This window comes from Nocardia sp. NPDC055050 (assembly GCF_053608345.1).
This window is the reverse complement of record NZ_JBSGVG010000002.1, coordinates 283,332-398,674: the sequence shown is the minus strand read 5'-3', so window position 1 is coordinate 398,674 and position 115,343 is coordinate 283,332. Positions and strand designations below refer to the sequence as shown.

The window sequence follows — 115,343 nt, the reverse complement described above, 5'->3', positions numbered from 1 at the left end:
GCGATGTCGACCGAGCCGGGCAGGTTCACCTTGAAGTGGTCACCGACGGCGCGGTCGACCTCGTAGTTGTCCTTGCCGCCGAGTAGATAGTCGTAGACACGGGCGATGCTCGGCTTGGATTGGTCGATCACATGCGCGTTGTCGCTCATCCTCGACGACCCCTCGTACGGTGCTGCGGTGCGGGACGTGGCCCATGGTAGGAGAACTTCCGCGTCTCGGCACGGTTTCTGTGTGGCGTCGACACCGAAGTTGTTCGGGGCGTGGTGATTTCGGGTGGAGGAGCGCGTTCGCTGAGCGGTTTCCGTCACGGTGCCGTGTCGGTGGCTCGGGGAGGTACCAACTGGATCGCGGGAGGCGGGAGTGTGTGTTTTCCCACGTCAGGGCCGTAACGGTTCGATAAATGACAGCTGTGTCGGCTTGTTGAACAGATGCCCAGTTGCGTGAGGTTTTCGCCAGTTCCGGCCCGTATTCCGACGAAATGTAACGCACGTTATCGGATCGTGTCGCACAGGAGTTCGATGTGATGCAGATCACACCATCTTTTCTCCGTTCGACCCGGCTGGCAAGCTTGTAATTGCTGAACGTTAACCGTTCGTGATCATGGACCGGGTCGACAGGGATCCGGGGTCGCGAACGACCCGCACTTCCGCTGCGGCGTGGCGGTCATCGAAAGATCCGGTATAGATCACTTATCGGCCGTGTCGGGGCGGCTGTCCGGAAGGGACGTGTTGTTATGAGCAGCATCTACTTCGAATCGAACAGCAATCTGTCAGTTACCGAGCGAGGCTGCCGCGTCTCCTCTACCTCCGCGATCGAATCGCCCATCGCGCCGCTGGCGATGCCGGGGCTGATTCTCGGGCTGATCCTGCTCGGCCTCGGTGTGGTCGGCCTGCTGCGACTGAGTGACTGGGTAGGCAACTACGGGTCCGTCCTGGTTGTGCTGGCCTACTTCCTCTATATGGCTGCGGCCGCGAGCCTGATGCTCTGGGGTGCGGCCACCGTCCGGTCGCTGCATCGTCGATAGCCGAGTGTCGACGAGATTCGTGACAACCCGGCAAAAGCGGCATCTGGTGATTGCGGTTTGACGGATGGATGGTGTCGGATAGCTACGCGACACTTTCTCCGATCCGGGCAAACGGTGAGTATTTCGGTCGGCGGCGATTCCGATAAGAGTGTGTTGATCGGGGAATGTATCCCACGCAGGGGGTGGGATACATTCCCCGATCGCCCTTACCTCTGATTTGTGGACGCAATATCCGTGGATTTCGAGCTATCGCGAACCCTTCCGCGCTCGATTAAGGTGCAGGAATCGACCTACTCCATCCGGCGGAGGTGTGGACATGCCCGATTCCCCTCGTGGATCCACCGATAAGGAGCCGGAGCGGCGCGGCGCCGTCTTGAACTCCACCGTTCCTGTGGCGCAGGTTTCCGGCGGACGCCTGATCGGGCCGGATACCGATACCTCGGTCCGGGTACCGCACACCGTCCAGGGCGGACCGGAGACGGTGATGGTGTCCCCTGCCACCGAATCAGCGGTCGAGACGCCACCCGATTCGCCGGAGCGGGCGGCGATGCGGGCCAGGATCAAGAAGTTCGTGCTCACTGTCGTCGTCATCGCCGCGCTCGGCGGCGCGCTGTTCGGCTACGACACCGGCGTCATCTCCGGCGTGCTCGTCTACCTCACGCCTGATTTCGCACTGAGCCAGACCCAGGTCGGCGTCATCACGAGTTCGCTGCTCATCGGCGCCGCGATCGGCTCGATCACCGGCGGCTGGATGGCCGACCGGTGGGGCAGGCGGACGACGCTGCTGTTCGCGGGCGCCCTGTTCTTCCTCGGCGCGCTCGCCCAGGCGCTGGCGCCCGATGCCACGGTCATGATCATCACCCGCCTTGTCCTCGGCGTCGCTGTCGGTACGGCCTCGCTGGTGGTCCCCATGTACGTTTCCGAGATCTCCCCGCCGACCTATCGCGGGCGCCTGGTGTCGATGAACTCGCTGATGATCGCCAGCGGGCAGTTGCTCGCCTACATCGTCAACGCGCTGCTCGCCCCGACCGGGAACTGGCGGCTCATGCTCGCGATGGCGGCGATTCCGGCGGCGGCGCTCGTGATCGGCATGTATTTCATGCCGGATTCACCACGGTGGTATCTGAAACAGGGTCGTACCGCCGATGCGAAGAAAGTGCTCGAACGGTCTTATTACCCGGAGAATGTCGAGCCGACGATCGCCGAGATCGAACAGTCCGAGGCCGCCGATGCGGCGGTCAAGGACAGTTTGAGCGACCAGTTGCGGAAACCGAAGGTGCGTGCGCTGTTCTACACCGGAATCGGATTGGCATTGATTCAGCAATTCGTCGGCGTCAATACCGTCATCTACTACGCGCCGTCCACTCTCGCTCAGGCGGGGATGGGTGACAATGCGGCGATCACCTCGTCGATCGGCATCGGTGTCGGCGCGGTGATCGGCGTGATGCTCGGCATGAGCCTGGTCGACAAGATCGGCAGGCGCCCACCGATGTTCCTCGGTCTGGCGATCATGGTCGTCGCGTTGGTCGGTATGGGTCTGATGGAACGTCTCACGCAGAGCACTGCCACCGGCTATGTGCTGGTGACATTGATGATCGTGTACGTCTGTGCCTTCCAGCTCGGCGTCGGGGTTCCCACCTGGTTGCTGATCTCGGAGATCTTCCCCGCCCCGATCCGCGCCACCGCGATGAGTATCTGCACCTTCCTCATCTGGATGGGCAATTTCACTGTCTCCCTGGTGTTCCCGCCGCTGGGCGAACTCTGGGGAGCGTCGACGATGTTCTTCCTCTTCGCGGTCGTTTCCGCGCTGTCGCTGGTGTTCTGCTATCGCCGGGTGCCCGAGACCATGGGTGAGTCCCTCGACGACATCACCAGCAAGGCGGAGAGCTGAAGCCCGTCCCACGGTTCCGCTATCGGTGCCGGCCGACCACGCCGAGCAGGCCGAGGGCGAAGTCCGCGTAGGCGGCGGCGATCTGTTCGGGAGAGGACGGGCCGTCGAGCCGGAACCACTGGGGCAGTGCGGTACACATCGTCGCGATGGCACGTCCCGCGTGGCGGGCCTGGGCGGTCGATCGGTTCGCCTCGGTCAGCGCGGCGTCGATGTCGGCATCGAGAAGGTATTGGATCTCGTTGCGGGAGGCGGTGATCCGATCACGATCGGCCGGGTTCAGGCTGCGCATCTCGCTGGCGCCGATGAAGGCGAGTTCGCGGTGGTGCGTGTGGAACAGGGCGAGCGCTTCGACGACACGGCTCACTCGTTCGCGGCCGTTCGTGCCGTCGAGGCGTGCCGCGCGCACCCGCCGGTGCAATTCGTCCATGGTCAGGTCGAGTGCGCGGACCAGCAGGTCTTGTTTGTCGCGGTAGTGGTGGTAGACACCGGGCACGCTCATGCCGGCCCGCGCGGCGATCGAGCGCATCGTGGCGCCGTGATAGCCGGTCTCGACGAAGGAATCGATGGCGGCGGCGAGCACCGGGTCGAGATCCAGGGGCGGGAACTCACGCCAGGAGTCCGGTGCGCCGGAGTCGGGCGATCCGGTTTCGCCGTGGGCGGGGCTCCCGGCGGGGTGGGTGGGGCGCGAATCGGTCGCGCGCGGTTCGGGGGGAGCAGCGCCGGTGGTGTGCCGGTCGCCGATCAGCCAGGCCACCGTCGTGCCCAGTTCGGCGGCGAGGGATCGCAGGCGCGGAACCGACGCGCCGGTCTTGCCTGTCTCGATGGCGCTCAGCGTGGCCGCGCTGACCCCGATTCGCTGCGCGGTCGCCCGTAGTGACAACCTCGCCGCGGTCCTCGCCTGACGCACCCGCGCTCCCACCGCCTGCTGTTCGGCTGCCGTCGAATCCATAATGTTCAGAATAGCTGAACATGCATCTTGGCCCTACCAGGCTTGTTGACAGCATTAATACGCGCGTGCGACTGTCGTAACAGATATTTGCCGAGCGATCGTTCGGCAACCGAGCCGAGGAGCGGACCCGTGCCGATCGACCTGTCCTATCCGTCCGAGGTGCAGCGGCTGGCCGACCGCACCCGTACCTTCGTCCGCGACCACGTGCTCGCGGTCGAAGACGCGCACGACGGCGACATCGCCGCGGCCGGTGGCGAGAAGCTGCGCCTCGAACTCCAGCAGGCCGCCCGTGACGCCGGTGTCTTCGCCCCGCACGCGCCGCTCGAATACGGTGGCCACGGTCTGGACATGTCGAACCGTGCCCCGGTGTTCGAGGAGGCGGGCTACTCGCTGTTCGGCCCGACGGCCCTCAATATCGCCGCCCCCGACGAGGGCAATGTGCACATGCTCGCCCATATCGCCGACCCGGAGCAGAAACAGCAGTTCCTCGCCCCGCTCGCTCGCGGCGAGGTGCGCTCGGCCTTCGCCATGACCGAGCCGGCGCCGGGTGCGGGCTCGGACCCCTCCGCGCTGAGCACCCGCGCGGTCCGTGCCGACGGCGGTTGGCGCATCACCGGCCACAAATGGTTCATCACCGGCGCCGACGGGGCGGGGTTCTTCATCATCATGGCCCGCACTTCGGGCGAGCCGGGCCGGCGCGGCGGCGCCACGATGTTCCTGGCACCCGCCGACAGCCCGGGCATTCGCGTCGGCCGCCATCTGGACACCCTCGACAAGTCGATGATCGGTGGCCACTGCGAGGTCTTCTTCGACGACCTTCTCGTCCCGGAGTCCGCGGTACTGGGCGAAGTGGACCGAGGCTTCGAATACGCCCAGGTGCGGCTCGGCCCCGCCCGCATGACCCATGTGATGCGCTGGCTCGGCGCCGCGCGTCGCGGTCATGACGTCGCGGTCGCGCACGTGGCGCACCGCGAGGGCTTCGGTTCGCGCCTCGGCGACCTCGGCATGGTCCAGAAGATGATCGCCGACAACGAAATCGACATCGCCGCCACCCGCGCACTGCTGACCCGTGCCTGCTGGGAACTCGACCGTGGCGAGCCCGCCGCGAATGCCACCTCGATCGCGAAAACCTATGCCGCCGAGGCGATCTTCCGCATCGTCGACCGGAGTATGCAGATGTGTGGCGGGCTCGGCGTCTCCGCCGATCTGCCGCTGGCGCGACTCTCGCGCGAGGTGCGCCCGTTCCGGATCTACGACGGTCCCTCCGAGGTGCATCGCTGGGCCATCGCCAAACGCGCGGTGAGCGCCGCCAAGCGGACGAAGCGGGACTCCGAATGACACTGCCGGGCATGGACATCGCCGCACTGGAACAGTTCCTGCGCGCCAACGGCGTCGAGGTGGAAGGCGAGCTGCGCGTCGAACTGATCAGTGGGGGCCGGTCGAATCTGACCTTCGCCGCCGCCGATGACGTCTCGCGCTGGGTGGTGCGCCGCCCGCCCGTCGCCGGGCTCACCCCGTCCGCGCACGATATGGCCCGCGAGTACACCGTCACCAGCGCGTTGCAGACATCGGCTGTGCCCGTGGCGAGAACGATCGCCTTCGACGCGACCGGATCCGCGCTGGGCGCGCCGATGACCGTCGTCGAGTTCGTCGACGGGACGGTGTTTCGCGACCAGGACGATCTGGCCGCGCTCACCGATGAACAGGTGGATTCGAGTGTGCGCGCGCTGGTCCGCGTCCTCGCCGATCTGCACGCGGTGGACCCGGGCGCTGTCGGTCTCGAATCATTCGGCAGGCCGACCGGTTTCGTGGCCCGGCAGGTCAAGCTCTGGGCATCCCAGTGGGAGCGGGTCAAAACCCGCGAGCTCGCGGATGTGGCAGCCCTGCATGCCGCACTGGCCGCCGCGATCCCGCCGGAGACATCGGGCTCGATCGTGCACGGGGACTTCCGCATCGACAATACGATCCTCGACAGCGCCGAACCGGAAAAGGTTCGTGCCGTGGTCGATTGGGAGCTGTCCACCCTCGGTGACCCGCTCACCGATGTCGCCCTGATGTGCGTCTACCGGTCGCCGATCTTCGACGTGATCCTCGGGACCCGTGCGGCGTGGACCAGCCCGCGCCTGCCGAGCGCCGACACTCTCGCCCAGGCCTACGCCACCGCGTCCGGGCGCGAGCTCGACAACTGGGGCTTCTACCTCGCGCTGGCGAACTTCAAACTCGGCATCATCGGCGAGGGCATCACCCATCGCGCCCATCAGGGTTCCGACACCGGTTCCGCCGCCGACCGGGCCGCCGAGGCCACCCCGGAGTTCATGGCGGCCGGCTTGCGCGCGCTGAAAGGATCCGCGTAGTACCGCCGCGCGGTCGCGCCGAACGCTGCCCGGCGGGCGCGCGAATCATCCGATGATCTCCGGGGGCAGGAACATCGCGCCGAGTTGCGCCGCGATCGCGCTGGTGTGATCGACGATGCGCTCGGCGTCCACGTCGAGCACACCGGAACGCCATGCGGACAGTAGCTCGACGAAGCCGCCGATGCCGGCCAATGTGCTCATCCGCATGGCGGTTTCGTCGACGTCGGGGCGCAGGTAGGGCCACGCGGCGGCGATGAGCAGATCGGTCGCGTCGGTGAGCATGGTCTTGCGGCGCTGTTCGAGCACGGCGCTGCCCGCGTGATCGGCCAGCAGAATCCGGGCACGACCGCGCAGATCGGTCTGCAATCCGACGGCGCAGGCGATGGCCGCGCGGGTGATCTCGAGGGGGGTCCGGTCGGCGTTCTCGGCGACGACGCTCGCCAGTTCGGCGAACACCCCGGCGCACACCTCGTCCCAGACCTCGGCCAGTAGTTCGTCGCGGTCGGCGAAGTGCTCGTAGAAGTAGCGATCGTTGAGCGAGGCCCGCTGGCAGACACCGCGCATGGTCACCGCGGCCCAGCCGTGGTCGAGCCAGATATCGAGGGCGGCCTCGACCAGGCCGATCCGCCGCTGCGCCCTGCGCTCCTCGGCGGTCCGCCCGCCCCAGGTCCGTGCCGGTGCGCGCACATCCATGGTTGACAAAGTACTCCTCCGCACGCCTAATTGGTGTCAGGTGCGGCCAATGGTGGCAGATGCCACCAATTAGAGCCTCGCCGGGTCGACCCGGGAGTTGCCATGCGATTGTTCCCCTTCGGCGGACACCGCCGAACCGCTGCCGCCGATGCTGTGGTGACCGGCGCGGGCAGCGGAATCGGACGTGCGTTCGCCGTCGAACTGGGTCGTCGAGGCGGGCGCGTCGTGTGCTCCGATATCGACCCCGACCGTGCGGCCGAAACCGCTGAACTGGTCGAGGCGGCGGGCGCCGAGGCGATCGGTACCCGTTGCGATGTCACCGTGATCGACGAGGTCGAACAGCTGGCGGCCACCGCGCAGGATTGGTTCGGCGGCCCGCCCACCGTTGTCGTCAACAACGCGGGCATCGGCGCGGGCGGACCGGTGGTCGGCGAGTTCGCCCTCGACGACTGGCACCGCACGCTCGGGGTGAATCTCTGGGGCGTGATCCACGGCTGCCATGTCTTCGCGCCGATCCTGCGTGCGGCTGGGCACGGGTCGCTGGTGAACGTCGCCTCGGCGGCCGCGTTCGGCGCGGCACCGCGGATGGCCGCCTACAACGTCAGCAAGGCGGGTGTGCTGGCGCTGTCGGAGACGATGTCGGCCGAGCTGGCCGGCACCGGCGTCGGCGTCACGGTGCTGTGCCCGACCGGCGTGAAAACCAACATCATGACCGCGGATTCGCCGATGGACGACACCGCCGAGCGGCTCGGCGGGCTGCTGCTGCGCTGGACCGGCCGCGCGCCCGCCGCCATCGCCCGCACCACGCTGGACGCGGCGGACCGCGGCGAGCTGTATGTGGTGCCGCAGCTCGAGGCCAAGGTGTTGTGGCAGGCCAAACGCTGGCTACCCGCGACCTACACCCGTTCGGCGGGCCTGCTGGAGCGGGTCGTGCGCTGATCCACACCGAAGGAGATCGAACAATGACGTTCGCCTACCCCGACATGCTCGCCACGATTCGCGCCAAGCAGTGGGCGCTGGCCGATATCGACTGGGACGCACCGGGCGCCGATACCATCACCGACGAGCAACGCCCGCGATTGGCCACCTTCATGGCCGACCTGGTGTGGATCGAACACGTCGGCGCGCGCGGCTTCGCCGCCCTGACCCGCCAGGCGCCACCCGGCCCACTGCGGGAGATCTACCGGTACTTCCACGCCGAGGAACAAAAGCACGCCAACGCGGAACTGGCGCTGATGCGCCGCTGGGGCATGCTCCCCGACGGCGAGGCGATGCCGGTGCCCAACAAGAACATTCGCCTCGTCATCAGCTGGCTCGACCGCTACGCCGACCAGCTGACCCTGCCCGTGCTCGGCACCGTCATCCCGTCACTGGAGACCGCCCTCGACGGCGCGCTGGTGAAGTTCCTGCTCGACGAGGTCGACGACCCGGTGTGCCACGAGGTGTTCCGGCACATCAACAGCGACGAATCCCGTCACCTCGCAGTAGGTTTCCAGGTTCTCGAACAACTCGGCGCGGGACCGCTGCGCCGAACCGTCATCGAGACAGCCGGTTTCGCGGTGCGCCCCTCGTTCGTGCTCGGCGCGTTGCTGTACGCGCCATTGCTGTCACGGATGTCGACCAACATCATGGCGCTGGGCCTCGACGAGGAGAAGCTGTGGCAGGCGGTGCGCCGTTTCGAGAACGTGGGGCAGCGCAGCCCGGCCATCCGCAAGCTCCCGCTCTACCACGTGGTGAAGATGCACGGGAAGGCCACGATTCACCGTCGTCAGCCGTTCCAGTTACTGGCCGATGTGTCCAACGCCTGCATCGATCGGTTCCCGATCCGGGTGCTCGGCCGCAGACCGTCCTGGTCCGACGAGCTCACCTACGAACCGGTGGCGAAATGACGACGCTGCGTTTCGCCGACACCTTCACCGGTTCCCAGGTGCACCGCACAGCCTTCGCGCCCCGGCACGAGTTCACCGGTCAGCGGGTCGCGATCATCGGTAGCGGGGCGGCCGCCGCGCGCCTGCTGCCCGGCATCGCCGCCGAGGCCGCACAGGTGACGGTGTTCCAGACCGAGGCGGTGTGGGTGCTCCCGCGCGTTCCGCTGCCTGTCGCGGCGATGCCGCAAAGACTCCTGCGACTCATCGCCGGTGTCAATCTGCGTGTCCAGGTGCGTGATTCGTGGTTGCGCCACCGCCTGACACCGGACGACACCGCGGGCGTCGCGGTGCACAACAGTTACTACCGCACCCTGCGGCAACCGCACTGCACCCTGGTGACCTGGCCGATCGCACGGTTGGTGCCGCTGGGCGTGCGCACCGTCGACGGCATCGAGCATCAGGTGGACAGCATCGTCTACGCCGAGGACGCGGGCTGTGTCGTGCGCACCGTCGCCCGGCCCCGCCGCCTGCATCCGTCGGCCGCACTCGTGAAGGAGATCGCATGAGCACCAAGGGAATCGACCACGAGATCGTCATCGTGGGCGCCGGCTTCTCCGGCATCGGCGTGGCGATCGAGTTGCGCAAGGCCGGGTTCGACGACTTCGTGATCATCGACGAGGCCGACGGCGTGGGCGGCACCTGGCACTGGAACACCTATCCCGGTGTCGCCGTGGATATCCCGTCGTTCAGCTACCAGTTCTCCTTCGAACAGCGCACCGATTGGTCACGGGTCTACGCGCCCGGTCGCGAACTCAAGGCCTATGCCGAATCGTGCGTGGACAAGTACGAACTCCGCCCGCGCATCCGCTTCGGTACCACCGTGGTCGGCGCGGATTTCGACGAGCGGGCCGACCGCTGGGTGCTGCACACCACCGACGGCGACGATCTGACCGCACGGTTCGTGATCAGCGCGACCGGTGTGCTCACCCGCCCCAAACTGCCCGATATCCCCGGCATCGAAGGCTTCGCGGGCGCGACCATGCACACCTCGCGCTGGGATCATCGCCAGGACCTGCGGGGCAAGCGGGTGGCGATCATCGGCACCGGCGCCTCGGCGGTCCAGGTGATCCCGGAGATCGCCTCGCAGGTGCAACATCTGACGGTGTTCCAGCGCACGCCGATCTGGTGCCTGCCGCGCCCGGACCTGCCGCTGCCGCTCGCCGCCCGGCTGGCGCTGAAGGTCCCCGGCGGACGGACCGTGACCCGCCTGGTGAGTCAGACCTACGTGGAGGTCACCTTCCCGCTCGCCGCCCACTATCACCGCTCGCTGCCCACCGCCGCCATCGGCGAACGCGCGGGCCTGGCCCATCTGCGGCGTCAAGTGAAAGACCCCGTCGTCCGGGACGCGCTGACCCCGCGATACGCCCTCGGGTGCAAACGGCCGAGCTTCTCCAACGACTATCTGTCGACCTTCAACCGTGCGAACGTGACCCTGGAAACCGCGGCGATCAGCGAGATCACCGCCACCGATGTGCGCACCGCCACGGGTGCCGAACATCGCGCCGACGTGCTGATCCTCGCCACCGGCTTCAAGGTCATGGAATCGGGCAATATGCCGACCTATGACCTGCACGGCGTCGGTGGCCGCGATCTGGAGACCTGGTGGGACGAGAACCGGCTGCAAGCCTACGAGGGCGTGAGCGTCCCCGGCTTCCCGAACTTCTTCTCCATCATCGGCCCCTACGGCTACAACGGGGCCTCCTATTTCACCCTGATCGAGAACCAGACCCGCCACATTTTGCGCTGCCTGCACCACGCCAGGGCCAACGACGCGGACCGCATCGAGGTCACCGAGGAAGCCAACGACCGCTACTTCCGTGAGATGCTCGCCCGCCGCGGCGGCCAGGTGTTCTGGGACGAAAGCTGCGTCACCGCCAACAGCTACTATTTCGACAAACACGGCGACGTCCCCCTACGACCCACCTCCACCATCGAATCTGCTTGGCGCAGCAGTCATTTCCCACTCACCGACTATGTCTTCTCCTGATCGCACCGGCCGACTCGGGCGGCGCGCAGTTCGACCTCATATGACAGGCGATCGCAGCAGCGCCGCATCGATCTCGTCGAGGTAGGTGCGAACCGGGCCTACGCTGAGAAGTCCACTCTGTGCCGTTGTTTCGGCCGCCGCGGGGGCCAGCTGGGTCCGGGCTCGGCGCATGGTCTCGCGATCGCCGACGGCGGTGGCCGCGTGTGCCACGATGGCCCACAGTGCTTCGAACAGCAGGTCGCGCGGCGGGGATGTCATGGTGTGCAAGGCCTCTCGCGCACCGTCGAGCTCGCCCCGCGTGACGAGGAGGATGGGTTCGACCCAGGTTTTATAGGGACCCCAGTCCGTCTCGGGGTCGATCGTGGCGATCCTGCCGGTCTCGCGCCGCCGCAGAGCCAGGCTCAGCCGCGCCAGTGGCAACAGGCCACGGTCGAGTCCCGGCATGCCTGCTCCGGTGAGTGAGGCGGCCGCCGTTGCGTACGCGGCTTCCGCAACCGCGAGGTCTGTTGTCGCACTGGCCTGTAAGGCGCGGTACCAGGTGGTGAACACCTCCACCAGCGGCAATTCATAACGCCGCGCGAGCGCGTCCGCGGCATCGGCGTGTCGGTCGGCGCCCATGTAATCCGCTGAGGCGCAACGTGTTTGGATGAGGATGAGGTGGCCGAGAACCTCGTAGGTCGCGAGTTTGCTGGTGGCCGCCACCGCGATGATCTCGGTGCCGACAGCGTCGCGCCGGTGCGCCAGTCCCGCTCGCTGAAAGCTCTGCATGAACACACCGTTGAGTGCGAAGGCCAGCAGGGCGGGGTCGTGCAGACGCCGGGCGATCTCCTCGGCCTGACGGGCGGCACGCAGCGGGCGCAGTCCCGCCTCGGTCGGATCGTCCACCGGCAGAGCGCCGCGCGATTCGACAGCGATGGTCGCCAGCAGCCTGGCTCGATCGGCATCGTCGTGGGCGGGCAGGCGCAGGAGCGTCTTCTCGGCGATGCCCACGAGGCGTCGATCCTGCGCCGGGTCGTCGGAACGGGTCCAGATCGCGGGGACATCGTAGATGCCGATCACCCGCGCGGTCAGCTCGGCGTCACCGAGGTCGTCGGCGGCGACAACCGCCGAAATCCGGTGGGCGCGTGCGGCCGCCAGGCCGCCGCCACCCGTGACCGCGAGATCGCGCATCAGGCCCGCGGTCGATTCCAGCCGCGTCCTCGTACGCGGCGGGACCGCGCTGTCGTAGGCGGCACGCGCCTGTTCCCACACCCGTGCCGTGGGGTCGGTCGCGACCGGGTCGAGGTAGTCGGCCTGGCGGAGCAGGTCGTGTTCGAGGCGGCGCAACGCCGGTCCAGGGTCGATGCCCAGATCCTCGGCCAGCATCCGCCGCGCCCTGGCGAGGACCGCGAGCGCGTCGGCCTGGCGGCCCGAACGGTAGAGGGCCGTGGCCAGCAGCCCCCACGCGTCTTCACGCCAGGGATGTTCGGCGACGTGCGCGTCGAGGTCGGGAACCGCCGCGGCGGCGGCACCCAGTGCCAATTGCGCCGCCCCACGACGCTCGACGGCCAGCAACCGCTGCTCGGTGAGCCGCGACCGTTCGGCCTGCGCCCATCCGGCGTCGGCGAAGTCGGTATAGGCAGGCCCTTGCCACCAGCTCAGTGCGGCGGTGAGCAGCGAGAACGACGCTTCCGGCGGCAGGGTTGCCGCCGAACGCACCGCATCGTCGAATCGCCACGCGTCGACATCCGCCGGTTCGGGTCGCAGCGCGTAACCGAGCCCCTCGGTGACGAGCAGACGTGGCGGGGTGCGGGGCGGACGATCCGGTTCCAGTGCGCGCCGCAATCCGGCGACGAAGGTACGGACCGCACCCACCGCGTTCAGGGGCGGCTCGTCCCACAGATCCTCGACCAGGCGACCGACCGGAACGACCCGCCGGTGCGCGAGGATCAGCCGTGCCAGCACCTCGCGGTAGCGCGGACCGCGCAGCGCGACCGGCGCACCGCGGTCGTCGTGCGCGATGACCGGTCCGAGCACCTGAAACCGCATCAGGCCAATGTAGTGCGCGTTCATCGGCTGCTCATCGCGACACCGCACGCTCGAACTCGATCCGCGCAGACCCCGCGGAACACCCTTCGAACGAAGCGAGAGCCCACGCGATGACCCGCACCATTCCCGGTTTCGACTACCACCGCGTCCCGGTCGCCGACGACGTCGCCCTCAACGTCGCCGTCGCCGGTGCGGGAACCCCGATCGTGCTGCTGCACGGCTTCCCACAGACCCACCTGATGTGGCGTCACGTCGCCGCCGACCTGGCGGCCGACCACACAGTGATAGTCCCCGACCTGCGCGGCTACGGCGACAGCGACAAACCCGCGGAATCCGGCACCGGCACCTACTCCAAGCGGAGTATGGCCGCCGACATCGTCGCTGCCGCCGCTGTCTTCGGTCACGACCGCTTCGCGCTCGCCGGTCACGACCGCGGCGCCTTGGTGGCCTTCCGCGCCGGGCTCGACCACCCCGCCGCGGTCACCCATCTCGCCTGCCTGGACGTGCTGCCCACACTCGACATGTGGGACGTGCTGCACGGCTCGACCGCCGCCGTCGGATTCCACCTGTACCTGATGGCACAGCCGCCCGGACTGCCAGAACAGATGATCGCCGCCAGCGCCGACGCGTTCTTCGCCTACTTCCTCGACCAGTGGGCGAAGACTCCGGACGCGATCCCCGCGCCCGTGCGCGCCGCGTACCTCGACGCCTGTCGCGGCGCTGTCCCCTCGATCGTGGCCGACTATCGTGCTTCGGCAACCATCGATATCGACCACGACCGCGCCGACCGCGCGGCAGGCGCCAGGCTGTCCATGCCCGTCACGGTCATGCAGCAGGACTGGGGCGCCGCGCTCGGATACGAAGCGGCGGCACTGTGGTCGAGCTGGGCGCCCGACCTCGACCACCGCACCGTCGACGCGGGTCACTTCATGGCCGAGGAGGACCCCCGGACCGTCACCGCCGCCCTGCGCGAGCTTCTCCGGCGCTGAGGTCGGCGCGGCACCGCTCAGTACGAGACGGTGAAGCGCAGGCCGACGAAAGTGTTGTCCTCCAGCGCGTCGACGATCGCGCTCGCGTAATCGCCCACGCTGATCCGGCTTTCACCAGCGGCGTCCACGATCGGGGTGTCGCGAGCCTCGGACCGATAGACGCCGGTCGCCTCGCCGGGGACCAGGTGCACCGGCGGCGGGCTGACGTAGGACCACCGGACCGGGGAGTCGGCGGCACGCAGAATTTCCAGCGCCTCGCTCTGGTCACGGGCCGTCTCCAGGTACTGGGCGGGGAACTCGGCAGAATCGAGGAAACGCTGTCCCGGTGCGTATTCGAGGCTGCCGCCACCGCCGAGGAACACCAGGCGGTCGACCCCGGCGAGGGGCAGGGCTGCCAGGAGGGTCTCGGCGCCACGCGGCACCAGTCGGTCATCGCCCTTGACCGCCGCGACGACGGCGTCGTGTCCCGCGACGGCATTCTTGACCGAGGCCGCGTCGGTGACATCCACCGTATCCCGGCCGAGTGCGGTGACCTGCATACCGCGAGCGGTCGCCGCGCGGACAACCGCACCGCCGAGATTGCCCGTGGCGCCGATGACAGCGATCCTCATCGGCTGGCGCCGGCGCAGACCCTCCACGAAATCACTGATGAGCGGGGCGATTTCGGGAAGGCTCTCCTCGAGCGCGAAATGGCCGGTCTCGAAGAGATGGATGGTGGCGTCGGGGAGATCGCGGAGGTAGGCGTTAGCGCCCGCCTCGGGGAAGAAGGCGTCATTGCGACCCCACAGCACCAGCGTCGGCGGCCGGTGCTCGCGCAACCACTGCTGCCACACCGGGTAGAGCGCCACATTGGTGTGGTAGTCGAGGGCCAGGTGTACCTGCGCGTCCTTGCGGCCGGGGAGGTCGAGAAAATGCTGGTCCAGGGTCCAGCCGTCGGGTGCGACGAGTTCGAGATCGGTGGTGCCGCCCTCGTATTGGCCGCGGGTGACGGGCAGTTCGAGGATCTGGCGAACGTTGTCCTGTGCGCCCGGCTGTCCCGGCTTGTTCGCGGTCATCGCGCGTGCCATGTCGGACAGGCCTTCGTCGTAGGTGTTCGCGTTCTGCACGATCAGCCCCGCGATCCGCGTGGGGCGGCGGGTGGCCAGACGCAGGCCGACCGGTCCGCCGAAGTCGAAGGCGTACAGCACGAATCGGTCCAGGCCGATCGCGTCGACGAAGCCTTCGACGATGTCGGCCAGCCGTTCGAAGGAGTAGACGAAACCGTCGGGGACCTCGGTGTGCCCGAAACCGGGATAGTCGGGGGCGATCAGCCGGAATCGGCCACCGAGGGCGTCCATGAGCCGTCGGAACTGGTGCGAGGCCGACGGAAAGCCGTGCAGGAGAAGCAGTGTCGGTGCGTTCGCGGGTCCGGTCTCTCGATAGAAGACCCGCACCCCGTCGACCTCGACGACCCTGTGCCTGATATGTGGGACGGTCACTACCGCCATGTCGAAACCGGCCTCTCTGAACATATTTCGTAGACGGATCCATGATCAACTGTTCGCCGGGCGTGATCAACGCCGAACTGGCCGGGCGTGGCATCCAGGGCACCGTGCGGGACGGCGTGTGGCCTCGGCTATCGCGGCAGAAGTTGAAGGATGCCCCGGGTGGCCCGGCGAAACGGTTCGCTGGACTGTGCGCCGCGAGCAAGGACATAGGCGCCCTGTCGGACAGCGAGAATCGTGGCGGCGAGGTCGTCGACATCGAGGTTCGGGTCGAGTTCCCCGTTTCGTCTGCCCTCGGCGAGGACTTGCCGGATCTGATCCTGGATCCAGTCGAACGTCGTGGCTATCGGTTCTCGTAGCGAATCGTCGTCCACCACTGCCGCGTCTTGGACGAGCCGCCCGAGTCGGCAACCGCGCAGCACATTTTCGTCGAGGGTCAAGAATGCCGAGACCTTCTCGCGGGTGGTGGACCCGCTGTCCAGCCGGGCGGTGATCTGGTGTTTCAGCTCGTCGCTCATCTGCAGCTCGGCAGCGACGGCCAGGGCCGCCTTGCTGCGAAAATGGTGGTACATGCTGCCTTGTCCGGCACCGGCGAGCTCTTGGACCGCTCGCGGACTCGTGCCCGAGTAGCCGCGTTCCCACAGCAGGGTGTGCATGCTCTCGATCAATCGCTCGGACGCGGTCATCGCCCAACTGTACCTATCAGTAGGTACAGTGGCGATCTGTACTCATAGGTACAGGATCGACGAAAGGCAGCGCGATGGGGGCAGCGGGTTCGGAACGGGCGTCGGTGACAGCGGACGAGTCCGCGCAGTCGGGCAGGAGTCGCGAGCGGTCGCCGAACACAACCGCCGCCCTGGCCGCACTCTGCCTGGGGTTCTTCATGATTCTGCTGGACGGCAGCGCGCTGAATATCGCGTTGCCGTCGATTCGGGCCGAGACAGGCGGGTCGATGGTGGCCGTGCAGTGGTTGGTGAACGTCTACACAATTCCGCTGGCCGCGCTGCTGCTCAGCGCGGGAACGCTGGCTGATCGGCTCGGCGCCCGCCGGGTGTTCGCCTGGGCGCTGGGCGGATTCACCGTCGCGTCGCTGATCTGCGCTGTGAGTGCGACCTTGCCGGTGCTCCTCGTCGCGCGGTGCTTTCAAGGGATCTTCGCCGCCGGAGTCCTGCCCACCACGCTGGCGATCATCGCCCGGATGTATCCGGACGCGACGCAGCGCGCACGCGCGATCACCGTGTGGGGCGCGACCGGCGGTGTCGCACTGGTTGCCGGGCCGATCGGTGGCGGACTGCTCACCGAGGTACTGGGCTGGCGATCCATCTTCTTGCTCAACGTGCCGATCGGAGCGACGGCGCTGTGGCTGACCTGGCAGCACATCGCCGAAACCGCACGCCGTGACGACGGATCCTTCGACTGGACGGGCCAACTCCTGGCGATTGCGGGTCTGGGGGCACTCGTCGGCGGTCTGATCGAAGGTGGTGAACGGGGCTGGTCGTCGCCGTTGACGCTGGTACTCCTTGCCGCGTCCGTGCTCTTCCTGGTGGGGTTCGTCGGGGCCGAATCGCGGGTTCCGTCGCCGGTCCTGCCGTTGACGATGTTGCGCAGCGCACCCTTCTCCGCTTCGATCGCGAACGGGTTCGCTTTCCAATTCGGCGCCTACGGCCTGCAATTCATGCTCGCGGTGTTCCTGCAGACACAGTGGGGCTACGACGCCCGCACCACTGGATTGTTCTTCCTGCCGTTCGCTGTTCTGTGGACGTTCGCGACCCTGGTACTCAACCGCCGGTGGGCGGACCGTGGGATGAGGTGGTTGCTGATCACGGGGTCCCTCACCGCTGGGGTCGGGGCTGTCATGTGTTCGGCGGTGGGAGAGCCGGACAGGTGGCCCGCCGTGCTGTTCGGCTCCGCGGTCGTCGGATTCGGCTGCGGACTGTTCGGGCCCAGCTGCAACGGTGCGGCGATGGCCTCCGCGGAGCCGCGCTGTGCCGGTCTCGCATCTGGAGTCCTCAACACCTCGCGTCAGGTCGGAATGGCGATCGGGATCGCACTGTTGGGTGGGTGCCTGGCTGCTCCGGATCCGATCATCGGTGCGCGCATCGGGATCATTCTGACAGCCGTGTGTTTCGTCGCGATCGCCGTGCTGAGCTCGCGCTACGTGCCGCGTCGCAGCGCGGCGCAGTGATCCGACGCGGTCCGGACCAGCGTGATACCGACCGCGCAATCGGGTCAGGTTCCGGAGGCTCGGTGTTCGGCGCGGTGGGTGAGTGCGTCGACGATGCGTTGCCAGGCGGGGGAGGACTCCGCGATGCGGGAAGCGACCAGTTCGGTGGAGCGGGTGGGGCCGCGGGTGTGGGCGATTTCCCAGGCGTCGAGGTCGTCGATGAGGCGGTCGAGGCGGGGGTCGTGGGGGTGCCAGTCGACCGATTCATCGACCGCGCGGTACAGGCGGATGGTTTCCGGGTCGTCGAATTCGGCGTTCTTCTCCCGGACCCGGTGCGGGATCGCGTCGGCGTCCAACGCGTGCAACAAGATCCAGGCGTCACGCTCGAGGCGGATCCGTTGTTCGCTGATGCCGAGACCCCGCATCCGGTTCAGCAGGGCGACCACCTCGCCGGGGAGGAAAAGGCTTTCGCCGCTTGCCAGTTCGGCGATCCGCTGGCGGTACTCGGCGAGCTGATCGATCTTGCGCCCGAGCGCGGTGTCGATCTCGCTGATGGCCGTGGCGAATTCGGCCGGTTGGGCGTGGAGCAGCGCGTCGATCCGGGACAGCGGAACGCCCGCGTCGGCGAGGGTTCTGATCCGGATGAGATCGACCGCCGCCTGCGCGGGGTAGCGGCGATAGCCCGAGGCGTCGCGCTCGGGCTCGGGCAACAGGCCGACCTGGTGGTAGTGGCGTACGGTGCGCACGGTCACGCCGGCGGTCGCCGCGAGTTGGCCGATGGTGAGCACCGCGCCGATCCTAGCGGCGACGAACCTGGTCGATGACATCGCGGATCGCCTCGACCACGGCATCGGGGCGATCGAAGCAGAGCCGGTGGTGCACGGTGTCGGAGAGAATGCGCTGTTGCCCCTGGGAAACCCCGCGCACCATCGCCGCGTCCATTCGCCGCCTGCCGTCGTGGATCTCGGCCAGCGCCTCGGGCGGCTGGTGCGGGTCCGGGCCCAGCACGCTGAGCGCCACCAGCGGAATATCGGGAATGTTGGGCCCGGCGTGCAATTCGGCGGCCAGTTCCGGCAATCCGTTGCGCTCGGCGAAGCCCGCCCGGATCCACTCGTCGCTCGCCTTCGCCTCCGTCAATGCTCGCCGCACCGGTTCCGGGTAGTCCGCGAGCAGCCCGGCGGCCATTTCGCGAAGGGTTGTACGCAGGCGTTCGAGCTGCTCGGCATCGGGTGCGGGCGCCGCGGCCGCGGCCAGTCCCATCGCCGGTGGCATGAACTGGTCCCAGTCTCGGTGCAAGCCGTCCATCCAGACCAGTCCGGCCACGTGCTGCGGGTACAGCTGCGCGAACCGGTGCGCGTAGAGGCATCCGAGTGAGTGGGCAGCGAGAACATAAGGGCCCGAGAGTTCGTCGAGAGTGCCCAGCAGCTGGTGCAATTCTGTGGCGACCGCGGTGGCGGTGCGGGGCAGGGGCAGCGGATCGCTGTAGCCGGTGCCGCCGCGGTCGTACACCACGGCGCTGGTGAACTGCGAAACCTGCTGCTGCACACCGAAATAGTCGAGGCCGACCGCACTCGCGCCGGGCAGGAAGACCACCGCCGGTCCACCACTGCCCGACCGATGGACGAAAAGGCGATTGCCGTCGATCTCGGTGAACCCGCCGACCGGCGGTGCGGGCTTCGTCGAGGAGATGTCGTTGTTCGTCATGCGACAAGGGTGCAACCCTGACGCTGCGTCAAGGTCAACCTCTGCGTCGGCTACAGCGCGAGCGGAGGCGCGGCGGCAGTGAGTGTGGTCGGCGGGCGGTAGGTACGCCACGCTTGCGCGAGGCGATCGACTGCGGTGGTGAGGGTCTCCAGCGGATGCAGGAAGTGGATCCGCAGATAACGTTCGCTGCCGCCGGTCGGATCGAGCCCACCGCCGGCCAGGATCGAAATACGGTGTCGAAGTGCGGCTTGTGCGAAGGAGGCGCCATCACCGTGCGGTAGCCGGATCCAGAGCGTCTGTCCGCCCCGGACCCGCGCCACGTCCCATTCGGGAATCCGGCGCGCGAGCTCGGCACACAGGTGGTCGTGGCGGCGCTCGCGTTCGGCGGCCTGGGTGCGCAGCATGCCGTCGCGGCGGGGGAGTAGCTCGGCCGCGGCCAGCTGGGCGGGAAGATTGCCGCCGAGATCATGCACCGCGCGCAGTCTGGCGAGCTTGGCCACGACAGGGGTCGCCGCGCGTATCCAGCCGATACGTAGTCCGCCCCAGACGCTCTTGCTCAGCGAACCGACGGTGATCACGGTGTCGGCGAACACGGCAAGCGGCGGCGGAGTCTCCTGGCCCGGGAAACCGAGTTCGGCGAGCACCTCGTCATCGATCAGCGGAATCCCTTCTGCTGCTGATTTTTCCGCGAGACCGCGGCGCACGAGCGTGGAAAGCACCGACCCTGTCGGGTTCTGAAAGGTGGGGATCACGTAGGCGAGTGCGGGCCGACGGTCTCGGATCGCGCCCGCGAAACCGTGCAGTCCGGGCGGCAGTCCGGAGACGACCGCTGCCTCCGCGCGAAAGGCTTCCAACGCCCCCGGGTAGGTCGGGGCTTCCACGAGGACGTGATCGCCGGGCCGAAGGTAAGCCCTGGCGAGCAACGACAGTGCTTGTTGCCCACCGGCGGTGACGAGGATCTGTCCGGCCTCGGTCGGCAGCCCGCGCCCCCGGTAATACGCGGCGACGGCCTCCCGAAGCGTCGGATGGCCCGACGGGTAGTAGCCGATGTCGTCGGTCGTCGCGGCCAACGCGGGCAGCATCGCCGCGTAGGACTCGGCCAGTTCGACCGGCGGCCGGTCCGGTGCCGCGCAGGCCAGCGAGATCACGTCGGATCGTGGCTCGAGCAGGTCGAGAAACATCGGCTCGCTCGTGGTCGCCGGCGGGTCGATCCGTGGCGTCCCCGCGACCCGGGTGCCACTGCCCTGCCGCCGCACGATCCGGCCTTCGTCCTGCAGCAGGTCGTAGGCCGCTACCACGGTGCTCCGCCCGACCGACAAGGCGACGGCGAGTGTCCGATCCGGCGGCAGCAGCACCCCCGGCGCCAGTTCCCCGTCCTCGATCAGCGCGCGCAACCCCGCTGCGAGCAGGGCGTACAGCGGCCCACGCCCCGCCGACCAGCGGCCGAGCCGATCTGTCACGTCAATTGGTTCCATAGGCAGACCAATTATGCTCGATTGGCGCTGGATCGTCGCCCCGCGCGGCCCGACGATGATCACCATGACAGCCTCGAGCACCACCGGTTCCGTCTCGATCCCCGCGGCCATCGCAGCCCTGCCCGGCCCGTTCCAGCAGCACGAGCTGGCAACGGTCAACGACACCGTCGTCCGCGTCGCCCGGCTGGCGGGTGAGTTTCCCTGGCACCACCACGACGAAGACGAACTCTTCCTCTGCTGGGACGGCACGTTCCGCGTCGAACTGGCAGACCGCGCACCCGTGATCCTGCGACCCGGCGAATTGTTCGTGGTGCCCAAAGGAATTCGGCACCGGCCGGTCGCCGACGAGGTCGCGCACGTGCTCTTGATCGAGCGCCCGGAGACCGCGCAGTACGGCAACTAAACGCGTGCGCACGTCACACCCGCGAGGTCACCGTCCCGGCTTCGACGGGCACCGTGCGAAGGAGTTCGGCCACCTCGGTGGGTGTGGCGGACGGAAAGAGCTGCCGCACACCGATCATCGCCAGGAGCCGATCCTGATCGGCACCGACGCCCATCCGCGACACCACATCGTGGGCGGCGCGGTTGGCCTCGGCGATCTCGTCGGCTTTGCTCAAGCGGGTGAGGTTCTCGCCCACGATCTTGTCGAGGTCGGTGGAACGCTTGTAGAACAGCGCGGTGATCCCGACCGGCACCGCGCCCATGATCGAGGTCGCGGCGGCGGCGTCGCGATTGCCGAACGCCACCATCGACGCCGCGGCGAGAACCACCACCACGCCGCAGCAACCGCTGATCATGTACGCCCAGAAGAACGCCGTGCTCTGCGCCATCGCGCTGCGTACCTGGCGAAGGTATTCCTCTGTTCGATGACGCGGCGTCCCGGTGTCGCCGGTGGCCGGATCCGCCGGTTCCGAGACGACCGGGGCAGCGGTGTCGCCGGTCATGGTGACTTCGATGGCCCGCTTGCTGACGCGGCGACTGAATGTCGCGGAGAACCACGCAGACACCGCGGCGATCATCGTGGGGATCAGACCACCCACCCCGATCAAGGCCAAGACTTCGTCCACCGTATTCCCCCGAATCGAGCGCCGACACCCCTGTAACGTTCACGCGCACTCTACCCCGCGCCGGTTGTCTACTCGCACAAGGTGATCGGTGTTCATCGTTCGGCTGTCGGTTTGGTTGCCGGGTCGAAGAGGAACGAGATCCGCTCCATCCTGGGTTGACGCTGGGTGTTGTGGAAGGCCGCGATGCGCCACTGGTCGTCGGGTTCGCGCACCAGGGTGTAGGTCTGGGTTTTGGACAGTTCGGCGGGCTTGTCGTCGTCGTAGCGGTCGCCGCGGCTGGTGACGATGGCGACGTCGGCGCCGTAGAAGCGGGCATCGAGGAAGGAGTCCGCGAGCTTGGAGCCTTTCAGGAAGCCGTTGAACAGTGCGCGATGCGCCTCGGTCAGATCCGCGCGGCCCTGGTAGTGGGTGCCGATAAACGTTGTGTAGGTGGCATTTTCGGTGAACGTGGCGCCGAAGGCATCGGCGTCGTTGCGGTCCCAGGCGGCGGTCATCGCGCTGAGCGTGGCGCACACCGCACGCAGATCGGATTCGGTGCCGCCGTCGGGGACGAGGCTCGCGCACTCGGTGACGCCGATGTTGCGCACCTCGGAGGTGTAGCCCAACCACAGGTAGCCGGCGGCGCCGACAAGGCCGAGCACGAGGGTGGTGGCACCGAGCGCTCGCCCGATGGTGCGCCGTCGGGATTTGGTGGGGCGGATGGTGGCGATGGTGGTCATGGGGCGCCTCTCGATTAACTCTGCCTAAAAGAAGTATCTGCGTATAGGAAGAGAGTATGGGCACGATTGATCGCTTGTCAACGGCGAGTGGTGAACATGTGAACAAGAAGTCTTGTTAGAAACAAGTCACCGTGCTGTAATCAGCGTCACCTAGACAGAGGAGACGCCATGCAGCGCAGCGCGGCAGCCACCGTTCGCCCGGGGTGGGGACGCAGGCTCGGAACGAGGTGGGCGGCGGTGCCCTTGGCGGCGGTGTGCCTGGCGATATCGAGCGTCGGCACCGCCGCCGGTGACCCGTATCCGAGTTTCCCGCCGGATCAGAACCAGCTCCCGCAGCTGCCCGCCGAACCCCAGCTCTACGACATGCTGCCGATCCCGGTGCCCGCCGAGGATCCCTGGTACGACGACCCGGCGGACCTCGATTCCTATGCGCCCGGACAGATCATCCGTTCCCGAACGGTGCAGACACGCCTGCTCGGCCTACCCTTCCCGGTGCATACCGAACAGCTGCTGTTCCGGAGCAACGACGTGCACGACAACCCGATCGCGACCGCGACCTCGGTGATCGTTCCCGGTATCCCGTGGTCGGGCAGTCCGCGGCCGGTGGTGTCCTTCCAGGAAGCCATCGACGCGACCGATTCGTCGTGCAACCCGTCCTACACATTGCAGACAGGCACGATGAAAGAGGCTGCGCTGGCGGTGTATTGGCTCGCACAGGGGTTCGCGATCAATGTCGCCGACTTCGACGGCAAGTTCAACACCTTCAACACCTACGACGAAGGCAAAATGGTGCTCGACAGCCTGCGCGCCATGAAGAACTCGGCATTGGGCCTGACGGACTCCGGGATCGCGCTCTACGGGTACTCCGGCGGCGGCTCCGGTTCGATCCGGGCGGCTGAACTCCGCGAGAGCTACGCCCCCGATGTGCGGTTGCTCGGCACCGCGGTGGGTGGATTCCCCGCCGATCTGCGAGCCCAGGCCCAGTACGCGATCGCCCAGCGGCCGGGCCTTACCGGCGCCGGTAATTTCACGATGTGGCTCGGGTTCGCCGCGTTGTCGCGGGAATTTCCCGATCAGTTCGACGCGAAGGAATTGCTGACCCCGGAAGGGCAGGCGATCGTGGCGGATATGCGCAGTCGTTGCGTTTACACGATCGCCGCTGCCGGCGCGTACCGGCCGATCAGTGCCTATTTCCAGCCGGGGAAGTCACTCGAAACGGCACCGGGGGTGATGGAGGTTCTCGCGGACCAGAGTCTGGGACACCATATTCCGGACAGCCCGATCTTCTGGTGGCACGGAATCTGGGACGAACTGATCCCGACGTCGGCGGTACTACCGACGGTGCACGACTACTGGAACCGGGGCGCGGATCTGCGGTTCTACACGATGCCGCTGCCGGAACACATCGTCAATGCCGTCGCGGGCTGGCCGCCCGCGGTCGCCTGGACCAGTGCGGTGCTGCGCGGTCTCCCGCCGGGCGAGCGATTCAAAGCCGATATCCCGCTGCCCAACTGAAACGAAAACAGCACGGCGCGCGGAGGGAATGCGCGCCGTGCTGTCGACGAACCGAAACTTTACGCCGAGGCCTGCTCATAGGCCGAGATGACGTCCGCCGAGATCCTGCCGCGGCTGGACACCGTGTGTCCGTTCTGCGAAGCCCACGCCCGGATCTCGGTGAGATCGTTGCGACGGGTGGATTCTGCCGCCGGTGCCGCGCCGAGACGACGTGCGGCGCCTGCCTTCGCGCGGCCGGTGCGACGCGCGTACGGAACCCACTGTTCGAACACCTCACGCAACTGTGCCGCGTTGGCATCCGACAGGTCGATTTCGTAGGCCGCCCCATCGATTCCGAATGTGACAGTCGCATCGGCAGCGGACGTGCCATCGAAATCATCGACAAGTGTGACAACGACTTTGCGCGCCATGGGAGTCCTGTTCGTTCGGGTGCCGAGAATTACCGTCGTTGATCTTAGTTGACGACGACGCGGGTTATTCGCTCGGCATCAGTGGCGATCAGCTCGCCCGGCGTTGCGGCTCACCGCGGTAGCGGGTGTAGCCGCCGTCGACTTTCAGTAGCTTCCACAGCTGTCGGGTCACCGGGTTCATCATGCCGAGTTCGTCGACCAGCGTTCGGATGTCGCCGAAGAATCCGCTGAGGATCTGACGGGAGGTGGGGCTGCGCCAGAACGCGTCGTCGAATACCTCGTCGGGGATGTCGAACTTGGTGGCGAAGGATTTCGACGGCTTGACCAGTTCGTCGGCCAGCCAGCGCATCGCGATCGGGAACGCCACCGCACAGACCGCGGTGCGCACCGGGCCCATGCGGGCGATGTGGGTGCGCAGGAACTCGTTGGCGAACGAGATGTGGCGCGCCTCCTCGGCGATATGGATCTGCATGATCCGCAGGAGGGCGGGCTGGGTCTCTTTGTCGGAGCGGATCAGCGCCTTCTGATAGTGATCGATCGGCTCCTCACCGCCGAGGATGCCGATGAACAGAATGGCCCAGAAGTAGCCGCCCGCGACACCGATGAACGGTGACATCACCCGGAACATCGGCCGCATGCCCGGCACATCGTCGCCGATGCGATTGACCAGCTCCTGGAACATCTGGATGTGGTTGCACTCCTCGGTCATCTCGTGGAGGCAGTACCGGAATTCGGGAGAGCCGTTGGGCAAGGTCATGGCGTACTGCATCATCCCGCGGATCAGGATGGATTCGAATGCCAGCCCGACCTTGGCCGCGTTGGCTTGTCGCCACCGCCCTATCTCGATCCGGCGCTCCAGCGGCAGGTTCTGATACCAGCTCGTGGCGCCGAGCGGGTCGAGCTCGCCGGAGAGCTCCCAGCGAGGATCGTCGCGATCGATCGCGAGTTCCGGTGCGTCCCAGTCGATGTCGAGGTAGGGGTCGAACCGGCGATGGACCGACCCTTCCGACAGTGTGTGCAGGGTTTCGGCGTACTCGGCAGCCGCGGTTTTCGAGAACGTCATTGTTTCTCTCCGTTGTCACCTGGACAGCCATCGAGCGGCTGATCCTCAATGTAAATGTAACGCACTGTCGCAGGTAATTCTAGGGGGAGTCAGTCGGCGCGCGGGATGCGTCCGTCGACGTCGGTGAATCCGTAGTCCTCGGCGAGGTCGGCGACTTTCCATGACTTCCCGGAGCGAGTCGACCGGCCCGGGTCGGCGGCCAGTGCCACCACGGCGCGCCCGGGGAACCGCGGGGTCTCGGCGGCATCGAGATCGAAGGAGCCCTCGCCGGGCAGCGTCACCCGGCGGTGACCGTGTTCGTCGGCCGGGACCAGTTGCAGCAGTTCGGTATCCACGATTCCCGGCCAGATCGAGACGGCGGTCGCACCGGTGCCGTTCAGATCGTGGGCGAGGTCGGCGGTGAGGCGATCCAGCGCGGTCTTGCCGACGCCGTAGACGGCATTGTGCATGTACCGCCGCGCGCCGGGGGAGGAGACATTGACGATGAGCCCGGCCGACTCGATCAACAGTGGCGCGGCGAAAACGCTGGCCACGTAGTGCGATCGCACGCCGATTTCGAAGGTCTCGTCCCAAGCCTTGGGCGGCACGTCCCAGAACTTGCGGCCCAGCCAGCGGGCGGCGGCGGGGGAGTTGTAGACGTTGTTGACCAGCACGTCGAGACGGCCCTGTTCCTCGCGGACCCGGGCGAACAGCTTTTCGACCGCATCGTCGTCGCGGTGATCGCAGACCGCCGCGACACCGTGCCCGCCGAACTCGGTGACCATCGCGGCGGTCTCCTGCACGGTGCCGGGCAGTCTGCCCGGCTCGGTGGTGCGCCCGGTGACGTACACGGTCGCGCCTGCCGCGCCCAGTTCGAGGGCGATGCCTTTGCCGATGCCACGACTTGCCCCGGTGACGACCGCGACGCGCCCGGCCAGAATCTTGGGTGTTCCGCTCATGACCTCCGGACACTACCGTCAAATCAGAACACGTTCTAGAAATTGGAGGCGGTAGTGGAGCAGAGATTCCTCGACACGGGCGGAATCCGGATGCATGTCACCGAGCAGGGGCAGGGCTACCCGGTCGTGTTCTGTCACGGCTTTCCGCACACCGGGTTCATCTGGCACCGGCAGATCGACGCCGTGGCCGAGGCGGGATACCGGGCCATCGCGCCCGACCTGCGCGGGTACGGCCGAACCGAGGCGCCCGCTGATGTCGCCGCCTATACCAATGCGGCCGTGATCGGCGACCTCCTGGCGCTCCTCGACGACATCGGCGCCGAGAAGGCCGTGTTCGTCGGCCTCGATTTCGGTGCCCAACTGGTGTGGGAACTGTCGCTCCGCGCTCCCGAGCGGGTCGAAGCCGTTGTGGTGCTGAACAATCCGTACTCGCCGCGCCCGCCGCGCCCGCCGTCGGCGTTCTGGACCAAGGCCGCCCAGCGTCACTTCCTGCACCTGTCCTATTTCCAGCAACCCGGCGTCGCCGATGTCGAACTCGCCGCACGGCCGCGGGAATTCCTGTCCCGCGTCTACTTCTCCCTCTCCGGCGACTACCACTATCTCGACACCTGGAAGAACCCGCCGGGTCTGGGTTACCTGGATGTGCTGCCCCAGGCGCCCGCGCTGCCGTGGGCCTGGCTCACCGAGGACGAATTCGACACCCTCGCCACCGAATTCGAACGGACCGGTTTCACCGGAGGCTTGAACTGGTACCGCAACCTGGATCGCAACTGGGAGCTCTCCGAGCCTTTCGCCGACGCCCGGATCGAGGTCCCGACGTACTTCCTCTACGGCGAGAACGATCCCGACATGGAGGGCTTCAGCGGTCGTGACCCCCTCGCCACGCTCCGTGCCAATGTCACCGACCTTCGCGCGGTCGTGGAACTTCCGGGGGCGGGCCACCTCGTCCACCTCGAGCGAACCGACGCGGTCAACGACTTCCTGATCGCCGCGCTACGGGAGGTCGGCGTCGATCAGCGCGCGCGGTCGTAGGTCAGGAAATCTCGCGGTGAGCCTGCTCGCGTAGTCGTTCGGTGGAAAACCGCGAAGTGGCGGTACTTTTGATGGGAGGCAGATCAGGCGAACCACGGGAAAGGACGCGGCCTCTTGGAGATTGCGCTCGGAGCCGATGAACGGACGGCGAGCTAGTGTTCGCGCGCTGGGGCGATCTGGTCCATCGATTCCGGTTCGCGGTACTCGGCGTCGTCGTGGCCGCATTGCTGGCGCTCGGCGGGTACGGCCTGGGATTGCACGATGAGCTGAGCTCGGGCGGCATGGACGATCCCGGCTCGGAATCCGCGCTGGCAGGGCGCTTGGCGGACAGTGCCTTCGGTCGCAACCACGACCTCGATGTGGTGGTGCTCTACACCGCGCCGCCCGGCCGGACCGTCGACGATCCCGAGTTCAGCCGCAAGATCGTCGACAACCTCAACAGCCTGCCTCGTGCGTATCCCGGCGCGATCTCCGGCGTCAACGGGGCCTACTGGCCGACGGAAACGGGCCGGGCGAGTGGTTCGCTGTTCGCGACCCCTGACCGCACCCGTGCGGTCGCCGCCGTGGCCATCGTCGGCGACAACGACACCGAGATGCTGCGCAACACCAGAAAGGTGAAGGACGCCTTCACGATTCCCGGTGTCGATGTGCAGGTGGGCGGCCTGCAGCCGGTGGCGGGAACACTCAACGACACCCTGTCCGACGACATTCGGCGGATGGAAGTCCTCGCCTTCCCGGTGGTCGCCCTGCTGCTGTTCTTCATCTTCGGCGGTGTGGTCGCGGCCGCGCTGCCGTTGATCGTGGGTGGGTTGACGATGGCGGGTGCGAGCGGGATCGTGCGCACCTTCACCTACGTCACCGAGGTGAACTCTTTCGTCGCGCCGGTGGTGTCGATGATCGGCGCCGGATTGGCCATCGACTACGGGCTGTTCATCGTGAGTCGCTTCCGTGAGGAACTCGCCGAAGGCTACGACACCGCGTCGGCGGTGCGGCGCACGATGACGACGGCGGGGCGCACCGTGGTGTACTCCGCGACGATGATCATCGCCAGCGCGGGCGGCATGCTCTTGTTCCCGCAGGGGTTCCTGAAATCCATCGCCTACGGCGCCATCGCGACTGTGTCGCTGGCGGCGCTCACCGCGATCACCTTGCTGCCCGCGATGCTCGCGATCCTCGGTGCGCGCGTAGATCTGTGGGGCAGCAGACGGCTGCGGCGAACGAAGTCCGCGCACGAGGTGGAGAACGGTTTCTGGGGTCGGAGCACCCAGTGGGTGATGCGGCATCCGGTGAAGGTCGCGGGTGTGCTGTGCGTGGTGTTGGTGCTGCTGATTCTGCCCGCCCGCAACCTCGCCTTCGGTGGCTTCAGCGAACGATATCTACCGCCGGACAACAGCACTCGCGTCGCGCAGGAGCAGATCGACGCGACCTTCCCCGGCCGCCGATCGGATCCGATCGACCTGATCTTCGTCTCCGACGACAGCGTCGCGATCGGTGCGGCCCTGAAACTGGCCAACCGGGCACCCGGGCTGGCGGCGAAGTTCGAACTGCCGTCGCGTTCGCCGGTGCAGTCCGATGTCTACCGCACCACAACGACGCTCACAGACTCCGATGCGGCCGGTGACACCATCGAGTACCTGCGCGGCATCGAACTTCCCGACGGGGTCCAGATGCTCGTCGGCGGTGTCCCCACCATCCAGAAGGACAGCATCGACGCGCTGCTCGAGCGCATCCCATGGATGATCGCCCTCGTCCTGTTCGTCACCACCTTGCTGATGTTCCTGACCTTCGGTTCGCTGGTCCTGCCGATCAAGGCCGCCCTCATGAGCGCGCTCGGCCTCGGCTCGACGCTGGGCATCCTCACCGTGATCTTCATCGACGGTCATGGCGCGAGTCTGCTGAACTTCACCCCGCAACCCATCCAGGCCAACATGCTGGTGATGATCATCGCCATCATCTACGGCCTGTCCACCGACTACGAGGTCTTCCTGCTCTCGCGGATGGTCGAAGCGCGGGCCGCGGGTGCCTCCACGACGGAGGCTGTTCGCATCGGCACCGCCCACACCGGCCGCATCATCACCGCCGCCGCCCTGATCCTGCTCGTCGTCACCGGCGCCTTCGCCTTCTCCGACCTCGTCCTCATGCAATACGTCGCTTACGGCATGATCGCCGCGCTCATCATCGACGCCACCGTGCTGCGCATGCTCCTGGTCCCCGCGACGATGAAACTGCTCGGCGACGACTGCTGGTGGGCTCCCACCTGGATGAAGGCCGTCCACGCCAGATTCGGACTGGGCGAATCACCGTCCTCGGCAACGACAGCGGCAGATTGTCGGACCTCTGACATACGGTGACCGGAGATCTGTCACGCCGTGTGTTCGGTTGCCATGAACGGAGTACTGATGAGCCGCCATATTCAGATCACCTTCGACGCGCACGATCCGGCCGCGCTGTCGACCTTCTGGCGGGATGCGCTGGGATACGTGCATCCGGGGCCGCCGGGCGTCGAGGTGCCCGCCGGGGTGGACCCGCTCGTGGTGTGGGATCAGTTCCTCGCACGGATCGGGGTTCCGGCGCAGGAGCGGAACTCGAAATCGGCGATCGAGGATCCAGCGGGTCACGGTCCGCGGGTGTTCTTCCAGCGGGTACCCGAGGGCAAGGCCGCGAAGAACCGGGTTCACCTCGATGTGCGGGCGGCGCCCGGGTTGCAGGGGGACGAGCGGATGGCGGCGTTGGAGACCGAGTGCGCGCGACTGGTCGCGCTGGGTGCGCAGCGGGGCGAGCGCTTCGAGCCCGAGCCGCCGATGAGTGCCGGGTGGATCGTGATGACCGACCCCGAAGGCAACGAGTTCTGCCTCGATTAAATTTGACAGTCTTGTCAGAGTTAGAGGCGGGCGGCTAACTTCGACCTCATGAAACACGCTCCGATACGCGCACTGGCCCTGCTCACCACCGGTCTTCTCGCCGGTGCGTTCGGCTACGGTGCCGCGAATCTGGTCCCGACTTTTCATCGGGTCCCGCTGCAGATGCGCCTGGAATTCCACACCGAGCTCATGCAGAACAACAGCATCAGCATGCAGCTCACCATGGCCGCCGCCGCGCTGAGCTGCCTCGTCCTGGCCGTCGTGCAGACGGGCAGGGACCGGGCGCTCGCCGCGGCGGCCGCGCTGCTCGTCGTCGGATCGTTCCTCATCACCCGGCTCGGCAACGTGCCGATCAACCACAAGATCAACGCCTGGGCTGTCGACGGCGCGCCCGCCGACTACGCCGACATCCTCGCGCGGTGGGATCTGTTCCACTTCCTGCGGACCGGGACAGCACTGGTCGCGTTCGCGCTGATCATCGCCCTGGTGGTGTGGCGTGCCGAGGAGCAGAAGCGAGAGTTTCGCCGTGCGGACGAGGGGGTCGGGGCTACCGTGGGTTGACCACGACGGCGTGGTCACGTGGCTGCCACCGGAAGGAAGCCCGGGGATGCGGTATTTCGACTTTCGCGGAACTTCGATCGCCTATGACGAGGCGGGTGCGGGGCCCCCGATCGTCTTCCTGCACAACCTCGGCGGCGATCGTCACATCTGGCGTGCGCAATTCGACGCCCTGCGGCAGACGCATCGGGTCTTCGCGATCGACCTCATCGGCTACGGCGATTCCGACGCTCCCGACAGCGGATACACCGTCGAGAACTATCTGGCCATGGTCACCGCGTTCTTCGAGGAGCAGGATCTGCGCGATGTGACGCTGGTCGGCCACTGTTTCGGCAGTGCGCTGTCGCTGCTCTACACACAGCGCAATCCCGACCGGGTGCGGTCACTGGTGCTGAGCAGCCCGCTGACCCCGGCCACTCTGCGGCCGACCCGCACCGCGTGGGCGGCGCGACTGGGTCGGCGCGTGCACATCGACGCACTGCTTGCCCGTGTGCGCATTCCCGGCCTGCTGGCGGGACTGATCGTGGCGGAACAGCTGGGCTCGGAGAAGGCGCCGCACGCGGCGGACATCGTCGCGCACCTACGCGAGAGCTGGACCGAACCCCGCCGGCTGATGGTCACCGCCGCGATCTCCCGGGAGATCCCGCGGCTCGGCGAACTGGACGAGTTCGTGCCGCCCCCCGGCTTTCCGTCCATCACCACGGTCTGGGGCAGCCGCAATCGAGTGCTGTGCGCTCGCGCCGGCGCCACGCTGAACCGCACGTTGGCGCCGTCTCGGGCGATCGTCGTGGAGGGTGCGGGGCACCTGGTGATGGTCGAGGCGCCCGATCAGGTCACCGCCGCGGTGCGCACCGCGACGACGGGCGCCCGCGTCGTCGATTCCTAGTACGAACGAACCACCGCCGGGGGTGAATCCCGCTCCGCTGCGACATGCGGCGGAGCGGGCGCTGTTGCTCGGTGAACCGAACTTGTCGGTGCGCGAAGTTAGTCTGCTCTCATGGACGGACCGGACTCTGCGCTACGCCGCTTGACCCGCGAGGCGGGAAAGCTGTTGCGGCCATATGGCTTTCACGGAACGGAAGCATCCTGGACCCAGGTCACCGAGGGCGGGGTCGCCTCGATCCGCCGCACCCGCGTCCAGCGGACCTGGACAGACGGTCAGCAGGCGCTCGGATTCGGTCTCGAGCTCAGCGCGACGCCGACCGCCTGGTGGGAATACCGCGCGTGGCGTGACGCTGTGCGCGACCTCTCGCCGGCGGCGCTCGAGCAAGCCACCGGTCCCGGCGTGATCGACAACCACGGCCTGAGCGCGGAGCTGACCGAGTTGTGGTGGCTGCGCGTCGATCCGGCCCACCGGGAGCGCCCCGCACTCCAGGCCGACGTCGACGCCGTGCGCGCCGACTTGCCGGTGCGCGTCCATGCCTACGCGCGCCGGGCACTGCGATTGCTCGAACCGGACGCCTATCTGGACGAACTACTGGCGGACCCGAATCCACGGCCTGCCGTGCTGGAGGCGATCATCGTTCTGCTCGCCGAACACGGGCCGGGACCGCGACTCGACGATGCGGTGACCCAGTTCCGATTATCCGTCGCCGACCCGAACGAGTCGGGCGCCGAGGACGTCATCGCCTACCTGCGCGGCCGAGCCGTTCCGGTCTGATCGCCCTGCTCGAGCAGCCGGACGGACGGCTCGCCATTATCATTCCGCCCGTGGGAGATGCGGTACAGGAAGATGCCCGGCGGATTCGCCCCGGCAACCGGAAGGACTTCGGTGTCGCCGCCGAACTCTTGGCGACCTCCTTGGCGAATGATCCGGCGAGCCTGTGGCTGCACCCGAAGGAATCCAGCCGCAGAACCCGGCTCGTCCGCTCGTTTCGATTCTCGCTCGATGACGCCCGCGATTGCAGCGACGGCGTCGACCTCGCGCTCGACAGCACCGGCGCGATCGTCGGCGTCGCGGTATGGCTGGCCACCTTTCACATCCTGCCGCGAGCGACGCTGGGTCGACAGCTGAGATCGATCCACACCTACGGTTCGCATGCCGGACGTGCCAGTGCCGGTGCGCGCGCGACCTACGCGGCAGGCGTGCAGGAGCAGCATTGGCACTTGCTGGCCGTGGGCGTCTCCGCGGCGGCGCGTGGGCACGGACACGGACGGGAGCTGATCGCGGCGGGAATGTACCGAGCTGCCGCGGACGGCGTTCCCGTGCACCTGGAAACGACGAATCCCCACAACCTGTCCTTCTATGAACGCCTCGGATTCGAGACGACCGGGGTGCTCGACCTTCCGGGTGGCGGCCCGCGCAGATGGCTCATGCGTCAAGTGCCGCAACCGATCCCGAATCCCGCTCGGGACCGGCGACCGCGCAATACCTGAAGGCGCTCCGAAACGCGAGAAGTTCGCGATGGAAATTGTTGTGGAAATCCATGACAATTCCGCGGAAAGGGAATTGGAACGTCAAAACCTGTGCACGGTGATAGCGGTCCGTGTGGTGGCCGTGATCTGATCGAGATGTCCCGAAGCTGGGATGCTTCACAGAGTGCAAATAAGGATGACCGTATGAACTCCAGAATTTCCCGTCCGCTCGCCGTCGCCGCGATCGCGCTGTCCGCCGGTGCGATCGGCGCAGGCACCGCCACGGCCGCGGCGCCTGCGCCCGTCTCGGGTTCGGTGGAAGTGTGTGTCCCCCTTCCGCTCCCGGTGCTCGAGGTCAGCTTCTGCCTGTAACCGACTGACACGGCTAAATGCGGCGGTGGCGACACCGTTCACGGAGTGAAGATGTGCGCGGCTCCGGTTCGGATCCGCCACCGCCGCACCGTTGTGGACCCGCAGGCCCGCGGGTTTCTTTGTCGGAAAGCATCATTGATCCAGCCTTCTCTTACTCTTTGTCACAAGTGAAGGTTGGACGGGGGATTGTCGTTCACGGTAGTTTGGGGGCTTGCCCAGTGATCTGGGTGGGAAGGATTCATCATGGCTGGCGCAACGTCCATCGAGCCGTTCCTGACCGTTTCGGGGCGGCCGGTGTCGAACCCCTTGAAGGATGTACGGACGATATCCCGCCAGATGGTGGTGCATTTCATCGAGAATGTCGTGCCGTGCGGCACGCTGCCCGGCGAAGCACTCGACGGAGACGTCACCACGGTGACCCGCGTCTGTCTCGAGCTGACCAGGAGCATGCTCGACGGCCGCGATATCCCGGGACGGGTCGAGCGAGTACAGGCCGCCGCCGCCGATTGGGCGCGCGAGGGAATCCCGATCGACACCATTCACGACGCCGTGCACGAGGGCTTCAAACTGGGCTTCGATCTCGTCATCACCAACGTCACCAATCATGACTACGACACCGTGATCGGGGTGGCTCGGCGGCTGATGGACGCCCAGAAGATGATCACCTCGGCGGTCTCGGTGGCCTACGTCCGCGAATTGCGATCGGTGGACAGCGAGCACCACACCGCGGTGCACACCCTCACGTCGGCGCTGCTCGGCGGCCAGAACACGTCGACGATGGCGCGCGAATGTGGCATCGAGGTCGCCGATCGCTATCACGTGATGGCACTCGAACTCCCGCCGCACGCAGAGGAATTCGATCCCACTCTGGACGCGAAAGTCGTCGCGCGACGGAAATTGCGCCGCGTGCAGGCAGAACTGGCGGACCGCTGTGACGGGAAGGTGCTGTCGCTGTTGAGCGTGGACGGCGGCACGCTACTGTTGCCCGCGCACGAATTCACCCAGGTGGAATTGGATGAGCTGATCGTGCACCTGTCCGCCGCGGCGCAGGTGCCGGTGCGTGCGGTGGCGACGTCGGCGACGCCGTCCGAAATCCCGCACGCCGCCGAGCAAGTCCATGAACTCGTCGAAATCGTGCATCGGTTCGGTGGTCCGAGCAAGGTATATCGCCCGCACGAATTGGCCTTCGAATATCAGCTGACCCGGCCGGGCCCCGCGCGCGATTATCTGAGTTCCATCGTCGATTCCCTCGAAGCGCATCCGGAACTACTACGCACGCTCGAGGTGTACATGTCCACGAATATGCAGCGGTCACGGACCGCGCGCATGATGTTCATCCACACGAACACCGTCGACTACCGATTGAAAAGGATCGGCCAGATGACCGGGTTCGACCTCAACGACGTGTCCGGTCTGTGTCATCTGCGCGCCGCTCTGTTGATCCGGGCCCACCGCGGGTCCGGATCAACAGAGCTCTATCGGCCCCCGAGTGAAACCAGTTCGCGCGCGGGCTGATCACATGGGGTAGAGCGGGTGCTTACGCGGGTTGAACTCCGGCTTGACCGGCGGCTTGTCGCGCAGCAGACGCAGTGCGTGCCGGATCTCGAGGCGGGTGCGTGAGGGCTCGATCACCGCGTCGATGTAGCCGCGCTCGGCGGCGACCCACGGGGTGGCGATGGTCTCGTTGTACTGGTTGATCATGAAATCGCGCGCCGCGGCGCGGTGTTCCTCGGGGACAGCGGCCAATTGGCGTTTGGCGGCGAGGTCGACCGCACTTTCGGCGCCGATCACGGCGATCCGGGCGGTCGGCCAGGCGAAGCTGACGTCGGCACCGACCTGACGGCAGCCCATCATGCCGTAGGCGCCGCCATAGGACTTGCGCACCACCAGGCTGATGATCGGTACTGTCGCCTCGATGATCGCGCGCGGCATCCGGCCGCCCCGGATGATCACGCCCGCGTCTTCCTGATCGAGGCCGGGCAGCACGCCGGGAGTATCGGTGACGAAGATCAGCGGGATGTTGAAGGCGTTGCACAGCCGGATGAAGTAGGTGCCCTTGTCGGAGCACGCGGCGTCGACGGACCCGCCGAGGACCAGCGGCTGATTGGCGATCACACCGACCGGATAGCCGTCGACCCTGGCGAACCCGGTGATCAGGTTCGGGGCGAAAGCCGCCCGGATCTCATGGAATTCACCATCGTCGAACAGGCGCAACAGGACGTCGTGCATGTCGTAACCCGCACGATCGGAATCCGGGATGATCGTCTCGAGTTCCAGGTCGTAGGCGGTGATGTCGGGTTCCAGGCCGGGATTGACGACCGGCGGCTGTTCGAGGCAGCTCGACGGCATATAGCTGAGATAATTGCGGGCCCAGTCGAAGGCTTCCTGCTCGTTGTCCGCGACGTGATGCAGGGTGCCACGTTTGGCCTGCACCTCCGCGCCGCCGAGCGCCTCGGCGCTGATGTCCTCACCGTTGACGGCCTTGATCACGTCGGGCCCGGTGACGAACATGTAGGTATCCTTCGTGCCGACGAGCACGTCGGTATTGATCGGTCCGTAGACCGAGCCCGCCGCGCATTTGCCGAGCATGATCGACACCTGCGGCACATAGCCCGACAGCTTCTCCAGAACCCGGGTCATATCGCCGAACGAGGCGAGTGAACCGGCCGCGTCCTGCACCCGCGCGCCGGGGGATTCGTTGATCGTCACCACCGGGCAACCGTTGTCGAACGCGAGTTTGAGCGCCTGCATGAACTTGCGCGCCGCCGTGATACCGACCGACCCGCCGTACACGGTCGGATCATGAGCGATCACGATCACTGTCCGGCCATGGATCAGCCCACGACCGGTCACCAGTCCGTCGCCGTAGAGGGCATCGGGCTGTCCGGGCTGACGTGCCAACGCTCCGATTTCGATGAATGTCCCAGGGTCGAGCAGCATGTTCATCCGCTCGCGAACGCTCGGAACGCCCTTCTTCGCTCGCTTCGCTACGGCGGCCTCACCTGCTGGTTCCGCGGCGATCGCCAGAATCTCGGCCAGCCCGTCGAGCTTCGCCTTGGTACTTACCACGCTTACTGCCACCTTCCAACCAACTCAAATGCTGTGCGCGACGGTAGTCGAATCACGGTGTGGCAGCGCGATAAGCGGGGGAGGCGGGAGAGGTCACAAAGTCTCGGTCGGCGATCTCATCGCATTCTCTACACCGAGCTCAGCGGTCCTCGTGGGTGGACGCGGTGACCGGCCAGATCGGCAGGCGAAGGGCGGCGGTGGCGGTGGCGGGCACGACGGGGTCGTTCGGTGCCACCGCGGCGATCCGCTGGTAGGGATCGCCGGGTGCGGGGCGTGGATCCGGTTCGCCCTTGTTGGGCCACAGCGCGGCCGCGCGTTCGGCCTGGGCGGCGATCGTCAGTGACGGATTGACACCGAGGTTGGCCGAGATCGCCGAACCGTCGACGACGCTGAGACCGGGGTAGCCGTGGACCCGGTGATAGGGGTCGATGACGCCGTCGCTCGCATCGGTACCGATCACGCAACCGCCGATGAAGTGCGCGGTCATCGGGACGTTGAACACATCGGGCCAGGTACTGCCCGGTGTGGCACCGAGTTTCGCGGCGACGTGCCGGGTCGCCTCGTGCCCGGGCGGGATCCACGACGGGTTGGGTTCGCCGAAACCCTGCTTGCTGGTGAACCGGCGGCCGAACACCCCGCGCCGGGTGTAGGTGGTGATCGAATTGTCCAGGCTCTGCATCACCAGCAGGACCAGCGTGCGCTCGCTCCACCGGTTGGTGCGCAGCAGTCGCACGGTCTGCACCGGGTGTCGCCCGGCGATGAGCAGCACCCGCGACCATCGCGGCAGGCGCTGATCGCCGTCGACCAGATAGGTGTTGAGCAATCCCATGGCATTGGACCCCTTGCCGTAGCGCACGGGTTCGACGTGGGTGTTCGGCGTGGGGTGGAACGAGGACGTGATCGCCACGCCCTTGGTGATGTCGACGGCGGGGTCGACCTCGGTGCGTCCGGCGCCGAGGATGGCTTCGGAGTTGGTGCGCGTGAGCACACCCAGTCGCGGTGAGATCCCGGGAAGCACCGCGGTGTCGCGCATGCGGAACAGCAGATGCTGGGTGCCCCAGGTACCCGCGGCCAGGACGACATGTCGCGCCGACCGGGTGGCACGGTGTTTGCGGATCCAGCTCCCGGTGCGTTCGGTGTCGACCAGCCAGCTGCCGTCGGGTCGGGGCCGGATCGCGGTCACCGTGGTCATCGGCGAGACCACGGCGCCGGCCCGCTCCGCCAACCCGAGGTAGTTCTTGACGAGGGTGTTCTTGGCGCCGTGACGGCAGCCGGTCATGCATTCCCCGCACTCGATGCAGCCGGTGCGCGCGGGACCGACGCCGCCGAAGTAGGGGTCGGCGGCGGTCCGGCCGGGTTCGCCGAAATACACCCCGACCGGGGTCGGCACGAAGGTGTCACCGACTCCCATCTCGTTGGCTACCGACTCGATGATCGTGTCGGCCGGAGTCATGTGCGGATTGCGCACGACGCCGAGCATGCGGCGGGCCTGGTCGTAATGGGGGCTGAGCTCGGCGTCCCAGTCGGTGATATCGGCCCACTGCCGGTCGCCGAAGAACGCCGATCCGGGTTTGTACAGGGTGTTGGCGTAGTTGAGCGAACCACCGCCGACCCCGGCGCCTGCCAGGATGAAGCAGTCGCGCAGGCGGTGAATGCGCTGGATGCCGTAGCAACCCAACCGTGGGGCCCACAGATACCGGCGCAGATCCCAGTTGGTCGCGGCGAAGTCCGCGTCCGCGAACCGGCGACCGGCTTCGAGGACACCCACGGTGTATCCCTTTTCCACCAGGCGCAGGGCAGTGACGCTGCCACCGAACCCGGATCCGACGATCAAGACGTCGTAGTCGTAGGAAGGGGCGGCGGCGTTGCCGGGAGAGTCTGCTGACACGGACCCGACGGTAGAAGCCCGCGTGCCGACGCGACTGATTCGGCGCGCCGACTGGCAGAACTCACGATCTCGGGCGCGTAGTTATGGCACGGATGACAGCCGAAGGCCCGCCCACGTCCCGCACCTGGTGGGACGGGTGGGATGCCACCTCGAATATGTTGTAGGTCAACATGATTGATAGGATTTCGCAGTGAGTGGATGGTCCGGGACCGCAGACCTTGGCCGTCCACTCACTCAGGGGAGATACTTGTTCAACCAGCGGGCATCGCGACGCCTGCCAGCGGTCATCTCAGCGCCTCCGGCCGCTCGCGTTCGTCAGGTTGTATGGTGCTCGGCGGCCGCTCGTGCCTTGGCTACGTGCCGGTAACCCGCGCACGGTGCTTGTATATGGGGCACGGGGGTGCAGACTGCGCACGGACCGGGAGTTGCAAATCTCACCCGCAGGACGATGTCCTGGGTAAATGGAAGGAGTCGGCGAGTGTTCAGCCGTATCGCCATCGTGAATCGGGGCGAGGCCGCTATGCGCCTCATCCATGCCGTCCGTGATCTGGCGGCGGCAACCGGGCTACCGATCGAAACCGTAGCCCTGCACACCGACGTGGACCGGAACGCCACCTTCGTCCGGGAAGCCGATATGGCCTACGACCTCGGTCCGGCCTCGGCACGCCCGTATCTCGACCTCAAAGCCCTCGAGAATGCCCTCGTGGCCACCAAGGCCGACGCGGCCTGGGTCGGCTGGGGCTTCGTCGCCGAGGATCCGGCGTTCGCCGAACTGTGCGACCACATCGGCGTCACCTTCGTCGGGCCGAGCGCCGAGGCGATGCGCAAGCTCGGTGACAAGATCGGCGCCAAGCTGATCGCCGAGGAAGTCGGCGTGCCGGTCGCGCCGTGGAGCCGGGGCGCGGTCGACACCGTCGAAGACGCCATCGAAGCGGCCACCGCGATCGGCTACCCGCTGATGCTGAAGGCCACCGCCGGCGGTGGCGGGCGCGGCATCCGCGTGATCACCAACGAGGCCGAACTCGTCGACGCCTACGAGCGCACCAAGCAGGAGGCCGCCCGCGCCTTCGGCAGCGGCGTCGTCTTCCTGGAGCGCCTGGTCACGGGCGCCCGGCACGTCGAGGTCCAGGTGATCGCCGACGGTCAGGGCACCGCGTGGGCGCTGGGCGTGCGCGATTGCTCGGTGCAGCGACGCAATCAGAAGGTGATCGAGGAATCCTCCTCTCCCGTGCTGAGCGCCGAGCAGACCGCCGAACTCAAGGGCTCCGCCGAGCGCCTGGCGATCGCGGTCGGGTACTGCGGCGCGGCGACCGTCGAGTTCCTCTACCACCCCGGTGACCAGCTGTTCGCCTTCCTCGAGGTCAACACCCGCCTGCAGGTCGAGCACCCGATCACCGAGCTCACCACCGGTTTCGACCTGGTGCACGCGCAGCTGCGGGTTGCCTCGGGCATCAAGCTCGAGGGCGAGCCGCCGGTCGAGCGCGGCCACGCCATCGAAGCCCGCCTCAACGCCGAAGACCCCGACCGCGACTTCGCGCCCGCCCCGGGCCGCATCGTGCGACTCGATCTGCCCGCGGGTCCCGGCATCCGCGTCGACACCGGCGTCAGCCAGGGCGACACGATCCCCGCCGACTTCGACTCGATGATCGCCAAGATCATCGCCTACGGCCGCGATCGCGCCGAGGCCCTCGGCCGGCTGCGCCGGGCCATGGCCCAGACCCGCGTCGTCATCGAAGGCGGCGCGACGAACAAGAGTTTCGTCCTCGACCTGCTCGACCAGCCCGAGGTCATCGACGCCAGCGCCGACACCGGCTGGATCGACCGGGTACGCGGCGAAGGCCGCCTGGTGACCCATCGGCACTCCACCGTCGCGCTGGCGGTGGCCGCGATCGACGCCTACGAGGAAGACGAGCGGGTCGAGCGGCATCGACTGCTCTCGACCGCGTCCGGCGGGCGTCCGCAGGTACAGCACGAGAGCGGACGGCCGCTGGATCTGAAGCTGCGTGGCGCGGGATATCGCGTGCGCGTGGCCCGGATCGGCGCGCACCGCTTCCGCGTCGGCATCGAGGCCGGTGGCGAATTGCGCACCGCCGATGTCGATCTGGAGCGTTTCGATCACCACACCGGCCAGATCGTCGTCAACGGCACCCGCTACCGCCTGATCACCGGCACCCACGGACCCACCCATGTGGTGGACGTCGACGGCGTGACCCACCGGATCAGCCGCGACGAGGGCGGTGTCGTCCGCTCGCCCGCCCCCGCGCTGGTCGTCGGCACGCCGCTCGAGGTCGGCGCCGAGGTCGAGGCCGGAGCGCCCGTGCTGGTGCTGGAGAGCATGAAGATGGAAACGGTGCTGCGCGCACCGTTCCGGGCCCGGCTGAAGGAATGCGCGGTCTCGGTCGGCACCCAGGTCGAAGCGGGCGCGCCGCTGCTGCGGCTCGAGCCGCTCGCCGACGACGACGAAGCCGCCGAGGCCGAGACCACCGGCACCGTCGAGCTCGATCTGCCCAGCGCGGCAACACCATTGCGCGCCCACGAGCGCGTGGCCCGCGGCCTGCAGGACCTGAGCAGCCTGCTGCTCGGCTTCGACGTGGACCCGCACGACGACCGCCGCGTCCTCGACGACTACCTCACGGCGCGACGCGAAGCCGTCGCCGACAGCCTGCGCCCGCTCGCCGAAGAGCTCGAACTGGTGCAGATGTTCGCCGATCTCGCCGAGCTGAGCCACAATCGGTCGGCCGACGACGATCACGTCCAGGGACACGTCCACAGCGCCCGTGAGTACTTCCACACCTACCTGCAGAGTCTCGATGTCGAGCGGGCCGGGCTCCCCGAGTCGTACCAGGCCAAACTCGGCACGGCGCTGCGCCACTACGGCGTCACCGAGCTGGACCGCACGCCCGACCTCGAAGCGGCGGTCTTCCGGATCTTCCTCGCTCAGCAGCGTCCCACCGACACCGTCACCGTCGTCACCGCGCTGCTGCGCGAATGGCTGACCGAGCCGATGCCCGACCAGGTGCTGCGCGAACCCGTCGGCCTGGCGCTCGAGCGTCTCGTCGCGGCGACGCAGGTGCGTTTCCCGGTGATCGCCGATCTCGCCCGCGGTCTGGTCTACGCCTGGTACGGCCAGCCGCTGCTGCGCCGCAACCGCGCTCGCGTGTACACCAACGTCCGCAAGCACCTGAGCTACCTGGACGCGAACCCGGCCGCCGACGATCGCGGCGCCCGGATCGCCGAAATGGTGCGCAGCACCGAACCCCTGGTGCGGTTGCTCGGCCAGCGGCTCGAGCGCGACAAGCCCGACCACACCTCGATGCTCGAGGTGCTGACCCGGCGTTACTACGGCAACAAGGGCCTCACCGGCGTCCGCACCGAACAGGTCGGCGACACCACGTTCGTCGTGGCCGAACGCTACGGTTCGACGCTGGTCTCGACCGCTGTCGGCTTCGACAAGCTCGACGCCGCACTGGACGGGCTCGCCGAGCTGGCGAGCGGCGCCGTCTCCATCGACGCCGACATCTACCTCAGCTGGGAATCGCAGCCCGAGGACTTCGACGCGATGGCCGCGGCCCTACAGGAGGTGCTGGGCGCGCACCCGGTACCGAATCAGGTGCACCGGATCACCGCCACCGTCGCGGGCAGCGGCGGTTCGGTCATGCACCACCACTTCACCTTCCGTCCGTCGGTGACGGGGATGGCCGAGGAACGGCTGATCCGCGGACTGCACCCCTACATCGCGCAGCGGATGCAGCTGGAGCGGTTGCGCAAGTTCGACCTCACCCGGTTGCCGTCCTCGGACGAAGAGGTCTACCTGTTCCGCGGCGTGGCCAAGGAGAACCCCTCCGACGAGCGCCTGATCGCCTTCGCCCAGGTCCGTGACCTCGCGGCATTGCGCGATCACGACGGCCGGTTGGTCGCCCTGCCCACCGCCGAGAGTGCCATCGCCACCTGCGTCGACTCGATCCGGCGGGCCCAGTCGCGGTTCCCCTCGGCCAAGCGGCTCAACACCAACCGCATCGTGATGTACATCTGGCCGCACATGGATGTCACCCGCGCGGAGCTCGAGACCATCGGCGGCCACGTGCTGCCGACGGCCGCGGGCGCCGGGCTCGAGGAGATCCTGCTCATCGCCCGCCAGCGCGATCCCGAGACCGGCGAGCTCACCAAGGTCGGCGTGCGGATCTCGTTCCGTCCCGACGGCGGATCCGAGGTGACGGTCGGCGAACGGACCGACGAACCCGTCGAGCCGTTGGACGAATACCGGCAGAAGGTGCTGCGCGCCGCGGCCCGCAACACCGTGTACCCGTACGAACTGACGTCGCTGCTGGGCGATTTCGCCGAATACGATCTCGACGCGAACCATGCGCTGGTGCCGGTCGATCGGCCCAAGGGCCACAACACCGCGGCGATCGTTGCCGGTGTGGTGACCACAGCGACCGCGCAGCATCCGCAGGGCGTGACCCGAGTGCTGCTGCTCGGTGACCCCACCAAGTCCCTCGGCGCGCTCTCGGAGCCGGAATGCCGCCGGGTGATCGCCGCGCTGGATCTGGCCGAGAGCCTGCAGGTGCCGCTCGAGTGGTACGCGCTGTCCTCGGGCGCGCGGATCTCGATGTCCTCGGGTACCGAGAACATGGACTGGGTGGCGGCCGCGCTCAAGCGGATCGTCGAGTTCACCCAGGACGGTCGCGAGATCAATATCGTGGTCGCCGGCATCAACGTCGGCGCGCAGCCGTACTGGAATGCCGAGGCCACCATGCTCATGCACACCAAGGGTGTGCTGGTCATGACGCCCGACTCGGCCATGGTGCTCACCGGAAAGCAGTCGCTGGACTTCTCCGGCGGTGTCTCGGCCGAGGACAACTTCGGCATCGGCGGCTACGACCGGGTGATGGGCCCGAACGGGCAGGCGCAGTACTGGGCGCCGAACCTGTCCGCCGCCCGCGATGTGCTGATGGCCCATTACGACCACACCTACGTCGCCCCGGGAGAGCAGGCGCCGCGTCGGGCCGCGACCGGCGATCCCGTCGACCGCGACATCTCGAGCTTCCCGCATGTGCTGGCGGACAGCAGCTTCGCCACCGTCGGCGAGATCTTCTCCGCTCACGCCAACCCGGATCGCAAGAAGCCCTTCGACATTCGCACGGTGATGCGGGCACTGGCCGACCAGGACCACCCGGTCCTGGAGCGCTGGGCCGGGATGGCAGACGCCGAGACCGCGGTGGTGCACGACGCGCACCTCGGCGGAATCCCGGTGTGCCTGTTGGGAATCGAGTCACGCAATGTGGCGCGACGCGGCTTCCCGTCCACCGACGGCCCCGACACCTACACCGCGGGCACCCTGTTCCCGCGTTCGTCGAAGAAGGCAGCACGGGCCATCAACGCGGCCAGCGGTAACCGGCCGCTGGTGGTGCTGGCGAACCTGTCCGGCTTCGACGGCTCGCCCGAATCGATGCGCAAGCTGCAGCTCGAGTACGGCGCCGAAATCGGCCGTGCCATCGTGAATTTCGACGGACCCATCGTGTTCTGCGTGATCTCGCGCTACCACGGCGGTGCGTTCGTGGTGTTCTCGAAGGCGCTGAACCCGAACATGACGGTGCTCGCGCTCGAAGGATCGTTCGCCTCGGTGCTCGGCGGCGCGCCGGCCGCCGCGGTGGTGTTCGCCGGTGAGGTGAAGGCCAGGACCGCGGCCGATCTGCGCGTACGGGAGCTGGAAAGCCGGGTGGCCAATGCCGTCGGCACCGACCGCGCGACGCTGAGTGCCGAACTCGACGAGACACGGTCCTCGGTGCGCGCGGAGAAGCTGGGCGATGTGGCCGCGGAATTCGACCGCGTGCACAACATTCAGCGCGCGGTCGAGGTCGGTTCGGTGGACGCCATCGTCAGCGTCGCGGATCTGCGTCCGCGGATCATCGACGCGATCGAGGCGCGACTGCCCGCGTAGTACTCGGCGGACCGGGCTCGGTATTCGACCGAGCCCGGTCAGTCGGCGCCGTACAGGCGCAGAACCGACGATCGGAACTGCGTGGCCGCCGTGGCCGCGTCGACCCGGCCGCCACGCAGCTGCTGTCCCGCCGCGTGGCCGAGCGCGATCGTCGCGGCGACGAGCCATTCGGTGGACAGATCCGTCGTGAATTCTCCGGTCTCGCGGCCGCGCCGGATCAGCGCGTCGAGGTTTTCCTCGACCGGTACGTGGCGTGCGGCGTCGGCCGCGGAGTCGCTGTCGGAGAAGTCGAATCGCGTCTGTTCGGCCAGCATCGTGGCGACGGCGGCGAGGAGCCGGTCGAGAGCTGCCGTGGCGGTGCCGGTGTCGAGGTCGGCGGCTTCCAGTACATCGAGCGCGCGTCGGCTCTGTTCGTCGCGCACCGACGCGAGCAGCATCTCCCTGGTACCGAAGTGCGCGTACGCGGTCTGGCGGGTGACCCCCGCCGCGGCGGCGATCTCGGCCATGCTCGCCTCCGGATGCTCGCCCAGGACCCGGATCGCGGCGGCGACCAGCGCCGACCGGTTGCGCCCTACCTCTACGCGCTGACGGCGCCGCCTTATCTCTGACACGATTGACAACGATAACAGCCCACTTAAAATTGTCAGGTATGTCAGAGATAACTGAACGTGCAGCCCGTCGACTCGTGCTCGACTACACCCGCGACATGGCCCTGTCCGACGAGGACCCCGCCGCGATCGTGGATCGCACGCTGACCGAGGACGTGATCTGGCAGACCGACGGCACCGAGCTCGACCGCGACCGGTTGATTGCGCACGCGTCGCCCGCCCGCAAGAACGTCACCGCCGTCGATGTCACGATCGACGATCTGCTCGTCGACGGCCACCGATTCGCCGCGCGGTGCCGCCTCGACGCCGAACATCGCAAGCTCGGGCACCTACGGATCGAATGGATCATGATCGGCAGCGTCGCCGGCGACGGACGCGTGCGGCGGATTCATCAACTCGCTGTGACCCCGAAGTCGTAGGAGTGGTCCTGACCACATCGAATGCCCCTATATCCTGGTCTCTTCGCATCACGAGTAGGAGCGTTCCGATGGCCTTGGCTCGACACTGCGACCGCGATGGTTGCGATAGCTGGCAGCGCATCGATCACGACGTCAACCACCGATGGATCACCGTCGACCTCGGTGCGGGCGACGTGCGGCACTTCGATACCCGCGACTGCCTGCTGCACTGGGCAGCGGCCACCAGCGTCCCGACCGAGGTCTCTCCGGCTGTGTAATTTCTCAGATTCGCCACCTAGGGTCGAGTCCAGCCGCAGTACGCCGACCTGTACAGGAAGGAAGACTGGCGAGACATGCCGAGCATCACAACGTGCCGAGACGCACTCGAATTGGCGGTGCGTGCGCCCTCGGTGCACAACACCCAACCGTGGCGCTGGCGGATCCAGCGCGGCCGCGTCGATCTGTTCGCCGACTTCGGGCGTCAGGTCACCGCGACAGACCCCTTGGCACGCGCTCTCGTGGTGAGTTGCGGCGCCGCGCTGCATCATCTCGAGGTGGCGTTCGCCATGCTGGGCTGGCAGGCCGAGATCGATCGGTTGCCCGACCCGGATCGACCCGACCACCTCGCGACGGTGCGGTTCACCCCGCGTCCGCCGTCGGATCGCGATATCCGGCTGGCCGCCGCCATCCACCTGCGCCAATCCGATCGGCGCCGCTATCCTGGCGGGCCGGTGCCCGCGCGCGACCTGCGTGCGGTGTCGCGATGCGCGGCCCCGTTCGGGGCCGCGGCCCGGCACGTCCCCGACAGCATGCTCTCGCAGCTGGCCGCCCCCATGCACCGAGCCGCCGCCCGGCACGCGACCGACACGAACTACCTGGCGGAACTGGAGCAGTGGAGCGGCTGCCACGGCGAGCCCAACGGCGTACCCGCCCGCAACGCACCCGTCGCACGCTCATCGGACGAACTACCGGTGCGGGTCTTCGCCGAAGCGGAACTGTCCGAGTACACCGACGAGCCCGACTCCGCCCACTGGCTGGTCGTGTGCACCCCGCACGACAACCGCGTCTCCCAGCTGCGCGCGGGTCAGGCAACGAGCGCGATCCTGCTGCAGGCCACCTACCTCGGCCTGGCGACGAGCCTGCAATCCGAACCTCTCGGCATGCTGGATCTCCGCGACCAGATCCGCACCACGGTCCTGCAGGAATGCGCCTATCCGCACGTCATGATCCGAGTCGGCGTCATGCCGCACGCCGCGGCACCCTTGGAATCCACCCCGCGCCGCCCGGTGACCGAGGTCATCGAAACGAACTGAATCACCTGGTCGATCGGTGTTTCGACCGCGTCGGCGCGAGGGCGGCTGATTGCTTCGATGGATTGCGGGCATGTCCACCACAGGGCGGTCTCGTCCTCGAAAAGGAGCTGCGCGATGAATCAGTCAGAGAAACAGTTTCCCGATGACGCTCGGACCACTCGAACCCATGCGGGCGAGTCGATCAGGGACACCAGGAATTGGCCCGGATTGATTCTTGCCGCTGTCGGGCTGGTGCTGCTCGGTCTCACGCTCACCGCGGCCGGGTACGGCTTCGGCGGCTGGGCCGTGCTGGCGGGTGTGGCGTGCGCGGTGTGTCTGGTGGTGGGGATCGGGCTCGTGGTCGCCGAGCACCGACGGGTGAAGGCGCAGGAGGGTCTCGCCTTGGGCGAGCCACGGGGACACTGAGATGGTCGTCCTGCGGGCGCCGCGGGTCTACCGGCCGCAGGCCGATACCTGGCTGCTCAGCCGTGCGATGCGTGAAGTGCCGTCGCTGTCCGGCGGGCGGGTGCTCGACGTCTGCTCGGGGACCGGCGCGCTCACCATGGCCGCCGCCGCGGCGGGCGCGAGCAGTCTGACCGCCGTCGACCTGTCCTGGTCGGCGCTGATGTCGACATGGATGAACTGCCGGTTACGCGGCATCGCGGTGGAGCTGCTGCACGGCGATTTCGGATCCGCGCTGCGGCTGCCCCGCTTCGACGTGGTGGTCGCGAATCCGCCCTATGTTCCCGCGGGCCGGGCGACCGGTCGCGGTGCGGCGCTGGCCTGGGACGCGGGCGCCGACGGCCGAAGTGTGCTCGACCGGTTGTGCGCGATGCTGCCGGACCTGCTCACCGAGCGTGGCGTCGGGTTGATCGTGCATTCGGCGATCAACGACCCCGAGCGCAGCCTGTGCCAACTGCGTGGACTGGGCGCGAACGCCCAGGTCGCGGCGACCGGAACGGTGCCGTTCGGACCGGTCATGCGGTCTCGCGCCGGATGGTTGGCCGCCAACGGCTTCATCCGGCCCGGCCAGCGCGAGGAGGAACTGGTGGTGATCCGTGTCGACCGAACATCGTCTCCCGTCGCCGACCTCGCCTGAGGCGCGGCGGGTCGTGCTCACCGACGGCGGGCCCGCGCTCATCGACGGTCCCGTCGACGTGGTCACCCCCGACGGGACGGTCCTGCACTGCGACCGTTTCGTGGTGGCGCTGTGTCTGTGTCGCCGGTCGAGCACCTACCCGCTGTGCGATACGAGCCACCGGCGCCGGCGTCATCCGAGGAGTGCCGAATGACGGCTCTGCGATCACTGCCCCGCCCGCGTGGCGAGTTGTCTGCCGCGGTCACCGAATTGCTCACGCGGACACCAGGTTTAGCGGTTCCCGAAGTCGGTGGACTCGACCCCTACGGCGAGGATCTCCTGCTGACCCTGCACACCTGTTACGAACTGCACTATCAGGGATTCGCCGGTGTCGACGAGAACTGGGAGTGGGATCCCGACCTGCTGCGGCTGCGCCGCGACCTGGAGAACCAGCTGCTCACAGCCCTGCATGCCGATGTCCCCGGCGGCGAGGACGTCGAGGCAGAACTCGACCGTCTCCTCGAACCGACCCGTGACACCGACGGCATCGCGGGATTCCTCGCCGAGCGGGGGACGGCCGATCGGTTGCGCGAATACTTCGTCCACCGCTCGATCTATCACCACATCGAAGCCGACCCGTACGCCTGGGTGATCCCGCGCCTGCGCGGACAGGTGAAAGCGTCGCTGGTGGCGGTCGAGTTCGACGAGTTCGGCGCCGGCCGCGGCGAACGCGTGCACGCGCGACTCTTCGCCGATCTCCTGTCCGGCGCCGACCTCGAGCCGGGCTACCTGCACTACCTCGACACCGTGCCCGCGCCGATGCTGGCGCTGGTGGACATGATGACGTTGTTCGGCCTGCACCGTGGCCTGCGCGGCGCGCTGATCGGCCATTTCGCGACCGCCGAGATCACCTCGCCGCCCGCGTCGCGCCGATTGGCCGAGCTCGCCCGCACGCTGCTCCCGCATCCCGCGTGCGCGCACTTCTACACCGAACACGTCGAAGCCGACGCCGTGCACGAACAGGTGATGCGGCGCGACGTCATCGCCGGATTGCTGGCCACCGAACCCGGCCGAGCTGCCTCGGTCGTGTTCGGCATCCAGGCGACGAACCTGCTCGAGGATCGCTTCGCCGAACATGTCCTGACGTGCTGGAACGCGGATCGCAGCTCGTTGCGCGAGGCACTCAGTGCACCCGCCGCACCTGCGTGAAAGTGATCCCGACGGGGTAACCGCCCTGTTCCCGGTCGTAGGCCTCGTGGTCTGCGGTGAGATGGTCGGTGATCGAGTGCATCACGTGCCAGCCGAAACCGGTCGTGTCTACCGGGTGGTCGCTGTCGCAGACCGCGGCAACCGCGACCCGGATCCGGAATCCGTCGGCGGTGACCTCGCAGTGGATCTCGGACTCGGGTACCGCGTCGAGGATCAGGCACGTGGCCGCCTCGTCGAGCGCGACGCGGATATCGGCTACCTCGTCGACCGTGAAACCGGCGATCAAGGCGACAGTTTCGGCGACCGCCCGGAGCATGACAACCTGGCTCAGATCGGCGTCGATCTGGACGCGGGTCGATGTCGCACGGGTCGAGTCGGTGATGATCCGGTCGCTCGAATCCACGATGTCCTCCTCCCGAGCGTGCGCCGGAGTGGCTTCATCGAGCGCATACCCAGGATCAGGGTGATCGAAACGGCCTGTCAGTGACCTGGTTCCGATCGCGAGGCTTCGTCGATCGACAGGTAACACCGGAACAGCGGCCGCACACCGACCAGATCCAGCGCTCGCTCCACCTCACGGGTGCCGGTGAGCAGGCGAATGTCGACCCGGTGCGTCCACGCCTCGACCTTGGCGTCGCGCAGCATCGCCGCGACGCGGATACTCAGGAATTCGGTGTCGCGCAGGTCGATGACGACGACGCGTGCGCCCGAACGCACGGAGCGATCGAGGAGCGAACGGAATCGCGGCATGCGCGCCGCGTCGAGCTCGATGCCGCCCTGGAGCACCCAGCAGCCAGGTCGTCCCGGGTCGCGCAAGGCCGGCTCGGCCGCGGTATCCGCGGAGCAGCCGCGGTACCAGCGCAGCCGACTCGAATGCCGACGATCCGTGACGACAGACATGAAACCTCCTGTGCGACAGGAATGACCGGTCGTCGCTGCCGACAGCCGTCTACCGGCTCGGGGGAGCGGTAGACGAGGACCGGGGTCGGCTGGAGGTCTCAACCTGGAACAATTCTGGCACGTGTCGCCGCCGCTGTCACTGGGTCGACGTTGGCTCGGCGAGCGCTTGCTCACGCAGAAAGGTCAAGGTCCGCGACAGGATCCGCGAGACCTGCATCTGCGAGACACCCAGGTGCTCGGCGATCTGGCCCTGCGTCTGGGACTCGTAGAAACGCATGATCAGCACCTGCCGTTCCTCGGCGGGCAGCGCGGCGATCAGCGGGCGTACCGCCATCGCGTCCTCGGTGAGTTGGTAGCAGGGCTCGTCGCTGCCGAGCGTGTCGGTGATCGGCTGGGTGGAGTTGTCTCGGCCGTCGTGGGTGACGCCGTCGATGGAGTTGGTCTGGTAGCCGTTGCCCGCGACCAGCGTGCGGGTCACCTCGACCAGGTCGACATCGAGTTCGTCGGCGAGTTCGTGCGCGGTGGGGAACCGGCCGAGCCGCTGCGAGAGTTCCTCGGTGGCGGGCCCGATCCTGAGCTGGATCTCCTTGAGCCGGCGCGGCACCCGGACCGCCCACGTGCGATCACGGAAGTGCCTGCGCACCTCACCCATGATCGTCGGGATCGCGAAGGACAGAAATGAGGAGCCGCGGGTGACGTCATAGCGATCTACGGCGAGCACCAGGCCCACCCTGGCGGTCTGCTCGAGGTCGTCGAACTGCTCGCCGCGGCCGTTGAACTTGCGCGCGATGTGATCGGCGAGCGGCAAGCACAGTTCGATCACCTGCGCGCGCACGGTGTCGTGGTGTTCGTCGCCGGGCTCGAGCGCCCGCAGCTTCTCGAACCACGGTTCGATGTTGTCGTAGCTGTCGCCGTGCGAATGCGATCGCCGGGCGGTCGAACGGTCGGCCGAAACTGTCGTTGATTCCCATGTCATCGCTACTTGCCTCACTTCCAGGCGGTTGCAGATGTGTTCATGGGGTACCCACCGGGACCCGGGGCTATGCCCTACCCACGAGGCTAGCGCGCAATGGTCACGACTTGGCAGGTCCGTGCAATCGCCGGATCCAGCCGAATTCGACCGTGGTGGGGTAGCCGCCGCGGGCCGCGTCGAACCCGGCGTAGTCGGTGCGCAGCGCGTCGGTCAGCGTCGCGACGACATGCCAGCCGAAGGACTGCTCATCGAGGGCGGCGGGCTCTCGTGCCACTGCGCTCACCCGGGCGCCGAGCGCTCCGTCCCCACCGGTGAACGCGCAGTCGAGCAGGGAGTCCGGCGTCGCGACCAGCATCAACGCGGTGGCGACCTCGTCGAGAGCCAGCAGCAGGTCGGTGACCTCGTCGAGCGCGAAACCACCGACGAGCAGCACTGTCTCGGCGAGGGCGTGCACCATGCTCAGCTGGTCCAGTTCGGCGGGCACCTGGAACCCGACAGTTCTCGAGCGGGGAGCGGTGTCGCGATCTCGAGCCCGCACGCCACCTCCCTCATCCACTACCGTTTGTCGGAGGTTACCCCGTAACCGCCGGGTCACGCCTCGAGCTCATTTCGGGTCGTTGCCCGTCGACTCCGGTTCTCCCGGCCGCCTGCCCCTGGTCTTGCGCATCACCAGCACCACCGCGACGAGGGCAACCAAAGCCACGATCGCAATTATCTCCATAGGCGCCGCTTACCCCACGAGCCGAGTCCGAACCGCTGTTTGCCCCGCTGATAACGCGGTAGTCCGTCGAAGAAGTGGCAGGCCGTTCTCCGAATTCCCCGCGCGTGACGAAGGGACGACGAAATACCATGACCGACCGCGATATTCCGTCCGAATTCACCCATCCGCCGACTCCGCCCGACGAGGACGCCGCGACACCGTGTGAGCAGGCGGGTCCGGCAGCCGACCAGCAGGGGCCCGCGCTGCGCAGCCCCACGGGTGCGCCGATTCCCGGTGACGCGAGCGTGCGGGCCCAGCAGGGGCCTCGGCTGACCACCCCGCAGGGCGCGGGGGTGGCCGACACCGATCACGCGCTCAAGGCGGGACCGCGCGGCCCGACGCTGCTGCAGGACTTCCACCTGCGCGAGAAGATCACCCACTTCGATCACGAACGCATCCCCGAGCGGGTCGTGCACGCTCGTGGCACCGCCGCTCACGGTGTGTTCGTCGCCAACGGCGCCGCCGCGTCGCTGACCCGCGCGAAATTCCTGGCCGCCGACGCGCGCACCCCGGTCTTCGTACGGTTCTCGACGGTGCTCGGCTCACGCGGGTCGGCCGACACGGTGCGCGACACCCGCGGTTTCGCGGTGAAGTTCTATACCGGCGAAGGGGTCTACGACCTGGTCGGTAACAACATTCCGGTGTTCTTCATCCAGGAAGCGATCAAATTCCCCGATGTGATCCACGCAGGAAAGCCCGAGCCGGATCGGGAGATCCCGCAAGCGCAATCCGCCCACGACACTTTCTGGGATTTCGTCACGCTGCACACCGAGGCGACCGCCCATACCTTCTGGAACATGTCGGACCGGGCGCTGCCACGGTCGTTGCGGATGATGGAGGGATTCGGCGTCCACACCTATCGCCTCGTTGCCGAGGACGGCACGACGAGTCTGGTGAAATTCCACTGGAAGCCGCGCCTGGGCGTGCATTCGATGTTATGGGAGGAAACACAGCTCACGGCCGGTTTCGACCCGGATTTCCATCGCCGGGATCTGGCCGACACGATCGCGGCGGGCTTCGCACCGGAATGGGATTTCGGTGTGCAGGTATTTCCCGACACTCCCGATCACCTCTTCGAGGGCATCGATCTGCTCGACCCGACCAAGATCGTCCCCGAGGAACTCGCGCCGGTGCGGACTATCGGCACCCTGCGGCTCACCGCGAATCCGGAGAATTTCTTCGCCGAAACCGAACAGGTGGCGTTCTGCCCCACACATCTGGTTCCGGGCATCGAGGTCACCGACGACCCACTGCTGCAGGGCAGGCTGTTCTCCTATCTCGACACCCAGATCAGTCGGCTCGGCGGCCCGAATTTCACCCAGTTGCCGATCAATACGCCGCACGCCGACGTCAACGACCTTTTTCGGGACGGGATGCACCAGGGTGGCGTGCACCCCGGAGTCGCTGCCTACAAACCCAATTCGCTCGGCGGCGGGTGCCCCTACGCGGCGAGTTTCGCCGGCGAAGCCTTCGTCGAATCGCCGACACCCATTCCGCCGCCGACCGCGAAACTGCGGACCTCCGCCAACAGTGCGGGATCGGTGTCGTTCGCCGACCATTACTCGCAGCCGCGCATGTTCTATCGCAGCCTGACCACCGGCGAACAGCAGCATCTCGCCGATGCGTTCTCCTTCGAACTCGGGAAATGCCAGTCCGAGACGATTCAGCGGCGGGCTCTGCAGATGCTGGTCAATGTCGACGACGGGCTGGCCGACTACGTCGCCGGTCAACTCGGCCTCGACAAGCCCGCCCCGAACAGCGACCATGTCGACCTCGCGCCGAGTCCCGCGTTGTCGCAGCGACACGGCAGTTTCCCGGTGGACGGGCGGACGGTGGCGCTGCTGGTCGATGACACCACCTCGGGCGACGCGATCCGGGAGGTCTCGACCGCGCTGGAAGAGGCCAGGGTCCGGCCGATGGTTGTCGCGGCGCGCGGCGGTGTCATCGACGGTGTGCCGGTGGCGCGGACTTTCGCCACGATGCGATCGGTCGAATTCGACGGCGCGCTGTTGCTGGCCGCGCCGGCGGACTCCCGCGTGAACCTGCTGGTCGAGGAGATGTGGCGGCACGGCAAGGCGATCGCCGCGGTCGGCACCGCGGCCTCGGTGCTGCAGCGCAACGACATCGAACCCGATGCACCGGGAATCACGGTCGCCGACGCGGTGGCAGCGACGAGCGGGCTGCTCACCGATCTGGCCGAGCATCGTGCGTGGGCGCGCATCGAAGCCGGCTCCTGACCCGCACCGACACTGTGCGCGTCCGTCGTTTCGAGTGCGAATGCGCGGGCATCCCACGAGTGTGGCGATCAGCCGAATGTGGAACGGGCGCCGAAGAAACGGCTCAGCCACGCTTTCGTAGGACGGTGTCGACACCGGAGTTACCTCGGGGCAGGTCGAGCGCACCATCACGATGCCAACGACGTCATCGCGGTGCGCGCTCGACCTGCGTCGCGGCCTTTCGCGGGTGCCCAACGGCGTGCGCCCGCCGCAACACCGATGACAGGAGGCGATGATGTTCGCGATCGAGCGCACCGAGTCGAACCCGGTGCCGACGCCGCCGGAACCCACACCACCAGGCCCGCCGCCGGACCCGTTCCTGCCGAACCCGGGCGATCCGGTGCCCGCCCCACCCAGCCCGCCGAGCCCGCCCGGCCCGGATCCGATTCCGCGCCCGCCGAGCCCGCCCGGCCCGGATCCGGTGCCCCCGCCGCCGAGCCCGCCCGGTCCCGATCCGGTGCCCGCCCCGCCGACTCCGCCCGGTCCCGGTGACCCGGTGCCCGTTCCGCCGGAGCCGCCGGGCCCCGACGTTCCCCCGCCGCCGATCCTTCGAGGTCTCAGCGCGGCACTCGATTTCGGCTCGGCTCGGACCGCGTCCTCGGTGTCACCGCGCCCCGAACTCGCGGCGCGGCCATAGGGAATCCGCGGCCATAGGGAATCAGGGAGGTCGGTTCTCTGGACCACCGCCCGGCCCCGCTGGGTGTCGCCACTAACCGTTGCGGTCCACCTGGGCGCCTTCGTGCGCGGTCAGCAGGACGTGGTCGAGCCGGGTGCGCAACCGCACCTCGTCACCGGCCACCGTCGGCAGCGCGGCGACCACGCGTTCGGCGATGGCGCGCAGCTTCACGTTGGTCTCCTGCGAGCGCCACTGGAGTACCCGGAACGCCTGGTCGGCGCTGACGCTGTAGGCGAGCATCAACGCGCCTTTGGCCTGTTCGATCACCATGCGCGCCTCCAGCAGCACCGGCAGGGTGGTGTCGAGCGCCTCGCGCCGGTATTCGGCCGCGGTGTCGGACAGGTCGATGTAATAGCCCTCGGTGCCGATCACCGTCCCGTCCACGTCGGCGAGCGGCTCCGACACGACCAGCACATCGCGCACCCGGCCGTGCGTATCGATGATGCGGTGGTGGCTGGAGAACGCGCCGCTGTCCTCGACCGAGGTGATCATGGCCGCGACCCGATCACGATCGTCGGGATGCTTGTGCGAGAGCAGCATTTCGGTCGTCGGCACGGTGCCGGGCTGGTAACCGTGCATCCGCGCGACCTCATCGGACCATTCCCATTGCCGGGTGGCGAATCGAAACCGGAATCGGCCGACCGTCAACGAGTCGCCGACCCCGACCACGCGTTCGACAAGCGCGCGCTCTGCGGTGGATGCGTTGTCCAGTTCGGTCATGCGTTGATTATTCACCCTGGACGCCGAGCCTGTTTGCACCTGAAAGACCCGGGTAGGCCGTCGATGGGTCCCCAGGACGGCCCACGGCCACCGAGTGGCCGAGAAACAGCCTGAAAGGAATGTCATGGGTATCGCTGACAAGGCGAAGAACAAGGCCGAAGAGCTGGCAGGCAAGGCCAAGGAAGCCACCGGCCGCGCCACCGACGATCGCGATCTCGAGAACGAGGGTCGCGGCGAGCAGGCCAAGTCGAACCTGAAGGACGCAGGCGAGAAGGTCAAGGACGCTTTCCGCGACTGACCGGCCACGCCGCCGGGGTCATCGGTCCTTCACCGGGCCGATGACCCGGGCCCGCTCCGCAGGTGCTGGAGGTGAGCAAGTGTCCGCGCATGTACCGACGGTCGGCGTCGAGGAAGAGTTCCTGCTGACCGATCCCGCGTCCGGCGCGCCCGCGCCGAAGAACACGCTGGTCGCCGAGACGGCGAAGAAGGCCGGGATCGATCTGCAACTGGAGCTGACGAGCTGTCAGGTCGAGACGAGTAGCGCGGTGCACTCCGAGATCGGCGCCTTGCTGGCGGAGTTGCGGACCGCACGGCGCCGGGTGGCCGAATGCGCGGCCGAGCACGGCACCCGGTTGCTGGCGGTCGCGGTTCCACCGACCGTCCCCGAGGGATACCCGGTCACCGATACGCCGCGCTATCAGCGGATCGCGCACTCTTTCGGCATGATCGCCCACGAGCAGGGGCTGTGCGGGTGCCACGTGCACGTGGCGGTGCCCGACCGCGAAACCGCGGTGCTGGTGAGCAATCATGTACGGCCACGATTGCCGGTACTGCTCGCCTTGACCGCGAATTCGGCGATCTACCGCGGCAACGAGACCGGCTACGCGAGTTGGCGCAGTATTTTGTGGCGCCGGTGGCCCAGCGCCGGTCCGCCGCCGTATTTCGCGTCGCTGCGTGACTACGAATCGATGGTCGCGATGATGCGATCCAGCGGCAGCATCCTGGACAACAAGATGGTCTATTGGGATGTCCGCCCGTCGGAATCCTTTCCGACTGTCGAGATCCGCGTGAGCGATGTCCCGGCGACAGCCGAGGAATCCGCCTTGCTGGCCGCCCTCATCCGCGGAATCGTCACTACCGCGCTCGACGCGATCGCGCAGGACATTCCCGCTCCCACGGTGCCCGGCGAAGTCCTGCGCGCCGCCTATTGGAACGCCGCGCGATCCGGGCTCGACGGCAACGGCCTCGACCTCGTCGCGGGTCGCGTCGTTCCCCACCAGGACCTGCTGGCCGGGCTGGTCGAGGACATCGCGCCGGCATTGCATCGTTGTGGTGACCACGACTTCGTCACCGATGCGGTCAGGGCGCTCGGTGAGCGCGGAAACGGCGCGCGCCGTCAGTTGGCGGCGATGAACCGGCGACGCGAGATCGCCGATGTGATCGGTGAACTCGCCGACGCTACCCTCGAGGGCTGCCGCTGATCGTGACGCCGCGCGCATCAGATCCATCACATTCGCAGACACCATCGATTCGGCGTGCTGAAATGGGATCACCAGCCGATTTTGAGCCACCAGGACCGGCCGGGGCAGTGTGTACGCCTGCCGGTGTCGAGGGATCGGGCACTCGTGAACACCCATTCCGGCCATGGCGACCAACCGTCGCGGATCGATGAATCCGACTCGGCACTGCGTGCGGAGGTCACCTTCCATCACACGGCCACTGTTCTGCATGTGCACGGCGAGATCGACGCCTGCAACCTGCCTCGATGGCGCACCGTTCTCGACGCAGCCATCACGGCGGAGGGCGAGTCGGGCCACCTGGTGATCGACATCAGAGACGTGACGTTCATGTCCTGCCGGGCGATCCTCGACATGGCGACCCGCGCCCAGCAGAGCCGGCTGCGGATGAGTGTGGTCAATCCCGTGCCGTCGGTCACCAATCGGATCATCGTCGCGGCCGGTCTCACCGAGTGGCTACCCGTCTACCCGAGCCGAACCGAGGCTCTGGCCGCCGCGCCCGCACAGCCCACCCGAACGATTCCCCCGGCGTCGTGGACGCCGACGTAGACCTGGGCAGGCAACCCAGGTCCGGGTTCAATCGTTCGCAGCGGAGTCGGTGAGAATCGGCAGCAACGCCTTGGCGCTGACCATGTGGTCCTGCCCGGCGAGCACCTGATGCGACGCCTGGGAAATCGCCGCGGCGAGCTCCCGGGACACCTGATGCATCCCGGTCGGGTTCTTCTCCCCGACAACGACTTTCACGGGAACCCTGATCTCCTCGAACCGTTGCACCGGGGGCAGTGTTTCGGTGATCGCGATGTCGTACATCAGTGTGGGGGCGAGGGCCTTCATCGTTGTCCACCCGGGAAACAGCGGCAGCAGCGCGACGAACGCGCCCGGCATCCCGATCCCGCGCAGAAACGCCTTCAGCGCTCGCGCGTTCTTCGCCTGGTCGAGCAGCGCCCGCACCGTGGCGGCCAGCTCGGCATAGGACGCCCGTTCGGTCTCGTCGTGCACATAGGGGGCGTCGTAGATCACGACCCTGTCGATCTTGTCCGGCATCCGTACCGCCGCTTCGAGCGCCAGCGCGGCACCCGAGGAATGTCCGTAGAGAATCGCGCGCCCACCGGCGGCGTCCACCATCGCCTCGATGTCGTCGACTTCCCGGTCGATCGCATACGGCTGTAGGTCCCCGCTGTCCCCGCGCCCGCGCCGGTCGTAGTTGTAGACGGTGAAGTGCGTGGCGAACACCCGCACGTCGCCGGCGATCGGCCGAAACCGCCGGAAACACGTCGCGCCGGTGATGTACACCAGCGCGGGCCCGTCACCGGACACGTCGTAGGCGAGTTCGGTGCCATCTTTCGACGTAGCGATCCTCATAGCTCGTTCCTTTCGGTGCCCGGCGCGCGCGGATCCCGATCGATCCACTGTCTACCACTACGACGATGTCGCCCCCGCAAACTCATCGGTGCGCCACGGGAGCCCGGCCCGGCGGAGCGGTATATTGCGCCGCGGCCCGACCGGGAACGTGTTCGACGCGACGGATCAGGAGGATTCAGTGGTGATGGGATCAGGCACGGAGTCGGCGTCGATCGTTGCGCGTCGATGCGCACGGGCGGTCGCGGTGGTGCTGGCCGTCTGCGCTTCGGCGGTCCCAGCCGCCTCCGCCGACCCCGCGTCGGCCGGTCTCGAATTCTATTCTCCGGCACCGGATTCGGTGGCCGGCGAGCACGGATCGGTGATCTCGTCACAGCCGATTGCCGGGGAGCCGGGACTGCCTGGGGCGCGCAATTTCCTTGTGCTCTACCGGTCGGTGGATGTGCACGGTCAGCCGGTCGCCGTCTCCGGTACGGTCGCTGTTCCCGAGGGAACGCCGCCGCCCGGCGGTTGGCCGCTGATCTCCTGGGCACACGGCACCACCGGCACCGCCGATGTGTGCGCACCGTCGCGGGACACCGGTACGGGGTTCCCCGCTCACGACTACACCTCGTTGACGCGCGCGACCTTGGCACGATGGATCGCCGCCGGATACGCGGTGGCGCAGACCGACTATCAGGGTTTGGGTACGCCGGGCCCGCACGGGTATCTGATCGGGGAGGCCGAGCAGCGTGCGGTCGCGGACATGGCGCTGGCGGCGCGGGTGATCGCGCCCGAGATCGGGACTCGCTGGGTGGCGATGGGACATTCGCAGGGTGGTCAGGCCGCCGTCTTCGCCAACGCGCGCTCGCAGCAGTGGGCGCCGCAGCTGCGCTTGCTCGGTGCGGTGGCAATGGCACCCGCCTCGCATCTGGGGCCGGTCGTGCAGGCTTTCGCCCTCGCCCAGCGAACCGGCATCGCGGCGAAGGTCGACGCACCGGCGGGCTCGGTGTCGTTCATTCCGTTGTTCATCCGTGGCGCCCAGACCGTCGCCGACATCGATCCGTCGGCATTTCTTACCGCCGAAGCTGATTCGATGGTGGGCCAGGCCGATGACCGTTGCATCGGACAGCTGCGTGAGCGGGATTCCTGGGGCGGGCTCGGCGTGGGTGACACGTTCTCCGCCGACGCCGATCCCAGTGCGCTGGTGCGAGTTCTCGACGGCAACGACCCCAGCGGGCTGGCCCTGACCACCCCGATGCTGGTGTTGCAGGGCAAGGCCGACACCGTCGTTCTGCCCGCCGGCACCGACGCCATGGTCGCTCAGCAGCAGCTGACCGGCCAACCCGTGGAATACCGCACCTACCCCGGCGTCGATCACCGCGCCATCCTCGGCGCGAGCAACGACGACGCCCTCGCCTGGGTGAACGCCCGCTTCGCCCGCTGACTCACAGCGCGCACGTCCCGGTGATCCCGCCGGTCGTGATGTCCGGTGAAACCACGGCGGATGTGGTCGAGGTCCACGATGGCCCACGGCCGGATTGGTAGCGTGGCCGAGGTACGCACAGCGGTTGCGTACGTGCTGGTAGCGGGCCCGGAGGGTCTGTGCGGAGTCGGTGTCCCACGACGAGAGGCCGTTCGATGCGAGCGCGGATCAAGGTGACTGTCGATGGGCGGGCGCGGGTGGTGGACATCGACACCCGCACCACCCTGTTGGATGCCCTGCGTGAACAGCTGGGCGTCACCAGCCCGAAGAAGGGCTGCGATCGCGGGCAGTGCGGGTCGTGCACTGTCCTGCTGGACGGCCGACGGGCGACGTCGTGCCTCGCGCTGGCCGTCGCACACGACGGGGCGACAATCGTCACCGCCGACGGACTGGCCGACGGTGACGATCTGCATCCGGTCCAGCGAGCATTCCTCGAACACGACGGCTTCCAGTGCGGCTACTGCACGCCGGGCCAGATCTGTTCGGCGGTCGGCATGCTCGACGAGGTGCGGGCGGGCGCCCCGAGTCACGTGACGGCGGACCCCACGGGCGAGATCGTGCTGAGCGCCGACGAGATCCGGGAACGAATGAGCGGCAATCTGTGTCGCTGCGGGGCGTATCCGAACATCGTCGCGGCGATTCAGGAGGTCGCTCGATGAGGGAGTTCGCCTACGAACGCGCCACTGATGCGGGGCAAGCGGTAGCGGCGGTAGTCGCCGACCCCGACGCCGTATTCCTCGGTGCGGGAACCAATCTCGTCGATCACCTCAAACTCGGGATCATCGCGCCGGGCAAGCTCGTCGATGTCAGCGGACTGCCGTTCGATCAGGTGACCCCGCTGCCCGACGGCGGTGTCCGCATCGGGTCGGCGGTGCGCAATGCCGATCTCGCCGCGCATCCGGCCATCCGGGCGCGGTACCCGATGCTGTCGGCGGCACTGTTGGCGGGCGCGTCGGCCCAGTTGCGCAATCTCGCCACCACCGGCGGAAATCTGTTGCAGCGCACCAGATGTCCCTACTTCCAGGATTCGACTGTGCCGTGCAACAAGCGCGAACCGGGCAGCGGATGCTCGGCGATCGGCGGGTTCGATCGCGACCAGGCCATCCTCGGCGCGTCCGATCAGTGCATCGCCACCCATCCCTCCGACATGGCGGTGGCGATGGCCGGGCTGGGTGCGGTCGTGCGGGTGCTCGGCGCCGTCGGTGAGCGCGAGATTCCACTGGCCGACTTCTATCGACTGCCCGGCGACGAACCCGACCGGGACACGGTCCTCGACCACGGTGACCTGATCACCGCCGTCGACCTGCCCGCGCTCGAGTGGGCGAGCACCTCCACCTACCGCAAGGTCCGCGATCGTGCGTCGTTCGCATTCGCCCTGGTGTCGGTGGCCGCCGCCGTCGACATCGCCGACGGCCTCGTGCGAGATGTGCGGATCGCGTTCGGCGGTGTCGCTGCCAAACCATGGCGGGCATTCGCCGCCGAGGCCCGACTGCGTGGCCGGGCCGCCACCGAGGAGAACTTCGCCGCCGCGGCCGATGCCGAACTCGCCGACGCGCGCGCACAGCGTCAGAACGGTTTCAAGATCCCTTTGGCGCGCAATGTGCTGGTCGCGACCCTGCGCGAACTGAGCGAGGTGCGATGAACCCACCGGCGATCGGCAGCTCACCCACCCGTGTCGACGGACCGGCCAAACTCCGCGGTGTCGCGCCCTACGCGATGGAGCATCCGCAGCGGGATCCGCTGTACGGCTTCGTGATTCAGTCGACGATCGTCCGCGGGCGCATCCGCGAGATCGACACTTCCGTGGCCGCACGGATGGACGGCGTCGTCACCGTGCTCACCCACCACAATGCTCCCCGGCTGGCCGTCGACGACGACAACGAACTGTTCATCCTGCAAAACGGCGAGGTCGCGTTCCGTGGGCAAGTGATCGGCGCCGTCATCGCGACGAGCCTGGAAGTCGCCTGCGAAGCCGCCGCCCAGGTGCGCGTGACCTATGACGAGCAGCCCGCCGCCGTCACCCTCGACGCCGACCTCTACACCCCGCAGGAGGTGAGCGGCGGCTTTCCCACCGACACCACGATCGGTGACGTCGACGCCGCCATGGCGATCGCCCCGGTCACCATCGACCACACCTATACGACCGCGATGGTCCACAACAACCCGATGGAACCGCATGCCACCATCGCGCACTGGACCGACGACACCTTGACGCTGTTCGACTCCACCCAGGGCCCGCACGTGGTGCGCGCCGAGATCGCGGCCCTGTTCGGCCTGGCGCCCGAGCGGGTGCGGGTGATCGCGCCCTTCGTCGGCGGTGGCTTCGGATCCAAAGGTGAGCCGCACGCCAATATCGTGCTCGCGGCGATGGCCGCGAAACTCTGCGACGGGCGACCCGTGAAACTGCCGCTGACCAGGCAACAGCTGTTCTCTCTCGCCGGTTATCGGACGCCGACCCGCCAGCGGGTCCGGCTCGGCGCGCACCCCGACGGCACCTTGACCGCCATTGCCCACGACGCGATCGCGCAGGTCTCCACGGTGAAGGAGTTCGCCGAGCAGACCGCCGTGGCGACCCGCGTGATGTACTCGGCGGCCAACCGATCGACCTCGCATCGTTTCGCGGCACTGAATGTTCCCGTCTCGTCATGGATGCGGGCGCCCGGGCACTGTCCGGGCATGTTCGCCGCGGAGACGGCGATGGACGAACTCGCGGTCGCCCTCGGTATGGACCCGATCGCCTTGCGCATCCACAACGAACCCCAGGTCGACCCGGAATCAGGGCGCCCGTTCTCCACCCGTGGGCTGGTCGAATGCCTGGGTGCCGGGGCGCAGCGCTTCGGCTGGGCAGAGCGTGACCCGGCACCGAAGTCGCGCCGCGATGGCCGATGGCTGATCGGATCCGGGGTCGCCGCGGCGACCTACCCGGCCGACACCGCCGGGGGCAACAGCGCCCGCGTGCGCCACACCGGCGACCGCTACGAAGTCGCCATCGACGCCGTCGATATCGGTACCGGCACCTGGACCTCCCTCGGCCAGATCGCCGCCGACGCCCTCGGGGTCGACACGGATCGCATCGATCTGCGTATCGGCGATTCCGACCTCCCCCAGGGGACGGTCGCGGGCGGTTCGACCGGCATGGCGTCGTGGGGTTCGGCCGCGGTGGCCGCCGCGCGAGCGTTCCGTGACCGCTTCGGGCCGGAACCCGCCGACGGCGCCGAGATCACGGTCGAGGCGCCCGAATATCCAGGGAGAGAGAACTTCTCGACCCATGCGTTCGGCGCGCACTTCGTCGAGGTCCGCGTGCACACCGACACCGCCGAAATCCGGGTTCCGCGCGTGGTCAGCGTTTTCGGCGCGGGCCGCATCATCAATCCACGGATGGCCCGTTCCCAGTTCATCGGCGCTGTCACCATGGGTCTGTCGATGGCGCTGTGGGAAGAGGGCGAGTTCGATCCGCGCCTCGGCGCCGTGGTCAACCACGATCTCGCCGGGTACCACATCCCGGTCAACGCCGATATCGGCGAGATCGACGTCAGCTGGATCGACGAACACGATCCGCATCTGAACCCGATGGGCAGCAAGGGAATCGGCGAGATCGGCATCGTCGGCTCGGCGGCCGCGGTCGGCAACGCGATCTACCACGCCACCGGAGTGCGCGTTCGCCGCGTCCCCATTCACCTCGAAGACCTGCTCGGCGCGCTCTGATCAGCAGCGGGTCGGCGCGGGTTCGCCGCGGAACCTGGCTTCGATGAAGTTCCAGGCCTCGGGCAGACCCGCCACCGCGGTCGTCATGTGCTCGGCGATCTGATAGCGGGAGAACGTGACCGGCGCGCCTGCCGCGCAGTAGCGGGTGGCTACGTCCTCGACGGCGTCGAAGGGTGTCAGTTCGTCGAAGACGCCCTGCCAGATCAACATCGGCGTCTCGGGCACCTCGGGGTCGTAGCGCAAACTGTTCTCCCGCAACACCGCTCGTGCTTCGGGGCTGTCCATCAGGGACTTGGTCGCTGCCAGCTGTTCGGCGCTGCGGGCTATACCGTGGAACAGCAGGAAGCGCCGGCATTCGTCAGCGGTGAAATCACGGAACCACAGGCCTTCGCCGTTGAGCTGGTCGGAAATGGGCAGACGCTGGGGGTATTCGCGCTCCAGACCCATCGCCGCCGCCCAGGCGAGGCCGAAACCGGGATGGTGCCCGAAGCCGATCCCGAGGGCCATCTGTTCGAGGTCGGCCGGGATGCCGCCGGCGGCGACGCCCGCGAGCGTCAATTCCGGTGCGTAGGTCGGTTGCAGCGCGGCCGCCCACGCGGTCGCCAGCCCGCCGCCGGAGTACCCGGCGAGTGCGATGGGGGACTGGCCGAGACCGAGTTCGGGCGCGCGCTGGAGCGCTCGCACACTGTCGAGGGTGACCATGCCGCTGAGCCGGGCGGCGCCGTAGGCGACATTCGGCCCGAGGTAGTCCGGCAAGGCGACCGCCCAACCGCGGCCCAGCGGCAGAGCCGCGCCGAACGCGTCGGGGGTCTCGTCGTTGATCAGCGAGGTGGAAGGGTTGCATTTGGTGCCGAGGGAATTGATCAGCGCCTGGTAGGACACCAGCGGCGGGTTCGTGACACCGGCGGGGATCAGGACCGTGGTGACGCCCATGATCGGGTCACCCGCGGAGTTGGTCGAGCGGAAGGCGACGTGCCAGATATCGGTGCCCTGGTAGGGGCCGAGGTCGAACTTCCGTTGCCGCACCACATCACCGGGCGCGAAGTCGCCGATATCGGCCGGTGCGGTGAAGAAGGGATCGGGGTTGGGTGTGGGGTAACGAGGCTCCGGCGTCGCCGCGGGAGCGAAGATGGCGACGGTGAGGCCGTAGAACAGCACCGTGAGTGCGGCCGTCAAAATCCGGCGCATGGTGGATCCTTATCTCTCGGGAGGTCAGCAGTTGCTCGGCGCGGGCTCGCCGCGGAAGCGGGCGTCGAGCCACGCGACGGCAGACGGGAAACCCATGACCGCGGTGGCCAGGTGGTCGGGGCTCGGATAGAGCTCCGAGTGCACCGGTGTCCCGGCCTCGCAGTAGCGCTGGTTCGTGCGATCGACCGCGTCGACGGGGATGAGTGGGTCGATGGGGGTGTGCCACTCGAAGATCGGGATCGTCGGCACGGGCTCGAACAGTTCCAGGCTGTTGGCGTCGCCCACTTCCCACGCCCGGGGGTCGTCGATCAGTGAGACGGTCGAGGCGAGGTCGGAGGCGCTGTGCATGGCTCCGGCGGCGATGAGTTCGACCGTGCACCCGTTGGCCATGGCATCGCGCACCGCCAAGCCGGTGTCGTTGAGCTGCCCGCTGATCGGGAGGCGGTCGGGGTACTCGCGTTCGAGGCCGAGTGCCGCGGCCATCGCGAGACCGAACATGGGATGCGGGGCGAAGCCCAGGGCGCGCGCCATCGTGGTGATGTTCATCGGCACCCCGCCCTGCGCGGCGCCGACCAGGCGCAGTTCGGGCGCGTACTGCGGTGCGAGCGCGGCCGCCCAGCCGGTCGCCATGCCGCCGCCGGAGTATCCGAGCATGGCCGCCGGGCTGTCGGCGAGACCCAGTTCCGCGACCCTGGTCGCGGCGCGGATGCCGTCGAGGGTGATCTGTCCGCCGAGTCTGGCCGCGCCGTAGGCGGCGTTCGGGCCGAGATGGTCGGGCAGCGCGATGCTCCAGCCGCGCAGCAGCATCGTGTTCAGTAGCGGCACAGCGCGATAGAGCAGATTCGGATCGTAGGCGTAGAGGGCCCGCGAGACCGCGCACTGGGTACCGAGGCCGTTGATGATGTGCTGGTAGGACAGCAACGGCGCGCCGGGGCGATGGTCTTTCGGGGTGAGGATCGTGGTGGTCGCGGCGATCGGCCTGCCCTGGGAGTCGTTGGACCGGAACTTCACCAAAGTGACTGTGGCGGTAGGGAAGTAGGGCAGTGGTTCCTGGACCCGGACCGCCAGTACAGCCCCGGGTTCCTTGCTCGCGATGTCGGCGGGCGCGGCGTAGAAGGGGTCGGGGTCGGGAGCCGGATACACCGGCGGTGCCCCGGTGGCCGTCGGTGGGCCGGAGGCGGTGAGAAGCCCGACCATGACGGCGCAAGCCAGGGTGCGTAGGCTAGTTCTCACGGATCACCGCCGACGCGGGGTAGCGAACACCGGTGGCGCGTTCGGATGCCGTCCACAACTGCTGCCAGAGAGCCCGATCCTGCGACAGCGCGCTCGACGGGCAGGCGCTGACCGGTCCCCGGGTGTTGAACAGCTTGGTCGGCCCCCAATAGATATCGGGATCCGCATCCGGGGCGGTGGCGGCGTAGAGCATCGATTGTGCTGCCGCGGTGCGTGATTGGCCTACCAGGCGGATGAACGGCTCGGCGACGTAGTCGAGTGGCGTCTGCGTCTTGGCGACGAGGCCGGTCGGTGCGACGCCGGGGTGCACGGCGTAGGAACGCAGCGTCGACCTGGATTCGCGGAGCCTGCGCTGTAGTTCGCGGCCGAATATCAGGGTGGCCAGCTTCGATTCCGGATAGGCCGCGTGTCGACTGTATCGGCGGTGTTCGAAGCGCAGATCGTCGAGCGGCAGTGCCTTGGTCCACCCGTGGGAAATGCTCGACAACGAGATGACCCGGTCCTGGATCCGATCCAGCAGCAGGCCGGTCAACGCGAAGTGACCGAGATGGTTGACGCCGAATTGTGTTTCGAATCCGTCGGCGGTACGGGCGAACGGCACATTCATCAATCCGGCATTGTTGATCAGCACATCGAATTCGCCGCACTCTTGCGCGAAGCGCCGTACGTCGGACAGATCGGCAAGATCCAGGGCCGCCACGGAGATATCGCCGGCCAGCCGATCAGCGATGGCACGACCCCGTTCGGTATCACGGCACGCCATGATCACCGTGGCGCCACGGGCTGCCAACGTGCGGGTTGCCACCTCACCGAGGCCGCCGTTGGCTCCGGTGATCACGAATCGTCGGCCGTGCTGATCCGGTATCGGATCGGGAGTCCTTGCCATGGCGCATGACCTTACGAATCGTGGTCACCGGGTGGCAATGCGTTTGGAAAATGTCAGGGACGACGCGAGGACCGTTGGTCGTTTCCCAAAGAGGCCCGGCGCGCGAGGAATTCGGTTGCCCGCTGTCGTAGCGTGGCGCCGGTCAGTGTTGTCGAGTGGATTGCCGGGCGAATACCCGATCCCGCCGCACTGCTCGATTCCCTGTCGATACCTCTGATGCAGGAGATGTTTGCCCTATGGCTCGCGAAGACGAACTACGCACTTACATGAAGAAGGCGATCCGGGAACTGCAGACCACCCGCGCGCGCCTCGATGATGTGGAAGCGCGGGCGACCGAGCCGATCGCCATCGTCGGCATGGCGTGCCGTTATCCGGGTGGGGTCACCTCGCCGGAGGAGTTGTGGCAGGCGGCGGTCGAGGGGCGCAGTCTGGTGTCGCAGTGGCCGGCCGATCGCGGCTGGGATGTGGAGGGCCTGTTCGATCCCGAGCCGGGTGTGCCGGGCAAGTCGTATGTGCGCACGGGCGGATTCCTCGACGGCGCTACCGGATTCGACGCGAACTTCTTCGGGATCAGCCCGCGTGAGGCGCAGGCGATGGATGCGCAGCAGCGACTCGTGCTCGAGACGGCCTGGGAGGCCTTCGAGCGGGCGGGCATCGACCCGACGACTGTTCGCGGTAGCGCCACGGGGGTCTTCGTCGGCTTGATGCCCGACACCGAGGGCCCGTCGTCGCGCGATATCGACGAGCGGGTGCGCGCGACGATCGAGCAGTTCCTGATGACCGGTCAGGCGTCGAGTATCGCCTCGGGCCGGGTGTCGTATGTGCTGGGGCTGGAAGGTCCGTCGGTCACCGTGGACACGGCGTGCTCGTCCTCGCTGGTCGCGATTCATCAGGCGGTGCGATCGTTGCGCTCCGGCGAGTCGACGATGGCGCTGGCCGGCGGTGTCACCGTGATGGCGACGCCCGCCGCGTTCGTCGCGTTCTCCACCCAGCGTGCGCTGGCGGCCGACGGCCGATGCAAGTCGTTCGCCGCGGGCGCCGACGGCACCGCGTGGGGCGAGGGCGTCGGCATGCTGCTGCTCGAGCGCGTCTCCGAGGCCAGGCGCCTCGGGCACAAGATCCTGGGCCTGGTGCGTGGCACCGCGGTGAATTCCGACGGCGCGTCCAACGGTCTGACCGCCCCGAACGGACGGTCCCAGCAGCGGGTGATCCGATCCGCGCTGGCCGATGCCGGGTTGAGCACGACCGAGGTGGACGTCGTCGAGGCGCACGGCACCGGTACCCGCCTGGGTGACCCCATCGAAGCGGAGGCCTTGCTCGCGACCTACGGCGCCGAGCGCGAGGGCGGGGAGGCGCTGCTGCTCGGGTCGCTCAAGTCGAATATGGGGCACACGCAAGCCGCCGCCGGGGTCGGTGGGCTGATCAAGATGGTGATGGCGATGCGGCACGGGGTGGTGCCGCCGACACTGAACGTCGACGAGCCGACGCCGCATGTGGACTGGTCGTCGGGCTCGGTCCGGTTGGTCACCGAGGCGCGGGCATGGCCCGCGACCGGGCGGACGCCGCGCGCCGCGGTGTCGTCGTTCGGGATCAGCGGCACCAATGCGCACGTCGTCATCGAGCGGGGCGAGTCCTCGCCGGAGATCGAGCGATCGGCCGCAATCGTCGCACCGCCGGTGATTGCGTGGGTCCTCACCGCGCGGTCCGACGCGGCGGTGGCCGCGCAGGCAGGCGCGCTGCTCGGTCGGGTCGAGGCAGAACACGGCGCAGACCCGGTCGATATCGGTGTCGCGCTGCTCGACACCCGCGCCCGGTTCGAGCATCGCGCCGTGATCGTCGGCCACGATGCCCAGGAGCTGACGGCAGGGCTGCGAGCACTCGCGGACGGGCAGGGCGCACCGAATGTGGTGCGTGGCAGCGCCATCGCGGCCGTTACTGCGGCGATGTTCCCCGGTCAGGGCGCGCAACGCGCCGGGATGGGGCACGAGCTGTACGAGGGTTACCCGGTCTATCGCGCCGCTTTCGACGAGATCTGTGCGGAATTCGATCAGCATCGCGAAACGCCGCTGCGCGAGATGATTTTCGACGATCGGGCAGACGCGACCTCGCTCGACCGAACCGAGATCGCCCAGATCGCGCTCTTCGCTACCGAGGTGGCGATGTACCGGCTGGCCGAATCCTGGGGATTGCGACCGGCATTCGTGCTCGGTCACTCGATCGGTGAGATCGTGGCGGCCTATGTGGCCGGGGTCTGGTCGCTGCCGGATGCCTGCACCCTGGTCGCCGCCCGTGGTCGGCTCATGCAGTCCGCGCCGCCGGGTGGGGCGATGGTCTCGGTCGCCGCGGACTCCGAGACCGTCGCCGAACTCGTGCGTCGATACGACGACGTGAGCATCGCCGCGGTGAACGGGCCCGCGTCCGTGGTTGTTTCGGGTGCGCACGCGTCCGTGACGGCCATCGCCGAGCAGTTGGCGGCCGACGGCGTGCGTACCCACCGATTGCGGGTGAGTCATGCGTTCCATTCGCCCCAGATGGACGCGGTGCTGGCCGAATTCGGTGAAGTCTGCCGGGGTCTGACCTATCGCCCGCCGACCGTGCCGGTGATCTCGGCGCTCACCGGCAAGGTGGCCGAGGCCGCGCAGTTGTGCTCGCCGGAATACTGGGTGAGCCACCTGCGTGAGCCGGTTCGCTACCTGGATGCGGTGCGGTGGGCCCGTGAACAGGGCGGGGTCAACTGCTTTGCCGAGTTGGGGCCGGGGGCCGCGCTGACGGCGATGGTGCACGAGATCGTCGACGACGGTGCGGCGATGGCCGCCGTCGCGTTGCAGCGGCCGGGCATCGCGGGCGACCTCGCGTTCGTCGCAGGACTGTCCACTCTGTATTCCCACGGGGCAGCGCTGGATCCGGGCTCGCTCTTCGAAGGCGCCGACGCCCGCCCGGTAGACCTGCCGACCTATGCCTTCCAGCGCGATCGGTACTGGCTCGAGGTGAGCGAGGGCAGCAATGTGCGTGGCGCCGGGCTCGACGCCGACGACCATCCGCTGCTCGGTGCGAAGATCGGCCTCGCTCAGGACGGTGGACTGCTGCTGACCGGGCGACTGTCGCTGCACTCGCACCCGTGGCTGGCCGGACACCGGATCGGTGGCGCGGTACTGCTCCCCGGTACCGCGTTCATCGAACTCGCTTGGCATGCAGGTCAATTCGTTCAGTGCCCGACCGTCGGCGAACTCGTGCTCGAAGCCCCGCTCGTGATTCCCGAGACCGGCGCGGTGGAACTACAGGTGCTGGTCGGACCGGCCGGGGAATCCGGGCATCGGACAGTCGGGGTGTACTCGCGCCTACAGACAGCGTCGGTGGAGGAGCTGCCGTGGACCGGACACGCCACCGGCACCGTGCAACCGTCGGACGAGATCGCGGTGCCGGCCGGCGGGGCCTGGCCGCCGGTGGGTGCGGTGGCAGTGGCCGTCGGTGACCCGTACGAGGCGATGGCCGCGGTCGGTTACGACTACGGCTCCGCTTTTCGAGGCATGCGCCAGATCTGGCGCCACGGCGACGAGGTCTTTGCCGAGGTGGCACTGCCCGAATCAGCCATCGGGGAGGCCGCCGAGTTCGGTCTGCACCCCGCGCTGCTCGACGCCGCACTGCACGCGATGATCGCGACCGACACGGTCGGCCCGACCGAATCCGGCAAGATCCGGCTCCCGTTCGCCTGGGAAGGCGTCTCGCTGCATGCGGTCGGCGCGTCGTCGCTGCGGGTTCGCCTCACACCGGTCGGCACCGACCGCATCGGTCTCGAACTCACCGATTCGGCAGGTAGGCCGGTGGCCAGTGCGCGATCACTGGCGCTGCGCGAGATCTCCCTCGAAGCGCTGGGTCAGCGCCCGGCATCCTCGGACGGCGGACTGTACGAGATGAACTGGGTGACCGTACCCTCGCCCGAACCCACTGCGGGACCGGGCGAATGGTCCGAGCTGGACTCTGTGGACGGCAGGGTAGCTGTAGAGCGCTGCGCACGCGCTGATCGCGATCTCGTTGTCGTGCGCGTGCACAGCGATGTCACCGCGTCCGTTCCCGCCGCCGTGCGCGAGCAGGTGATCGCCGTACAGACGGTGGTGCAGCGATTGCTCACCGACGACGAATTCGCCGAGGCGCGGGTGGTTTTCGTGACCAGCGGCGCCGTGGCGATCCACGGCGCCGAGGATGTCGGTGACCTGGCCGGCGCGGCGGTGTGGGGTCTGCTGCGGTCCGCGCAGAACGAGAACCCCGGCCGCATCGCGCTGCTCGATCTCGATGATCGCAGCGACTACCGCGAGGCGGTGCGCAGCTGTGCCGCACTCACCACCGAGCCGCAACTGGCGATCCGGCACGGGGAGACGCACGCGCCGCGCCTGCTGCGCGCGGGTGCGGACACGGTCGGGTCGGCTGAGCTGCTCGGTGCGCACGACTGGCGATTGGTCGACCACGGGCGCGGAACCCTCAACGGCGACAACATGATTCTGGCGCCGGCCGAGATCGAGCCGCTCGGACCCGGACAGGTGCGGATCGCGGTGCGGGCGGCGGGTGTCAACTTCCGCGATGTGCTGATCGTGCTCGGGATGTACCCGATCCCGAACACCGCCATCGGTGGTGAGGGTGCGGGGGTGATCGTCGAGGTCGCTCCCGATGTGGTGGACTTCGCGCTGGGCGATCGGGTGATGGGCATCTTCACCGGCGTCAGCGCGACGGTGGTGGCCGACCGGCGCACGGTGATCAAGATTCCGGAAGGCTGGTCGTTCGACGAGGCGGCGGCCGCACCGATCGTGTTCGCGACGGCCTACTACTCGCTGGTCGACCTGGCGCGGGTGCGGTCGGGGGAGTCGCTGCTGATCCATGCCGCCACCGGCGGTGTCGGCATGGCCGCGGTCCAGTTGGCCCGCCATCTCGGGTTGGACCTCTACGTCACGGCCAGCCCCGGCAAGTGGGATGTGCTGCGCGCGAACGGCTTCGATGACGAACGGATCGGCAATACGCGAACCACCGAGTTCAAGGCGAAGTTCCTCGAAGCGACCGGCGGACGCGGTGTCGATGTCGTGCTCGACTCCCTCGCGGGCGACAAGGTCGACGCGTCGCTGGACCTGTTGCCGCGCGGCGGTCGGTTCATCGAGATGGGTCTGACCGATCTGCGTGACGCCGACGAGATCGCGGCAACCCACCCGGGCGTCCGGTACCAGAACTTCATCCTGATGGAGGCAGGCCCGGACCGGCTGCACGAGATTCTGACCGAACTGCGCACGCTGTTCGAATTCGGTGACCTGCAACCACTTCCGGTGACCCGGTGGGACGTGCGGCGTGCGCCCGAGGCATTCCGTCAGCTGAGCCAGGCACGCCACATCGGCAAATACGTCCTGACCGTGCCGACCCCACTCGACCGCGACGGCACCGTTCTGGTGACCGGCGGCACCGGCGGCCTCGGCGCGCTGGCCGCCCGGCATCTGGTGGCCACACACGGGGTTCGGCACCTGCTGCTCACCAGTCGTCGCGGACCCGACGCGGACGGCGCGAGCGAACTCGCCGCCGAGCTGACCGCGCTCGGCGCCCAGGTCGACATCGCCGCCTGCGATGTCGGCGACCGCGACGCTCTCACCGCACTGGTGGCGGCGATCCCCGCCGCGCATCCGCTCACCGGCGTCGTCCACACCGCGGGCGTCGTCGAGGACGCGTTGTTCAGCGAGCACACTCCCGAACACATCGCCACAGTGTTGCGCCCCAAGGCCGATGCCGCCTGGCACCTGCACGAGGTGACCGGCGGGCACCCGCTGGCGATGTTCGTGATGTACTCCTCGATCGCGGGCCTGCTCGGCAACCCGGGCCAGGCGAACTACGCCGCGGCCAACGGGTTCCTCGACGCGCTGGCCCAGCACCGCAGACACCGTGGCCTGACCGCCACCGCGATGGCGTGGGGGCTGTGGGAGCGCGGGACCGGCATCACGGGGCACCTGACCGAGCGCGACCTGCGGCGAATGCGCCGCGAAGGGCTGGTCCCGCTCACCGACGACGACGGGATGGCCCTGTTCGACAACGCCCTGTCGACCGGCAGAGCACTGGCCGTACCCGCACGCCTCGACCTCACGGCACTGGGCTCGCTCGGCGATGTCGACGAGATGCCCGCGATGCTGCGGTCGCTGCTGCGCGGCCCGCGCCGGGCGGCCGGCGGCGGCTCCGACGAGTCGGCGAAGCTGCTGTCGAGCCTCACCGGTCAGGAGCCCGCCGAACAGGAGCGGATCATCCTCGGCGTCATCCGGTCGCACGCGGCGGCCGTCCTCGGTCACGCGTCGGCGGAGGCGGTGCCCGCCGATACCGCGTTCACCGACCTGGGTTTCGACTCGTTGGGCGCCGTGGAATTCCGCAACCGGCTGGAGGCGGCCACCGGCGCGAAGCTGCGCACGACGATCGTCTTCGACTACCCCAACGCCACCGCGCTGGCGAGCTACCTGCGCACCGAGATCGCGCCCGTGGACGACCCGGGCGCCCGCATCGCCGGACAGCTCGACGCAGTGGCGGCGGGATGCGCCGGTGTCGAGCTGCCACCGGAGCGGGTCGAGGAACTGCTGCTGCGGATCAACGACCTCGTGCGCACCCTGCGCGGCGACTCGGCGCGCGATCTGGTCGACAACATCGACGGTGCCGACGACGACGCCCTGTTCGATCTCATCGACCAGGTCCGTTCGGTCTGAGCCGAGACAGAAAGCGAGAGGCCGATGGCCACCGAAGCGGAACTTCGCACGTATCTCAAACGCGCCACCCGGCAGTTACAGGAGACCAGACAGCAGCTCGAGGACGAGCAGGCACGCGCACGGGAACCGATCGCGATCGTGGGTATGTCGTGCCGGTTCCCCGGCGGGATCGAATCGCCCGAGCACCTGTGGGAGGCGCTGATCGAGGGGCGCGACCTGATCTCGGAGTTCCCGGCGGATCGCGGCTGGGACGTGGACGGGTTCTACGATCCCGATCCGGACAAGTTCGCCAAATCCTATGTGCGAGAGGGCGGTTTTCTCGAAGGTGCGGGCGAGTTCGACGCCGGATTCTTCGGGATCAGCCCGCGCGAGGCCGAGGCGATGGACCCGCAGCAGCGCCTGCTGCTCGAGCTCGCCTGGGAATCGGTCGAACAGGCGCGCGTCGACCCGACGACATTGCGCGGCACCGATACCGGTGTGTTCGTGGGATTCAGTGATCAGGGTTACGGATTCGGCGCCACGCAGGCCTGGGATGGGGCGGAGACCTACTACTTCACCGGCAACCATGCCTCGATGGCGGCGGGTCGGGTCGCGTACCTGCTGGGTCTGGAAGGCCCGGCGGTCACCGTCGACACCGCCTGCTCTTCGTCGCTGGTCGCGATTCATCAGGCGATGCAGTCGCTCCGGCTGCGCGAATGCGGCATGGCGCTCGCCGGCGGCGTGACAGTGATGTCCACCCCGATGCCGTTCGCGCTGTTCTCGCGTCAGCGTGCGCTGGCGCCGAACGGTCGATGCAAGTCCTATGCCGCGGGCGCTGACGGCACCGCCTGGGGTGAGGGCGTCGGTGTCGTTCTCCTGGAACGTCTGTCGGAAGCGCGGCGGCACGGGCACCGAGTGCTCGCGGTACTGCGCGGTTCGGCGGTGAACAGTGACGGCGCCTCCAACGGGCTCACCGCACCGCGCGGACCGGCACAGCAGCGGGTGATCGGGTCCGCGTTGGCCAACGCTGGTCTGCGCGCGTCCGACATCGACATGGTGGAGGGCCACGGCACCGGCACCGTACTCGGTGACCCGGTGGAGGCGCAGGCCCTGCTGGCCACCTACGGGCAGCGCGACGGTGCGCCACCACTGCTGCTGGGATCGGTGAAATCGAATATGGGACACACGCAGTCGGCCGCGGGCGTGGCCGGACTGATCAAGGCGGTGCAGGCGATCCGGCACGGGATGGTTCCGCCCACGCTGCACGTGGACGCGCCGACCTCGCACGCCGACTGGACCGGAGATCGAATCCGGCTGGCGCTGCGGCCACAGCCGTGGCCGACCTCCGAACATCCACGCCGGGCCGCGGTGTCGTCCTTCGGCATCAGCGGCACCAACGCCCACTTGATCATCGAGCAAGCACCGGAATCCGAAGCACCTGCGGCGATTTCGGCCGACACCCGCCACGCGGTGTCGCCCACGGTCGCCTCCCCGCAGACCGCCGCCCCGGCGCATGCGAGGCCCACGCCCTCGCCGACTCCGTGGCTGCTCTCGGCACGCACCGCCGCCGCACTATGTGACCAGGCGGCCCGCCTACGCACGGCAGTCGCGAATTCCCCGGACGATCTCGCCGACATCGCGCACTCCTTGGCAACCACGAGAACGAGATTCGACCATCGCGCCGTCGTCGTGGCGAACACCCGCGGCGAGTTCCTGGACGGACTCACGGCCATCGCCGAGGGACGCACCGCCACCTCGGCAGTCCTGTCACGCCGTGGCACCGGCGGCAAACTGGCGATGATGTTCCCTGGTCAGGGCGGGCAACTCGCGGGCATCGGCCGCGGGCTCTCTGACACGTACCCGGTGTTCGCCGAGGCGCTCGACACGATCTGCGTGGGTTTCGACGCCTATCTCGAGCATCCGTTGCGTACCGAGATGTTCGGGACGGGTGAGTTGCTCGCGCGAACCGACTACACCCAGCCCGCCGTGTTCGCCGTGCAGGTGGCTCTGTTCCGGCTGCTCGAATCCTGGGGAGTGGTACCGGATTTCGTTGTCGGTCACTCGATCGGTGAACTCTGCGCCGCGCACGTCGCGGGTGTGCTGTCCCTGGACGACGCCATGGCCGTGGTCGCCGCGCGTGGTCGGCTGATGCAGCGGATGGACCCGGGAGCGATGGTGTCCGTACGGGCATCCATGGCCGAGGTCGCGGCCTCCATCGCCGGTCGCGAGGCCGAGGTATCGGTCGCCGCGGCCAACGGGCCGAACGCCACCGTGATCGCCGGCGATGTCGCCGCGGTGGGTGAGCTCGCCCGGCACTGGCGCGAACGCGGCCGACGAGTAGCCAGGCTCGGCGTAGACCGGGGCTTCCACTCGCCGCACGTGGATGCGATCGTCGACGATTTCCGCTCGGTCGTCGCGACCGTTCGCCTCCAGGAACCGCGCATCCCATTCCTCTCCACCGTGACCGGCACGGAATCCACACCGGGACAGCTCACTTCGATCGAATACTGGGTACGTCAGGCCCGCGAGCCGGTGCGTTTCCACGAGAGTGTGCTGCGGCTGCACGAATCCGGCGTCGTCACCTATCTCGAACTCGGCGCGGGAGACACCCTGTCCGGCCTGGTCTACGAGACACTCGCCGATACCGGCAGCACAGCCGTTCCGGTGCTGCGACCCGGCGCCGACGAAGCCGGTTCGGCGATCGAAGCCATGGCGGGAGCCTGGGTGGCCGGTGCCGAAGTCGGTTGGTCGGCACTGTGTTCCGGCGACACCGCCAGAGTTGTGGATCTGCCGACCTATGCGTTCCAGCATCGCCGCTACTGGGTCCACGCCGACAGCGCCGTCCTCGAAAGCATGATCGGCGTCGCCGGCGCCGAACTCGCCGGTGACCGGATCGCCGGTCGGCACGACGCACCGGCAGGGGAGGCAGCGTCCACGCGTTCGGACCTGCTGACCGTTCCCGAGGACCGGCGCCGCGATGTCGCGGTCGGCCTGGTGGTCGATCAGATCCGCGAGATCCTCATCGACCTCACCGCGGACGAGATCGACCTCGACGCCACCGTTCTCGCGATCGGGCTCACCTCGCTGTCCGCTCTCGAACTGCGCGGAAGGATCAATGCCGCCGCGGGCACCCAGCTCTCGCTGGAGGATCTGTTCACCCACCCGACGCCACGGGCACTGGGTGCCGTACTCGCCACCAGGATCTGGAGCGACGCGCCGACCCACGAGGCGGTGCTCGCATGAGCGGGGGACTGTCGCCGGTACGCGGCACCCTCGGGTTCGAACAATTGGTGCCCGCCGCGCTGGCTCACCGGCGCGGACTCGCCGAGGTCTACGTCGCCGACACCGCCGTCGTCGGCAGCTCGGAATACCTCGCCGCCGTGCAGGTGCCGCGGGCGCACTCGCTGTGGTTCGATCGGCTCGTCGCCTACCACGATCCGTTCTCCGCCGTCGAGGCCGTCCGCCAGGCACTGCTCGTCGTCGGTCAGCGACACCTCGGTGTGCCCGCCGACGCGCCGGCCAGCCTGCAGCGGATGGCGTTCGCGGTGGAAGACCTGAGCCTGTTCCGCGACAGTGAACGCGACCCGCTCGAGGGGGTGGTGCGCCTGCGTCCCGGCGCGGCGGGCACCGGACGCGGGTACTACCACGATGTATCCTTCGACGCCACGCTGTCCGTCCACGGGGCGCTGGCCATGACGCTGCGCGGCAGCGGAATCACCTTTCCCCGTGACGCTTACGACGAGTTCCGCGAACTCCAGCAGGGCAAGCGCTCCACCCTCGCCGCGGTCGGTCCCGACTCGGTGCGGCGATTGCCACCCGAACTCGTCGGCAGGCGCGACCCACGCAATGTCGTGCTGGCCCGCACCACGGCGCAGGACCTCGTCGTGGTGGTGGACCGCGGCCATCCGAGCTTCTTCGACCATCAATACGACCATGTCCCCGGCCCGTTGCTGCTCGAGGCGTTCCGGCAGGCAGCGGTGCTGTCCGCGACCTCGGCGGGTCTGCTCGGCTCACCGGTCGCCGCGGTGATCGACCTCGAAGCCCAGTTCACCGACTTCGCCGAACTGGACGCCCCCATCACCTGCACCACCGCCGCCGTCGGCGATCTCGACCTGGACGAGATCACGGTCGAGGTGGCGCTGCACCAGTACGGCAACCGCATCGCCCTCGCCCACGTCGAGTTGGCGCACTATCCCGTGTCCACGCAACGACAGGAGCTCGGATCATGACGACACCATCGGCGAAACGGTACGCGGTCATCGGCGGCGGCTTGTCCGGCATCGGCGCCGCGTTCGCGCTGCACCGGGCAGGCCACACCGTCGAACTGCTCGAGCAGGACGCGGTGCTCGGCGGCCGCTGTGGCTTCGACTCCCTCGGCGGTCGGCCGATCATGATGGGCGGCAAGAACATCGGCCGCCGTTACCATGAGCTGCGTGGGTTCGTCGCCGCGTCCGGGGGACGGGCGTACGAGCCCTTCGGGATCAACAGCTCGCAGATCATCGACGGCGAACTGGTGACACTCGACAACCCCGGCATCGCCGGATTCCTTCGCCATCTGCTGCGGATGGGTTCGCCGATCGACGCGGCGCGCATGCTCTACTACGGTGCGCGCGTTCGATTCGACGAACGCAATCGGTACCTGGGGTCGGACTGGTTCGGGCGAGCGGGCACCGCCAACGACAGCGTCGCGCTCGGCGCGCATTTCGGCGCCGAGTTCGGACGTACTGTGTTGCGACCGTTGACAGTTCGGCTCAACGCCGCCGAGCCGGACGAGGTGTACCTCGGCGCGTTCGGGGTGAGCCTGGGCATGGTGCAGGATCGCTACGACCAGCTCGTCGACGGCCTGCAGCCGGTCCTGGACTGGTTCGCCGGACAGGTGCCGGTCCGGCTCGGCACCCGCGTGGATCGCCTCGTGGTGCGCGACGGCCGGGTGATCGGGCTCGATACCGCGGAAAACGGTGGCGCCACTACCTTTTCCGCCTACGACGGTGTTGTCCTGGCGACCCCGGCGCACGCCGCGGCCGGCCTGCTGGAACCCGTGGTTCCCGCGCTGAGCAAGGCATTGAGCGAGGTGGCCTACTACCCGTCCACGGTCGCGGTGGTGCAGTACGAGCGGCCCTTCTTCGGCAGCGCCGTTCGCTCGATCGCGTTCGACTCGGGGCCGTGCAGTGCCGCGGGGGTCTACGGGGTGAACGATCTCGATATCGTCCGCTACACCTTCAGCGGGCGCGATGCCCGGCCGAGTCCGGATGCGCAGCTCTTGGCGACGTGGATCGACGACGCCGAGGCGAAGGTGCGCGGTCATCTCGGCGGCCCGGCGATCGAGCGGGTGCGGACCGAAACACGCAGCTGGGCCTCGGCGCATTGCGCCTACCTTCCCGATCACGCCGGTTTCCGCACAGTGGTGCGCGAACAGACCGAATCCGTTGCGGGACTCCAGCTTGCGGGGGACTACCTGCTGGGCGCCCAGTTGGAGGCCTGCTACCGATCCGGCATCGCCGCGGCCCGGGCATTGATCGCGTGAGCCAGGCCCGGGGCGCCACGCGAGATCACGCGGCGCCCCGGGTGTGCACCATATCGTCGGCGAGCAGTGCGATACGGGCCCGCAGAATGCCCTCCGCGGTCGTCAGGTCGAGGTCGGTCAGCCCGCTCACTCGACGCAGCCGGTAGTCGATGGTGTTGGGGTGCACATGCAGCCGCCGGCCGGTGGCTTTGCGATTGAGGCCCGTGGCCATATAGGTCCGCAGCGTTTCCAGCAGCTCGGGATGGGTGGCGAGTGGGGCGATGACACCGGCCAGATGCTCGCGCGCCGGACCGGGGCGGGTGAGCTGATATTCGATCGCCACATCCGAGAGCTCGTACAGTCCTGCGGGTTTGGCGATGCCGCGCACCAGCTCGAGCAGCTCGTGTGCCTCCTCGGTGGCCTGCGGGATCTGCTCGGTCGGGGCGGGTACCAGAGTCGCGGTGAGCTCGACTCCCGAGGTCGCGCTGATCGTGGCGAGGACATCGCCGGTCATGCGCACCAGCTCGGGTTCATCGCTCGGGATCAGCAGGGTGCCACCGTTGGTGCTCAGCAGGGCCAGTGATCGTGAGGCGAAAGCATCGGCCAGCGCCGCCTGCACCCGCCGCAGTTTGCGGCGCGCCACCACCTGCGCGTCCACGCGCGGGTCGTGCTCCTCGGCCAGCTCCGGAATCATCAGCGCCACCACCTGATAGGAATCGGCGACTCTGATCCCGGTCTGCCGGGTGAGCGCGCCGACGCCGTGGCCGCTCAGCAGCGCCGACACCATCGTCTGCGCACCGGTCTGGTGTTCCTTGGCGACCTGGCGCTGTTCGTCGAGATAGGCGCTCGTCACCGTCGCGTTGATGACCTCGAGCGTGCGCAGCAGCAGGCGGGTACCCGCGACGACCTCGGCGAGGTCGGCTGCGGTCACCTGCCCGACGACGAGCTCGAAGCCGATCCGGAACCCCTCCGCGTAGGCGCGCAACAAGGTGCCGACGGGCACGCCCTCCCGCGCGTGCTGGGCGGATGCCGCGCGCAGCGCCACCAGTTGCTGCTCGGACGGCGTGGTGCGCTTGTCCAGCATCTCCATCGCCAGCGCCAGGCAGCGGCGGGTGAACTCGGTGACGTCACCGCGCATCGCCTCGCTCGGCAGTGCTTGGCAGGGCATCACGTTCTCGGCGAAATAGGAGACCAGCTGCGAAACCAGCTCGTCGGCGTTTCCCAGAAAACTCGACGCGGCCCGGCCGCCCGCGATGGTGAGCGGATTGGGTATCCGGTCCATGGCTTGAGAATTCATCGAGTGCACTCCGGTGTGGCAGACAGCGAATGGGGCTGGTCGTGGGACTTGTGTGAATCGCAACATAGCCACATCGGAGGTCGTAGTCGCCGGTCCCATGGAATGGCCTGGTGGGATCACGACGGCCTCACAGCCGGGGTTGTGCGGACTCACAAGCGCGTGGGGTCACCGTTCGCTGCACGGTTGCGGTGCAGGCCGACGCGGTCATAGACCGACGTGCTCGCCGCGCCGAGTACCAGTCCGACCGCCAGGCCCAGCGCGGTCATCCAGAAACCCCTCGCGAGCCCGGACCCCAGATCGGCGTCGAAGTACAGGATCGCGCGGACCGCCGTGTACACCTGATGCAGCGGTTCGAACGAGGCCAGCACGCCGAAGTAGCGAGGGGTGGCCTCGATCGGCACCGAACCGGCCGAGGACGGCAGCCCGAGAATGACGAACACGATCAAGTTCACCAGTAGCCCCGCCGAGCCGAGCGCGGCGAGCACCGACAGGCCGGTGATACCGACGGCGATCATCGCGAACGCGCTGTAGAGAAACAGCGGAAGGGGCTGCGCGATCGGCATTTCCAGCACGCGCGCGACGACGAGCAGTACCGCTGCCACGAGGTGTGCCGCGACGATGAGCACGCCCCATTTGAGCAGCAGTGTGCGCCATCGGGAGATCCGCGCGGGTCGCACGTGCGGTGACCACGGCCCGTACTCGGTCGGCACGAATCCCAGTGCGCCGTCGACCATCGTGTGGACGATCATCGCGCCGAGCGTGCCCGCGAGCAGGAGTACGAGAGCGTAGAAGAACGCGCCGAGCCCGGCCCCGCTGCCGTCGGGCAGTGGATGGAACTCGGTGTGGATCACCTCGACCGGGTTGCGCAGTGTCACCGCGGTCGCACCCGGCAGTGCGTAGTCAGGACCGAGTGACCCGGACACGGTATCGAGTAGTTGCTCACCGATGCGCGTGTTCACCTCGGTCAACGCCCGGTCGCTGAATCGCTGCACGATCGCCGAGGCGAACGCGCCGGTGCGTGGATTGGTCCGCACGGTGATCGTGGGACGTTCGATCTCGCCGGGAATCACGCTTCCCATGCCGAGATTGCCGAGTCGTTTGGTGAAGTCGCCCGCGATGATGATCGCGCCGTAGAGTTCGCCGCTGCGTAGCTGTCTTTCGGCCTGGGCAATTCCCAGTACGCGCAGGTCGATCTTGTCCGCGGGGACACCGTCGCGCAATGCTGTGGTGATCTCGTTGCCGATATCGCGCCACTGCGGCGGTGAACCGAGCGTATCGCCCACATCCTGGTCGACCAGCGCGATCGGGAAGTCGTGCAGATTCTTCTCGGGGTCCACGATGTAGCCGAGATACATCGTGGCCATCAGCGCACTGAGCAAGGTCAGGACGATCGTCGGGAACAGCCAGATACGCACCGCCGCACGCTAACAGCGGCCGAGGCCGCGCGGCGGTGCGTTGGAATCTGTCCAACGCCGGTGATCGAGCGTTGGCGCCGGTCCGAAAAGGCTCACACGCCGGGTAACGGTTTCGCGTCGGACGGTACATTCATGAATGCCGAAATCACGTGATCGCTGAGGTAGAGCCTCAGTTCTGAACGCCACTCGGCGGGGATACCCGCCGGGACCATGTCGAGTGCGTCTTCGACCTCTTCCCATATTCGGGGAAAGGGGATTCCGTTGCGCGAACAGGATTCGACGGCGACCATCAGCTGTTGCGTCAGGCAATCCATGTGGACGGTCGGTGTCACAGTGAATGCCGTGTCGAGTAGCAGCTCGAGATCGTCCATTGTTTTCCCCTTACCGGTTTCGCACCCCTGCTGTGCGCTCAACGTAGGTGACCGATTCACGGTGTGGGAAATCGTGCGGGGGTTACTGGTGGTTCAGATATCTTTCGGCTGCCGACTTGTGATCCGCACCGACCGGCCGGTGTAGGTTCGACCGATGACCTCCACGGCCCTGTACTGCGGCACTCGCTGGGACGAGCAGGGTCGATGGTTCTACGAGCTGCTCGGCGACGACGGGACCACCGAGCTGCTGCCCGGGATCGGCACACGGCTGGCGTTCCGGATCACCGATTCGGGACGATTCTGCTTGGGCTACAACGGGTTCGGTGCGGGACATCGCGGGAAAGTTGCGTGTCCTCGTCGCGCACGGGTCGAGACCGGGCGCCAGTGCGAGCAGTGCCGGGTCACCGAGGGGTGGTCGGTGGTGCACAGCCACCGGGGCCCGCTCACGGCGTTGCCCGAACAGGTCCGCGCTTATATGTCGCAGCCGCACCATCTCTACATCGCGTATTTCGGGGACGGGATGACCAAGGTCGGTACGGCCTCGGCGTCGCGGCGCAATCGCCGTCTCTTCGAACAGGGTGCGCTGGTCGCCCGGTTCATCACCGATTCCCCGGACGGGCTGCACGTTCGAGATCTGGAACGGACGGTGACCGAGCGAGCCGGGATCGGGCAGGCGGTCGCCGGGGTCACCAAGACCCGCATCCTCACGAAACCGCTGCGTCCCTGGGCGGTGCTGGAATCCGCGGTCGCCGACGCGGCCGAGCACGCCGCGGGCACGCTGCCCGCCGATATCACGCGCACCGACATCGCCTGGTCGGGTGGGCGGGACTTCTACGCCACGATCCAGGCGTACGGCCGATTCCCGGTCGCCACCGAAATCGCCGGGGAGCCAGGCGAATACGTCCTCGACGCGGTCACCGCGCACGGCCACACCATCGCCTGCCGCGACACCGCGGGCGCGAGCGAACTCGTGTTGGTCAACGACACTCGCCTGGTCGGTCGCCGCATCGAACTCGACTCCGCGATCACGGCGACGCCGGAACCCGCGCAGACCAGCCTGTTCTGAAGTCCGCTCACTCCATGGCGGCGAGTTGTGCCCGCATCGTGTCCAGTCCCATGCCGCCCAATCGCAACGCGCGGGTGTGGAATCGCCGCATGTCGAACGACGCTCCAGCGCGCGCTCGGGCTTCCTCGCGAGCCGCCAGCCAGAGGCGTTCACCGATCTTGTAGGCGGGCGCCTGTCCGGGCCAGCCCAGGTAGCGGTCGATCTCGTCGCGAGCGGTGGTCTCGTCTTCGAGGGTCCGCGTCAGCAGGAACTCCAGGCCGAGATCGGGAGTCCACCGCTCGCCCTCGTGGAAGTCGGCGCCGGCCGGAATCTCCCACTCGAGGTGCATCCCGATGTCCACGACCACCCGGGCAGCGCGGAACAGCTGCTGGGAGAGCATCCCGAACAGGTGGCCGTCGTCGTCGAGGTAGCCGAGTTCCTGCATGAGGCGTTCGGCATAGAGCGCCCACCCCTCGCCGTGCCCGGAAGTGAACGACATCAACCGCTGGTAGGTGTTCAGCGAATCCGCCTCGTACACCGCGGTCGCGATCTGGAGATGATGGCCCGGCACACCCTCGTGATAGACCGTGCTGACCTCGCGCCAGGTCGTGAAATCCTCTTTGTCCGGCTCCACCGACCAGGTCATGCGTCCGGGTCGGCGGAAATCGGCGGTCGGGCCGATGTAATACGCACCGACGACTCCGCCCGGCGGCGCGATGGTGCATTCCAATCGCATGAGCTCGTCGGGGATCTCGAAGTGCTTCTCGCGCAGCGATGTCAGGGCTTCGTCGGACATCTTCTGGAGCCACGCCCGGAGTCCGGCCCGCCCGCGCACCCGGTATTTCGGGTCTGCGTCGAGCGCTGTCGCGGTCTCGGTGAGGGAGGCACCCGGCGCGATCCGGGCGGCAACGGCGATCATCTCGGCCTCGAGCCGGGCGAATTCCGCCCAGCCCCAGTCGTAGGCTTCCCGCAGGTCGAGGTTCGCGCCGGTGAAATAGCGTGACCAGAGCCGGTAGGTCTGCTCGCCGACGGCATCCTTGGCGGGCGCGCTCGCCATGAGGTCGGCGCGCAGGAACTCGGCGAGAGCGGCATAGGCCTGCTCGGCCGCGTGCGCGCCCTGTCTCAGCCGCGCCAGCGGCGCACCCTCGACACCTTCCGCGGCGGCGACAAAAGTGGTGAAGAACCCGGTGTTCGCGCCGGAACCCGCCCAGGTGTCCGCCTGCTCGGCGACCTTGATGATCTGGCGCAGCGCACTGACCTGCCCGCGCTCGGCCGCGACCAGCAGCGAAGCCCGCAGACCTGCCAGCGCCTCGGGCACCCCCGCGAGACGCTCGGCGATCACCGCCCAGTCCTCGGCAGTCTCGGCGGCCATCACGTCGAACACCATCCGAATGTGCTGTACCGGACTTTCGATCACATTCAGCGCGGCGAGGGGGAGCCCGGCGTCATGGATCTCCACGTCGAGCCCCACGCGCTCGGTGAACACGGCTTTCGCTACCCGTTCGCCGTCATCGGTAGGGTGTGCGGCGAGCATGGCGTGCAACGCATTTCGCGCTATCCGCGCCCGAATATCGTGCCCGGCAGGCGAATAGTCGGTCAGGCGATCGTCGTGTCCCGCGATGCCGAACATGGTCGCCGTGACCGGATCAGCGGCCGCGTAGTCCTCGACGAACCGATCACAGATCTCATCCACACCCATGCGGATACGCTAACGGCCATCGGCCGCCCGCGGGCAACCTACGATCGCGAGCACGGCCACCGCGGTGTGAGCGCGCCGCACCGGAACCGCTAGGCGCTCTGCCGACGCACGATCTCGGTGATCCAGGTGGGCGCGAACGGGGAGGTGCAGCCAGGGGGAGTGGGGTAGTCCTTCAAGACCTGGAGGCGTTCGCCGATGTCGAGGGCGCGGGCGCGATGGCCGGGGTGGTCGATACCGATCTGGGCGAGGCAGTGGTTCATCGCCCACTGCAGGCGATCGGGTGCGGTTTTCATCTGCGCTTCGACGAGGTCGAGCAGACCGGTGAGGTCGAGGCCGCCGGGCTTCTTCGCGACTCGTTCGGTGGTCAGTGCCCAGCCCGCGCTCGCGACCACGGGGTCCGGGTCGTCGAACCAGGCGACACGCAGTTCCTCGGCGTGCGGGTTCTTCTTCACGACATAGTTGACGAGCCAGTCGTGGACCTTGGGTGTGCGCGCCTGGCGGATCATGGCGTCCAGTTCGTCACGCTCGAACATCTTCGGTCGGCAGATCAGCAGGGCGAGGAGTTTCGCCGCGGTGTCGTCGGTGTCCCAGAGTTGCCGGGCAAGCGCCGGTTGTGTCTTCAGGCGTTTGGCGAGCGCGCGCAGCTCGGTGAGGTTGACGCCGTGATCGTCGCCGTGCTTCTCGTTCACCGCGCGCATCTTCGGGTTGTCGAGGGCGGCCAGTTCGGCCAGCACCTCGTCCACCGTCGTTTCCGGCACCTGCGCCTCCTGGTCTAGTGCTCCTCGGAGACCATCATGCGTCGGACCGTGTCGAGGTGCCAGGGCCGGGTGCTCGGGAGAACACCGCGACCAGGAAGTCGGAGTCGTCGGTGAAGGGCCGAAGATCCCAGGTCGACAGCAGCAGGTCGACGGTGAGCCCGGCGGATCCGGCGTCGGTCAGGAACTCGGTGAACTCGTAGCCGCGGTCCGCACCGAATCCGATGATCGCCCGCCCGCCCGGCGCGAGATGCCCGGCGAATCCCGCCAGCACCGCCGACCGGGTGGACGGGGCCAGGAACGTCATCACATTGCCCGCGCACACGATGGCGTCGAAGTCGGCGACGGGCAGGTCCAGCTCGGCGAGGTCGCCGACCAGCCATGTCGGACCGGGATGGTCCGCGCGTGCCGCGTCGATCAGCACCGGGTCGACATCGACGCCCACCACCGTGTGCCCCACATCGTGCAGGTATCCACCGGTCCGCCCCGGCCCGCACCCCGCGTCGAGCACCCGGCTGCCACGTCCGAGCATCGCGTCGACCAACCGCGCCTCACCCACGATGTCGGTCCCCTGCGTGGCAAGCGTCCGGAACCGCTCCACATACCGGCTCGAATGCGCCGGATCCGCGGCGACGATGTCCTCCCAGCCACTGGGTGTGCGCTCGTTCGACGCGTTCATGATCGCTCCCTCGATTCGGCCGCTATGCCAACCTTGCCGACCTTAGCCGCGATGGTGAGAAGTCCGAGCCGGCTGATCGGACGAGCGGCCGGCTGAGAACTGCCGCGAAGGCATCTGCCCTGCGCGGGAGCATCGTCTAGATCGATGGAGGCATCGCGGGCCTGAATCCGCTTGCCGGTGGTCGCTGGGCGCGGCTGCGGCGGATGAGGGTGACGATCAGAATGGCGATACCGAGAAGGATCGGGCCTGCGAGGGCGGAGCCGAGGTCTTGGCCGACGGCTAGGGTGATGCCGGGGCCGCCCACGATCACGAGTACCGCCGCCACGATCCACCCACCCGACGACTGCTGCGGCCGCGCGGGGAGTTGGTGAAATGTCCGGCCCTGATGAGCGGTCGGATAGCGTGCGGGGTCGGACACAGCGGAGCCTCCTGAGCGCCGCGCGGTCTCACGGCTTCGCTGCTCAACTTATCTTGTCCCACAGACAGTTTCGTTGAACACTCGTGTGTCCTCCGGTGCCTACCCTGTGGTGGCGACCCGGCGACGGTCCGAGTGGTGACCGCGCGAGGCCGGCCACCACTCGGGACCCGTTACGGCGTCGAGTAGCCGATGAGGGCGCCGATGCCCGCACCGATCGGGATGGTCACCAGCGCGCCGACTCCGCCGAGGAAGAAGCCGAGCACAGCGCCGATGCCGGCGCCGATGAGCGCGCCGATGCCCGCGTTGTGCTGCTTGCGGGCCTCGGTGTCACCGGCCGCGTCGACGAATTCGGCCATGTTGGCGGTGACGACGGCCGGTGCGGCGGTGGGGGTCAGCGTCGCTGACCTGCCGTCGGCGGAGATCCCCGCGACCAGGTCGAAATCGCCTGCTCCGGTGATGATGCGGGTCGGCACGGCCGCGACCACGTTGCCCTCCCTGTTCGTGAGCGTGACCGCGCCGCCGACGACCCGGAACGTGCCGTCCGGGGCGGACACCGTGAGCCCGGAGCCATCGGCCAGCGGACTCGCGGTGAACGCCACGCCGCTGTCGACACCCTGCACGATCGGAGCCGCGGCTGATGGTGCGGCCTGCGCGGTGGTGGTGGCCGCGAGGCCGACAGCACCTGCCGCGAGAGCGGCGATCACGCCGAGTCGTTGTGCGCCCGAATTTGTTCGAGACGAGAAATGCATCCTGCCCCTCCAGTCTGCCCGCCAGATCCGGCGGAACATCCTCTGCCGGACCGGATCTCGGTCCGAGGACATTTTCGCATCGACGGCGATTCCGTGGAACCCACCAGCGGTGATACCGGAAAAACATCATCACTTCGACATAAATGATGAATTACATTGCCACACCGTAGATATCGGTACGGTTACCGGAAATATTCCGGTCCTACGGGACGGTCGACGATCCCGGTTCGGCCTTGGGCTCCTGGACGACGACCAGGTTCGCCGACAGTGCCGCGGAATCGATACGGGTGATCGAGTCCAGCATCAACTGCGAGACATCGACAACCTCGACACCCTCGCCCTGACCCTGCTCCTGACGCGCGGTCACCCCGTCGTTGAGCATCACCCGGCAGAACGGGCAACCCGTCGCGATCTTGGTCGGATTCGTCGACAACGCCTCATCGACCCGATCGACATTGATCCGCTTACCGAGCTGTTCTTCCATCCACATCCGGGCACCACCGGCACCACAGCACATCGACCGCTCGCCATGGCGCGGCATCTCGATCAGATTCGACCCCGAGGCCTCCATCAACTCACGCGGCGCGTCGTAGACCTTGTTGTGCCGACCCAGATAGCACGGGTCGTGATAGGTGATGTTCTGCGAGACCGTCGCGACCGGAACCAGCTGCTTCTGGCGCACCAACCGGTTCAGCAACTGGGTATGGTGCACAACCTCGTAAGTCCCACCGACCTGCGGGTACTCGTTGTTGAGCGTGTTGAAGCAATGCGCGCACGTGACAACGATCTTCTTCTTGGACTGCTCGACACCCTCGAACACCGAGTTGATGACCTCGATGTTCTGCAACGCCAGCTGCTGGAACAAGAACTCGTTACCCGCACGACGCGCCGAGTCACCGGTGCAGGTCTCCTCCGCACCCAACACCATGAACTTCGTGCCCGCGGTCGCCAGCAGCTCGGCCACGGCCTTGGTGGTCTTCTTGGCCCGGTCCTCGTAGGCACCGGCGCACCCGACCCAGAACAGGTACTCGTAGCCGTCGAAGCTGTCGGCGTCCTTCCCGAAGACCGGGATGTCGAAATCGACTTCCTTGATCCAGTTGAGGCGGTCCTTGGAGTTCTGCCCCCACGGGTTGCCCTTGTTCTCGAGGTTCTTGAACAAACCCGCGAGCTCGGAGGGGAACTCCGACTCGATCAACACCTGGTAGCGGCGCATATCGATGATGTGATCGACATGCTCGATATCGACCGGGCACTGCTCGACACACGCACCACAGGTCGTGCACGACCAGAGCACTTCGGGATCGATGATGCCGTGGACATCCTCGCCACCGACCAGCGGACGATCCGCCTCCGCACGCGCGGCCTCGGAAATCTTGTCGGCACCATCGAGCAGATAGGGCGCCTTGGCATAGGTGTGATCACGCAGCGAAGTGATGAGCAGCTTGGGGGACAACGGCTTTCCGGTGTTCCAGGCGGGGCACTGCGACTGGCAGCGACCGCACTCGGTGCAGGTGGTGAAGTCGAGCAAGCCCTTCCAGGTGAAGTCTGCGACCTTGCCGACGCCGAGCGTGTCGACGTCGGGGTCGGCGGTCTCCAGGTCGAGGACGCCGCCGCCGGACATCATGGGCTTGGCCGCGCCGAGCGCGACGCCACCGTCGCCTTCGCGCTTGAAATAGATGTTGAAGAAGGCCGAAATCCGGTGCCAGGCAACACCCCAGGTGAGATGGCGGCCGATCAGATAGAGGAACGCCGCCCCGGCCAGCATCTTGATGAACGCGAAGAGCGAGATCATCAGTGGGTCGGCAGGCATCAGCCGCGCGATCTGCATGGTGAACAGGTCACTCGACGCGTGTCCACCACCGTAAGTGGCGATCTCGCCCGCCTTGAGCAGGACGTCACCGAGGCCGTGGATGAGCACGATCGTCTCGATGGCGTACGCGGCAACGAGATTCGACCCGCTGAACCGGGAGAGGCGCTCGGGCCTGCGGGGGTGGTTGCGCTGTCGGATGGTGATCAGCACCAGGATTCCGATCACTGTGGCGAGACCGAGGATTTCCTCCAGCAGGTGGTAGCCGAACGTGTCGCCGATGATCGGCCAGCCGAACTCCGGGTCGAAGGTCTGTCCGTAGGACTCGAAGTAGAACACCATGCCGAGCAGGAACCCGACCATCACGAGCCAGTGGGCCCAACCGACAGTCCGGAACTTGTTCATTCTCGTGTGCGCGAGAACCTCGACGATGACGGTCTTCATCCGTGGCAGCACGGGGCCGATCCGTGACCGGTCGGGCTGACCGCTGCGGAGAACGCGAATCATCCGGGACAGGCCGAGAGCCAGTGACCCCCAGCAGATCGCGGTGATGATGACGCCGATGACGCCGAGTGTGATCGTCACAGTGCTCACGGTGTTGCCCCCTGTCCCCGCTGACCTGCAACACAAGTATGTTACTGGCCAGTAACTTGATGTCTGGTGCCAAATTAGCACCGATTCGGCAGCGGCGAAAGCCCCGGGCAACCAGATTCGGTGCAGCGCTGCGGAGTTGCGAACCTGCCTGCGATCCCGCCCGAAATTGCCATGTGCGCCGCTCGGATTTCGTTGGCAGGATCGAGTGGTCCAACGAACCGAGACGAAGGGAAACCGATGACAATCCTGGTTACCGGGGCGACGGCCAATATCGGGCGCATGGTCGTGGATCAGCTGATCGCGCGCGGTGCGACCGACATTCGCGCGCTGACCATCAGCCCCACCAAGGCGGCGCTGCCCGCCGGTGTTCAGGTGGCGCGGGGGCATCTGGGGCGACCGGCCGGCTTGCCCGCGGCGTTCGAGGGTGTCGACCGGATGTATCTCGCACCTTCGCCGGACAATGTCACCGAGGTCCTCGAGCTGGCGCGGGCAGCCGGGGTGCGGCACGTCGTGGATCTGTCGGGCGAGCCCGAAAGCTGGTGGGGCAGTGTGTGTAACGCCGTCGAGGGCAGCGGCTTGGCATGGACTCATCTGTGGCCCGCCGACTTCATGGAGAACACCCTGACGTGGTCTCAGCAGATCCGTGACACCGGTGCTGTTCACGAGCCGCACCCCGGCACCACCAGTGCGCCCATCGCCATGAACGACATCGCCGCCGTAGCCGCGACCGCCCTGCTGGAGGACGGTCACCTCGGCCGCGCGCACTCCCTCGCGGGCCCGCAGGTCCTCACCCGCGCGAACCTGGTCGCGCACCTCGCCGATGCCCTCGACCGCGAGATCACCTTCCGCACCTCCACCCGCGAGGAGACCATCACCGCGCTGCAACCCACCATGGGCGACAACTCGGCCTGGTATGTCGACAACGTCCTGCTCGATTTCGCCCCGCCGCCGGATTCCCTGCCCACCACCAGTGTCGAAGACATCACCGGCCACCCCGCCACCACGTTCGATCGATGGGCGCACGCGAACGCCGCCCGGTTTCTCGCCGACTGACACACCCCGGGCCGCGGCGGCCATCGGGGAAACCGGTCACGGAAACGATGCGGAGGCGCCGGACGGGGTGCACACTGGTCGGGTATCCGATTGCGGCGCTTGGTTTTCCGGGAGGGGGTCCGGTGAGCACTGTCCTTCTCGCCGTACACGACGCTGTGGGTCCCGTGCTCGCACAGGCTCCGACGCTCGAGCCGCCGCCGGAATCCGCGAGATACTTGCAACTCGTGCGCTACCTGTCGTGGCTCGCGCTCCTGCTGGTCCCGGTGCTCGTGATCATCGTCGTCCTCGTGATCGTGCGGGTGACGCGGTCACGCCGCACCGAGCCGAGCCGGCACCCTCGCCCGGCACCGCCGCCGGTAGCGGCTCCCCCCGTCGTGGCGCCGCCGAGCTCGGCGACACCGCCGGCGCCACGTCCGCTTCGAGGTGGATGGCATCGGATAGCCGATTCGTCGAGCCCCGATCGATCGAGTGCCGTGCCAGACCTTCCACTGCCGGGGGCGGATGGCTGGCCACCGCCGGACCCGACGGTGTGGGGACGCCCCGAGCAGAGATGATCGCGCGGGAATATTTCTTGCCTCGCGGTAGGAAATGTTGTCGGAGACAAGGAATCCGGGGGCCCTGAGGGAATTCGACCAAATCTTGTGCGGTCGGTTCCCGAGGGCCGGGGGAAATGTCATTATGTGGGCATTTCGGGTGGCATCCAGGGGTTCGGCGGTAGGTCTGTGGGAAAAATATTGGCGCCAATAGGTCGTCTGGTAGCGGCGGTCGTTCTGATTGTCGCGGCGATTATCGCGCTGCACGGGCGTTTACCTGGGACCGTTGTTCCCAGTGAAACCGGTGGGACTTCGCCGGTCGCTGTCGCGTTGATGCCGGTCTTGCTGCTGGTATCGGTGGTGATCTTGCTCGCGGGCGTCATCGTCAGTCAGCATCGGCTGCCGTTGGCGATGCCCGCGGTCGAACACGGTCTCCGGGTTCGTCTGTCGTTCACGCGGTTCGCGGTGCTGGCCCCGATCGCGCTCAGTACCGTCGCGCTGACGTTCGCGGTCGGTATCACCATGCTGTTCGTCTTGCCCGGCGCGCGGCGTCAGCCGACACCGGTCGCCTCGGTGACACCGGCGCAAGCGGGACAGCCCGGTGTGCCCGCCGCTGTCGATGTGCAGGTGGTCGATTCGGCGGTCGACTCGTCGCGTCTGAGCGGGATGGCGTTGCTGGGAGCCGCGGGCCTGGCGATCGTGCTGATCGGCATCGCGGTGGCCGGTCTCGTCGGCGTCACCGTCGCAGGCCGGGCGCCGCTGGTCGACAGCGTGGAACTGACCGAGGAGCAGGTCTCGAAGACGGTCGACTCGCTGACCAGGGCCGCCGAGATGGGACTGGCGGCGATGAACGCGCCAGGTCAGGATCCACGGACCGCGGTGATCGCCTGCTATGTGGCCATGGAGGCCGGGTTGGCCGCGGATCGTGCCGCGGCGCCGTTGATCTCGGATACGCCGAGGGAAGTACTGGAGCGGGCTTTCGACAGCGGCGTGTTGCACGACGACGGCGCACACGAACTGGTCGCGCTGTTCGAGGAAGCCAGGTTCAGTCCGCACGCGATGCTGGGCTGGCAGCGTATCCGGGCCGAACAGCTGCTGCGCCTGGTTCTCGCCGACCTCCAGTCCCGCGACGAGGTACCGGTGTGAGCCCAGTGCTATGCGCGGCCCCGCATCTCGCCGTACAGCCAGGTGCCGATCATCCGCGCGGTCATGGCGATGGCGGCGGCGCGGTCGCCGTCGGCCACGTCGTCGGCCGAAGCGCGCACGACCGCGGCGAATCCGGTGTTGACCAGAACCCAGGACATCATGTCGTTGTCACGGTCGTCGCCGGGCCCGACGAACTGGATCACGATGAGCTTCACCAGCATTCGCAATCGCGGCTCGAATTCGGGTAATCCGCTGCTGTAGAACTGCACACTGCCGACGAGCGCGCGAACCAGATCCGACTTCGCGATCAGCACCTCGGCGAAGACATCGAGTATCTCGGAGGCGATGGCGACAAAGTCGTCGCTGCTCCTGGGCGACATCGCCACGGGCAGGCTGAATACCCGCTGGGTGAACTCCTGCTCGACATCGGCGATGAGCCGATCGAGGAGTTCGTCGACGAGAAACGACCGCTCCGGAAAGTAGCGGTACAGCGTTCCGATACTGACGTGCGCCTGCGCCGCGATGACATTGGTGGAGGTGTTGTCGATTCCCCGCTGCCCGAACAGTTCGGCGGCGGTGTCGAGAATGTGTTCCCGGGTTGCCTTCGCCCGCTCCTGCTTCGGCCGGATCCGCCGGTCGACGGGTTTCGGTGGCATCGGTATTCCTTTCGGCCAGCTGCTGCACTGATTCTCGTGGAAATATTCCGAAAGGTGGTCCGCATTGCGCGGAATAATATTTCCTGTGCGCGGCCATGGGGTTCCGCGACAGTGAATGGTGAGGTGCACACACCTGACCGGAAGCGATTTCCGTGCCGGTTGTTCCGGCATACGTTCGGGACGGCTTACGAGCCGATTCCTTTTTCGCATTCGGAAAGGCAGACCTTGCATGACCATTACTCGTGGCCGCACACGCTCGGTGCGTGCGGCAATACTGATGGGCGTCAGCGTTGTTGCTGTCGCCCTCTCCGGGGCGGGGGCGGCGGCTGACCCGGCGTCCGAACCCACCGAACAGCAGCTGGCCGAAATCATCCACCAGGGCCGCGATGTGGCCTGGGGTACCGACGGCGGGCTCGGCGGCACGGGGTCGGCCTGTACCTCCGGTAGCGGTGCGGGCTCGGGCAACGGCTCCGGCGACTGCCTCGGTGGTTCCGGCTCCAGCTCGGGCTCCTCGGGCGGCTACTCCTCCGACCCGGGCGCTATCGGCCCCGCGTCGACGGCGTTCCTGCCCGCGTTCGGCTACGGACTGCTCAATCCCGACGCGGGTGCTCCCGGCACCAACGATTGGAACTGCAAGCCGACCGCGCAGCATCCGCGCCCGGTGGTGTTGTTGCACGGCACCTGGATGAACGCCTACAACGGGTACGCCTACATGGGCCAGCCCATCAAGGACGCCGGCTATTGCACGTTCACGTTCAACTACGGCCGTTCCAACATCGTCGAGGGCGGCGGCCTCGGTTCGTTCCTGCCCGGTGTCATGGGCACCGGCTACATCCAGGATTCGGCCAAGCAGACCGCGGCGTTCGTGGACCGGGTCCTCGCGGCCACCGGTTCCGACGAGGTCGACATCATCGCGCACTCCCAAGGTGGGTCGATGGCGAACTGGTACACCAAGTACGAGGGCGGCGCGGCCAAGGTCAACAAGCTGATCACCTTCGGCGCCACCCACCACGGCACCAGCCTCGACGGCATCGGCGCCCTGGGTCGCATGGTCAACAACCTGGGTATCGATGTGCTGGGTCCGATCGAGATCTTCGTCGGCCACGCCGGTATCCAGCAGACCGTCGGTTCGGATTTCGTCAAGACGCTCAACGCCAACGGTGACACCGTTCCCGGTGTCGATTACACCGTGGTCGGCACGCGGTACGACGAGGTGACGAACCCGTACGAGCTGACGTTCCTCGACCAGGGCCCCGGCTCGACGGTCAACAACGTTGTGCTGCAGGAAGGGTGCGAGCAGGACATCTCCGATCACCTGACGATGATGTACTCGCCGCGTGCTTTGTCGATCGCGCTGCGGGCGCTCGATCCGGTGCAGAACCCGAACCTGACCTGCACGTTCAACCCGTGGCTGATCGGGGGTGGTGGCTCCCTGTAGACGAGCGGACGATTCGGGTGCATCGCGGCACGGCTTGGCCGCGATGCACCCGATTTTCGTGTGTTCAGGGGACGAGCAGCGCGGCGGCGCGTTCCCAATAGGTGTGCATGTCCTGCTCCCAGTAGCCCCACGAATGCGTGCCCGCCGGGCGGAAATCGAAGGTCGCCGGGATATCCAGGGCGGCCAGGCGGTCGCGCAGCAACGCGGTGCACACCACGGTGATCCCGTCGAGCACGCCGCCGATGAGCAGCTGATCGAGTAGTTTCACCGGATTGCGCTGAATACCAGGGCCGTTCAAGGTGTCCAGCGGGCCGGGCAGGCCGTTGCCGGTGCTCACATACACCTGAACTCCGCGTAGCTTCTCGGCATTGAGGGCGGCGTCATTGGCCGTCCAGGCCGGATCGGTGGGTGGTCCCCACATGTTGAGCGGGTTACCGCGGCGTGCGGTGACGATCGAGGCCACCATCGCCTGTCCGGCCGGGTTGCTGGTCTGGATGCAGCCGCTGAACGAGCCGACCATCTGAAACCGCTGCGGTGCTTGCTGTGCCATCCGGAAGACCGCCGAGCTGGCCATCGACAGTCCGGCGACGGCGTCGCGGCCGGTGCCGTGGAAGGCCGAATCGATGATCGGCGGCAGTTCGGTGGTGAGGAAAGTCAGCCAGCGGTTGCGTCCGGTACCGGGATCGTCGGCCTGCCAGTCGGTGTAGAAGGTGCCCGCACCACCGATCGGCATCACGATGTTCGCCTGTTTCGCGGCGAAGAAGTCGAGGGCGTCGGTCTTGGTGAACCAGTTGCTGCCCTCGCGCCAGTCGGGGGTGTCGGTGCCACCGTCGACGCCGTTGATCAGATACAGCGAGCCGGCGGGCGCCTCGGGGTCGGCGGCGGGAATGACCGCGACGGTGACCGGTCGATTCATCGCCGCGGAGTGCACGGTCACATCGATCACCGTGCCCGGCCCGTTCGCCGCGGCCGCGACGGCGTAGGACCCGTTCGGTGCGGGCAGCGCCGCCGCCATGGCACGGGCGGCCACCAGGTCCGGGGCCGCCTGCGCCGTCGCGACGACGGGCAGGCCCGCGGCGGCGACCGCCACCGTGAGCGCGAGCCGTCGCACCATCGAATTGCGCACTGTCTTGTCTCCGTTCACTGCTGCGTCGTTATCGCCCATGCCGACTCGTTCCGTCGACCAGGCGCAGTTCCTTGGCGTCGGGCCACAGCGCCGACCACGGTTCGCTCGGGCCGTCGCACAGCCACAGCGCGACGCCGCGGTTCACGCCGGGAAAGCCGAGGGGCTCGTCGACGCGGGTCAGCAGCGTCGTCTGTGTGAAACGGGTACGCAGCGCGGAGTCGGGACCGTCGACCCCGAGGTAGAGCACCGTGGTCGTGGTGTCGGGTGGGGCGCCGAAGTAGCCATAGCCGCGGTTCGGACTGAACACCGCGGGAAGACCGGCGGCAGGCCCGAATTCCTCGAGTGCCGCTGCCTGCCAATAGTTCTGGGTCACGATCACCACACCCTCGCGCTGCCGCGGCGGTATCCGGTGATAGGTCTCGGCAACCGCGGTGACCAGGTCGTCCCAACCGCTCGGACCGAAAAGCACACTGCGCGAGTGGATCTGGGAATAGTCGGTCGTCGACTGCCGCAACGCCGACTCCGGTAGGGGCAGCGCGACGACGAGCGCGACGCAGATCGCGGTAGCCAGCGTGCCGAAGCCACCGCCGATGATCGCGCCGCGTCGCGTGATACCCCGGTCCGCCAGATACACCGCGCCCGCGGCGAACAGGCCAGGGAAAGCACCGGCCACGAAGTAGGGGCGCAGGCCCGCCAGCACGACCGCGCCCAGCCCGATCGCGATCATCGGGATCAGGAAGTAGTACGGACGGAACCGCTGCGCGCGCAGCCCGGCCCACATGCCGGCGAGCAACAGCAGACCGGCTGCACCGGTGACCTGAATCATCGTCCACGGCGCCGCGAGAACCCCGGCGGTGGCGAGCTGCTCATCGCGCACGATCGCGCCCATCGCCAGCTGTGGCCAGCCATTGCTGTGCTGCCACCACAGAATCGGGACCGCCGACCCCGCGAGCAGACCCGAGCCGAGCCACCACGCGGGCCTGCGCAGCATCTCCCGCGGCCCGAACACGGCCACGCCGAGCGCGAGCACCGCCCAGATGATCGGAATCAGCCACTTGACCTGGAAGTCGACGGCGGCGACGAACCCCGCCGCGACCACCAGGTAGTCCTCGCGAGTGCGCACCCAGCGGATCAGCAACCACGCGAGCACCGCCGTCAAGGTGATGTCGAGGGCGAAGGTGCTCAGCATCGCCGATTGCATCACCGCCATCGGGGTGGTCGCGTAGGCGAGCGCGGCGACGGTCTGGGGCAGTCGGCCGCCGCCGAACTCCCTGGCCATCACCGCGCTGAGCACGATGGCCAGCACTGTGAACAGCAGCGCGGGTACCCGCAGTGCCACTGTGGATCCCGGTGCGAGGTGGTCCGACAGTGCCGCCAGCAGCGGAACCAGCGGGCCCTGATCGGCATAGCTCACCGACGGATGCCGTCCGGCCGCGAGGAAATACAGTTCGTCACCGCCGATCCGATAGCGGTCGATCCTGGCGAGGAACAGGATGGCGGCCACGGCGGCGACGATCGATACCTCGCGCCACGCGAAGGCGGGCAGCGTGCGGAGGGGGGCGGCGGGCACCTCGACGGTGCCGCTCCGGACGTTCATGGTGGCACTCCGCGGGTTCAGTCCCGGTCGCCGCGGACTGGCGTCGGAGCAGCTCCGGAAGGTGTCGGGTGGGCGAGGGTCTGGTGTTGCGGCGCGGGCCGCAGGCGTTCGAGCCACGCCGGCGCCCACCAGCAGGCGTCGCCGAGCAGCCGCATGGACGCGGGCACCAGCAGCATCCGCAGGATGGTGGCGTCGATGACCAGTGCGGTCACCATGCCGAAGGCGATGTACTGCATCATCAGCAGATCCGACAGTGCGAACGCGCCGGTGACCACCAGCAGGATCACCGCGGCCGCGGTGATGATGCGGCCCGTCCGGGCGATACCCGCCTGCACGGCTTCGGTGGTGGAAGCGCCCGCGGCTCTGGCTTCGACGATGCGTGACAGCAGGAATACCTCGTAGTCGGTCGAGAGCCCGTAGACCACCGACACGATCACGACCAGGACCAGCGACATGATCGGTTGCGGGGTGAAGCCGAACACCCCTGCGCCGTGCCCGTCGATGAAGACCCAGGTGAGCACGCCCAGTGTGGCGCCGAGCCCGAGCAGATTCAGCACGGCTGCTTTGAGCGGCAGCACCAGCGAACCGAACGTCAGCGCCAGCAGTAGCGTGCTGGCCAGGAAGACGAACAGGACCATCAGCGGCATCCGCTCGACCAGCGCGTCGATGCTGTCCTTCTCCACGGCGGGCTGCCCACCGACCATCAGCGTCGTGCCGGGCGGCAACGGCATCGAGCGCAGATAGTCGATGGTCGCCTCGGCATCGCCGGATCCGGCGAGCACGGTCTGGGTGGTGAGGACCTGGGGCTGGAACGGCGACTGCATCGGTTCGGCGAACGGCGCGGCCAGGCCGGGGGCGTGGTTGGCGTCGGCGCGCACGGTATCGGCGGTGGTGGGGTCGAAGGTGACGATGACCAGGTCGATCGGGTCGATCTGGCGCAACGGGAACAGTTCGTCGAAGTGCTGCTGGGCCAGGCGCGTCGGATGAGACGGCGGGAGAAACCGCTCGTTGATGGAACCGAAGGCCAGATTCTGGATCGGGACGATGAGCAGCAGCAGACCGAGGCAGATCGGAACGGCCACCACCAGTGGACGTTTCATGACTCCCGCGGCGAATCGGCCCCAGCCGTTGCCGGGAACACGATCTCTCGCGACCGGTTTACGGAACCAGTCGACGCCGAGCCAGTCGACGCGCCTGCCCAGTACGGCCAGCATCGCGGGGAGAAGGGTGATCGAGGTCAGTGCGGCCAGGGAGATGGTGATGATCGCGCCGTAGGCGAACGACCGCAGGAAGCCCTGCGGGAACACCAGAATCCCGGCTGCCGCGACCACCACGATCAAGGCGGAGAACAACACAGTGCGTCCCGCCGTGGTCACCGAGCGCCGGACCGCATCGTCGACAGTGCGTCCGTCGGCGAGTTCCTCGCGGAACCGGCTGAGCACGAACAGTCCGTAGTCGATCGCCAGGCCGAGCCCGATCATCGAAACGACCGGGGAGACGAAGGAGTTCACCTCGGTGACCGCGGTGAGGCAGCGCAGCAGTCCCCACGCGCCGAGCATGGTGAGTCCGCCGACGATCAGCGGCAGCGCCGCGGCGACGACGCCGCCGAACAGGAAGAACAGCAGGATCGCGACCGCGGGGACGGCGAACAACTCCACCCGGCGCTGATCCTGAACCATGGTGTCGTTCAACGCGAGTGCGACCGGTTGTCCGCCGGCGAGCTCGACCTCGACTCCGGGGATCACGAACTCCTCGGCGACCTTGCGGTAATTGCGGCCCTGTTCGGTGGGGTCGACGCCGCTGACCGCGACCGAGGCGAACGCGTAGTCACGGTCGGGAGAACCGAAGACCTCGGGAATCGCCACGCCGGTATCGGTCGGCCAATACGCGCCGTTGACGCGGTCGATCTCGTTCGGGAACCGCTGCGGCAGAGTGTTCAGGCCCGCCACGACCGTCGCGGCGAAAGCCGGATCGTCGATGGTGGTGCCTTCGGGCGCCCGCACCAGCAGGAGCACGTCGCTGCTGTGATCACGGCCGAACGCGTTGTCGCGCACGTGTGCCGCGCGCACCGATTCCGAGGACGGATCGTCGAAGCCCTTCGCACTGAGATCCGCGCCGAGTCCGAGCCCGTAGGTGCCCAGTGCCAGTAATCCGGTCACCATTATCAAGATCACCAGATATCGCCGCCGCACGACGGTGTCTGCCCATTGTGTCAACTCGGCGAACACATTCGCCTCCCAACTGCTCGCGATGTGGTCGAACTTGTCAGGAGTCGCCTGCCTTTTCGGTCGCTACCGCGCAATGTTGCGGCCGGTCACAACGATTCTCGGAATGCTGTTGTGAGCCATGACTTCGCGCTCTGGGCCCGATCACAGGAGACCGCGCGATTACCCGTCCGAAATTCCAGAGGTCGGTAATCGCCACGATCGCCGCGGGGGTGGGCTTCTACGTTGACACCAACGGTCACATGCCACAGGCCGGTCGAGCCGGAGGAAATTTCGTGTCGGATATTGCCATTGTCGGAATCGGATGTCGGTTCGCGGGCGGAATCGATTCCCCGGAATCGTTCTGGGACTTTATCGTCGACAAGCGCGACGGCGTCGTGGAGATGCCCGCCGATCGCTGGGATTGGCGCCGCTACTACGACCCCGAACCGCGAACCCCGGGGCGCAGCTACACCAAACACGGCGCCTTCATGACCAACGATCCGTGGGAGTTCGATCCCGACTTCTTCGGGATCTCACCGCGCGAGGCCACGGTGCTCGACCCGCAGCAACGGTTGATGCTCGAGGTGACCTGGGAGGCCCTCGACGACGCCGGGATCGCGGGGCGCTCGGCCGGCGCGCAGGTGGGGGTCTATGTGGGCGGCTTCGTCGTCGACCAGTCGGTGATCGGGGTGGTGGGCCCCGCGCTGTTCCACACCGACATGCACACCCCGGCCAGCGCCTCCTACACGATGCTGTCCAACCGCATCGCCTACGCGCTGAACCTGGTCGGTCCGGCGATCACCGTCGACACCGCGTGCTCGTCGTCGCTGGTGGCGCTGCACCTGGCCTGCCAGGCGCTGGAGAACGACGACTGCGAGGTCGCGCTGGCGGGCGGGGTCAATGTGATGCTGCAGCCGGAAACCTTCGTGCTCATGTGCAAAGGCGGCTTCCTGGCCACCGACGGCCGCTGCAAGTCCTTCGACGCGTCCGCCGACGGTTACGGTCGCGGCGAGGGCGCGGGCATGGTGGCGCTGAAGAAGCTCGAAGACGCTGTCCGCGACGGTGATCGCGTGTACGCGGTGATCAAGGCCACCGGGTCGAATCAGGACGGGCGAACGACCGCGATCACGGTGCCGAACGCCGACTCGCAGGAGGCGCTGGCCCGCACCGTGTGCGAACGCTCGGGCCTGGCGCCCGACGAGATCACCTACCTGGAGGCACACGGCACCGGCACACTGGTTGGCGATCCGGTCGAATTGCGCGCTCTCGGCCGGGTTTTCGGTGCCGCGTCCGGGCGCACCGGCACCATCGGCGTCGGCTCGGTGAAAGCCACGATCGGTCACACCGAGGCCGCCGCGGGCGTGGCCAGCGTGATCAAAGCCGCACTGGCACTGCGACATCGCACGTTGCCGCCGCAGGGCTGGCTGAACGAGCCGAACCCCGACATCGCGTTCGACGAACTGGGCTTGCACATCCAGACCGAGGCGCAACCGCTGCCCGCCGACGCCGCGCCGATGTCGGTGGCGGTCAACGGTTTCGGCTACGGCGGCACCAATGCCCACGCGATCCTGCAGGAGTTCCGCGCGCCCGAATCGCCGACCGAACCGGCCCGCCACCTCGGTATTCTGCCCATCTCGGCCCGCAGTACGGGTGCCGCGCGTGCGTTGGCAGGCCGGTTCGCCGACCTGATCACCGCGGGGGCCGACCCGGACAGGCTGGCCGAAGCGGCGTGGACCCGGATGGCGCACCACCCGTTCCGCACCGGTGTACTCCTCGACGGTTCCACCGACGACCTGGTCCGTGAACTGCACGAGTACGCCTCGGGTACCGGGCGCGACGCCGGCCGCACGGTGTCCTCCAGCGCCGCCGAGCCGGTGTTCGTCTTCTCGGGCATGGGACCGCAGCACTGGAAGATGGCCCGCGGGTTGCTCGCCGCCGGTGGAGTGTTCGCCGAGACCGCCGAGCAGATCGACGCGGAATTTCGCGCGATCGCGGGCTGGTCGATCATCGAGGAACTGAGCAAGCCGGAGGACGAGTCCCGGGTGACCAGCACCGAGGTCGCGCAGCCCGCGAACTTCCTCGTCCAAGTGGGCCTGGTACGCGAGCTGGCCGAATACGGCATCGTCCCCGCAGCCATCGTCGGACACAGTGTGGGCGAGGTGTCGGCGGCGTACGTCAGCGGCATGCTGACACTGCGCGAAGCGGTGCGGGTGGCCTATCACCGAGCGCGACTGCAGGCCACGACCGCCGGAACCGGCGGGATGCTCGCTGTCGGCTTGACCAAGGAACAGGCCGACGCGCTTGTCGCCGACGATCCGCGCGTCGACATCGCCGCGATCAACAGCCCCACCTCCCTGACGCTGTCCGGCGACGTCGACCGACTCGACGAGATCGCCGAGAAGCTCACGGAGGACGGCATATTCGCGCGTCGGCTGCGGGTCGAGGTGCCGTATCACAGTCGCCTGATGGATCCGATCCACGACGAACTGCGCACGGCGCTGGCCGATCTGGCGCCACAGGCGCCCACGGTGGCGCTGTACTCGTCGGTGACGGGGGAACTCGTCACCGACGGCGTCTGGAACGCCGAGTACTGGTGGTCAAATGTCCGGCAGCCGGTGCGGTTCTTCGCCGCGATCACGAGCTTGATCGCCGCGGGCAACCGGATCTTCCTCGAGGTCGGTCCCCACCCGGTGCTGTCGGGCAATATCCGCGAGGCCCTGGTCGACGCGGACGTGAACGGCACCACGGTGCCCACCCTCGACCGCGAGCAGTCCGATTCGCACAGCATCCGGCGCACCCTCATCGGTCTGCATGCCGCCGGGGTACTCGACCGTGAACTGCTGTTTCCGGCCGAGCGTGGCGTCACCGCGCACGTACCGTTGCCGCGCTATCCCTGGCAGCGCACCCGCCTGCACTCGGCGCTGCCACTGTTCGAGCAGGCCCGCCTCGGCACACCCGGCGGGCACGCGATGCTCGGCGACCCCGATGTGGAGGGCCGCCCCGAGTGGCTGCTGCAGGTGGGCACCGAACTGCTGCCGTGGCTGGCCGACCACGTCGTCAACGGCGTCAAGATCATGCCCGGCGCGGCGTACCTGGACGCCGCGCTGAGCGCCACCGCCGCGCGGATCGGCAGCAAACAGGTTGCGCTGGAGAGCGTTCGGTTCGTCGCGCCGCTGATCATGGGTGCCCCCGATGTGCCGTTGGTCGCGATGAGCGTCGAGGAGGCCAGCGGTCGCTTCATGATCAGATCGCGCAGCGCGACCGGAACGGCGTGGACGGTGCACTCGACCGGGCGCACCCTGACCGGCAGCCACGAACAGACCGAAGTCGCGTTGCCCACCATCGAGGTCGGGGTCGACGTCGACCCGGCGATGTTCTACGCGGGCCTGGCCTCGGCCGGGCTGCAATACGGTCCGACGTTCCAGCGGGTGACCTCCGTGCGGGTGGGACGCGACGTGGTGCTGGCCACCGTCGACGGGAGCATCGCCGAAGGCTCGCGACATCTGGCGCATCCGGCCGTCGTCGACGCCGCGATGCAGTGCGCGGCCATGCTTTTCACCGACGAACGGATCAACGAGGGCGTGATGGTGCCCGTCGGGGTGAACGCGGTGCGGCTGCTCGCCGAACTCCCCGCGGAGATCACCGTCATCGCCCGCCGCGACCCCGGTGCCCGCCTGCGCGCCGATGTCGACCTGCTCGACCGGGACCGAAACCTGGTGGCGCGGTTGACCGGCCTGCAGATCGGTGCGCTCAAGCCCGGTGACAGCCCGCTGCACCGGATGGCCGACTTCTACTACACCGAGGTGCTCGAAGAGCGCGACCCGATCGACCCCGCGGCGCTGACCGAAGCCGGGTCGGTGTCCACCGTGATCGTCGCGCTCGGTGACAGCCCGCGCACCGCCGAACTGGCCGCCGCGATCCCGGGGTCGCGGGTGCAGCTCGTCGACCCGAACAGCGACGAACTGGAGTCGGAGCTCGTCGCGAATCTGGAGGCGGCGAAAGCCGACGAAACGCAGCGCACCCACGTCTGTGTGGTCGTCGGTGCGGGCACCGACGACGTCGCCGACCTGTGGACGCTCAAGCGCGTCGCGGTCGCGGTGTCGGAGTACGTCACCCCGACCGTGGAAGGCGCCCCGCCACAGATCAGCTTCGGCGACGGCAACGTCCACGCCACGCTGGTCACCGAATCCGCCTTCACGGTTCCCGGCAGCGATGTCGCACCGGACCCGCGCCAGGCCGCGCTCGCCGGTGGCCGCCGGGTGCTGCTCAACGAACAGACCCCGCTGCGCTGGCGGTTGGTCGACACCGAACCCGGCACCACCGTCGCCGAACTCGTCGCCGAACTGGGTGTGCCCGGTGCCTTCACCCTCGACAACAGCGACGAGGTGCTGCTGCGCGACGGCAGGCGCTGGGCGCCGACGGTGACCAAGCCGCTGCCCGAGCGCATCGACGAGCTCGAGACGTCGCATCCGCTGGCCGATCCGGCGGCGAACTTCGAGCTGGACATGCCACGCACGCGGGTGCTCTCGCAGGTGGCGTGGCGTGAATGCCCACGTCCGGAGCCGGCCGCGGGCCAGATCGAGGTCGCGATGGCGGTGATCGGATTGAACTACAAGGATCCGCTCAAGGTCATCGGCCTGCTCGGCGAACGCGAACTCGCGCCGACGTATTTCGGCACCGTGCCCGGTATGGAGGGCATCGGCACCGTGGTTCGGGTCGGTGCCGAGGTCAGCGATGTCGCGGTCGGCGACAAGGTCGCGGTGGCGTCCAAGGGCATGATGCGCCGATTCGCCGTCGTCGATCGGGCGCTGGCGGTGATCGTGCCCGCCGACACCGATCCCGGCTACTGCACCAGCACCATCGCCTTCGGCACGGCCGAATACGCCCTGCACGACCTGGCCCGCCTCGAACCGGGCGAGACCGTGCTGATCCACGGTGCGGCGGGCGGCGTCGGCACCGCGGCCATCCAGGTGGCCAAGTCCATCGGCGCCCGCATCATCGGCACCGCGAGCTCGCCCGAGCGGCGCGAACACGTCCTGGCCATGGGCGCGGATTTCGCGGTGAACTCGCGTTCGCTCAATTTCGTCGACGATGTCCTCGCGCTGACCGGCGGCGCCGGTGCCGATGTGATCGTCAGCAGCGCACCCGGTGAGATCCTGCGCCAGAACTTCAACGCCGCAGCCGAATTCGGTCGCATCGTCGAGGTCGGCAAGGCCGACATCTACACCGGCGGGCTGCTGGAACTGGCCAACTTCGACAAGAACCTCGCCTACTACTCGATGGATCTGGACCGCCTGGTCGCGGTGCGCCCGCAACGGCTGTCGCGACTGCTGGAGCGGGTGTTCGAGAAGGTCACCGAAGGCGTCTACACCCCGCTGCCGTACCAGATGTTCGAGACACACGAGGTGAGTCAGGCGTTCGAGGAGACACTGCGGTCCTCGCGCGTCGGCCGGGTCGCCCTGCGGATGGACGATCCGCGCCCGCCCGTGCGGCCCTCGCTGCCGCCGCTCGACATCGACGGCGCCGGAAACTATCTCATCACCGGTGGGTTCGGTGGGTTCGGCATGGCGATCGGCCGCTGGCTGGCGCTGCGCGGTGCGCGCAGGCTGGTACTGGTCGGGCGCAGCGGCGCCGCCACCGAGACGGCGCGCCGCCAGCTCGAGGTGTGGCGCGCGGTCGGCATCGAGGTGATCGAAGAACACGCCGACGTCACCGATGCCGCCGCCGTCGCCGCGATCGTCGCCCGCGCGCACACCGAACAACACCCGTTGCGCGCGGTGTTCCACGCCGCGGGCGCGGTGGCCGACAACCGTCTCGCCAGCATGGCGCGCGACGAGCTCGACCGGGTCTATCGCCCCAAAGTCCATGGCGCGCAGGTGATCCACCAGGCGGTAGCCGATGCGGGCATCACCCTCGACATGTTCGTGCTGTGTTCCTCGGGCGGCTCGATGTACGGGATCTACGGTCAATACAACTACTGTGCTGCCAACGTCGCCGTCGAAACTCTGGCCCGGCGCTGGGCCGCCGCGGGGGAGCGCGCACTGTGCATCGGCTGGGGACACCTGTCCGGCGCCTCGGGCGGCATGGCATCGGATGAAACCGCCGAAAAGTATCTGGACCTGGTGGGTTTCGGTCCGATCGACATGGCCGACGCCACCGCCTACCTCGAACAGACCCTGCGCCTCGGCGTGACGAACGCGGCGATCATTCCCACCGACTGGGCGAAACTGACCGGAACTTTCCCGCAGCTGGTACGCACCGGCCGCACCGCCGCCCTGGCGCAGTCCTCGGCCAAGGACACCTCCGAATTGGCCAAGCTCCGCGCCGAACTCGCCGCGATGGAGGAAGCCAAGCGCGGACCCGCCATCGCCCGCAAGATGGCCGACGAACTCGCGGTGGTCATGGGGGTGCCGGTCGAATCGATCGACATGACGGTGCCCGTGCCGGAGCTGGGGCTCGACTCGTTGATGGCGGTCGAACTGGGCGCGCGGGTCACCAAGACGCTCGGCATCGACCTGATGTCGATGCAGATGGGCCGCTCGTTCAGTTTGGAACAGGCGGGCCCGAAGGTCGCGGAGCTGATTCTGGCCTCCGAACCCGCTGTCACACCGCCACTTCCGGAGGTGACGCCCGGTGAATCCGCCCCGCGGATCGTCGACGTGCCCGACCAGTGGACCGTCGAGCGACCGGCGGAAGTCTCGATGGCGGGATCGCACTGATGGTCGACTTCGGCTTGATCGACGAATGGCGCCCGGCGCCCGGTCGTCTCGTGACCTGGTTCGCCTCGGCGGACTCGGTCGCGCGCGCGGCCAGGGCGCCGGTCCATCCGGCGCCGCCCTCGCTCCAGCAGGAGCAGTATCTGCGCTTGGCCGACCGGCACGCGGGCGCGGACTTCCGGTTCTCGGGCCTGTGCCTGGTCACCGCCGAGATCCCCACCGGTGACCTCGACCGCGCCGCGATCACCCGGGCGATCCACGCATTCCTGTTGCGCCACGACACTTTTCGCACGTGGTTCGCTGTCGAAGCCGGTGGCACAGTGCGGCGTCATCTGGTGCCCGAGGCCGATGTCGAGTTCGTGCCGGTCGACTACGGCCACATCGACGATCCCGAGGCGATCTGCCGGCACGTGGAGAAGACGACACCGGGCCCGTTCCAGTGGGATTGCTTCACCTTCGGTGCCATCGAGCACGGCGATTCCACCACCGTGTACCTGGCCGTCGACCACCTGCACACTGACGGACTCGGGCAGTACCTGTCCGCAGCCGACTTCGCCCAGCTCTACGCCGCGCAGCTGTGGGACGAGGCCGAACCGCTCGCGCCCGCGGCGAGCTATCTCGACTACTGCCGCAACGAGCGGTTCTTCAGCGACCAGCAGAGCCTGTCTTCTCCCGGTGTGAAGAAATGGCTGGCGCTGTTGGGCGGCAATGACAACAAGCTTCCGGTCTTCCCCCTCGACCTCGGCAAGAAGACCGACGGATACCATCGCAGCGCCCACCGCAGCGTCGTGCTGTTCGACGACGACGAGGCCGATCGATTCGACGAGGTCTGCCGTGCCAACGGCGCCGAATTCGTCGGCGGTGTGTTCGCCGCGGCCGCACTGGCCGAACGCGAGCTGGTCGGATCGGACTACTACTTCGGCATGACCCCGGTGAGCACCAGGACCTCGGCGGCCGAGAACAATTCGGTGGGCTGGTACGTGACGCTCGTTCCGGTCGCGTTCCCGCTCGGCGAACGCACCACGGTCGCCCGCGCGCTCACCATCGCGCAACGTGCCTATGACAGCGGACTCCTGCTGGCGCCCACTTCTTTTCACCGTGTTCTCGATCTGCTGCCCCCCGATTCCGAGATCAAGGCCGAGCCGGGGTGGGTCACCCCGATGATCTCGTTCATCGACGCCAGGGACTTCCTGGGCAACGAGCTGTTCGACAGCATGAACGCCGGGGTCTTCGCCAACCGGGCTGCCTCCGAGGAAGCACTCATCTGGATCAACCGGCTACCGGGCCGGACCTCGTTGAGCGTCATCTTCCCCGACACCGCGATCGCGCAGGAGTCGGTGCGCCGCTACCTGGCCACCATGAAGTCCGTATTCGGAGCCATCATCGACAGCGCCGCGGAGCACCCATGATCCGAGAAGAGTTCGTCCCGACCATCTTTCGCGACCCCGCCATTCCCGATGGCGAGAAGTCGAGATACCGCGTCGGCATCGCCGGCGAGCCCGGCGGCTTCGAGATAGCGCACGTCGTCGTGCACGACCGGGGCGGCTATCACACGACACTCGAGGCGAGCCCGGAGGACAAGAGCGGACGCGACCGTGAACTGGTGATGACCGTCGAGCAGCGCATAGGGCGTATCGACGGCCGACTGCACGCGGAAACCTATCGCGCGCAGACCCGGTCGGGGTCGACGGTGGTTTCGCGCGAGGAAGTGAACTTCGTCGACACCGTGCACCTGCAGTTCGGTGGCCTGCCCGGACCGTTCCCGCCGAATGTGATGCCGATCGCCGGTGGGCTGACGATGTTGCGTGGACTGGACTTCGCCGACGGGCTGGTCGAAACGGTCGACGTGTGGCTCGCGGCGTCGGTGCACTGGCCACTGCTCGTCCGGGTGGAGAAGCAGGTCGTGTTCGCGGGACCGGCCGGGGTGTTCCCGTGTTGGCAGGTGCGGTTGCGGCCCGGCTTCGACCAGGTGAACGGGATGCTGGACAAGATGGTCGGCTCGGTCGTGCCACCGTTCATCGCCCTGTTCGAGGTGGCGGCGCCGCACCGGATGGTGCAGTTGAGCTTCCCGACCCAGATGTCGATGTCGGCCCCGCGCGCCACGATGGAATTGGTGTCATGAGCGACACCACCGGGGTCGCGAAGGCGCAGGTGCCCGAGCTCGGCGCGTGGCTTGCGTTCGGCGCCTGCCTGATCGCGGTGTTCATGCAGATGATCGACGTGACGATCGTGAACACGGCGCTGCCGAGTCTGACCGCCGACCTCGGTGCGTCCAGGTCGGCACAGCTGCTGGTGATCTCCGGGTACGCGCTGGCGTTCGCCTGCACCCTGCTCACCGCCGCGCGGATCGGTGCGATGGTCGGTCGGCGCACGATGTTCCTGGTGTCGGTGGTCGCCTTCACCGCGGCTTCGGTGTGGTGTGGATCGGCCGGTGGCCCTGCCGAACTCGTGCTCGCGCGGGTGGTCCAGGGTGCGGCGGGGGCGGGGATGGCCGCCCAGACGATCGCCATTCTCACCGCCGGGTTTCCGCGCGAGCGCCATCCCCTGGTTTTCGCGCTGTACGGGGGAGTGGCCGGATTCGCCGGGATGCTCGGACCCATCGTGGGCGGTGTGCTGCTCACCGTCGATATCGGTGGGTGGGGGTGGCGGTCGGTCTTCCTGATCAACCTGCCGATCGGGCTGTTCGCGTTCGGATTGGCCTGGAAATTCCTGGACCGGAGCAGTCCGGCCGGTCGTCACCCCCTCGATCTGGTCGGTGCCGCGCTGTCCGGGCTCGGCTTGTTCGCCCTGATCGGGGGCCTGGCTCAGATCCAGGAGCACGGGTGGCGGCTCGACCTGCTCGCCGTCACCGGTGCCGGGCTCGTGCTGACGGCGGTGTTCCTCGCCCAGCAGCGCACCCGCACCGCGCGCGGTGCCGACCCCCTTGTGCGGCTGGACCTGTTCGGCAACCACGGCTTCCGGATCGGCTCGGTGCTGGTCGGCGCGTTCTTCGGGCTGTTCACCGCGTTCGTGTTCGCCGCCTCGATCACCATGCAGGATGTGCTCGGCTACTCGCCGCTGCTCACCGGCATGGTGATGACCCTGTTCGCCCTCGGTGCGGGCGCCGGCGCCCTCGGTTCGCTGATTCTGGTGCCGCGTTGGGATATCTGGGCGCTGGCAGCCGGGATCGCCCTGTTCGGCGGATGTATCGGCGCGGGTGGGGTGTACCTGTATCTGGTCGACGGGGTGGCGAACGCGCTGCTCTGCGCGGGTCCGGTGTTCGCGGCCGGATTCGGTGTCGGCCTGTTCGGCGTGCAGTTGCAGCCGATGATGCTGTCCGGGTTGGACGCGAATCGGATGGCCGAGTCCTCCGGTGTGCTGCCCACCATCGAACAGGTCGGCAACGCGGTCGGACTCGCGGTGCTGACCACAGTGTTCTTCGGATCGCACAGCCTCGGCGGCAGCATCATGATGATGGGCGCCATCGCCGCGGTCGCGCTGGTGCTGGCGGTGCTCACCTTGGCGATGCCCTCGCGCGAGCGTCGAGAACAGGCCGCGATCGGCGTTCTGTAGGGTTTTCGCTGGTCGTCGGCGTGCGGGTGCCGCTGGTTGTCGGACCCCGGTGTCAGACTCTGGCACGTGAGATGGGCGATAGCGGAGACGGGCGAGGGCGGCGCTCGGTTGTGTCCGCTCGATCAGGACGGTCACCCGGCGGGACCGGTGCTCGACGAGCCCTCGCTCGTCGAGGCGGTGCGCACCCGCCCGGACGTGGAGCGGTGGGTCTGGCGGTCCACGGCCGACATCTACCGTGTGTTGCTGGCAGCGGGCGTGTGGGTCGAACGGTGCTACGACGTCCAGGCGGCGGAGTCGCTGCTGATCGGCCACGAGGAAGGACAGTCGGGGCAGGCGCGCTCGCTGGCGGCCGGCTGGGCGCGGTTGCACAACCTGGCCGTTCCGCCGGATGCGCCGGTGCGGGCCGCCGAGACGCAGCCGTCGCTGTTCGAATCGGGTCCGGTGCCACTGCCGCCGGGGATCGACGAGTTCACCGCCCTGCTGGCGGTGTACGCGGGACAGGTCGCGCGCACCGCCCGGGCCGAGCACCCCGAGCGGATGCGACTGCTGCTCGCCGCCGAATCGGCGGGCATGCTCGTCGCCGTCGAGATGGGGCAGCTCGGCATTCCGTGGCGCGCCGACGTCCACCGCGAACTCCTGGATTCGATGCTGGGAGAGCGCTTTCCGGGGGGATCGGAACCGCGGCGGATGGCGGAACTGGCCGAGGAGGTGTCGCGGGCGTTCGGGACCGGAGTCCGAGTCCGGCCCGACCTGCCCGCCGACATCATCAGGGCTTTCGGTCGCGCCGGAATCCTGCTGTCCTCCACCAGGAAATGGGAACTCCAGCGGATCGACCACCCGGCGGTCGCCCCGCTGCTGGCCTACAAATCGCTGTATCGCCTCTACACGGCGCATGGGTGGTCCTGGCTCGAACAGTGGGTGCACGGCGGCCGCTTCCGCCCCGAATACTTACCCGGCGGCACAGTGTCCGGGCGCTGGACCACCAATGGTGGTGGCGCACTACAGATTCCGAAGATCGTCCGGCAAGCGATCCGGGCCGACCCCGGGTGGTCGCTGGTGGTCGCCGACGCCGACCAGATGGAGCCGCGGATCCTCGCGGCGATCTCGCGCGACCCGGGGCTGATGGAAGTGGCCGGTCGTGGCGAGGACCTCTACGCGGACCTGGCCGCTCGCGGATTCGGCGGCGACCGCGATCAAGCCAAGATCGCTCTGCTCGGCGCCATCTACGGCCAGACCTCCGGCGACGCCCTGACCCACCTCGCGGGCCTGCGCCGGCGCTATCCCGCCGCCGTGGCCTACGTCGACGACGCCGCGCGCGCCGGCGAGGAAGGCCGCCTCGTGCGCACCTGGTTGGGGCGTACCTGCACGCCGCTGTCGGTCGCGCTCGACGACACGGACTCGCCCCAGGACACCCGCACCGAGTTCGGCGCCGACTCCGCCGCCCGCGCCCGTGGCCGCTTCACCCGCAACTTCGTGGTGCAGGGCAGCGCCGCCGACTGGGCCCTGCTCGTCCTGGCCGGAATCCGGCACGCGATCCGCGACCTCCGTGCGGAACTGGTCTTCTTCCAGCACGATGAAGTGATCGTGCACTGCCCGACCGAGGAAGCCGCTGTGGTGGCCGAAGCGATCGCCACCGCCGCAGACACCGCGGGCCGGATCGCCTTCGGGCAGACGCCGGTCCGCTTCCCGTTCACCACCGCCGTAGTGCAGTGCTACGGCGATGCCAAGTAGGAACGCCGCTAGATCAGTACTTCCCGCAGGTGGGGTCTAGCGTGGTCGCATGCTCAGTCTCGAACAGCTGGTCACCTTCGGCGCGGCAGCCTTGATCATCATCGTGATTCCCGGTCCCAGCGTGGTTTTCGCCATCGGCAGGGCTCTCGCCCACGGCCGGTCCGTCGCATTGGCCAGCGTGGCGGGCAACACCCTGGGTCTACTCACAGTGCTGGCGCTGGTCTCGGTGGGGCTCGGTGCGGTCGTCGCCGAGTCGGCCACGGTGTTCTGGATCGTGAAAATCGCCGGGGCGGCCTACCTGGTCTACCTCGGGGCCACCGCGATCCGACACCGTGCGGCGTTCGGAGCGGGAGACCTGAACCCGGAACGCTCCGCATTGCCGTGGCGGACCTCGGTGCGGCAGGGCTTCGTCGTCGGCGCGTCGAACCCGAAGTCGTTCATCCTGGCCGCCGCCGTCGTACCGCAGTTCGTGGATCGCGACGCCGGGCAAGTCCAGCTTCAGATCTTGCTGCTCGGCCTGATCGCGGTCGCGATCGCCTTGGTGTCGGACAGCCTCTGGGCGGTGCTGGCCGCACGGCTGCGCGATTGGTTCCGCCGGTCTCCGCGACGCGAGGAGACGCTCGGGACCGTCGGGGGCTTGTCGATGATCGGGCTCGGCGTCTCGGTGGCGTTCACCGGCAACCATGCGAAGTAGCGTTGTGACCAGTTCGAACGGCGACATCTGCCGCTCACGGGATTCGGCCGAACGGGGTGAGTTTCCCCCGATCCTGACAGCTCGAGAATGTCGGTCCGTAGATGTCGGTGGGTATCGGTAGCGTCTTGTCCGTGGAAACAGGGGAACGTATCCAAGAACTCGCCGACCGGATGGTCGCGCTGCGCGACGCCTACTACCAGGGGGCGCCGCTGGTCGCCGACGCGGAATTCGACGCGATCGAAGACGAGTTGCGCGCACTGATCGAGGCGCACCCCGACCTCGCGCCGGACCCGAATCCGCTCGAGCAGGTCGGTGCGCCCGCGGTGCTGCACGCCCCGGTCCGGCACTCGCGGCCGATGCTGTCGCTGGAGAAGGCGACCAAGCCGGAGCAGGTCGAGGCGTTCTTCGATCGATTCCCCGGTCAGCCGGTGGTCGTGATGCCCAAGCTCGACGGCTTGTCACTGGCTCTGGTCTTCGAGAACGGGCGGCTGGCGCGTGCCGTCACCCGCGGTGACGGCACCACCGGTGATGACGTCACCCCGCTGGTCCGTGCCCTCGTCGACGGGGTCCCCGAGCGGATCGACCTGCCGGGCCGCGTCGAGGTGCGTGGGGAGGCGGTGATGTTGCGTTCGACCTTCCTGGCCTACAACGCCGCACACCCGGACAAGCCACTGATCAACCCGCGCAATGCCGCGGCGGGCACCCTGCGCGCGAAAGACCCGGCGACCGTGTCGGAACGGCGCCTGCAGTTCTTCGGCTTCGACCTGGATACCGCCGCCGACGACGCCGCGCACGACCTCGGAGAAGGACTGCGGGCGATCGGCGTCGCGGGGGCGCAGATGCGGCTGTGCGCCGACGCCGCGCGGGCACAGGCGGCGATCACCGAGATCGAGCAGGGTCGCAACGACTTGGACTACGACATCGACGGTGCCGTCCTGCGGCTGGCCGACCGTGACGCCTACGCGGCGGCCGGAACCCGGTCGAACTCCCCGCGCGGGGCGCTGGCGTTCAAGTTCGCCGCCGAGGAGAAGACCACGCTGCTGCGCGAGGTGATCTGGGATGTCGGCAAGACAGGCAAGATCGTCCCTGTCGCGTGGCTCGAGCCGGTGTTCGTCGGCGGTACGACGGTCACGAAGGCGACGCTGGCGAACCAAGAGGTGATCCGCGCCCGTGACATCAAGGTCGGTGACACGGTGCTGGTGCGTCGCGCCGGTGATGTCATCCCGTTCGTAGCCGGCGTGCTCGACGCCGCCAAGCGCACGGGCGAGGAGCTCGAGATCATCTCGCCCACCGAGTGCCCTTCGTGCGCTCAGCCGGTCATCGAGCAGGGCAACAGCCGAGAACTGTTCTGTACCAACGTCGCCTGTCCCGCCCAAACAGTGCGCAGGCTGATCCACTGGGCCTCGCGCGCGGCGGCCGACATCGACGCCATCGGGGGAGTGTGGATCGAACGCCTCGCCGAGGCGGGCATTCTCGAAAGTCCGTCGGACTTCTACACGCTCACCAAGGAACGCTTGCTCGAATTCGATCGCATCGGCGAGGTCTCCGCCGCGCGCATGATCGATTCGATCGACGCCAGCCGCCAGGTCGGCCTGCGCCGCGCCCTGATCGGCCTCGCCATCCCGATGGCCTCCGACGGCACCGCCGCGCGCCTGGCCAGGTCGGGCTTCGGCTCCCTCGAAGAGGTCGCCGACGCGGGCGAGGAACGCCTTGTCGCGGTAGAGGACATCGGCCCGAAGGTCGCCGCCTCCCTGGTCGCCCACCTGACCCGGTTGCGTCCGGAACTGGACCGCTTGCGCGAGCTCGGTGTCTGCCTGGATGTGCGCGAAGAGGACCTGCCGCCGGTCATCGCGGCAGGCGCACCCCTCGAAGGCAGAACAGTGGTGATCACCGGTGCGATCAGCGACCCACGCTCCGGCGAGAAGGTGGCCCGCCCGACGTTCCAGCGCCTGTGCGAGCAGGCGGGCGCGACGGCGGCCTCCTCGGTCTCGGCGAACACCGACATGCTCATCACCGGCGCGGGAGTCGGTGACAGCAAGCTGGCGAAGGCCGAGAAGCTCGGCGTCGAGGTCGTCGACCAGGGCGAGATCTGGAAGCTGCTGATCGACGCCAAGATCATCTGACGAGCCCGCGATGCCTCACTCGGACTGATGGTCGGGGGCTCGGTCGGTGACGAAGTCCTTGGCCCAGCGGTAGTCGGGTTTGCCACTGGGGGAGCGGGAGATCGTCTCCGCCACCCAGATGCGTTTGGGGATCTTGTACCCCGCGAGATGGGGGCGCAGGTGGGTGCGCACGGCATCGAAGTCCAGGGTGTGGTCGGGGGCGATCGAGATGATCGCCGCCACCTGCTGGCCCCACCGTTCGTGCGCGACGCCGATGACGACCGCGTCGTAGATCGCGTCGTGTGACTTCACGACGGCCTCGACCTCCTCCGGGAACACCTTCTCCCCGCCGGTGTTGATCACCATGTTGCCGCGCCCGATCAGGGTGATCGAGCCGTCGGACTCGGCGCGGGCGCGGTCGTCGGTGACCACGATGCGGGCACCGTCCACCGTCTTGAACAGCCGGGCGGTACGTTCGGGGTCGTTGTAGTAGCCGAGCGGGACCGCGCCGGTCTTGGCCAGCCAACCCTCCTCGCCTGCGGCGACGGGCCGCCCGTCCTCGTCGACGACCACCGCGCCGCGCCCGGTCTGTACTCGTGGTCCGCGCGCCGGATCGTCGTCCTTCTGCGCGAAACCGATACCGCCGAAGCCGGTTTCGGACGACCCGATCGAGTCCGACACCATCGACGTCGGAAACTGCTCCAGCAGTGCGTTCTTCACGGGTTGGGACAGCAGCGCGGCCCCGGAGGCGATGACGAGCAGCGAGGAGGCGTCCACCGGTTCCGCGCTGTAGGTGTCGATGAGTGGGCGAGCCATCGCGTCGCCGGTGATGACCATGACGTGCGGTTTGTGCGTGGCGACGGATTCCCACACCCGCGCCGGGTCGAAGCGCGGCTCGAACAGCACGGTATTGCCCGACCAGAGTGCGTTGAACGTCGGCATCATCGCCGCGGCATGGATGAGCGGCGGGAGCACGAACCAGATGGCGGGCACCCCCTGGGCGCCCGTCGCGGACTGCTGATATTCGTCGCGCACCGGTTCACCGCTGTAGAAGTCGACACCGCCAC

General features: G+C 67.8%; 93 protein-coding genes (2 of these 93 cut by a window edge). 53 read left to right on the top strand and 40 right to left on the bottom strand.

Annotation, left to right across the window (positions count from 1 at the left end; all coding sequences use genetic code 11):
* On the bottom strand, window positions 1-149 hold the beginning of the coding sequence (locus ACWGCN_RS04360) for an SAM-dependent methyltransferase (protein WP_452459235.1). 667 nt of this gene lie to the left of the window's left edge; only the first 149 of its 816 coding nucleotides appear in the window; the start codon lies at window positions 147-149; its stop codon lies beyond the left edge, outside the window.
* Window positions 150-733: 584 nt separating this feature from the next.
* On the opposite strand from ACWGCN_RS04360, the gene ACWGCN_RS04355 reads away from it, so the two are divergent.
* Window positions 734-1,024: a hypothetical protein gene (locus ACWGCN_RS04355; RefSeq protein WP_452459236.1), complete on the top strand. Its 291-nt coding sequence runs from the start codon at window positions 734-736 to the stop codon at window positions 1,022-1,024.
* Window positions 1,025-1,340: 316 nt separating this feature from the next.
* A complete protein-coding gene (locus ACWGCN_RS04350; RefSeq protein ID WP_452459237.1) occupies window positions 1,341-2,915 on the top strand; it encodes a sugar porter family MFS transporter in 1,575 nt (524 codons plus the stop codon).
* Between the two features lie 19 nt (window positions 2,916-2,934).
* Here the strand turns inward: ACWGCN_RS04350 and ACWGCN_RS04345 are convergent, their stop codons facing one another.
* Window positions 2,935-3,864, bottom strand: a complete 930-nt coding sequence (locus tag ACWGCN_RS04345) for a TetR family transcriptional regulator (protein WP_452459238.1) — start codon at window positions 3,862-3,864, stop codon at window positions 2,935-2,937.
* Window positions 3,865-3,993: 129 nt separating this feature from the next.
* On the opposite strand from ACWGCN_RS04345, the gene ACWGCN_RS04340 reads away from it, so the two are divergent.
* Both ACWGCN_RS04340 and ACWGCN_RS04335 read left to right on the top strand, forming a co-directional pair.
* A complete protein-coding gene (locus ACWGCN_RS04340) occupies window positions 3,994-5,202 on the top strand; it encodes an acyl-CoA dehydrogenase family protein (protein ID WP_452459239.1) in 1,209 nt (402 codons plus the stop codon).
* Window positions 5,199-6,218: a phosphotransferase family protein gene (locus ACWGCN_RS04335; protein ID WP_452459240.1), complete on the top strand. Its 1,020-nt coding sequence runs from the start codon at window positions 5,199-5,201 to the stop codon at window positions 6,216-6,218. The genes ACWGCN_RS04340 and ACWGCN_RS04335 overlap by 4 nt, the downstream gene beginning before the upstream one ends.
* A 45-nt stretch (window positions 6,219-6,263) precedes the next feature.
* Here ACWGCN_RS04335 and ACWGCN_RS04330 read toward each other — a convergent pair whose 3' ends face one another.
* A complete protein-coding gene (locus ACWGCN_RS04330) occupies window positions 6,264-6,911 on the bottom strand; it encodes a TetR/AcrR family transcriptional regulator (RefSeq protein ID WP_452459241.1) in 648 nt (215 codons plus the stop codon).
* A 102-nt stretch (window positions 6,912-7,013) separates the two neighbouring features.
* Here ACWGCN_RS04330 and ACWGCN_RS04325 point away from each other — a divergent pair, with 102 nt between their 5' ends.
* From ACWGCN_RS04325 to ACWGCN_RS04310, 4 genes are read left to right on the top strand one after another with little or no spacing between them, the layout of a single operon-like run.
* A complete protein-coding gene (locus tag ACWGCN_RS04325; protein ID WP_452459242.1) occupies window positions 7,014-7,850 on the top strand; it encodes an SDR family NAD(P)-dependent oxidoreductase in 837 nt (278 codons plus the stop codon).
* Between the two features lie 23 nt (window positions 7,851-7,873).
* Window positions 7,874-8,800, top strand: a complete 927-nt coding sequence (locus tag ACWGCN_RS04320) for a ferritin-like domain-containing protein (RefSeq protein ID WP_379313058.1) — start codon at window positions 7,874-7,876, stop codon at window positions 8,798-8,800.
* Window positions 8,797-9,345, top strand: coding sequence for an NAD(P)/FAD-dependent oxidoreductase (locus ACWGCN_RS04315; protein ID WP_452459243.1), 549 nt, complete (start codon window positions 8,797-8,799; stop codon window positions 9,343-9,345). Before ACWGCN_RS04320 ends, ACWGCN_RS04315 begins: the two co-directional genes overlap by 4 nt.
* Window positions 9,342-10,826 carry a flavin-containing monooxygenase gene (locus ACWGCN_RS04310; protein WP_452459244.1) on the top strand — a complete coding sequence of 495 codons (1,485 nt, stop codon included), beginning with the start codon at window positions 9,342-9,344 and terminating at the stop codon, window positions 10,824-10,826. The genes ACWGCN_RS04315 and ACWGCN_RS04310 overlap by 4 nt, the downstream gene beginning before the upstream one ends.
* A 36-nt stretch (window positions 10,827-10,862) precedes the next feature.
* Here the strand turns inward: ACWGCN_RS04310 and ACWGCN_RS04305 are convergent, their stop codons facing one another.
* Window positions 10,863-12,854: an AfsR/SARP family transcriptional regulator gene (locus ACWGCN_RS04305; RefSeq protein WP_452459245.1), complete on the bottom strand. Its 1,992-nt coding sequence runs from the start codon at window positions 12,852-12,854 to the stop codon at window positions 10,863-10,865.
* 110 nt (window positions 12,855-12,964) lie between these two features.
* Between ACWGCN_RS04305 and ACWGCN_RS04300 the strand changes: the two genes are divergently transcribed.
* Window positions 12,965-13,843, top strand: a complete 879-nt coding sequence (locus tag ACWGCN_RS04300; protein WP_452459246.1) for an alpha/beta fold hydrolase — start codon at window positions 12,965-12,967, stop codon at window positions 13,841-13,843.
* A gap of 17 nt (window positions 13,844-13,860) precedes the next feature.
* Here ACWGCN_RS04300 and ACWGCN_RS04295 read toward each other — a convergent pair whose 3' ends face one another.
* Entirely contained in the window at window positions 13,861-15,330 is a 1,470-nt protein-coding gene (locus ACWGCN_RS04295) for an alpha/beta fold hydrolase (RefSeq protein WP_452459247.1), read from the bottom strand.
* Between the two features lie 128 nt (window positions 15,331-15,458).
* Window positions 15,459-16,013 (bottom strand): TetR/AcrR family transcriptional regulator, encoded by a 555-nt coding sequence (locus tag ACWGCN_RS04290; RefSeq protein ID WP_378995120.1) that lies wholly within the window; start codon window positions 16,011-16,013, stop codon window positions 15,459-15,461.
* 104 nt (window positions 16,014-16,117) lie between these two features.
* Between ACWGCN_RS04290 and ACWGCN_RS04285 the strand changes: the two genes are divergently transcribed.
* Window positions 16,118-17,512 carry an MFS transporter gene (locus ACWGCN_RS04285; protein WP_452528964.1) on the top strand — a complete coding sequence of 465 codons (1,395 nt, stop codon included), beginning with the start codon at window positions 16,118-16,120 and terminating at the stop codon, window positions 17,510-17,512.
* Window positions 17,513-17,556: 44 nt separating this feature from the next.
* Here ACWGCN_RS04285 and ACWGCN_RS04280 read toward each other — a convergent pair whose 3' ends face one another.
* The 3 genes from ACWGCN_RS04280 to ACWGCN_RS04270 are packed head-to-tail and all read right to left on the bottom strand — an operon-like array spanning window position 17,557 to window position 20,655.
* On the bottom strand, window positions 17,557-18,318 hold the full coding sequence (locus ACWGCN_RS04280; protein ID WP_452459249.1) for a MerR family DNA-binding transcriptional regulator: 762 nt from the start codon (window positions 18,316-18,318) through the stop codon (window positions 17,557-17,559).
* Window positions 18,290-19,195 carry an alpha/beta fold hydrolase gene (locus ACWGCN_RS04275; protein ID WP_452459250.1) on the bottom strand — a complete coding sequence of 302 codons (906 nt, stop codon included), beginning with the start codon at window positions 19,193-19,195 and terminating at the stop codon, window positions 18,290-18,292. The genes ACWGCN_RS04280 and ACWGCN_RS04275 overlap by 29 nt, the downstream gene beginning before the upstream one ends.
* Before the next feature lie 50 nt (window positions 19,196-19,245).
* Window positions 19,246-20,655 (bottom strand): aminotransferase-like domain-containing protein, encoded by a 1,410-nt coding sequence (locus ACWGCN_RS04270; RefSeq protein ID WP_452459251.1) that lies wholly within the window; start codon window positions 20,653-20,655, stop codon window positions 19,246-19,248.
* A 79-nt stretch (window positions 20,656-20,734) separates the two neighbouring features.
* Between ACWGCN_RS04270 and ACWGCN_RS04265 the strand changes: the two genes are divergently transcribed.
* On the top strand, window positions 20,735-21,073 hold the full coding sequence (locus ACWGCN_RS04265; RefSeq protein WP_387448639.1) for a cupin domain-containing protein: 339 nt from the start codon (window positions 20,735-20,737) through the stop codon (window positions 21,071-21,073).
* A gap of 13 nt (window positions 21,074-21,086) precedes the next feature.
* Here the strand turns inward: ACWGCN_RS04265 and ACWGCN_RS04260 are convergent, their stop codons facing one another.
* Both ACWGCN_RS04260 and ACWGCN_RS04255 read right to left on the bottom strand, forming a co-directional pair.
* Complete coding sequence (locus ACWGCN_RS04260) at window positions 21,087-21,737, bottom strand: TRADD-N-associated membrane domain-containing protein (protein ID WP_452459252.1); 651 nt, start codon at window positions 21,735-21,737, stop codon at window positions 21,087-21,089.
* A 92-nt stretch (window positions 21,738-21,829) separates the two neighbouring features.
* Window positions 21,830-22,456: an SgcJ/EcaC family oxidoreductase gene (locus ACWGCN_RS04255; protein ID WP_452459253.1), complete on the bottom strand. Its 627-nt coding sequence runs from the start codon at window positions 22,454-22,456 to the stop codon at window positions 21,830-21,832.
* Window positions 22,457-22,624: 168 nt separating this feature from the next.
* On the opposite strand from ACWGCN_RS04255, the gene ACWGCN_RS04250 reads away from it, so the two are divergent.
* Window positions 22,625-23,971: a lipase family protein gene (locus ACWGCN_RS04250; RefSeq protein WP_452459254.1), complete on the top strand. Its 1,347-nt coding sequence runs from the start codon at window positions 22,625-22,627 to the stop codon at window positions 23,969-23,971.
* A gap of 59 nt (window positions 23,972-24,030) precedes the next feature.
* Here ACWGCN_RS04250 and ACWGCN_RS04245 read toward each other — a convergent pair whose 3' ends face one another.
* The 3 genes from ACWGCN_RS04245 to ACWGCN_RS04235 all read right to left on the bottom strand — a co-directional run bounded on the left by ACWGCN_RS04245 (window position 24,031) and on the right by ACWGCN_RS04235 (window position 26,382).
* Window positions 24,031-24,381: a histone-like nucleoid-structuring protein Lsr2 gene (locus ACWGCN_RS04245; RefSeq protein ID WP_378630144.1), complete on the bottom strand. Its 351-nt coding sequence runs from the start codon at window positions 24,379-24,381 to the stop codon at window positions 24,031-24,033.
* 88 nt (window positions 24,382-24,469) lie between these two features.
* Window positions 24,470-25,444 (bottom strand): AurF N-oxygenase family protein, encoded by a 975-nt coding sequence (locus tag ACWGCN_RS04240; RefSeq protein ID WP_378995102.1) that lies wholly within the window; start codon window positions 25,442-25,444, stop codon window positions 24,470-24,472.
* Between the two features lie 89 nt (window positions 25,445-25,533).
* Window positions 25,534-26,382 (bottom strand): SDR family NAD(P)-dependent oxidoreductase, encoded by an 849-nt coding sequence (locus ACWGCN_RS04235; RefSeq protein WP_378995100.1) that lies wholly within the window; start codon window positions 26,380-26,382, stop codon window positions 25,534-25,536.
* 90 nt (window positions 26,383-26,472) lie between these two features.
* Between ACWGCN_RS04235 and ACWGCN_RS04230 the strand changes: the two genes are divergently transcribed.
* From ACWGCN_RS04230 to ACWGCN_RS04190, 9 genes are all read left to right on the top strand, one after another.
* The gene (locus ACWGCN_RS04230) at window positions 26,473-27,414 is read left to right on the top strand and encodes an alpha/beta fold hydrolase (protein ID WP_452459257.1); all 942 of its coding nucleotides are present in this window, start codon (window positions 26,473-26,475) and stop codon (window positions 27,412-27,414) included.
* 155 nt (window positions 27,415-27,569) lie between these two features.
* Window positions 27,570-29,765: an MMPL family transporter gene (locus ACWGCN_RS04225; protein ID WP_378995098.1), complete on the top strand. Its 2,196-nt coding sequence runs from the start codon at window positions 27,570-27,572 to the stop codon at window positions 29,763-29,765.
* Window positions 29,766-29,813: 48 nt separating this feature from the next.
* Entirely contained in the window at window positions 29,814-30,275 is a 462-nt protein-coding gene (locus ACWGCN_RS04220) for a VOC family protein (RefSeq protein WP_452459255.1), read from the top strand.
* A 48-nt stretch (window positions 30,276-30,323) separates the two neighbouring features.
* On the top strand, window positions 30,324-30,836 hold the full coding sequence (locus ACWGCN_RS04215) for an anthrone oxygenase family protein (RefSeq protein ID WP_378995094.1): 513 nt from the start codon (window positions 30,324-30,326) through the stop codon (window positions 30,834-30,836).
* Window positions 30,837-30,882: 46 nt separating this feature from the next.
* The gene (locus ACWGCN_RS04210) at window positions 30,883-31,719 is read left to right on the top strand and encodes an alpha/beta fold hydrolase (RefSeq protein ID WP_452528962.1); all 837 of its coding nucleotides are present in this window, start codon (window positions 30,883-30,885) and stop codon (window positions 31,717-31,719) included.
* Window positions 31,720-31,830: 111 nt separating this feature from the next.
* Complete coding sequence (locus ACWGCN_RS04205) at window positions 31,831-32,493, top strand: hypothetical protein (RefSeq protein ID WP_452460240.1); 663 nt, start codon at window positions 31,831-31,833, stop codon at window positions 32,491-32,493.
* A 50-nt stretch (window positions 32,494-32,543) separates the two neighbouring features.
* Window positions 32,544-33,209 carry a GNAT family N-acetyltransferase gene (locus tag ACWGCN_RS04200; protein WP_452460241.1) on the top strand — a complete coding sequence of 222 codons (666 nt, stop codon included), beginning with the start codon at window positions 32,544-32,546 and terminating at the stop codon, window positions 33,207-33,209.
* Between the two features lie 183 nt (window positions 33,210-33,392).
* Window positions 33,393-33,560: a hypothetical protein gene (locus tag ACWGCN_RS04195; RefSeq protein ID WP_378995084.1), complete on the top strand. Its 168-nt coding sequence runs from the start codon at window positions 33,393-33,395 to the stop codon at window positions 33,558-33,560.
* A 243-nt stretch (window positions 33,561-33,803) separates the two neighbouring features.
* Window positions 33,804-35,075 (top strand): PucR family transcriptional regulator, encoded by a 1,272-nt coding sequence (locus tag ACWGCN_RS04190; protein WP_452460242.1) that lies wholly within the window; start codon window positions 33,804-33,806, stop codon window positions 35,073-35,075.
* Here the strand turns inward: ACWGCN_RS04190 and ACWGCN_RS04185 are convergent, their stop codons facing one another.
* The gene (locus tag ACWGCN_RS04185) at window positions 35,076-36,629 is read right to left on the bottom strand and encodes an acyl-CoA carboxylase subunit beta (RefSeq protein WP_378630165.1); all 1,554 of its coding nucleotides are present in this window, start codon (window positions 36,627-36,629) and stop codon (window positions 35,076-35,078) included.
* 139 nt (window positions 36,630-36,768) lie between these two features.
* Entirely contained in the window at window positions 36,769-38,517 is a 1,749-nt protein-coding gene (locus tag ACWGCN_RS04180; RefSeq protein WP_452460243.1) for an FAD-dependent oxidoreductase, read from the bottom strand.
* A gap of 478 nt (window positions 38,518-38,995) precedes the next feature.
* Between ACWGCN_RS04180 and ACWGCN_RS04175 the strand changes: the two genes are divergently transcribed.
* Entirely contained in the window at window positions 38,996-44,458 is a 5,463-nt protein-coding gene (locus tag ACWGCN_RS04175; protein ID WP_452460244.1) for an ATP-binding protein, read from the top strand.
* Window positions 44,459-44,496: 38 nt separating this feature from the next.
* On the opposite strand, the gene ACWGCN_RS04170 is transcribed toward ACWGCN_RS04175, so the two are convergent.
* A complete protein-coding gene (locus tag ACWGCN_RS04170; RefSeq protein WP_452528960.1) occupies window positions 44,497-45,069 on the bottom strand; it encodes a TetR family transcriptional regulator in 573 nt (190 codons plus the stop codon).
* A gap of 38 nt (window positions 45,070-45,107) precedes the next feature.
* Between ACWGCN_RS04170 and ACWGCN_RS04165 the strand changes: the two genes are divergently transcribed.
* The 7 genes from ACWGCN_RS04165 to ACWGCN_RS04135 all read left to right on the top strand — a co-directional run bounded on the left by ACWGCN_RS04165 (window position 45,108) and on the right by ACWGCN_RS04135 (window position 49,043).
* A complete protein-coding gene (locus ACWGCN_RS04165) occupies window positions 45,108-45,485 on the top strand; it encodes a nuclear transport factor 2 family protein (protein WP_379313988.1) in 378 nt (125 codons plus the stop codon).
* 68 nt (window positions 45,486-45,553) lie between these two features.
* On the top strand, window positions 45,554-45,742 hold the full coding sequence (locus tag ACWGCN_RS04160) for a hypothetical protein (RefSeq protein ID WP_378995072.1): 189 nt from the start codon (window positions 45,554-45,556) through the stop codon (window positions 45,740-45,742).
* 75 nt (window positions 45,743-45,817) lie between these two features.
* Entirely contained in the window at window positions 45,818-46,777 is a 960-nt protein-coding gene (locus ACWGCN_RS04155; RefSeq protein WP_379313987.1) for an Acg family FMN-binding oxidoreductase, read from the top strand.
* A gap of 114 nt (window positions 46,778-46,891) precedes the next feature.
* Window positions 46,892-47,182 (top strand): hypothetical protein, encoded by a 291-nt coding sequence (locus ACWGCN_RS04150; RefSeq protein ID WP_378995068.1) that lies wholly within the window; start codon window positions 46,892-46,894, stop codon window positions 47,180-47,182.
* A 1-nt stretch (window position 47,183) separates the two neighbouring features.
* Entirely contained in the window at window positions 47,184-47,855 is a 672-nt protein-coding gene (locus ACWGCN_RS04145) for a HemK2/MTQ2 family protein methyltransferase (RefSeq protein WP_452457464.1), read from the top strand.
* A gap of 13 nt (window positions 47,856-47,868) precedes the next feature.
* Window positions 47,869-48,048: a CDGSH iron-sulfur domain-containing protein gene (locus ACWGCN_RS04140; protein WP_387448595.1), complete on the top strand. Its 180-nt coding sequence runs from the start codon at window positions 47,869-47,871 to the stop codon at window positions 48,046-48,048.
* Window positions 48,045-49,043, top strand: a complete 999-nt coding sequence (locus ACWGCN_RS04135; protein ID WP_452457463.1) for an iron-containing redox enzyme family protein — start codon at window positions 48,045-48,047, stop codon at window positions 49,041-49,043. Before ACWGCN_RS04140 ends, ACWGCN_RS04135 begins: the two co-directional genes overlap by 4 nt.
* On the opposite strand, the gene ACWGCN_RS04130 is transcribed toward ACWGCN_RS04135, so the two are convergent.
* The 4 genes from ACWGCN_RS04130 to ACWGCN_RS04115 form a co-directional block, all read right to left on the bottom strand.
* Entirely contained in the window at window positions 49,018-49,446 is a 429-nt protein-coding gene (locus ACWGCN_RS04130; RefSeq protein ID WP_378995056.1) for an ATP-binding protein, read from the bottom strand. The two genes, ACWGCN_RS04135 and ACWGCN_RS04130, sit on opposite strands and share 26 nt — an antisense overlap.
* Window positions 49,447-49,523: 77 nt before the next feature.
* A complete protein-coding gene (locus ACWGCN_RS04125) occupies window positions 49,524-49,943 on the bottom strand; it encodes an STAS domain-containing protein (protein ID WP_378995053.1) in 420 nt (139 codons plus the stop codon).
* 136 nt (window positions 49,944-50,079) lie between these two features.
* Window positions 50,080-50,919: an RNA polymerase sigma factor SigF gene (locus ACWGCN_RS04120; RefSeq protein WP_379313982.1), complete on the bottom strand. Its 840-nt coding sequence runs from the start codon at window positions 50,917-50,919 to the stop codon at window positions 50,080-50,082.
* Window positions 50,920-51,016: 97 nt separating this feature from the next.
* Complete coding sequence (locus ACWGCN_RS04115; RefSeq protein ID WP_379313981.1) at window positions 51,017-51,454, bottom strand: anti-sigma factor; 438 nt, start codon at window positions 51,452-51,454, stop codon at window positions 51,017-51,019.
* A gap of 311 nt (window positions 51,455-51,765) precedes the next feature.
* On the opposite strand from ACWGCN_RS04115, the gene ACWGCN_RS04110 reads away from it, so the two are divergent.
* Together ACWGCN_RS04110 and ACWGCN_RS04105 are read left to right on the top strand one after the other, a co-directional pair.
* The gene (locus ACWGCN_RS04110) at window positions 51,766-53,913 is read left to right on the top strand and encodes a catalase (RefSeq protein ID WP_452457462.1); all 2,148 of its coding nucleotides are present in this window, start codon (window positions 51,766-51,768) and stop codon (window positions 53,911-53,913) included.
* A 271-nt stretch (window positions 53,914-54,184) separates the two neighbouring features.
* Window positions 54,185-54,589 carry a hypothetical protein gene (locus ACWGCN_RS04105; protein WP_452457461.1) on the top strand — a complete coding sequence of 135 codons (405 nt, stop codon included), beginning with the start codon at window positions 54,185-54,187 and terminating at the stop codon, window positions 54,587-54,589.
* Window positions 54,590-54,661: 72 nt separating this feature from the next.
* Here the strand turns inward: ACWGCN_RS04105 and ACWGCN_RS04100 are convergent, their stop codons facing one another.
* On the bottom strand, window positions 54,662-55,348 hold the full coding sequence (locus ACWGCN_RS04100; protein ID WP_452457460.1) for a PAS and ANTAR domain-containing protein: 687 nt from the start codon (window positions 55,346-55,348) through the stop codon (window positions 54,662-54,664).
* Between the two features lie 124 nt (window positions 55,349-55,472).
* On the opposite strand from ACWGCN_RS04100, the gene ACWGCN_RS04095 reads away from it, so the two are divergent.
* The 3 genes from ACWGCN_RS04095 to ACWGCN_RS04085 all read left to right on the top strand — a co-directional run bounded on the left by ACWGCN_RS04095 (window position 55,473) and on the right by ACWGCN_RS04085 (window position 57,414).
* On the top strand, window positions 55,473-55,646 hold the full coding sequence (locus tag ACWGCN_RS04095; RefSeq protein ID WP_378995042.1) for a CsbD family protein: 174 nt from the start codon (window positions 55,473-55,475) through the stop codon (window positions 55,644-55,646).
* Window positions 55,647-55,725: 79 nt separating this feature from the next.
* Entirely contained in the window at window positions 55,726-56,829 is a 1,104-nt protein-coding gene (locus ACWGCN_RS04090; RefSeq protein ID WP_452457459.1) for a glutamate--cysteine ligase 2, read from the top strand.
* A 144-nt stretch (window positions 56,830-56,973) separates the two neighbouring features.
* A complete protein-coding gene (locus ACWGCN_RS04085) occupies window positions 56,974-57,414 on the top strand; it encodes an anti-sigma factor antagonist (protein ID WP_452457458.1) in 441 nt (146 codons plus the stop codon).
* A gap of 27 nt (window positions 57,415-57,441) precedes the next feature.
* Here ACWGCN_RS04085 and ACWGCN_RS04080 read toward each other — a convergent pair whose 3' ends face one another.
* The gene (locus tag ACWGCN_RS04080; RefSeq protein WP_452457457.1) at window positions 57,442-58,227 is read right to left on the bottom strand and encodes an alpha/beta fold hydrolase; all 786 of its coding nucleotides are present in this window, start codon (window positions 58,225-58,227) and stop codon (window positions 57,442-57,444) included.
* A gap of 184 nt (window positions 58,228-58,411) precedes the next feature.
* Here ACWGCN_RS04080 and ACWGCN_RS04075 point away from each other — a divergent pair, with 184 nt between their 5' ends.
* From ACWGCN_RS04075 to ACWGCN_RS04060, 4 genes are all read left to right on the top strand, one after another.
* A complete protein-coding gene (locus tag ACWGCN_RS04075; RefSeq protein WP_452457456.1) occupies window positions 58,412-59,650 on the top strand; it encodes an alpha/beta hydrolase family protein in 1,239 nt (412 codons plus the stop codon).
* A 194-nt stretch (window positions 59,651-59,844) separates the two neighbouring features.
* Entirely contained in the window at window positions 59,845-60,348 is a 504-nt protein-coding gene (locus tag ACWGCN_RS04070; RefSeq protein WP_452457455.1) for a 2Fe-2S iron-sulfur cluster-binding protein, read from the top strand.
* The gene (locus ACWGCN_RS04065) at window positions 60,345-61,331 is read left to right on the top strand and encodes an FAD binding domain-containing protein (RefSeq protein ID WP_452457454.1); all 987 of its coding nucleotides are present in this window, start codon (window positions 60,345-60,347) and stop codon (window positions 61,329-61,331) included. The genes ACWGCN_RS04070 and ACWGCN_RS04065 overlap by 4 nt, the downstream gene beginning before the upstream one ends.
* Window positions 61,328-63,394: a xanthine dehydrogenase family protein molybdopterin-binding subunit gene (locus ACWGCN_RS04060; RefSeq protein WP_452457453.1), complete on the top strand. Its 2,067-nt coding sequence runs from the start codon at window positions 61,328-61,330 to the stop codon at window positions 63,392-63,394. The genes ACWGCN_RS04065 and ACWGCN_RS04060 overlap by 4 nt, the downstream gene beginning before the upstream one ends.
* On the opposite strand, the gene ACWGCN_RS04055 is transcribed toward ACWGCN_RS04060, so the two are convergent.
* The 3 genes from ACWGCN_RS04055 to ACWGCN_RS04045 are packed head-to-tail and all read right to left on the bottom strand — an operon-like array spanning window position 63,395 to window position 66,701.
* Window positions 63,395-64,582 (bottom strand): lipase family protein, encoded by a 1,188-nt coding sequence (locus ACWGCN_RS04055; protein ID WP_449971786.1) that lies wholly within the window; start codon window positions 64,580-64,582, stop codon window positions 63,395-63,397.
* Window positions 64,583-64,606: 24 nt separating this feature from the next.
* Window positions 64,607-65,779 (bottom strand): lipase family protein, encoded by a 1,173-nt coding sequence (locus tag ACWGCN_RS04050; RefSeq protein ID WP_452457466.1) that lies wholly within the window; start codon window positions 65,777-65,779, stop codon window positions 64,607-64,609.
* 25 nt (window positions 65,780-65,804) lie between these two features.
* Window positions 65,805-66,701, bottom strand: a complete 897-nt coding sequence (locus ACWGCN_RS04045; RefSeq protein ID WP_452457452.1) for an oxidoreductase — start codon at window positions 66,699-66,701, stop codon at window positions 65,805-65,807.
* 236 nt (window positions 66,702-66,937) lie between these two features.
* Between ACWGCN_RS04045 and ACWGCN_RS04040 the strand changes: the two genes are divergently transcribed.
* Genes ACWGCN_RS04040 through ACWGCN_RS04025 form a run of 4 tightly spaced genes read left to right on the top strand, consistent with a single transcriptional unit; the run spans window position 66,938 to window position 78,917 of the window.
* Window positions 66,938-73,414, top strand: a complete 6,477-nt coding sequence (locus ACWGCN_RS04040; RefSeq protein WP_452457451.1) for a type I polyketide synthase — start codon at window positions 66,938-66,940, stop codon at window positions 73,412-73,414.
* Window positions 73,415-73,438: 24 nt separating this feature from the next.
* Complete coding sequence (locus ACWGCN_RS04035) at window positions 73,439-76,636, top strand: type I polyketide synthase (RefSeq protein WP_452457450.1); 3,198 nt, start codon at window positions 73,439-73,441, stop codon at window positions 76,634-76,636.
* The gene (locus tag ACWGCN_RS04030; protein ID WP_378995021.1) at window positions 76,633-77,622 is read left to right on the top strand and encodes an AfsA-related hotdog domain-containing protein; all 990 of its coding nucleotides are present in this window, start codon (window positions 76,633-76,635) and stop codon (window positions 77,620-77,622) included. Before ACWGCN_RS04035 ends, ACWGCN_RS04030 begins: the two co-directional genes overlap by 4 nt.
* Window positions 77,619-78,917 carry a protoporphyrinogen/coproporphyrinogen oxidase gene (locus ACWGCN_RS04025; protein ID WP_452457449.1) on the top strand — a complete coding sequence of 433 codons (1,299 nt, stop codon included), beginning with the start codon at window positions 77,619-77,621 and terminating at the stop codon, window positions 78,915-78,917. Before ACWGCN_RS04030 ends, ACWGCN_RS04025 begins: the two co-directional genes overlap by 4 nt.
* Window positions 78,918-78,942: 25 nt before the next feature.
* On the opposite strand, the gene ACWGCN_RS04020 is transcribed toward ACWGCN_RS04025, so the two are convergent.
* The 3 genes from ACWGCN_RS04020 to ACWGCN_RS04010 all read right to left on the bottom strand — a co-directional run bounded on the left by ACWGCN_RS04020 (window position 78,943) and on the right by ACWGCN_RS04010 (window position 81,979).
* Window positions 78,943-80,193 carry a PucR family transcriptional regulator gene (locus ACWGCN_RS04020; protein ID WP_378995016.1) on the bottom strand — a complete coding sequence of 417 codons (1,251 nt, stop codon included), beginning with the start codon at window positions 80,191-80,193 and terminating at the stop codon, window positions 78,943-78,945.
* Between the two features lie 149 nt (window positions 80,194-80,342).
* Window positions 80,343-81,608: a YhgE/Pip domain-containing protein gene (locus ACWGCN_RS04015; RefSeq protein ID WP_452457448.1), complete on the bottom strand. Its 1,266-nt coding sequence runs from the start codon at window positions 81,606-81,608 to the stop codon at window positions 80,343-80,345.
* Window positions 81,609-81,700: 92 nt separating this feature from the next.
* A complete protein-coding gene (locus tag ACWGCN_RS04010; protein WP_378995012.1) occupies window positions 81,701-81,979 on the bottom strand; it encodes a hypothetical protein in 279 nt (92 codons plus the stop codon).
* A 154-nt stretch (window positions 81,980-82,133) separates the two neighbouring features.
* Between ACWGCN_RS04010 and ACWGCN_RS04005 the strand changes: the two genes are divergently transcribed.
* Entirely contained in the window at window positions 82,134-83,045 is a 912-nt protein-coding gene (locus ACWGCN_RS04005) for a hypothetical protein (protein WP_452457447.1), read from the top strand.
* Between the two features lie 7 nt (window positions 83,046-83,052).
* Here ACWGCN_RS04005 and ACWGCN_RS04000 read toward each other — a convergent pair whose 3' ends face one another.
* From ACWGCN_RS04000 to ACWGCN_RS03975, 6 genes are all read right to left on the bottom strand, one after another.
* Window positions 83,053-84,723: a DUF885 domain-containing protein gene (locus tag ACWGCN_RS04000; protein WP_452457446.1), complete on the bottom strand. Its 1,671-nt coding sequence runs from the start codon at window positions 84,721-84,723 to the stop codon at window positions 83,053-83,055.
* 89 nt (window positions 84,724-84,812) lie between these two features.
* Window positions 84,813-85,481: a DNA alkylation repair protein gene (locus ACWGCN_RS03995; protein WP_452457445.1), complete on the bottom strand. Its 669-nt coding sequence runs from the start codon at window positions 85,479-85,481 to the stop codon at window positions 84,813-84,815.
* Window positions 85,482-85,515: 34 nt separating this feature from the next.
* Complete coding sequence (locus ACWGCN_RS03990; protein ID WP_452457444.1) at window positions 85,516-86,157, bottom strand: class I SAM-dependent methyltransferase; 642 nt, start codon at window positions 86,155-86,157, stop codon at window positions 85,516-85,518.
* Window positions 86,158-86,293: 136 nt separating this feature from the next.
* A complete protein-coding gene (locus tag ACWGCN_RS03985) occupies window positions 86,294-86,575 on the bottom strand; it encodes a hypothetical protein (protein ID WP_452457443.1) in 282 nt (93 codons plus the stop codon).
* Between the two features lie 170 nt (window positions 86,576-86,745).
* Window positions 86,746-87,279, bottom strand: coding sequence for a hypothetical protein (locus ACWGCN_RS03980; RefSeq protein ID WP_452457442.1), 534 nt, complete (start codon window positions 87,277-87,279; stop codon window positions 86,746-86,748).
* Between the two features lie 247 nt (window positions 87,280-87,526).
* Window positions 87,527-89,725 carry a (Fe-S)-binding protein gene (locus ACWGCN_RS03975; RefSeq protein ID WP_452457441.1) on the bottom strand — a complete coding sequence of 733 codons (2,199 nt, stop codon included), beginning with the start codon at window positions 89,723-89,725 and terminating at the stop codon, window positions 87,527-87,529.
* A gap of 237 nt (window positions 89,726-89,962) precedes the next feature.
* Here ACWGCN_RS03975 and ACWGCN_RS03970 point away from each other — a divergent pair, with 237 nt between their 5' ends.
* Together ACWGCN_RS03970 and ACWGCN_RS03965 are read left to right on the top strand one after the other, a co-directional pair.
* Complete coding sequence (locus ACWGCN_RS03970; protein ID WP_452457440.1) at window positions 89,963-90,778, top strand: NAD(P)H-binding protein; 816 nt, start codon at window positions 89,963-89,965, stop codon at window positions 90,776-90,778.
* A gap of 866 nt (window positions 90,779-91,644) precedes the next feature.
* Window positions 91,645-92,457 (top strand): DUF4129 domain-containing protein, encoded by an 813-nt coding sequence (locus ACWGCN_RS03965; protein ID WP_452457439.1) that lies wholly within the window; start codon window positions 91,645-91,647, stop codon window positions 92,455-92,457.
* Window positions 92,458-92,465: 8 nt separating this feature from the next.
* Here ACWGCN_RS03965 and ACWGCN_RS03960 read toward each other — a convergent pair whose 3' ends face one another.
* Complete coding sequence (locus ACWGCN_RS03960) at window positions 92,466-93,242, bottom strand: TetR/AcrR family transcriptional regulator (RefSeq protein WP_452457438.1); 777 nt, start codon at window positions 93,240-93,242, stop codon at window positions 92,466-92,468.
* Window positions 93,243-93,342: 100 nt separating this feature from the next.
* Between ACWGCN_RS03960 and ACWGCN_RS03955 the strand changes: the two genes are divergently transcribed.
* Complete coding sequence (locus ACWGCN_RS03955) at window positions 93,343-94,551, top strand: esterase/lipase family protein (RefSeq protein WP_387446556.1); 1,209 nt, start codon at window positions 93,343-93,345, stop codon at window positions 94,549-94,551.
* Window positions 94,552-94,615: 64 nt separating this feature from the next.
* Here the strand turns inward: ACWGCN_RS03955 and ACWGCN_RS03950 are convergent, their stop codons facing one another.
* The 3 genes from ACWGCN_RS03950 to ACWGCN_RS03940 are packed head-to-tail and all read right to left on the bottom strand — an operon-like array spanning window position 94,616 to window position 99,502.
* Window positions 94,616-95,716: an alpha/beta hydrolase gene (locus ACWGCN_RS03950; protein ID WP_449971099.1), complete on the bottom strand. Its 1,101-nt coding sequence runs from the start codon at window positions 95,714-95,716 to the stop codon at window positions 94,616-94,618.
* Complete coding sequence (locus ACWGCN_RS03945; protein WP_452457437.1) at window positions 95,706-97,274, bottom strand: ArnT family glycosyltransferase; 1,569 nt, start codon at window positions 97,272-97,274, stop codon at window positions 95,706-95,708. Before ACWGCN_RS03945 ends, ACWGCN_RS03950 begins: the two co-directional genes overlap by 11 nt.
* Window positions 97,275-97,291: 17 nt before the next feature.
* A complete protein-coding gene (locus ACWGCN_RS03940; protein ID WP_452457436.1) occupies window positions 97,292-99,502 on the bottom strand; it encodes an MMPL family transporter in 2,211 nt (736 codons plus the stop codon).
* 272 nt (window positions 99,503-99,774) lie between these two features.
* Here ACWGCN_RS03940 and ACWGCN_RS03935 point away from each other — a divergent pair, with 272 nt between their 5' ends.
* The 7 genes from ACWGCN_RS03935 to ligA all read left to right on the top strand — a co-directional run bounded on the left by ACWGCN_RS03935 (window position 99,775) and on the right by ligA (window position 114,297).
* Entirely contained in the window at window positions 99,775-106,200 is a 6,426-nt protein-coding gene (locus ACWGCN_RS03935; RefSeq protein WP_452457435.1) for a type I polyketide synthase, read from the top strand.
* Window positions 106,200-107,606: a condensation domain-containing protein gene (locus ACWGCN_RS03930; protein ID WP_452457434.1), complete on the top strand. Its 1,407-nt coding sequence runs from the start codon at window positions 106,200-106,202 to the stop codon at window positions 107,604-107,606. Before ACWGCN_RS03935 ends, ACWGCN_RS03930 begins: the two co-directional genes overlap by 1 nt.
* A complete protein-coding gene (locus ACWGCN_RS03925) occupies window positions 107,603-108,319 on the top strand; it encodes a hypothetical protein (RefSeq protein ID WP_379313762.1) in 717 nt (238 codons plus the stop codon). The genes ACWGCN_RS03930 and ACWGCN_RS03925 overlap by 4 nt, the downstream gene beginning before the upstream one ends.
* Window positions 108,316-109,749: an MFS transporter gene (locus ACWGCN_RS03920; RefSeq protein WP_452457433.1), complete on the top strand. Its 1,434-nt coding sequence runs from the start codon at window positions 108,316-108,318 to the stop codon at window positions 109,747-109,749. Before ACWGCN_RS03925 ends, ACWGCN_RS03920 begins: the two co-directional genes overlap by 4 nt.
* Before the next feature lie 66 nt (window positions 109,750-109,815).
* The gene (locus ACWGCN_RS03915) at window positions 109,816-111,480 is read left to right on the top strand and encodes a bifunctional 3'-5' exonuclease/DNA polymerase (protein WP_452457432.1); all 1,665 of its coding nucleotides are present in this window, start codon (window positions 109,816-109,818) and stop codon (window positions 111,478-111,480) included.
* Between the two features lie 49 nt (window positions 111,481-111,529).
* Complete coding sequence (locus tag ACWGCN_RS03910) at window positions 111,530-112,174, top strand: LysE family translocator (RefSeq protein ID WP_452448741.1); 645 nt, start codon at window positions 111,530-111,532, stop codon at window positions 112,172-112,174.
* A 131-nt stretch (window positions 112,175-112,305) separates the two neighbouring features.
* Complete coding sequence (ligA, locus tag ACWGCN_RS03905) at window positions 112,306-114,297, top strand: NAD-dependent DNA ligase LigA (RefSeq protein ID WP_379313758.1); 1,992 nt, start codon at window positions 112,306-112,308, stop codon at window positions 114,295-114,297.
* Between the two features lie 15 nt (window positions 114,298-114,312).
* On the opposite strand, the gene ACWGCN_RS03900 is transcribed toward ligA, so the two are convergent.
* On the bottom strand, window positions 114,313-115,343 hold the 3' portion of the coding sequence (locus ACWGCN_RS03900) for an acyl-CoA synthetase (RefSeq protein WP_449971125.1). The gene runs 580 nt beyond the window's last position; the window shows 1,031 of its 1,611 coding nt (coding positions 581-1,611); its start codon lies off the right edge, out of view; it ends in the stop codon at window positions 114,313-114,315.

Bases quoted from the DNA above. Each gene is read 5' to 3' on its own strand.
- ACWGCN_RS04355 (WP_452459236.1), top strand. From the start codon at position 734: ATGAGCAGCATCTACTTCGAATCGAACAGCAATCTGTCAGTTACCGAG.
- ACWGCN_RS04350 (WP_452459237.1), top strand. From the start codon at position 1,341: ATGCCCGATTCCCCTCGTGGATCCACCGATAAGGAGCCGGAGCGGCGC.
- ACWGCN_RS04345 (WP_452459238.1), bottom strand. From the start codon at position 3,864: ATGGATTCGACGGCAGCCGAACAGCAGGCGGTGGGAGCGCGGGTGCGT.
- ACWGCN_RS04335 (WP_452459240.1), top strand. From the start codon at position 5,199: ATGACACTGCCGGGCATGGACATCGCCGCACTGGAACAGTTCCTGCGC.
- ACWGCN_RS04330 (WP_452459241.1), bottom strand. From the start codon at position 6,911: ATGGATGTGCGCGCACCGGCACGGACCTGGGGCGGGCGGACCGCCGAG.
- ACWGCN_RS04325 (WP_452459242.1), top strand. From the start codon at position 7,014: ATGCGATTGTTCCCCTTCGGCGGACACCGCCGAACCGCTGCCGCCGAT.
- ACWGCN_RS04320 (WP_379313058.1), top strand. From the start codon at position 7,874: ATGACGTTCGCCTACCCCGACATGCTCGCCACGATTCGCGCCAAGCAG.
- ACWGCN_RS04315 (WP_452459243.1), top strand. From the start codon at position 8,797: ATGACGACGCTGCGTTTCGCCGACACCTTCACCGGTTCCCAGGTGCAC.
- ACWGCN_RS04310 (WP_452459244.1), top strand. From the start codon at position 9,342: ATGAGCACCAAGGGAATCGACCACGAGATCGTCATCGTGGGCGCCGGC.
- ACWGCN_RS04305 (WP_452459245.1), bottom strand. From the start codon at position 12,854: ATGCGGTTTCAGGTGCTCGGACCGGTCATCGCGCACGACGACCGCGGT.
- ACWGCN_RS04300 (WP_452459246.1), top strand. From the start codon at position 12,965: ATGACCCGCACCATTCCCGGTTTCGACTACCACCGCGTCCCGGTCGCC.
- ACWGCN_RS04295 (WP_452459247.1), bottom strand. From the start codon at position 15,330: ATGGCGGTAGTGACCGTCCCACATATCAGGCACAGGGTCGTCGAGGTC.
- ACWGCN_RS04290 (WP_378995120.1), bottom strand. From the start codon at position 16,013: ATGACCGCGTCCGAGCGATTGATCGAGAGCATGCACACCCTGCTGTGG.
- ACWGCN_RS04280 (WP_452459249.1), bottom strand. From the start codon at position 18,318: ATGTCATCGACCAGGTTCGTCGCCGCTAGGATCGGCGCGGTGCTCACC.
- ACWGCN_RS04275 (WP_452459250.1), bottom strand. From the start codon at position 19,195: ATGACGAACAACGACATCTCCTCGACGAAGCCCGCACCGCCGGTCGGC.
- ACWGCN_RS04265 (WP_387448639.1), top strand. From the start codon at position 20,735: ATGACAGCCTCGAGCACCACCGGTTCCGTCTCGATCCCCGCGGCCATC.
- ACWGCN_RS04255 (WP_452459253.1), bottom strand. From the start codon at position 22,456: ATGACCACCATCGCCACCATCCGCCCCACCAAATCCCGACGGCGCACC.
- ACWGCN_RS04250 (WP_452459254.1), top strand. From the start codon at position 22,625: ATGCAGCGCAGCGCGGCAGCCACCGTTCGCCCGGGGTGGGGACGCAGG.
- ACWGCN_RS04245 (WP_378630144.1), bottom strand. From the start codon at position 24,381: ATGGCGCGCAAAGTCGTTGTCACACTTGTCGATGATTTCGATGGCACG.
- ACWGCN_RS04240 (WP_378995102.1), bottom strand. From the start codon at position 25,444: ATGACGTTCTCGAAAACCGCGGCTGCCGAGTACGCCGAAACCCTGCAC.
- ACWGCN_RS04235 (WP_378995100.1), bottom strand. From the start codon at position 26,382: ATGAGCGGAACACCCAAGATTCTGGCCGGGCGCGTCGCGGTCGTCACC.
- ACWGCN_RS04230 (WP_452459257.1), top strand. From the start codon at position 26,473: ATGCATGTCACCGAGCAGGGGCAGGGCTACCCGGTCGTGTTCTGTCAC.
- ACWGCN_RS04220 (WP_452459255.1), top strand. From the start codon at position 29,814: ATGAGCCGCCATATTCAGATCACCTTCGACGCGCACGATCCGGCCGCG.
- ACWGCN_RS04215 (WP_378995094.1), top strand. From the start codon at position 30,324: ATGAAACACGCTCCGATACGCGCACTGGCCCTGCTCACCACCGGTCTT.
- ACWGCN_RS04210 (WP_452528962.1), top strand. From the start codon at position 30,883: ATGCGGTATTTCGACTTTCGCGGAACTTCGATCGCCTATGACGAGGCG.
- ACWGCN_RS04205 (WP_452460240.1), top strand. From the start codon at position 31,831: ATGGACGGACCGGACTCTGCGCTACGCCGCTTGACCCGCGAGGCGGGA.
- ACWGCN_RS04195 (WP_378995084.1), top strand. From the start codon at position 33,393: ATGAACTCCAGAATTTCCCGTCCGCTCGCCGTCGCCGCGATCGCGCTG.
- ACWGCN_RS04190 (WP_452460242.1), top strand. From the start codon at position 33,804: ATGGCTGGCGCAACGTCCATCGAGCCGTTCCTGACCGTTTCGGGGCGG.
- ACWGCN_RS04165 (WP_379313988.1), top strand. From the start codon at position 45,108: ATGTCAGAGATAACTGAACGTGCAGCCCGTCGACTCGTGCTCGACTAC.
- ACWGCN_RS04160 (WP_378995072.1), top strand. From the start codon at position 45,554: ATGGCCTTGGCTCGACACTGCGACCGCGATGGTTGCGATAGCTGGCAG.
- ACWGCN_RS04155 (WP_379313987.1), top strand. From the start codon at position 45,818: ATGCCGAGCATCACAACGTGCCGAGACGCACTCGAATTGGCGGTGCGT.
- ACWGCN_RS04150 (WP_378995068.1), top strand. From the start codon at position 46,892: ATGAATCAGTCAGAGAAACAGTTTCCCGATGACGCTCGGACCACTCGA.
- ACWGCN_RS04145 (WP_452457464.1), top strand. From the start codon at position 47,184: ATGGTCGTCCTGCGGGCGCCGCGGGTCTACCGGCCGCAGGCCGATACC.
- ACWGCN_RS04135 (WP_452457463.1), top strand. From the start codon at position 48,045: ATGACGGCTCTGCGATCACTGCCCCGCCCGCGTGGCGAGTTGTCTGCC.
- ACWGCN_RS04125 (WP_378995053.1), bottom strand. From the start codon at position 49,943: ATGTCTGTCGTCACGGATCGTCGGCATTCGAGTCGGCTGCGCTGGTAC.
- ACWGCN_RS04120 (WP_379313982.1), bottom strand. From the start codon at position 50,919: ATGACATGGGAATCAACGACAGTTTCGGCCGACCGTTCGACCGCCCGG.
- ACWGCN_RS04110 (WP_452457462.1), top strand. From the start codon at position 51,766: ATGACCGACCGCGATATTCCGTCCGAATTCACCCATCCGCCGACTCCG.
- ACWGCN_RS04105 (WP_452457461.1), top strand. From the start codon at position 54,185: ATGATGTTCGCGATCGAGCGCACCGAGTCGAACCCGGTGCCGACGCCG.
- ACWGCN_RS04100 (WP_452457460.1), bottom strand. From the start codon at position 55,348: ATGACCGAACTGGACAACGCATCCACCGCAGAGCGCGCGCTTGTCGAA.
- ACWGCN_RS04095 (WP_378995042.1), top strand. From the start codon at position 55,473: ATGGGTATCGCTGACAAGGCGAAGAACAAGGCCGAAGAGCTGGCAGGC.
- ACWGCN_RS04080 (WP_452457457.1), bottom strand. From the start codon at position 58,227: ATGAGGATCGCTACGTCGAAAGATGGCACCGAACTCGCCTACGACGTG.
- ACWGCN_RS04075 (WP_452457456.1), top strand. From the start codon at position 58,412: ATGGGATCAGGCACGGAGTCGGCGTCGATCGTTGCGCGTCGATGCGCA.
- ACWGCN_RS04070 (WP_452457455.1), top strand. From the start codon at position 59,845: ATGCGAGCGCGGATCAAGGTGACTGTCGATGGGCGGGCGCGGGTGGTG.
- ACWGCN_RS04065 (WP_452457454.1), top strand. From the start codon at position 60,345: ATGAGGGAGTTCGCCTACGAACGCGCCACTGATGCGGGGCAAGCGGTA.
- ACWGCN_RS04060 (WP_452457453.1), top strand. From the start codon at position 61,328: ATGAACCCACCGGCGATCGGCAGCTCACCCACCCGTGTCGACGGACCG.
- ACWGCN_RS04055 (WP_449971786.1), bottom strand. From the start codon at position 64,582: ATGCGCCGGATTTTGACGGCCGCACTCACGGTGCTGTTCTACGGCCTC.
- ACWGCN_RS04050 (WP_452457466.1), bottom strand. From the start codon at position 65,779: ATGGTCGGGCTTCTCACCGCCTCCGGCCCACCGACGGCCACCGGGGCA.
- ACWGCN_RS04045 (WP_452457452.1), bottom strand. From the start codon at position 66,701: ATGGCAAGGACTCCCGATCCGATACCGGATCAGCACGGCCGACGATTC.
- ACWGCN_RS04040 (WP_452457451.1), top strand. From the start codon at position 66,938: ATGGCTCGCGAAGACGAACTACGCACTTACATGAAGAAGGCGATCCGG.
- ACWGCN_RS04035 (WP_452457450.1), top strand. From the start codon at position 73,439: ATGGCCACCGAAGCGGAACTTCGCACGTATCTCAAACGCGCCACCCGG.
- ACWGCN_RS04030 (WP_378995021.1), top strand. From the start codon at position 76,633: ATGAGCGGGGGACTGTCGCCGGTACGCGGCACCCTCGGGTTCGAACAA.
- ACWGCN_RS04025 (WP_452457449.1), top strand. From the start codon at position 77,619: ATGACGACACCATCGGCGAAACGGTACGCGGTCATCGGCGGCGGCTTG.
- ACWGCN_RS04020 (WP_378995016.1), bottom strand. From the start codon at position 80,193: ATGAATTCTCAAGCCATGGACCGGATACCCAATCCGCTCACCATCGCG.
- ACWGCN_RS04010 (WP_378995012.1), bottom strand. From the start codon at position 81,979: ATGGACGATCTCGAGCTGCTACTCGACACGGCATTCACTGTGACACCG.
- ACWGCN_RS04005 (WP_452457447.1), top strand. From the start codon at position 82,134: ATGACCTCCACGGCCCTGTACTGCGGCACTCGCTGGGACGAGCAGGGT.
- ACWGCN_RS04000 (WP_452457446.1), bottom strand. From the start codon at position 84,723: ATGGGTGTGGATGAGATCTGTGATCGGTTCGTCGAGGACTACGCGGCC.
- ACWGCN_RS03990 (WP_452457444.1), bottom strand. From the start codon at position 86,157: ATGAACGCGTCGAACGAGCGCACACCCAGTGGCTGGGAGGACATCGTC.
- ACWGCN_RS03970 (WP_452457440.1), top strand. From the start codon at position 89,963: ATGACAATCCTGGTTACCGGGGCGACGGCCAATATCGGGCGCATGGTC.
- ACWGCN_RS03965 (WP_452457439.1), top strand. From the start codon at position 91,645: ATGCCGGTCTTGCTGCTGGTATCGGTGGTGATCTTGCTCGCGGGCGTC.
- ACWGCN_RS03955 (WP_387446556.1), top strand. From the start codon at position 93,343: ATGACCATTACTCGTGGCCGCACACGCTCGGTGCGTGCGGCAATACTG.
- ACWGCN_RS03950 (WP_449971099.1), bottom strand. From the start codon at position 95,716: ATGGGCGATAACGACGCAGCAGTGAACGGAGACAAGACAGTGCGCAAT.
- ACWGCN_RS03945 (WP_452457437.1), bottom strand. From the start codon at position 97,274: ATGAACGTCCGGAGCGGCACCGTCGAGGTGCCCGCCGCCCCCCTCCGC.
- ACWGCN_RS03930 (WP_452457434.1), top strand. From the start codon at position 106,200: ATGGTCGACTTCGGCTTGATCGACGAATGGCGCCCGGCGCCCGGTCGT.
- ACWGCN_RS03925 (WP_379313762.1), top strand. From the start codon at position 107,603: ATGATCCGAGAAGAGTTCGTCCCGACCATCTTTCGCGACCCCGCCATT.
- ACWGCN_RS03920 (WP_452457433.1), top strand. From the start codon at position 108,316: ATGAGCGACACCACCGGGGTCGCGAAGGCGCAGGTGCCCGAGCTCGGC.
- ACWGCN_RS03910 (WP_452448741.1), top strand. From the start codon at position 111,530: ATGCTCAGTCTCGAACAGCTGGTCACCTTCGGCGCGGCAGCCTTGATC.